The sequence below is a fragment of the Kitasatospora sp. NPDC001132 genome (assembly GCF_053598415.1).
Genome location: NZ_JBSFKF010000002.1, coordinates 228,348 through 343,690 on the forward strand (window position 1 = coordinate 228,348; position 115,343 = coordinate 343,690).

78 protein-coding genes and 1 riboswitch (2 of these 79 cut by a window edge) are annotated in these 115,343 nt (G+C 74.2%); of the genes, 30 read left to right on the forward strand and 48 right to left on the reverse strand.

Going from position 1 to position 115,343, the window contains the following annotated elements:
* Nucleotides 1-2,546, reverse strand: the 5' end (the start) of a protein-coding gene (locus ACWDBE_RS03215; RefSeq protein ID WP_449807070.1) for a polymorphic toxin-type HINT domain-containing protein. Its footprint begins 4,237 nt before the window's first position; only the first 2,546 of its 6,783 coding nucleotides appear in the window; its start codon is at nucleotides 2,544-2,546; its stop codon lies off the left edge, out of view.
* Between the two features lie 981 nt (nucleotides 2,547-3,527).
* Here ACWDBE_RS03215 and ACWDBE_RS03220 point away from each other — a divergent pair.
* From ACWDBE_RS03220 to ACWDBE_RS03245, 6 genes are all read left to right on the forward strand, one after another.
* Nucleotides 3,528-7,838, forward strand: coding sequence for a LamG-like jellyroll fold domain-containing protein (locus ACWDBE_RS03220; RefSeq protein ID WP_449807071.1), 4,311 nt, complete (start codon nucleotides 3,528-3,530; stop codon nucleotides 7,836-7,838).
* Between the two features lie 328 nt (nucleotides 7,839-8,166).
* Nucleotides 8,167-9,150, forward strand: coding sequence for an alpha/beta hydrolase (locus ACWDBE_RS03225; protein ID WP_449807072.1), 984 nt, complete (start codon nucleotides 8,167-8,169; stop codon nucleotides 9,148-9,150).
* A gap of 11 nt (nucleotides 9,151-9,161) precedes the next feature.
* Complete coding sequence (locus ACWDBE_RS03230; RefSeq protein ID WP_449807073.1) at nucleotides 9,162-10,727, forward strand: peptidoglycan DD-metalloendopeptidase family protein; 1,566 nt, start codon at nucleotides 9,162-9,164, stop codon at nucleotides 10,725-10,727.
* A 59-nt stretch (nucleotides 10,728-10,786) separates the two neighbouring features.
* The gene (locus tag ACWDBE_RS03235) at nucleotides 10,787-12,172 is read left to right on the forward strand and encodes a hypothetical protein (RefSeq protein ID WP_449807182.1); all 1,386 of its coding nucleotides are present in this window, start codon (nucleotides 10,787-10,789) and stop codon (nucleotides 12,170-12,172) included.
* A 417-nt stretch (nucleotides 12,173-12,589) separates the two neighbouring features.
* Nucleotides 12,590-13,357: a serine/threonine protein kinase gene (locus ACWDBE_RS03240; RefSeq protein WP_449807074.1), complete on the forward strand. Its 768-nt coding sequence runs from the start codon at nucleotides 12,590-12,592 to the stop codon at nucleotides 13,355-13,357.
* An 11-nt stretch (nucleotides 13,358-13,368) separates the two neighbouring features.
* Nucleotides 13,369-14,778 carry a serine/threonine-protein kinase gene (locus ACWDBE_RS03245; protein WP_449807075.1) on the forward strand — a complete coding sequence of 470 codons (1,410 nt, stop codon included), beginning with the start codon at nucleotides 13,369-13,371 and terminating at the stop codon, nucleotides 14,776-14,778.
* A gap of 137 nt (nucleotides 14,779-14,915) precedes the next feature.
* On the opposite strand, the gene ACWDBE_RS03250 is transcribed toward ACWDBE_RS03245, so the two are convergent.
* Nucleotides 14,916-15,764: a hypothetical protein gene (locus tag ACWDBE_RS03250; protein ID WP_449807076.1), complete on the reverse strand. Its 849-nt coding sequence runs from the start codon at nucleotides 15,762-15,764 to the stop codon at nucleotides 14,916-14,918.
* A 559-nt stretch (nucleotides 15,765-16,323) separates the two neighbouring features.
* Here ACWDBE_RS03250 and ACWDBE_RS03255 point away from each other — a divergent pair.
* From ACWDBE_RS03255 to ACWDBE_RS03270, 4 genes are all read left to right on the forward strand, one after another.
* Nucleotides 16,324-16,917 carry a DUF4291 domain-containing protein gene (locus tag ACWDBE_RS03255; protein WP_449807077.1) on the forward strand — a complete coding sequence of 198 codons (594 nt, stop codon included), beginning with the start codon at nucleotides 16,324-16,326 and terminating at the stop codon, nucleotides 16,915-16,917.
* Nucleotides 16,918-17,295: 378 nt separating this feature from the next.
* Nucleotides 17,296-18,321, forward strand: coding sequence for a HEAT repeat domain-containing protein (locus tag ACWDBE_RS03260; protein WP_449807078.1), 1,026 nt, complete (start codon nucleotides 17,296-17,298; stop codon nucleotides 18,319-18,321).
* A 100-nt stretch (nucleotides 18,322-18,421) separates the two neighbouring features.
* A complete protein-coding gene (locus ACWDBE_RS03265; protein ID WP_449807079.1) occupies nucleotides 18,422-19,174 on the forward strand; it encodes a phosphotransferase family protein in 753 nt (250 codons plus the stop codon).
* A gap of 416 nt (nucleotides 19,175-19,590) precedes the next feature.
* The gene (locus ACWDBE_RS03270; RefSeq protein WP_449787584.1) at nucleotides 19,591-20,844 is read left to right on the forward strand and encodes a threonine/serine exporter family protein; all 1,254 of its coding nucleotides are present in this window, start codon (nucleotides 19,591-19,593) and stop codon (nucleotides 20,842-20,844) included.
* Nucleotides 20,845-20,904: 60 nt separating this feature from the next.
* On the opposite strand, the gene ACWDBE_RS03275 is transcribed toward ACWDBE_RS03270, so the two are convergent.
* Both ACWDBE_RS03275 and ACWDBE_RS03280 read right to left on the reverse strand, forming a co-directional pair.
* A complete protein-coding gene (locus ACWDBE_RS03275; protein ID WP_449787585.1) occupies nucleotides 20,905-21,618 on the reverse strand; it encodes an IclR family transcriptional regulator in 714 nt (237 codons plus the stop codon).
* Between the two features lie 200 nt (nucleotides 21,619-21,818).
* Nucleotides 21,819-21,961: riboswitch (SAM riboswitch) on the reverse strand.
* 75 nt (nucleotides 21,962-22,036) lie between these two features.
* Nucleotides 22,037-23,188 (reverse strand): hypothetical protein, encoded by a 1,152-nt coding sequence (locus ACWDBE_RS03280; RefSeq protein ID WP_449807080.1) that lies wholly within the window; start codon nucleotides 23,186-23,188, stop codon nucleotides 22,037-22,039.
* 260 nt (nucleotides 23,189-23,448) lie between these two features.
* Here ACWDBE_RS03280 and ACWDBE_RS03285 point away from each other — a divergent pair, with 260 nt between their 5' ends.
* The gene (locus tag ACWDBE_RS03285; protein WP_449807081.1) at nucleotides 23,449-26,583 is read left to right on the forward strand and encodes an AfsR/SARP family transcriptional regulator; all 3,135 of its coding nucleotides are present in this window, start codon (nucleotides 23,449-23,451) and stop codon (nucleotides 26,581-26,583) included.
* Nucleotides 26,584-26,649: 66 nt separating this feature from the next.
* On the opposite strand, the gene ACWDBE_RS03290 is transcribed toward ACWDBE_RS03285, so the two are convergent.
* From ACWDBE_RS03290 to ACWDBE_RS03375, 18 genes are all read right to left on the reverse strand, one after another.
* The gene (locus tag ACWDBE_RS03290; RefSeq protein ID WP_449787588.1) at nucleotides 26,650-26,877 is read right to left on the reverse strand and encodes a hypothetical protein; all 228 of its coding nucleotides are present in this window, start codon (nucleotides 26,875-26,877) and stop codon (nucleotides 26,650-26,652) included.
* Nucleotides 26,878-27,039: 162 nt separating this feature from the next.
* Complete coding sequence (ddaH, locus tag ACWDBE_RS03295) at nucleotides 27,040-27,852, reverse strand: dimethylargininase (protein ID WP_449787589.1); 813 nt, start codon at nucleotides 27,850-27,852, stop codon at nucleotides 27,040-27,042.
* A 61-nt stretch (nucleotides 27,853-27,913) separates the two neighbouring features.
* Nucleotides 27,914-29,212 (reverse strand): MFS transporter, encoded by a 1,299-nt coding sequence (locus ACWDBE_RS03300; protein ID WP_392876490.1) that lies wholly within the window; start codon nucleotides 29,210-29,212, stop codon nucleotides 27,914-27,916.
* Nucleotides 29,213-29,218: 6 nt separating this feature from the next.
* Complete coding sequence (locus ACWDBE_RS03305) at nucleotides 29,219-42,694, reverse strand: amino acid adenylation domain-containing protein (RefSeq protein ID WP_449807082.1); 13,476 nt, start codon at nucleotides 42,692-42,694, stop codon at nucleotides 29,219-29,221.
* A 91-nt stretch (nucleotides 42,695-42,785) separates the two neighbouring features.
* Nucleotides 42,786-43,781 carry a TauD/TfdA family dioxygenase gene (locus tag ACWDBE_RS03310; protein ID WP_449787591.1) on the reverse strand — a complete coding sequence of 332 codons (996 nt, stop codon included), beginning with the start codon at nucleotides 43,779-43,781 and terminating at the stop codon, nucleotides 42,786-42,788.
* 8 nt (nucleotides 43,782-43,789) lie between these two features.
* Nucleotides 43,790-44,002, reverse strand: coding sequence for an MbtH family protein (locus ACWDBE_RS03315; protein WP_380451513.1), 213 nt, complete (start codon nucleotides 44,000-44,002; stop codon nucleotides 43,790-43,792).
* A 115-nt stretch (nucleotides 44,003-44,117) separates the two neighbouring features.
* Nucleotides 44,118-45,302 carry a cytochrome P450 gene (locus tag ACWDBE_RS03320; RefSeq protein WP_449787592.1) on the reverse strand — a complete coding sequence of 395 codons (1,185 nt, stop codon included), beginning with the start codon at nucleotides 45,300-45,302 and terminating at the stop codon, nucleotides 44,118-44,120.
* Nucleotides 45,302-46,081, reverse strand: coding sequence for a thioesterase II family protein (locus ACWDBE_RS03325; protein ID WP_449787593.1), 780 nt, complete (start codon nucleotides 46,079-46,081; stop codon nucleotides 45,302-45,304). Before ACWDBE_RS03325 ends, ACWDBE_RS03320 begins: the two co-directional genes overlap by 1 nt.
* Complete coding sequence (locus ACWDBE_RS03330; protein ID WP_449807083.1) at nucleotides 46,078-47,910, reverse strand: non-ribosomal peptide synthetase; 1,833 nt, start codon at nucleotides 47,908-47,910, stop codon at nucleotides 46,078-46,080. Before ACWDBE_RS03330 ends, ACWDBE_RS03325 begins: the two co-directional genes overlap by 4 nt.
* Before the next feature lie 9 nt (nucleotides 47,911-47,919).
* Nucleotides 47,920-52,383, reverse strand: a complete 4,464-nt coding sequence (locus tag ACWDBE_RS03335; protein ID WP_449807084.1) for an amino acid adenylation domain-containing protein — start codon at nucleotides 52,381-52,383, stop codon at nucleotides 47,920-47,922.
* A gap of 32 nt (nucleotides 52,384-52,415) precedes the next feature.
* On the reverse strand, nucleotides 52,416-57,122 hold the full coding sequence (locus ACWDBE_RS03340; RefSeq protein WP_449807085.1) for an amino acid adenylation domain-containing protein: 4,707 nt from the start codon (nucleotides 57,120-57,122) through the stop codon (nucleotides 52,416-52,418).
* Between the two features lie 191 nt (nucleotides 57,123-57,313).
* Nucleotides 57,314-58,612, reverse strand: a complete 1,299-nt coding sequence (locus ACWDBE_RS03345; RefSeq protein WP_449807086.1) for a glutamate synthase-related protein — start codon at nucleotides 58,610-58,612, stop codon at nucleotides 57,314-57,316.
* Nucleotides 58,609-59,601 carry an asparagine synthetase A gene (locus ACWDBE_RS03350; protein WP_449787598.1) on the reverse strand — a complete coding sequence of 331 codons (993 nt, stop codon included), beginning with the start codon at nucleotides 59,599-59,601 and terminating at the stop codon, nucleotides 58,609-58,611. The genes ACWDBE_RS03345 and ACWDBE_RS03350 overlap by 4 nt, the downstream gene beginning before the upstream one ends.
* 112 nt (nucleotides 59,602-59,713) lie before the next feature.
* On the reverse strand, nucleotides 59,714-61,030 hold the full coding sequence (locus tag ACWDBE_RS03355) for a methylaspartate mutase (RefSeq protein WP_449807087.1): 1,317 nt from the start codon (nucleotides 61,028-61,030) through the stop codon (nucleotides 59,714-59,716).
* An 86-nt stretch (nucleotides 61,031-61,116) separates the two neighbouring features.
* Entirely contained in the window at nucleotides 61,117-61,560 is a 444-nt protein-coding gene (locus tag ACWDBE_RS03360; protein WP_449787600.1) for a cobalamin B12-binding domain-containing protein, read from the reverse strand.
* A gap of 219 nt (nucleotides 61,561-61,779) precedes the next feature.
* On the reverse strand, nucleotides 61,780-63,045 hold the full coding sequence (locus ACWDBE_RS03365) for a helix-turn-helix domain-containing protein (protein ID WP_449807088.1): 1,266 nt from the start codon (nucleotides 63,043-63,045) through the stop codon (nucleotides 61,780-61,782).
* A gap of 417 nt (nucleotides 63,046-63,462) precedes the next feature.
* Nucleotides 63,463-63,897, reverse strand: a complete 435-nt coding sequence (locus ACWDBE_RS03370) for a DUF7144 family membrane protein (RefSeq protein ID WP_449787602.1) — start codon at nucleotides 63,895-63,897, stop codon at nucleotides 63,463-63,465.
* Between the two features lie 164 nt (nucleotides 63,898-64,061).
* Nucleotides 64,062-65,273: a hypothetical protein gene (locus tag ACWDBE_RS03375; RefSeq protein ID WP_449807089.1), complete on the reverse strand. Its 1,212-nt coding sequence runs from the start codon at nucleotides 65,271-65,273 to the stop codon at nucleotides 64,062-64,064.
* A 471-nt stretch (nucleotides 65,274-65,744) separates the two neighbouring features.
* Between ACWDBE_RS03375 and ACWDBE_RS03380 the strand changes: the two genes are divergently transcribed.
* Entirely contained in the window at nucleotides 65,745-66,257 is a 513-nt protein-coding gene (locus ACWDBE_RS03380) for a DUF6325 family protein (protein ID WP_449807090.1), read from the forward strand.
* A 21-nt stretch (nucleotides 66,258-66,278) separates the two neighbouring features.
* Nucleotides 66,279-66,566 carry an SHOCT domain-containing protein gene (locus tag ACWDBE_RS03385; protein WP_449787605.1) on the forward strand — a complete coding sequence of 96 codons (288 nt, stop codon included), beginning with the start codon at nucleotides 66,279-66,281 and terminating at the stop codon, nucleotides 66,564-66,566.
* 54 nt (nucleotides 66,567-66,620) lie between these two features.
* On the opposite strand, the gene ACWDBE_RS03390 is transcribed toward ACWDBE_RS03385, so the two are convergent.
* On the reverse strand, nucleotides 66,621-67,142 hold the full coding sequence (locus ACWDBE_RS03390; protein WP_449807091.1) for a hypothetical protein: 522 nt from the start codon (nucleotides 67,140-67,142) through the stop codon (nucleotides 66,621-66,623).
* Between the two features lie 267 nt (nucleotides 67,143-67,409).
* On the opposite strand from ACWDBE_RS03390, the gene ACWDBE_RS03395 reads away from it, so the two are divergent.
* The 3 genes from ACWDBE_RS03395 to ACWDBE_RS03405 are packed head-to-tail and all read left to right on the forward strand — an operon-like array spanning nucleotide 67,410 to nucleotide 70,996.
* Entirely contained in the window at nucleotides 67,410-69,239 is a 1,830-nt protein-coding gene (locus ACWDBE_RS03395) for a glycoside hydrolase family 15 protein (RefSeq protein WP_449787607.1), read from the forward strand.
* Between the two features lie 12 nt (nucleotides 69,240-69,251).
* The gene (locus ACWDBE_RS03400) at nucleotides 69,252-70,664 is read left to right on the forward strand and encodes an MFS transporter (protein ID WP_449807092.1); all 1,413 of its coding nucleotides are present in this window, start codon (nucleotides 69,252-69,254) and stop codon (nucleotides 70,662-70,664) included.
* The gene (locus ACWDBE_RS03405) at nucleotides 70,661-70,996 is read left to right on the forward strand and encodes a DUF2252 family protein (RefSeq protein ID WP_449807183.1); all 336 of its coding nucleotides are present in this window, start codon (nucleotides 70,661-70,663) and stop codon (nucleotides 70,994-70,996) included. The genes ACWDBE_RS03400 and ACWDBE_RS03405 overlap by 4 nt, the downstream gene beginning before the upstream one ends.
* Before the next feature lie 24 nt (nucleotides 70,997-71,020).
* Here ACWDBE_RS03405 and ACWDBE_RS03410 read toward each other — a convergent pair whose 3' ends face one another.
* Nucleotides 71,021-71,221 carry a hypothetical protein gene (locus ACWDBE_RS03410; RefSeq protein WP_449807093.1) on the reverse strand — a complete coding sequence of 67 codons (201 nt, stop codon included), beginning with the start codon at nucleotides 71,219-71,221 and terminating at the stop codon, nucleotides 71,021-71,023.
* A gap of 122 nt (nucleotides 71,222-71,343) precedes the next feature.
* On the opposite strand from ACWDBE_RS03410, the gene ACWDBE_RS03415 reads away from it, so the two are divergent.
* Nucleotides 71,344-72,234 carry a YhjD/YihY/BrkB family envelope integrity protein gene (locus ACWDBE_RS03415; protein WP_449787610.1) on the forward strand — a complete coding sequence of 297 codons (891 nt, stop codon included), beginning with the start codon at nucleotides 71,344-71,346 and terminating at the stop codon, nucleotides 72,232-72,234.
* Nucleotides 72,235-72,369: 135 nt separating this feature from the next.
* Complete coding sequence (locus tag ACWDBE_RS03420) at nucleotides 72,370-75,093, forward strand: LuxR C-terminal-related transcriptional regulator (RefSeq protein ID WP_449807094.1); 2,724 nt, start codon at nucleotides 72,370-72,372, stop codon at nucleotides 75,091-75,093.
* Nucleotides 75,094-75,122: 29 nt separating this feature from the next.
* Here the strand turns inward: ACWDBE_RS03420 and ACWDBE_RS03425 are convergent, their stop codons facing one another.
* Nucleotides 75,123-76,010: a hypothetical protein gene (locus ACWDBE_RS03425; protein WP_449807095.1), complete on the reverse strand. Its 888-nt coding sequence runs from the start codon at nucleotides 76,008-76,010 to the stop codon at nucleotides 75,123-75,125.
* 246 nt (nucleotides 76,011-76,256) lie between these two features.
* On the opposite strand from ACWDBE_RS03425, the gene ACWDBE_RS03430 reads away from it, so the two are divergent.
* The 3 genes from ACWDBE_RS03430 (at nucleotide 76,257) to ACWDBE_RS03440 (ending at nucleotide 79,232) form a co-directional block, all read left to right on the forward strand.
* Complete coding sequence (locus tag ACWDBE_RS03430) at nucleotides 76,257-76,928, forward strand: HEAT repeat domain-containing protein (RefSeq protein ID WP_449787613.1); 672 nt, start codon at nucleotides 76,257-76,259, stop codon at nucleotides 76,926-76,928.
* A 3-nt stretch (nucleotides 76,929-76,931) separates the two neighbouring features.
* Nucleotides 76,932-77,957, forward strand: coding sequence for a MerR family transcriptional regulator (locus ACWDBE_RS03435; RefSeq protein WP_449807096.1), 1,026 nt, complete (start codon nucleotides 76,932-76,934; stop codon nucleotides 77,955-77,957).
* A gap of 72 nt (nucleotides 77,958-78,029) precedes the next feature.
* A complete protein-coding gene (locus ACWDBE_RS03440) occupies nucleotides 78,030-79,232 on the forward strand; it encodes an MFS transporter (protein WP_449807097.1) in 1,203 nt (400 codons plus the stop codon).
* A gap of 51 nt (nucleotides 79,233-79,283) precedes the next feature.
* On the opposite strand, the gene ACWDBE_RS03445 is transcribed toward ACWDBE_RS03440, so the two are convergent.
* On the reverse strand, nucleotides 79,284-80,078 hold the full coding sequence (locus tag ACWDBE_RS03445) for a hypothetical protein (RefSeq protein ID WP_449807098.1): 795 nt from the start codon (nucleotides 80,076-80,078) through the stop codon (nucleotides 79,284-79,286).
* Between the two features lie 141 nt (nucleotides 80,079-80,219).
* The gene (locus ACWDBE_RS03450) at nucleotides 80,220-81,206 is read right to left on the reverse strand and encodes a helix-turn-helix transcriptional regulator (RefSeq protein WP_449787617.1); all 987 of its coding nucleotides are present in this window, start codon (nucleotides 81,204-81,206) and stop codon (nucleotides 80,220-80,222) included.
* 335 nt (nucleotides 81,207-81,541) lie between these two features.
* Here ACWDBE_RS03450 and ACWDBE_RS03455 point away from each other — a divergent pair, with 335 nt between their 5' ends.
* The 4 genes from ACWDBE_RS03455 (at nucleotide 81,542) to ACWDBE_RS03470 (ending at nucleotide 89,227) form a co-directional block, all read left to right on the forward strand.
* A complete protein-coding gene (locus tag ACWDBE_RS03455; protein ID WP_449787618.1) occupies nucleotides 81,542-81,778 on the forward strand; it encodes a hypothetical protein in 237 nt (78 codons plus the stop codon).
* A 27-nt stretch (nucleotides 81,779-81,805) separates the two neighbouring features.
* The gene (locus ACWDBE_RS03460) at nucleotides 81,806-82,048 is read left to right on the forward strand and encodes a hypothetical protein (protein WP_449807099.1); all 243 of its coding nucleotides are present in this window, start codon (nucleotides 81,806-81,808) and stop codon (nucleotides 82,046-82,048) included.
* A 247-nt stretch (nucleotides 82,049-82,295) separates the two neighbouring features.
* Nucleotides 82,296-88,499 carry a DNRLRE domain-containing protein gene (locus ACWDBE_RS03465; protein ID WP_449807100.1) on the forward strand — a complete coding sequence of 2,068 codons (6,204 nt, stop codon included), beginning with the start codon at nucleotides 82,296-82,298 and terminating at the stop codon, nucleotides 88,497-88,499.
* Between the two features lie 173 nt (nucleotides 88,500-88,672).
* Entirely contained in the window at nucleotides 88,673-89,227 is a 555-nt protein-coding gene (locus tag ACWDBE_RS03470; protein ID WP_449787621.1) for a hypothetical protein, read from the forward strand.
* A gap of 92 nt (nucleotides 89,228-89,319) precedes the next feature.
* Here the strand turns inward: ACWDBE_RS03470 and ACWDBE_RS03475 are convergent, their stop codons facing one another.
* From ACWDBE_RS03475 to ACWDBE_RS03495, 5 genes are all read right to left on the reverse strand, one after another.
* Nucleotides 89,320-89,796 carry a hypothetical protein gene (locus ACWDBE_RS03475; protein WP_449787768.1) on the reverse strand — a complete coding sequence of 159 codons (477 nt, stop codon included), beginning with the start codon at nucleotides 89,794-89,796 and terminating at the stop codon, nucleotides 89,320-89,322.
* Between the two features lie 345 nt (nucleotides 89,797-90,141).
* Nucleotides 90,142-90,894 (reverse strand): choice-of-anchor P family protein, encoded by a 753-nt coding sequence (locus ACWDBE_RS03480; RefSeq protein WP_449787622.1) that lies wholly within the window; start codon nucleotides 90,892-90,894, stop codon nucleotides 90,142-90,144.
* A gap of 143 nt (nucleotides 90,895-91,037) precedes the next feature.
* Nucleotides 91,038-92,510 carry a glycosyltransferase family 2 protein gene (locus ACWDBE_RS03485; RefSeq protein ID WP_449807101.1) on the reverse strand — a complete coding sequence of 491 codons (1,473 nt, stop codon included), beginning with the start codon at nucleotides 92,508-92,510 and terminating at the stop codon, nucleotides 91,038-91,040.
* Complete coding sequence (locus ACWDBE_RS03490; protein ID WP_449807102.1) at nucleotides 92,507-93,124, reverse strand: archaeosortase/exosortase family protein; 618 nt, start codon at nucleotides 93,122-93,124, stop codon at nucleotides 92,507-92,509. The genes ACWDBE_RS03485 and ACWDBE_RS03490 overlap by 4 nt, the downstream gene beginning before the upstream one ends.
* Before the next feature lie 92 nt (nucleotides 93,125-93,216).
* A complete protein-coding gene (locus tag ACWDBE_RS03495; protein ID WP_449807103.1) occupies nucleotides 93,217-93,423 on the reverse strand; it encodes a hypothetical protein in 207 nt (68 codons plus the stop codon).
* Between the two features lie 368 nt (nucleotides 93,424-93,791).
* Between ACWDBE_RS03495 and wecB the strand changes: the two genes are divergently transcribed.
* From wecB to ACWDBE_RS03515, 4 genes are all read left to right on the forward strand, one after another.
* Nucleotides 93,792-95,009 (forward strand): non-hydrolyzing UDP-N-acetylglucosamine 2-epimerase, encoded by a 1,218-nt coding sequence (wecB, locus tag ACWDBE_RS03500; RefSeq protein ID WP_449807104.1) that lies wholly within the window; start codon nucleotides 93,792-93,794, stop codon nucleotides 95,007-95,009.
* Nucleotides 95,010-95,245: 236 nt separating this feature from the next.
* Nucleotides 95,246-97,840, forward strand: a complete 2,595-nt coding sequence (lanKC, locus tag ACWDBE_RS03505) for a class III lanthionine synthetase LanKC (protein WP_449807105.1) — start codon at nucleotides 95,246-95,248, stop codon at nucleotides 97,838-97,840.
* A gap of 61 nt (nucleotides 97,841-97,901) precedes the next feature.
* Nucleotides 97,902-98,024: a hypothetical protein gene (locus ACWDBE_RS03510; protein WP_449787628.1), complete on the forward strand. Its 123-nt coding sequence runs from the start codon at nucleotides 97,902-97,904 to the stop codon at nucleotides 98,022-98,024.
* A 94-nt stretch (nucleotides 98,025-98,118) separates the two neighbouring features.
* The gene (locus ACWDBE_RS03515) at nucleotides 98,119-98,241 is read left to right on the forward strand and encodes a hypothetical protein (protein WP_449787629.1); all 123 of its coding nucleotides are present in this window, start codon (nucleotides 98,119-98,121) and stop codon (nucleotides 98,239-98,241) included.
* An 86-nt stretch (nucleotides 98,242-98,327) separates the two neighbouring features.
* On the opposite strand, the gene ACWDBE_RS03520 is transcribed toward ACWDBE_RS03515, so the two are convergent.
* Nucleotides 98,328-99,431 carry a helix-turn-helix transcriptional regulator gene (locus ACWDBE_RS03520; RefSeq protein WP_449787630.1) on the reverse strand — a complete coding sequence of 368 codons (1,104 nt, stop codon included), beginning with the start codon at nucleotides 99,429-99,431 and terminating at the stop codon, nucleotides 98,328-98,330.
* A 148-nt stretch (nucleotides 99,432-99,579) separates the two neighbouring features.
* Here ACWDBE_RS03520 and ACWDBE_RS03525 point away from each other — a divergent pair, with 148 nt between their 5' ends.
* On the forward strand, nucleotides 99,580-100,323 hold the full coding sequence (locus tag ACWDBE_RS03525; RefSeq protein WP_449807106.1) for a LuxR C-terminal-related transcriptional regulator: 744 nt from the start codon (nucleotides 99,580-99,582) through the stop codon (nucleotides 100,321-100,323).
* 25 nt (nucleotides 100,324-100,348) lie between these two features.
* Here ACWDBE_RS03525 and ACWDBE_RS03530 read toward each other — a convergent pair whose 3' ends face one another.
* From ACWDBE_RS03530 to ACWDBE_RS03600, 15 genes are all read right to left on the reverse strand, one after another.
* Nucleotides 100,349-101,149 (reverse strand): metal-dependent hydrolase, encoded by an 801-nt coding sequence (locus tag ACWDBE_RS03530; RefSeq protein WP_449787632.1) that lies wholly within the window; start codon nucleotides 101,147-101,149, stop codon nucleotides 100,349-100,351.
* 117 nt (nucleotides 101,150-101,266) lie between these two features.
* The gene (locus ACWDBE_RS03535) at nucleotides 101,267-101,539 is read right to left on the reverse strand and encodes a hypothetical protein (RefSeq protein ID WP_449807107.1); all 273 of its coding nucleotides are present in this window, start codon (nucleotides 101,537-101,539) and stop codon (nucleotides 101,267-101,269) included.
* Between the two features lie 509 nt (nucleotides 101,540-102,048).
* On the reverse strand, nucleotides 102,049-102,636 hold the full coding sequence (locus ACWDBE_RS03540; protein WP_449807108.1) for a restriction endonuclease: 588 nt from the start codon (nucleotides 102,634-102,636) through the stop codon (nucleotides 102,049-102,051).
* A 232-nt stretch (nucleotides 102,637-102,868) separates the two neighbouring features.
* Nucleotides 102,869-103,327 carry an SRPBCC family protein gene (locus ACWDBE_RS03545; protein WP_449787635.1) on the reverse strand — a complete coding sequence of 153 codons (459 nt, stop codon included), beginning with the start codon at nucleotides 103,325-103,327 and terminating at the stop codon, nucleotides 102,869-102,871.
* A gap of 43 nt (nucleotides 103,328-103,370) precedes the next feature.
* Nucleotides 103,371-104,357, reverse strand: coding sequence for an ANTAR domain-containing protein (locus tag ACWDBE_RS03550; RefSeq protein ID WP_449807109.1), 987 nt, complete (start codon nucleotides 104,355-104,357; stop codon nucleotides 103,371-103,373).
* Nucleotides 104,358-104,498: 141 nt separating this feature from the next.
* Nucleotides 104,499-104,951, reverse strand: coding sequence for an ANTAR domain-containing protein (locus ACWDBE_RS03555; protein ID WP_449807110.1), 453 nt, complete (start codon nucleotides 104,949-104,951; stop codon nucleotides 104,499-104,501).
* A gap of 331 nt (nucleotides 104,952-105,282) precedes the next feature.
* A complete protein-coding gene (locus tag ACWDBE_RS03560; protein WP_449807111.1) occupies nucleotides 105,283-106,026 on the reverse strand; it encodes a GAF and ANTAR domain-containing protein in 744 nt (247 codons plus the stop codon).
* Between the two features lie 116 nt (nucleotides 106,027-106,142).
* A complete protein-coding gene (locus tag ACWDBE_RS03565) occupies nucleotides 106,143-108,530 on the reverse strand; it encodes a SpoIIE family protein phosphatase (protein ID WP_449787639.1) in 2,388 nt (795 codons plus the stop codon).
* Nucleotides 108,523-108,846 carry an STAS domain-containing protein gene (locus ACWDBE_RS03570; protein ID WP_449787640.1) on the reverse strand — a complete coding sequence of 108 codons (324 nt, stop codon included), beginning with the start codon at nucleotides 108,844-108,846 and terminating at the stop codon, nucleotides 108,523-108,525. The genes ACWDBE_RS03565 and ACWDBE_RS03570 overlap by 8 nt, the downstream gene beginning before the upstream one ends.
* A gap of 89 nt (nucleotides 108,847-108,935) precedes the next feature.
* Complete coding sequence (locus ACWDBE_RS03575; RefSeq protein ID WP_449807112.1) at nucleotides 108,936-109,871, reverse strand: SigB/SigF/SigG family RNA polymerase sigma factor; 936 nt, start codon at nucleotides 109,869-109,871, stop codon at nucleotides 108,936-108,938.
* A 156-nt stretch (nucleotides 109,872-110,027) separates the two neighbouring features.
* On the reverse strand, nucleotides 110,028-111,725 hold the full coding sequence (locus tag ACWDBE_RS03580) for a multicopper oxidase family protein (RefSeq protein WP_449787642.1): 1,698 nt from the start codon (nucleotides 111,723-111,725) through the stop codon (nucleotides 110,028-110,030).
* A gap of 86 nt (nucleotides 111,726-111,811) precedes the next feature.
* Complete coding sequence (locus tag ACWDBE_RS03585; protein WP_449787643.1) at nucleotides 111,812-113,005, reverse strand: ABC transporter ATP-binding protein; 1,194 nt, start codon at nucleotides 113,003-113,005, stop codon at nucleotides 111,812-111,814.
* A 70-nt stretch (nucleotides 113,006-113,075) separates the two neighbouring features.
* The gene (locus ACWDBE_RS03590) at nucleotides 113,076-113,909 is read right to left on the reverse strand and encodes a carbohydrate ABC transporter permease (protein WP_449787644.1); all 834 of its coding nucleotides are present in this window, start codon (nucleotides 113,907-113,909) and stop codon (nucleotides 113,076-113,078) included.
* Nucleotides 113,906-114,832 (reverse strand): carbohydrate ABC transporter permease, encoded by a 927-nt coding sequence (locus tag ACWDBE_RS03595; RefSeq protein ID WP_449787645.1) that lies wholly within the window; start codon nucleotides 114,830-114,832, stop codon nucleotides 113,906-113,908. Before ACWDBE_RS03595 ends, ACWDBE_RS03590 begins: the two co-directional genes overlap by 4 nt.
* Nucleotides 114,829-115,343, reverse strand: the 3' portion of a protein-coding gene (locus tag ACWDBE_RS03600) for an ABC transporter substrate-binding protein (RefSeq protein ID WP_449787646.1). The gene runs 763 nt beyond the window's last position; 515 of the gene's 1,278 nt are visible here — the last part of the coding sequence; its start codon lies beyond the right edge, outside the window; it ends in the stop codon at nucleotides 114,829-114,831. The genes ACWDBE_RS03595 and ACWDBE_RS03600 overlap by 4 nt, the downstream gene beginning before the upstream one ends.

Genomic DNA, 115,343 nt, shown 5'->3' on the forward strand with positions numbered 1-115,343 from the left:
TCGGCCACCATGCCGGACATGACCGGGTCGTTGTTGGCGGCGTAGGAGGTGCGGGCGCAGACATCCGGGGTGCCGTCGGCTGCGCTGAGGACGGTCTTGGGACGGTTGGAGTGGTCGGGGTCGTTGGTGGTGGTCTCCGTCGTGGTGCGCCAGGTGCCGTCGCTCTTCAGGGCTCCCGCGGTGGTGACGGACGTGGTGGCCGAGTACCGGGCGATCAGTGGTGGCAGGGTTCCGCGCGCGTGCCTGGCGGTCTCCACCTCCCCGGCGCGGGTGTTGATGCTGTAGGCGACCGGCGCAGCGGCGTCGGCGTCGGCGTAGGTGTCGCTTTCGAGGACTTCCCCCGACAGCCAGTCGGAGTCCTGGACCGCTGCGCTGACCGGGCCCTTCACCTTCACCGAGCGGGTGCCCGTGGTGGTGATGTCTCCGTCCATGCCCTGGTAGTAGGTCCGGGAGGTCTTGCCCTTGATGCCGTCCTTGCCGTTGCCGGTGACGGCGGTGACGGAGGCGAACCCTCTGAACTCGTCCCAGGTGCGGTCCTTGTCCTCGATGAACGGGGAGTCGTTCCGGTGCCAGGCCGCGTCGCCGTACGTGTACGTGGTCGTCTGCGGGAGGGCTCCCTTGACGAGGTCGGATCGCGGGTCGACCGTGACGGACTTGACCGGGTAGCGCAGGAACCAGTCGTCGACCGGCGGGTCGGTGGGCTTGGAGTTGGTCTGGTACCACTTGACGTTGTAGCAGGCCAGCTTGTTGTTGTCCGCGGAGGTCGGCATGACGCCCGCCGTCCGGGAGCAGGAGACGGAGTAGTAGTCGACGCCGATGGTGCCACCGGTCTCGGTGGTGACGAAGGCCATGCGCGGCCGGTTGTACTCGGGACGCGCGGGGCCCGCACCGTCGACACGGTTGGGCAGCAGCATGTTGGCGAATGTGACCAGCGGGACCTTGACCTCGGCCTGGCCGTTGGCAGTGTCCTTGCCGGTGCGCCGGATCGACGCGAGCCACGGGACGGCGGTGTTCTCCGTGGGGTTCTCGACCTGCTTGAAGACGTGGGTCAGCTCGTAGTGGTCGACGTCACGGTAGCCACCGCCCGAGCGGATCTGGGTGGTGATGGTGTTGAGCCACTTGGTCGTCCAGTAGCTCGGTCCGCTGTTGGAGCAGGGGTCGTTCTGCTGGCACTGCTTGTCGAGCGGTACGTCGGGCCAGTTGACCGCGTTGGCGGCGGTGCGCTGTCCCGGGTCGCATGCGGTGGGGCTGGTGAGGCAGCGCTCGCCGCTGTCGAGGACGATCCTCGACGCGCCCTGGTAGTTGCCGTTCGCTGCGATCTGGTCGCTGAGCAGCTGACCGTAGGCGATGGTCCGGACGACACCGCCGCGGGTGTAGGCGCTGTTGACGCCGTTGCCGCGGTTCTGGCCGGCACCCCGTGCGTAGTGGTTGGTTTCCGTGGCGTAGGTGTAGGTGGTGAGGTTGCCGTGGACGTCGACCACGTAGTCGAGGTTCCAGCGCCAGGCCATCTGACACCACGATGCCTGCCCCTGGCCGGCGTTGTAGCAGGGATCGCCGGCGTTGGGAGAGTAGACGGGGACGGTCCAGGCGGAGTTGGAGTCCGGCCCGGTGGCCGTTGCGCCACCGCCGGCGGACGGCAGGTGGTTGAGGCCGAAGTAGTAGGCGGTGCCCGCCGCGTCGGTGAGCTTGATGTAGGAGCCGCTCCAGGTGCCGTTGGCGGCGCCGGTCAGGAACTCGATGCGGCTGCCGTCATCGCTCTTGAGGCGCCAGGTGCACTTGGACTGCTCGTCCGTGGAGGTCCCGGTGGCACACGAACCGTCCTTCGGGACCAGTTCCCCGGAATGACCTGCGAGCGAGAGCGTCAGGTTGGCCCCGCCCCAGCACTGGTCGCCGGATCCCGCGATGCCCGCCTTGGAGCACGGCTTGTAGACCCGCTCGACGAACCCGGTTCCGAGGTCCCAGCCGTCACCGAGCCATGAGGCCTGCGAGTTGGTGGACGACGTACGGCCGTCCACCGAGGCCGAGCTGTATCCGAGGGCGAGTTGGGGAGCGGTGCCGCCGAGGGTCGGCGGAGACTGGATCGGATAGGTGTAGTTGAACGAACCGGACGCGTCACCGGCGGTCCAGGCTTGGCTCGGGGCGAGGCTCGTTGCGCCGAAGGTTCCACCGCCACCGGTGTCGGTCGGTGCGTCCAGGGTGAGGACCATCGGTGCGAGCGCCGTGACCGACTTGGCGGAGACACCGCCCTGGGCCGGTGCCGCCGCCGTCGACGGCAGGTCCACCTCTGCGACCAGCCGCTTGGTGGCGGCGTCGTAGTGCGACGCGACGGGCGTACGTTCCTGGCAGCCTCCCGCCTGGGGAGTGGTCAGTGAGCAGGCCGGCAGGGTGTAGAGGCCGGCCCGTTGGGCCCACCCGGCACCGATGCCGCCGCTGATCACGTCGGGATCCAACGCCACCTGGACCTTGCCGCCGGCGCCGGACGTCGGCGTCAGGGTGACGAGGCCGCCGTGGGATCCCACGGCCTCGGCCGCCTTGGCGTCGGTCACCTCTACTCGGAGAACAGGGCCCGCAGTAGCAGGGCCGCTCTTGGCGGCGACCTCGGCGCCGGACGCTGCAGAGTTCTGTCCTGTTGCCGCTGTCACCGGGGCGAGCCAGACCGGCAACGTCCCGGCCCGCTGCGACGCGCCTGCGGGCGCCTGAACGGGCGCCGCCGCATCCGAGTCTCCGGACGCCGCCCGGGCCTCAGTGGCCTGGCGTGCGGACAGGTCCACAGTGGCGCTGCCGCGCTGCGCAGTGGTCGGCGACTTCGGCGGCACCCAGTCCGGAGTGCCCGTGGGCGGAGCCACCGGGTTCGGAGGAGTCGCATCCTTGCCGGAGACCGAGGGAGTCCTCGGCAACGGCGTGGTCGGCGGGGACCAGACCTTGTTCTTGTCGACCGTGGCGCCGAACGCGGGCCCGGCGACCGGAGTCAGTAACGCGGCCACCACTGTCAAGGTGCTCAGCAGTGCGACCCGTGAACGGCCGGTCGCGATGACAGCGTGTCTACGCGCAGAGCGGACACGAGGAAGTAACACCGAACCCCCCAGATGAGTCCCGATGTCAGTTCGCAGACACAGGGACGGCCATGAAAACGTCGGCGACTCTACGGACTTGTTGATATGTCAGTCGAGATGAAGATTCGATGAGAATGAAGTGATCTAGATCACCCCACTTGGCAAAGGCCGCCGACATCGGCAAATCGGGCATTCGCGCCGACAGTCAGTTGACGGATCACTTGATGATCAGTCAGGTTGTGCGTGTCCTGTGTGTATCCGCCCGATGCCCGGCGGTGACCGCACCCTCGTCACTTCCGGGAGCGCTTCGGCATGCCCAAAACTCCACCTGGTCCACCACGCAGACGCGGACGCCACCCGCAGAGTCGGCTCCGCCTGCTGTCAGCCCTCGCCGCCACGGTGCTCACCGTCGGTGTCACGTCGCCTGTGGCCTTCGCCGGCCAGAACACCGGTGGCATACCGAACACCGACGTGATGGACGCGGCTGATGCCGCTCATCGAAAGGAGCGCCCCCAGCTTCCGGACGACAGCGCGTTCGCCCAGGCCAAGGCCACCGGCAAGGACGTTCCGATCGAACGATTGACGACGGAGTTCACCGAGACGCTCGCCACTCCGGAAGGGCACCTCCGGCAGGTCCGACACCCCGACCAGCAACGACTCAAAGTCGACGGGGCCTGGCGGACACTGGACGCCACCCTGACCGCGCACGCGGACGGAACCTACTCCCCCAAGGCCGTCCCGTCGGGTGTCACACTCTCCGCCGGCGGGAACAGGCCCCTGGCCACCATGACCAGTTCGGATGGCAAGAAGCTCTCCCTGAGCGCGCCGTTCGACCTGCCCACACCACGCGTCGAGGGCAACTCCCTGCTCTACCCCGGCGTGATCGGACCCGACACGGATCTCAGGGTCGGCGTCGGCAAGAACGGCAGTGTGCGCACGGTATTCGTCGTCAAGACCGCCCAGGCGGCCGCCAACCCGGCGCTGAAGCACCTCCACTTCGACACGAGGACTGACGGCGTTTCCCTCACGTCGGACGCCGACCACAACGTCACCGCGACCGGTGCCGACGGCGTGCCGCGCTGGAGTGCCCCGGCGCCCCGCATGTGGGACAGCACCCCCGCGGCACCCGTCAACACCCAGCCCGCACCGACTCCGGCACCCACGGCAGCCGCCAAAGCCATGGCACAGGCGGCGCAGCCGACGCCCACTACCGCTACGCCCGCACCCGCGCCGACGGCCTCCGCCGACGCCTCCGGCAAACCCGCAGCTCCCGCCTCCAGCAGCCCCGACGGCCCCGGCGCCGGAGCCAAGGTCTCGACCATGCCGGTCAGCATCTCCAGCACCGGCATCGATCTGGCGACCGATCAAGAGGTCCTCTCCACCGGCACGGCGCCGTACTTCATCGACCCGGACTGGATTCCGTGGTCGCGCGGAAGCAACGGCTCGACCTACGTCCAGTCGAAGTACCCGAACACACCCCACTACAACGTCAACGGATCCAACGACAGCGACCACCTGGGCGTCGGCAGGTGCGGCGTGTATCCCAGTGCGCCCAGCTGCAACCCCTCCGACCTCATGCGCTCCTACTTCCAGTTCGACACCAGCGACCTGCGCGGAGCCATCATCAAGAACGTCCGCCTGGACTTCTGGGAGTACACCTCCGCCGACTGGGACTGCAACAAGACCTACGGTGTCGACGTCTACCTCGTCGACCGCCAGATCAACTCCGGCACCGTGTGGAACAACAAGCCGGAGCCGGTCGGCGGACGACTCGACTCGACCCAGGTCGCTGGGTCTGGGCGCAACCCCTGCCATGACAACGTCGATGTCCCCTACTGGAACCTCGACGGCCTCAAGCAGTACATCCCGGCCAACAACGTCCTGACCGTCGGATTGCAGGCCTCGGACGAGAACAACATCTACGCGTTCAAGCGCTTCGACTACGGCGCGAGCCTCAGCGTCACCTACGACCGCACCCCCGACACCCCCACCAACCAGTACGTCTACCCGGGTCCGAAGACGATGGAACCGAATCAGGTCACCCAGGGGTGCGCGGGCGCCCCATGGGGCTGGCTGAACTCAAGCGCCCTGGCACAGGGGGCTGTCACCCTCAACGCCACCGTCTCGAGCCCGGTGCAGGGCCAGCTGTACTCCTGGTCGCACATCTGGGACTACAACCTTCCTGGATCTCCCAACGTCGCGGAAGGCTTCTCCGACCTCGTCACCAACGGCAGCAACGCGGCGTTCGTCGTACCGAGCAACGTCATCCAGGACGGTCACGCGTACGGCTACAGCATCATGGCCGGCGACATGCTCGTAGGCCTCTCCGCCTCCACGCCCGACTGCCGGTTCGCAGTGGACGCCACTCCGCCGCAGCTGAGCCTCCCCACACTCAACGACCAGCTTCCCGACAACGCTCTCGCCGACCAGTTCCCGCCGGCCGGCAACGGGCAGACGAGCAGGAAGCGCCTCGGCGACTCGGGCGTCGTCCCGTTCAGCGCGGTCGACCCGGCGCCCAACGGTGGATCGCCGTCGGGGGTCGCCTGTGCACGATGGGGCTGGGATCCTCAACTGGCGGGCAGCACCTGGCAGTGCGGAGCGTCCCTGCCGCAGGGCGGCGTCTCCGTGCGACCCGGCAGCTGGGGTACCAACATCCTCTTCATACAGGTCATGGACAACGCCGGGAACCAGTCACCGATCCGGTCCTACGCCTTCCACGTTCCGTGGAACCCGGCCGGCCCGCCCCCGGTGTTCGGCGACATCACCGGCGACGGCGCCCCCGACATCCTCGCTGCCGACCAGGCCGGCAACCTCCAGGCCTACAGCGTGCCCGGCAACCCGCTGGCCAAGAGCCCGGCCGTCTCGGTCGCCGCGTTGAAGTCCTACTCCCCTGTGAAAGACGGAGACTGGAAGACCGACATCCAGTTCACCCACCGCGGCGCGCTCACCGGTGGCAAGAACGTCGACGACCTGATCGTCCACGCCAAGGGCGACACGCAGCTCTGGTACTACGGCAACCCGGGCAACACCCACTACACCGGCCGCTTCGACACCAAGCGGCTCCTCAACAAACCCGCCTGCGAAACCCCCGCGAGCGACCCCCACTACTGCGACGGCTACAGCGCCAACTGGTCGACCGTCGTTCGCGTCGCCTCAGTCGGTGACCCGATCCGTTCCGACCTCGACTACAAGCTCCAGTTCCGCAACGGAGCGGGACTGCTCACCATCGAGATGGCCGCGAACGGTGCCGACGCCGCACTCTGGTACTACCCGACCCTCGGTACGCACTTCGGGGCACCGGTGCGCCTCAGTGCGACCGGTTGGAAGAACATGGAACTGCTCAGTCCCGGGGACTGGGCCAACCAGGGGCACCCCGGCTTGTGGTCACGCAACATGACCACCGGCGAGCTCAGGGGCTACACGTTCACCACAGGGGTCTACGCACCGACCGTCGACGGCGAACCCGTGCTGGACCCTGTCACCGGCCAGCCCGTCAGCGCTCCCACGCTCGTCGGCATCGACACCAACTCCTACCTGGGCTTCGTCCCGCCGAACGACTATCCCGTCCTCGGCTCCGACGGGGACCTCACCGGCAACGGTGCGCCCGCCCTTTGGGGGCGCAGTGCCAACGGCCAGATCCAGATCTGGTGGGGCCACCGCACCGGCACCCCCTCCGCGCCCGGGATCGACTGGGAGGCCGGCCCGGTCACCGTTGCCGACACCAAGGTCAGCCCGGTCTGGTACGCCCTCGACAACAAACCCGCCAACATCACTGTCGACAGCTCCGCCTCCAACCCCCTCGTGACAGCCGGGAACCCGACAGCGGTCGCGGACCACAACGGCGTTCCGAACGGCGCCATCGCCCTGAACGGCGGCTACTACCGGACCTCGCAGAGCCCGAACATCGACACCCGGCAGAGTTACAGCATTGCCGCCTGGGTCAAGATCAACAACACGAACGGCTACCAGACCGTCGCGACCCTCGTGGGCAACCAGCACAGTCCCTTCTACCTCCAGTACTCCAAGACCTACGGCCGCTGGGCCTTCGTCGCGCCCGGGGAGGACAACGCCAACACCAACGCCTACTACGCCGCCTGGGACTCGACCAGCGCACCACAGGTCGGTGTCTGGACACATCTGATCGGTGTCTACAGCTCCGGCGACAAGACCATGACCCTCTACGTCAACGGCCAAGCCGTCGGCAGCACCGTCAACCCCAGCACCTGGACCACGTCCGGTCCCCTCTCCATCGGCGCCCAGATCACCAATTCCTCCCCCGCGAGTCCCGCCTTCGACGGGTCGGTCAGCGACGTACGGATGTACCCGTATCCGCTCACCGAGCAACAGGCCAACAATCTCGCCACCAGCAACTCCAGCGTCCAGATCCACAGCCTGCAGCGCACGGCGACCTGCCTGAACAACTGGGGAGGCGGCGGAGAGATCGCGGTTCAGGACTGCGGAAACGATGCCAACCAGCACTTCACCTTCAACGACGACCGCACCATCACCAGCGCCGGCAAGTGCCTCGGCACCAAGGACAACGCCGGCGCGAGTGGCACGCCCGTCGTCCTGCGCCCGTGCGACGCCACGAGCGGCAGTGCCCCCAAGGACGGCGAAGGTCAGCAGTGGATCCGCAGTTATGACGGGACCATCCGGAACGTCCAGTCCGGCCTCTGCATCGACATTCCCCACGGCATCACGACCAACGGCACCCGCGTGATCGTTTGGACCTGCTCGGCCGACAGCAACCAGAAGTGGTTCGCGCGTGCGCACCTGAACGGCTGATCCCCGTCCGGTGCAAGGGCCGGGGTCCGGGGGCTTGCCCTCGGACCCCGGCCCTTTCCCACCCGTCGGCATCGCCTTCCGAGTGATCGGCAGGCGTCCGGGGAAGGGCCGTCCGCAGCCGTCGAAGGGACCCCACCGGCTTCGCCGGGCTGCCACCCCGTCGCCGCCACCCGCAGCGCCGGGAACGCACCAGTCTCCGTGTCCGGACCCGTCGTTGTCAGTCCGTATGGTTCCGGGTTCCGTGCCCTGCGGCGGATGGCTACCGTCCGAACCGTCGGACATCCGGCGGTCCGGACGGGCCGCCGTCACGCGCCTTCTGGAGGTCACGGTGACCGCGAACCACCCCACCCGCAGGAGCATCCTCAAGTCCGCCGGCGGGCTCGGCGCCGCGCTGGCGCTCGGCGGCGCGAGCGTCCTCGCGACGGCTTCGGCGGCCCGCGCGGCCGACGACGGCTTCGGGCTGCACATCACCGACCGCAACGAGGGCGACGCCCGGATGTGGTACTACCGCTTCGCGACCGCCGAGATCGGCTGGCAGCCCGCCGTCAACGTGCTGCTCCCCGACGACTACCACACCAGCGGACGCACCTACCCCGTGCTCTACCTGCTGCACGGCGGCCTCCAGGACTTCATCGAGTTCGACCACCAGGGCGTCCGCGACTGGACCATCGGCAAGCCGCTCATCGTCGTGATGCCCGACGGCGGGCAGGCCGGCTGGTACTCCAACCCGGTCGGCACCAACGTGGGCCCCCGCAACTGGGAGAGCTTCCACCTCAACCAGCTGATCCCCTGGGTCGACGCCAACTTCCGCACCTACGCCGAGTACGACGGCCGCGCCGTGGCCGGATTCTCCATGGGCGGCTTCGGCGCACTGAAGTACGCCGCCAAGTACTGGGGCCACTTCGCCTCGGTCAGCGCCCACTCCGGCCCGGCCAGCCTGCGCCGCGACAACGGCGCGGTCGTGCACTGGGCCAACGTGTCCGCCGCCGTCAAGGACCTGGCCGGCGGCACCATCTACGGCGCGCCGCTGTGGGACCAGGCGAGGGTGACCGCCGACAACCCGGTCGAGCGCCTGGAGAGCTACCGCAACAAGCGGATCTTCCTGGTGGCCGGGACCAGCCCCGACCCGACCAACCCCTTCGACACCTTCAACGAGACCGCGGTGCTGGCCGGCCAGCGGGAGTTCCGCGCCCTGCTGGACGGCGCGGGCATCCCGTACGAGGCCCACGAGGAGCCGGGCGGCCACTTCATCCGCGACTACATGTTCCGGCGCGACATCGACGGCATCATCGACCGCCTCCGCAAGGCGTGAGGGGCGCTCCGATGATCTCCCGCTTCTCGCGGCCGGCCCTGGCCGCGGTCGCCGCCCTGTTGCTGCCGTTCACCGTGCCGGCAGCCTCCGCCGTGGCGGCTCCCGCCGTGTCCGCTCCCGCCACGGCCGCTCCCGCCCAGGCCACCCGGGCCGCCGGGTTCGCGGCGGCCTGTCCGGCCCGCGGCCAGGTCTCCCAGCACTACTCCGCAGGGCACAACGGCATCGACATCGCCAACGACTACGGCACACCGATCTACGCGGTCGGCGACGGCCAGGTGCTGATCTCCGGCACGGCCCAGGGCTACGGCCAGTGGATCCGGATCCTGCACCCGGACGGGACCATCACCGAGTACGGGCACATGTACGAACGGGACGTGGCCGCCGGCGACCACGTGACGGCCGGCCAGCAGATCGCGCTGATGGGCAGCGAGGGCGAAGCCACCGGCCCGCACCTGCACCTGCGGGTCTGGGCCGACCCGGACGCGTCCGTGCGCACCGACCCGGAGCCGTACCTCACGGAGCGCGGTGTCACCGTGCCCTGCGTTCCCGGAAGCGGCCCGAGCCCCGCCCCGTTGGTGTATCCGGCGGAGTCCGGGCGAGTGGTCTCGGCGCGGTCGGCGGACGGACGCCTGGAGGTCTTCGCGGCCGGGGCGAACGGCGTCTCCCACGCCTGGCAGACCGCGATCAACGGCGGGTGGTCCGAGTGGGAGAACCTCGGCGGCCCCGGTGGCGCGGAGCTGGCGGTCGGGCCCGACGCGGACGGCCGACTGGAGGTGTTCGCCATCAACGGCAACACCTTCCAACACCGCTACCAACTCCAGCCCTCCGGCGCCTGGTCCGGCTGGGAGGACTTCGGCACCGGCGGCCACGACATCGCCGTCGGCTCCAACCAGGACGGACGCCTCGAAGTCTTCGCCTCAGGACCGGTCGGCGTCTACCACAAGTACCAGACGGCACCCAACGGCGGCTGGTCCGGCTGGGACCCCACGGGTGGAGGCCCCGCCGACAGCGAGATCGAACTCGGCAAGGCCCCCGACGGCCGCCTCGAAGTCTTCGCCCTCAACGGCACCACCTTCCAGCACCAGTGGCAGACCGCCGTCAACGGCGCCTGGTCCCCCTGGGAGGACTTCGGCACCGGAGGCCACGACCTCACCGTCAGCCACAACCAGGACGGACGCCTCGAAGTCTTCGCCTCAGGACCCGCCGGCGTCTACCACAAGTACCAGACCAACCCCACCAGTTGGTCCGGCTGGGACCCCACCGGCGGCCCCGCCGACTCCCGGCTCACCAGCAGGCAGACCGCGGACGGCCGGGTCGAGGTCTTCGCGATCAACGGCAGCACCGCACAGCACATCTGGCAGACCGGCCTCAACGCCCCGTACGACCAGTGGGACACCTTCGGCACCGGCGGCACCGAGATCGCCGCCGCCACCAACGCGGACGGCCGGATCGAGGTCTTCGCCTCCAACACCGACGGCGTCCACCACAAGTGGCAGACCGGATTCTCCACCTGGTCCGACTGGGCCTGGCTGAACACCACCCCCGGACCCGCCGTCAGTCGAGGAGCCACCCGGTGACCAGAGCGCACCTCCCCCTGCTGTCCGCGCTCACCTCGCTGGGCGTGGCAGCGGGCCTGATGGTCGGCGCCACGCCCGCGCCCGCCGCCACCGGCATCGACCTGTGCGCCGAGGTCGGCTACACCGCGGGCTTCCGCGGCGACGCCCTGGTGACCGCGATCGCCGTCGGCATGGCCGAGTCCAGCTGCAACCCGCTGGCGTCCAACGTCCAGGGCAACAGCCCGCAGTCCACCGACCGCGGTCTGTGGGAGATCAACGACTACTGGCACAGCGAGGTCACGGACGCCTGCGCCTACGACGCCCAGTGCAACGCCAACGAGGCCTACCGCATCTCCAACCAGGGCATCGACTGGCACCAGTGGTCGACCTACGCCGCGGGCGCGCACCTTCGGTACATGGACGCGGCGCGGGCCGCCGTGGACCGGCTCGGCCACCACGAACCCGGTCCGGCGCCCGTGGTGTATCCGGCGGAGTCCGGGCGAGTGGTCTCGGCGCGGTCGGCGGACGGACGCCTGGAGGTCTTCGCGGCCGGGGCGAACGGCGTCTCCCACGCCTGGCAGACCGCGATCAACGGCGGGTGGTCCGAGTGGGAGAACCTCGGCGGCCCCGGCGGCGCGGAACTCGCCGTCGGCTCCAACGCGGACGGCAGGTTGGAGGTGTTCGCCATCAACGGCAACACCTTCCAGCACCGCTACCAGCTCCAACCCTCCGGCGCCTGGTCCGGCTGGGAGGACTTCGGCACCGGAGGCCACGACATCGCCGTCGGCTCCAACCAGGACGGACGCCTCGAAGTCTTCGCCTCAGGACCCGCCGGCGTCTACCACAAGTACCAGACGGCACCCAACGGCGGCTGGTCCGGCTGGGACCCCACGGGCGGGGGCCCCGCCGACAGCGAGATCGAACTCGGCAAGGCCCCCGACGGACGTCTCGAAGTCTTCGCCCTCAACGGCACCACCTTCCAGCACCAGTGGCAGACCAGCGTCAACGGCGCCTGGTCCCCCTGGGAGGACTTCGGCACCGGAGGCCACGACCTCACCGTCAGCCACAACCAGGACGGACGCCTCGAAGTCTTCGCCTCAGGACCCGCCGGCGTCTACCACAAGTACCAGACCAACCCCACCAGTTGGTCCGGCTGGGACCCCACCGGCGGCCCCGCCGACTCCCAGCTGACCAGTGAGCGTTCGCCGGACGGCCGGGTGGAGGTCTTCGCGATCAACGGCAGCACCGCACAGCACATCTGGCAGACCGGCGTCAACGCGCCGTACGGCCAGTGGGACACCTTCGGCACCGGCGGCACCGAGATCGCCGCGGCTGGCAACGCGGACGGCCGGATCGAGGTGTTCGGCTCCAACACCGACGGGGTCCACCACCGCTGGCAGACCGGGTTCTCCACCTGGTCCGACTGGGCCTGGCTGAACACCACCCCCGGACCCGCCGTGCCCTGACAACGCCCTGGAGCACAGCGATGCACCCGATCGGCAGGCGTGGCCTGCTGTGGGCGGCCGGAGCGGGAGCACTCGTGCTCCCGCTCGCGGGCCGTACCGCGCCAGTGGCATCCGCCGGCCGCCGCCGGACCCCACCCGTGGGTCGGCGGCGGCCGGCGGCCGTGGGCCGCCTTCGGCGACCGCCCGGCGGCACCGCCGCGTTCGGGGGCGCCGATGCCCTGAGCGCGGGGGCGCCGAAGCCCTGACCGAACACCCGTGCACTCCGCTGCCACCTTGTCAAGTGGCATGCGGCTCCGGTTTATTGTCGTACGCGAAGAGGTACCGTTCGTCCGTCCGACCTGAGCCGGCACGGCACGCGGGACGGTGCGCGGGGACGGTGTGCGGGGACGGAGGCGCGGTGCGCGGGACGGGGCAGCGGTGAGCGGGATCGTCGTCCACCTGCCGGCGGGGAACGGCGACACCCCGGTGACCTTGCGGCTCGGCCCAGGAGAGCGGGCACGCTTCGGTCGCGGATCCGCCCGCACCCCGGTGGAGCTGCGGCTCGGCGACGAGTCGGTCTCCCGGCTGGCCGGTGAGATCCACGCCACCGACGACCACTGGCAGTTGAGCAACCTCAGCAACACCCACGCCTACCTGGTGGAGAACCCGGAGGGCGCCGGCGAGTACCTGCGGGTGCCACCACGGCGGGTCGGCGCGCCGATCCCCTTCGAGTTCTCCCGCGTGGTGCTGCCGTCCCGGCGGGAGACCCCGCTGTCCTTCCAGGTGTTCGCACCCGACCACGTCTACCTGGACCCGGACACCCGCGGCGGCTCCCGGGAGAGCCGAACCATGACGGCGTACTCGCTGGACGAGACCGCCACCTACTTCCTGGTCCTGGTCGCGCTATGCGAGCCGTGGCTGCGCGACCACTCCCCCGCCGCCGTTCCCACCACCCCGCAGGTGGTCGCACGGCTGCACGGCCACCCCGCCTGCGCCCGGCTCACCGCCCGCGCGGTCAGCTCGCACCTCGACTACCTCGCCGACGAGAAGCTCCGCATCGACCTGCCCGACGGCGACCGAGCGGACCGCCGCGGCGGCAAGCGTGAGGCCGTCGTGGGGATCGCCCTGAAGTTCGGCATCGTTCGCGAGGAGCACCTCGCGCTCCTGCCGGGCCCTGGCCCCGGCCCCGGCCGGTCCGGACGATAGGGAGGGCGGCGATGCTGCAAGATCCGGCCTTCCCCGTGGACAGCGAGGAACTGCTGCCGGCCGGCCATAGGGTCGGCGAGTGGACCGTCACCGGGCCGATCGGCGAGGGCGCCTGGGCCACGGTGTACGCCGCCCGACGAACCGACCACCGGACCGAGGGCGGGAACGACCGCGGGGGCGACCACCGGACCGACCGCGAGACCGACGAGCCGGACGACACCGTCGCCCTCAAGGTGCTGCCGACCGCCGGACTCGCCCCCCGCCAGGCCCGCCAGGTCGCCGAAGCCGCCCGACGCGAAGCCGAGTTGGCCCGCACCGCCCCGCACCCCCGGCTGGTACGGCTGCTCGACACCCTCGTCCTGGCCGCCCCCGACCAGCCCTCGCTCGACGGCGCGATCGTCCTGGTCATGGAGCGCGCCCGGTGCACCCTGCGCGACCTGCTCGCCACCGGCGTCGACGAGGCCGAGGGCGCCCGGATCGTCACCGGCATCTGCGAGGGCCTGGCCCACCTGCACCGCTCCGGCTGGGTCCACACCGACCTGAAACCGGAGAACGTCCTCATCGGCGCCGACGGCGAGGTCCGGCTCTCCGACTTCGGCCTCGCCATCGAACTCACCGGCACCCACGGCCACGGCGCCCCGATGGGCACCCCCGACTACCTCCCGCCGGAGCGCTGGCGGGAGCCGCTCGGCGAACACGGCGTCAAGGTCCGTACCACCGACGACATCTGGGCGCTCGGCATCGTGATCCACGAGGTCTTCGCCGCCGGCGGCCGACCGTTCCCCGGCACCACCCCCACCGCCCGCTGCGCCGCCGCCCAGCAGTACGCGGAAGGCCGCGCCGCCCTGCGGCTGGCCGCGGCCGTCCCCCCGTTCTGGCGCGCCCTGGCCGCCGACTGCCTCGCCCCCAGCCACGCCGCCCGCGCCCCGCACACCGCGGAGAGCCTGCTCGGCCGCATCCGCGCCCACCGCCCCGACCGGCGCCCGCACCGCCCCCGCCGCCCGTACCGGCGTCCTCGCCCGCGCACCGCCCTGCTGGCCCTGGCCTCCTGTGCCACGGCCGCCGCCACCGTCACCGCCCTGTGGCCGCACCCGGGACCGCCCGGACGACTCGCCCACGTGCGGGTCTTCAACGCCGAACGCGGCTGCCAGGACCGCACCGACCGCGACCCCCAGTGCAGCCTCGGCCTCGCCGTCGACCCCCTGCGCCCCTACACCGCCGACAACGTCGTCCCCGAGCGGGTCTGGCACGACGACACCCTCGAAGCCGACTGCCAACTGCCCGCCGGCCTCCCCGTCATCAACGAGGAGGACCTCACCTCCACGCTCTGGTACCGCATCCGTCTGCCGGGCTCCTCCACCACCGCCTGGCTCCCCGCCGTCCGCACCAGGGACCGCCCCGCCCTGCTCCGCTGCCCGTGAGCGCCGCCGGCCGTGAGCGCCGCCGGCCGGGCCACCCGCCGCTCGGCCGGCCCGCGTTGGGGGTGCCCCGCTGCTCGGGCTCGACGGCGCCGCCGTCACCGAGCAGCGGATGAACCTCCCTCTCCGGAGGACGGGGGTCAGGGAGCGGGTGACCGCCTGCCGGCCGCTCCGGCGGCGCGTTGGCAGAGCTCGACGAGGGAACCGAGGAACGGGCCGCCGTAGGCGCGGGCGGCGGCGCAGGGGTCCGTGTCGGCGGTGGTGGCCTGGCCGGGCGGCCGAGCGGCGGAGGGGGCGGGCCGCGGTCGGTGGTGAGCGCCCGGGAAGTGCGGCCGCTGACCCGGCCGGGCACCGTCCTCACCCGGCTCGGCGGCCGGGGTTTCCTGCTCGTCGGTGGGCGCGGCGTCCGGCGTGGGGACGGGCTCCGCGGCCGTCGGCTCCGGCGGGGGCGGCGCGGGGACCGGCGCCGGGGAGGGCGACGGCGCGGAGTGCTTCAGGGCCCCCACGACGGCGGGGGCGACCGGCTGGTCGTCGAGCGCCGGTCGCGGGCCCATTCCGAGGTAGGCCCGCGGGCCGGCGTCCGCCGCCCCCGAGAGCAGTGCCGTCGCCAGCACGACCGCGACGACGGCGCCACGCCCGAACGCCCGGACCGGGGACGGGCAGAGGGGCGGACGCCCGGCGCCGGCGTCCGCCGAGGGCTCGGACTCCAGCAGTTCCACCCGGCGCCGGCAGACCTCCGCGTTGCGTGAAGCCGCCCACTGCTCGGACGCCCCCTGGTCGGCCCACGCGGTGGCGGTCCCGGTGAACAGGTCGGCCGCCAGGCCCGGGTCCCCGCCGACCGCCGCGACGTACGCCCGCACCTCCTGCGCGCGCAGCGCCTCCGGGTGCGTGGCACCGCGCTCCAGGGCGACGTGCTGATGGAGCTCCTCGGCCAGGCGAGCGGCGAGAACCGTTTCGCCGACCTCCATGGCGCCCCGGATCAGGGCCACCCTGGGGGCGTAGGCGGCGGGCGGCCTCTCGGCTGCCGTCCTTGACGACGTGTCGGTCGGATCGGTCATGGGCCCCTCGCAGGTGGTCTCCGAACGATGGATCACGTCACCTATACCGGTCGGGGCCACCCGGCGGCCGGTCCGCGGTCGTCCCTTCGGGTGAAACCGTCAACGAGCGATCGGACGCCGTCCGAGGTTCCGGCCGCCCCGATCGGCCTCCGGCCGGGGCGCGGTGGGCCGCCGTAAGGCCTTCGATCGGCCTCCCGTCGGCCTCCCGTCGGCCTCCGGTCCGCCCGGCGGCCGACCGGCGCGCCCGTAACGGCTCCGCGCCGGGTTCGCCGCTTCGAGTGACAGGCCGACAGCAGGGGCACACGTCCGACCAGCGGTGGACCCGTCCGCGTCATCGGGTCAGCGGACCACGCCGGAAAGGTCCAGTCGCTCCATGCGGTCGAGGCACAGTTCATGAAAGCGAACGAAGTCACAGCGGCTCTTCCGTCGGCCCCGCCGGGCCGGGGAAATCCGCTGGCGCGAGACTCGCCGGGCCTTGATCCTGATCACCGTGTCAGAACCCAAGCAGCAGATCCGCGCCCTCCCCACGGCGTCCACAGTGACGGTCTACCAGGCGTACCGGCCTGAGATCGGCCTGCCCGCCGCGCGGGACGGTCGGTTTCCGGCGGCGTGGAAGAGGGAGCGGATGACGTGGATCAAGCCGTCGTTCCTCTGGATGATGTACCGCTGCGGGTGGGCGCGGAAGGAGGGGCAGGAGACCGTCCTCGCGATCGAGATCACCCGCGAGGGCTTCGAATGGGCCCTGGAGAACAGTTGCCTGTCCCACTACGAACACGGACTGCACTCCGACCGGGCCTCCTGGAAGCGCGAGTTGAAGCGGTCCCCGGCCCGGGTGCAGTGGGATCCCGAACGGGATCTGCACCTCCGGCCGCTGGCCCATCGGTCGCTTCAGCTCGGCCTCGCCGGCGAGGCGGCTGGGCGGTACGCGGACGAGTGGATCGTCGCGATCGACGACGTCACGGCGCTCGCGCACACCACTCACGCCCACGTGCGGGACGGGGACCTGGACGCCGCGCGGAGGCTGCTTCCCGCCGAACGGCCGTATCCGGCGGGCGACACGCTGCTGACCCACCTGGGTTGCTGAGCCGGTACCGAGAACGCGACCGGGGGCACCAGGAACTGTCGGATCGGTGGCTCCGAGTCGGCTGTGTCGAGCAAGGACAGCCCTGCCGGGCGGGGCCTCGGGGCTGTCCGACGGCGCCGTGGGAGGACGGGTGCTCCCGAGGCGGTCGCAGATGCAAGGGGCGACCTGGGGGCGTCAGTTCCCGCTCGGGAACTCGCCCGCCTGGATCGCGGCGATGGAGCAGGCCCCTCATGCCGAGCACCTCGTCGGCTCTTTCGACCGCGCCAGAAGTCGACCCCGCCGACTTCCCGCGCACTCAGCCGACTTCCCGCGCACTCAGCTGACGGGCCGGGCGGAAACCGCCGTGCGCGAGTGAGCTCCGTGCGCGAGACTGCCCGGATGGACATGGGCAGAGACACGGTGGCGGAGCTGGTCGGACAGGCCCTCGAGGCGCCTGACCGGCACACGGGCGAGGACCTGCTGCGGCGCGCCGCCGAAACCGACGCTCACGGCGCGGTGGCGCGCGCGGTCGACCTGCTCCGGTCGCCTCAGCCCCCGGACCGGGCCCTGGGCTGCGATCTGCTGGGGTTCGCGAGCGACGCCCACGAGGACGTCCGGGCCGAAGTCGCCGTCACCCTGACCGCCCTGGCCGCTCGGGAGCCCGACCCCGACGTCCTCTGCTCGCTGGCACGCGCCCTGGAGCAGACCGAGGACCACCGTGCCGCACCCGTCCTGGTGGCTCTGGCCGAACACGAGGACTCCGGGGTGCGCCAGCGGACGGCCATCGCGCTCGGCGGCTTCGCCGACGGGCCGCCCGACGGGCCGGAAGTCCGCGCGCTGGTCGCCCTCACCCGGGACGCGGACCCGGACGTACGCGACTGGGCGACGTTCTCGCTCGGTTTCCAGTCCCGGGCCGACACCCCGGCGGTCCGGGCCGCCCTCTGGGAACGGACGCGGGACTCCGATCCGGACGCCCGCGCGGAGGGCATCCGTGGCCTGGCGCGGCGGCGCGACCCGCGCGCCGCCGCGCTCCTGCGCGAGCTGCTGGCGGACCCCGACGGCGCCGAGGTGCTCACCTTCCGGGCGGCCGAGATCCTGGGCGCCCCCGAACTGCTGCCGCTCCTGGAGGACTACGCCCCGGACGACCACGGGGTCGCCGAGGCCGTCGCCGCCTGCGATCCGGCGCGCAGGGCCCGGCACGACGAGGCCGCCTGGACACTGGTGCGCACGCTGGAGCGGCTGCGGCCCGAACTGGCGCCCGCGGTCTGGGCGACCCGCTGCGAACCCGGCCTGACCCTCGGCCTCGGCAGCGGCCCCGACGCACCGGTCTACGACGTCGCCGCACTGCTCGCGCGGGCGGACGGCGATCCCCAGCGGGCGGCCGAACTGGTGGGCGGTGACCACCCGTTGGCAATCGGCCGCTGAGCACTCCTGACGAAAGTGCCGGCAGCGGGGCGAGGTCGGCCACGTCATCGCGGGCGAAACCCGGCGACGTCGGCGACCTTCCCCGGGATACTGGTCGCCCATGGATGAGGTCGAAGTCGTCGTCGCCCATTCCGAGCGTGCGACTCTGCGGGTCGGCGACGTGTTCCTGAAGGTGGACGCCGACCAGGCGCGCATCGACGTCGAGGTCGAGGCGATGTCCCTGGCGCCGGTCCCGACCCCGGAGGTCCTGTGGCGCAAGCCGCCCGTGCTCGCGCTCGCCGCGGTTCCGGGGACGACGCTCGGGCGCCTCGGTGGGCCGTCGACCGGGTCGCCGGCGGCGTGGGCCGCGGCGGGCGCCGCCATCCGGAAGCTGCACGACGCGCCGCTGCCGTCCTGGCCGGGACGGGCCGGGCGGAGCATCACCGCGCTGGCGGCGGAACTCGACGACGAGTGCGAATCCCTCGTGACGGACGGCGTCCTGCCCGCCGACCTGGTCACCCGCAACCGCCGGGTCGCCGAGGCCGCACTCCGGCCCTGGTCCCCGGCGTTCACGCACGGCGACCTGCAGATCGCGCACGTCTTCGTCGACGGCGACGAGGTCACGGGCATCATCGACTGGTCCGAGGCGGGCCGGGGTGACGCCCTGTACGACCTCGCCACCTTCACGCTCGGACACGAGGAGCACCTCGACGACGTCATCGCCGGCTACGGCACCGGCACCGGCATCGACGTCGACGTGATCCACGCGTGGTGGTCGTTGCGCAGCCTGCTGGCGGTCCGCTGGCTGATCGGGCACGGCTTCGACCCCTACACACCGGGCTGTGAGGTCGACGTGCTGAGATCCCGGATGTGAAGCCCTCGGTATCCGCCGGCCACCCCCGGAACATCCCGAAGCCGGGAACGTGAGAAGTCGGCCCCGCCGACTTCCTTTGCGCGGGGTGGTGCGCGGCACGGCACAAGGGGCCGTGGGAACGACTGTTCACGGATTCGTGGAGTGCCGCACCCGGGTCCTGGCCCCGGCGTCGAGGAGACGGCAAGGTACCCGGCCATCGAACCGTCCCTGCTCGGCATGACCCGGGACTACGCCGCCTTCGCCTGCCTCTTCGGCGTCCGGGATCTCAGGGACCACTGGCGGCCCGTCGCCGCGGGGGCGGGGCGCGCTCGTGTTCCCGGGCCGGCCTCTGGGGCCGGGCCGTCGGAAGTCAGCGGGCAACCGAACAGACCGGGGCACAGTCGGACCGATTCGGGCGGGATGGGACGATACCTGCCATGTCAAGCACGTCTTCCCTGGTCCGGGTCACCGATGCCCCGCCCGAACCGCTCCGCCGCCTGCTCCTCGACCTCGGCGAGGCCCTGCTCGGCGGCGGCCTGCCCGTCCATGACGTCGAAGAGGAACTCCACTGGCTGGGGCGGGCGTTGGGGGCTCCGGAGGTGCGGGTCGCCGCGCTGACCAACGGGCTGTTCGTGTCGCTGGACGCGGACGGGGCCACCCGGTTCCAGCCGGTCGGCGGCGCGCTGCGGTTCGAGCAGACGGCCGACGTCCTCCACCTGGTGCACCGGCTGCGGACGGGCGAGCTCGACGGGCCCCGGGCGCTGGCCGAACTGGACCGGATCCGGCGGGCGCCGGCCCGCTGGCCCGCGTGGGTGGCGGATCTCGGGGCGCTGCCGGTCGGCGTGGGGGTCTGCCTCTTCCTCCAGCCGGCGGCGGCGAACGTGCTGGCGGCCGGGTTCGGTTCGCTGATCGTGGTGGGGCTGACCGTGCTCGCCCGACGGCTGCCGTACCTGCGGCCGCTGCTGCCCGTCACGGCCGGCTTCCTGGTCGCCCTGCTGGTCCTGGCACTCGCGCGGGCCTCGCTGCTGGAGGGCCCGCTGCGGACGATCGTGGCCACCCTGGCGATCCTGCTGCCGGGCGGGCTGCTGGTCACCGGGCTGTCCGAGATCGCGGCGGGCGCGGCCAGCGCGGGCACGGCCAGGCTGGTGTCCGGCGCGGTCCAGCTGGCGCTGTTCCTCGCCGGGGTGGCCGCGGCCGCGACGGCGATCGGCATGCCGGCCACCGCGCTGGCCAACGTCCAGGTCGCCAAGCCCAGCTGGTGGGTGATCGCGCTGGGGTTGGCGATCGCGGTGGCCGGCGTGGTGGTCAACGTCCACACACCGCCCTCGGCCATCCCGTGGATCGTCGCCGTGATCGCGGTCAGCGTGACCGCCCAGGTGGCGGTGGGGTCGGTGCACGGCGCGGCGATAGGCGGCCTGGCCGGGGCGGTCGCCGCCGCGGTCGCGGCCACCCTGGTGCACTGGCTGCCGGGCGGTCCGCTCTGGCAGGTGCTCTACCTGCCGGCGTTCTGGATCGTGGTGCCGGGCTCCTTCGGTCTGTTGAACACGGCGCAGATAGAGGTCGGGAACGGGGCCCAGTCGGTCCTGGCGGCCGTGTCGGCGGTCTTCGGGGTGTCGATCGGCACGCTGATCGGCGCGGTGATCAGCCGGATCCCCCGCCCCTCCCGCGCCGTGCTGCTGTCCCGGGCCTGACCCGGGGCGGCGGCACCCCGGCCGGGATGGGTGGCGGATTCGGGTCCGCCACCCATCCCGTCAGGCGTGGCGCAGGGCCTCGGTGAGGCGGCGGCCCGCCTCGACGACGGCCTGGGAGAGCTGGGCGCCGGGGTGGCGGGTGAGCCGTTCGATCGGGCCGGAGACCGAGACCGCGGCCACCACCCGGTTGGACTGGCCACGGACGGGCGCGGAGACGGAGGCGACCCCGAGTTCGCGCTCGCCGACGGACTGCGCCCAGCCCCGGCGCCGTACGCCGCTCAGGGCGGTGGCGGTGAAGCGGGCGCCCTGCAGCCCGCGGTGGAGGCGCTCGGGTTCCTCCCAGGCGAGCAGGATCTGGGCGGCGGAGCCGACCTTCATGGGGAGGGTGATGCCCACCGGGACGGTGTCCCGCAGGCCGGTGAGGCGTTCGGCGGCGGCCACGCAGATCCGTACCTCGCCCTGCCGGCGGTAGAGCTGGGCGCTCTCGCCGGTGAGGTCCCGCAGCTGGGTGAGGACCGAGCCGGCCGCGGCCAGCAACCGGTCCTCGCCGGCGGCCGCGGCGAGCTCGCCGACCCGGGGGCCGAGCATGAACCGGCCATGCACGTCCCGGCTGACCAGACGGTGGTGTTCGAGTGCGACGGCCAGCCGGTGGGCGGTGGGGCGGGCCATGCCGGTGGCCGCGACGAGGCCGCCGAGGGTGGCGGGGCCCGCCTCCAGGATCCCGAGGATCGAGGTGACCTTGTCGAGCACGCCGACGCCGCTCGTGTTCTCCATGGGTGGGGTACTCCAGTCTCAAGGCCCGGGAGCAGCGGGTCGGCGCTGCTCACGGCGGCTCCTGGCGGGGAGCCGGGGGGTGGTCAGCGAGGACGGGCCGCGGAAGTCGGCCGATTGCCTGCGCCGGGCACGAGACGGGTACGCGAAAGCGCCGGGGCGGGAAGCGCCCGGGCGAAGGACAGCACAGAGAGCACCGTGTCTCCTCATCTTTCCCGCGCCACATTGGCGACAGGCCGGAGTTGGCACTGATCCCGGACGGCACGGCGCGTACTTCGGACGCCGGGTCGAACGGGGAGTTGCCGGGGCTTCGTAGGGCCGGTCCCTCCACCCCTCTGGATGATTCGCCAGGAACGATACAAGACTCCCCGGGCCCGCTGCCAAGCCCCCCTGCTCTCGACGGCGGGCGGGGCGGGCCCGCTCAGCGGTGGCGCGGCTCCGACAGTCCGGTGCGCGGGGCCGGGTCCGGGCCGCCGGGGGCGGTGGTGTCCCAGGCCCGCAGCGCGGCGAGGGCGGCGGCGCGTTCCGGCGCCGTCGGCCGGGTGCCCTCGGCGCCGAGCAGGTAGTCGGCGACCGGGGTGAGCAGCAGGGTGGCGCCGCCGGCCGGGAGCAGCAGGGCCTCGTCCCACTGGTGCCGGATGACGGTGCGGCGCAGCAGGGTGCCGTGGCGCAGCAGGGTCCCCCCGCGCGGCCGGTGCGCGCGGGTGAGGGTCCGGCGGCGGCGGAGTTCGGGGCCGACCTCGGCCTCCAGGACGGTGCGCACGTCCCGCAGGGAGCCGAGCGGCACGTGCTCGGCGGCGAGGTCGAGCAGGGCGGCGGCCTCCGGGGCGAGCCGGTAGGCGGCGAGGACCGCGGCGGTCTCGGCGGGGTCGAAGGGCTGTCCGGCGAGCTGGGCCACGTCGATCACGTCGCCGGTCAGGAAGGTGCGCGCGAGCCCCTCCTCGGCGAGGGCGATCAGGCATTCCACGTGTTCGTCGGCGGCCAGGTAGGGGCGGACGGGGACGGTGGCGAGGTCACCGGTGAGGGCGGCGGTGGCGACCCGCACCTGGTACCAGGGGTCGAGCAGCGGGTCCTCGGCCGGCCAGCGCAGGGTGACGGCGGTGTGCCGGGGCCGCTCGCCGAGCAGGGTGACCTCGACGGACTCCACCGGGTGGTCGGTGACCAGACGGTTGACGGCCTGCCAGAGCGTCGCCTCGGTGGGGCTGACGAGGCTGAGCCCGCCCAGCGGCCGGGGCAGGTCCGGCGGGTAGTAGCCGGCCAGGGGGAGGTCCCGGATCGGGCGGACACCGGTGGCGTCGGCGAGGTCGCGGGCGACCCGGGCGTAACACTCGGCCCGGTCGCGGGCGCGCTGCAGCTCGGCCCGGGCGTGCCCGCCCATCCGCACGCCCTCGCGGGAGAGCGCGGCGAGCACCAGGTACGGGAGGTGGCGGTCGGCGCGGGCGCGGTGGAGCAGTTCGGCCGGCCCGGCGGCCGGGTCGACGTCGAGCAGCCGGTGGAGCAGGTCGCTGGTCAACGGGTCGGTGCCGAACGAGGCGGTGTCGGGCCGGTCGGTGTGCATCAGGTCGGTGTCCATGGGCGTCCGCCTCCGAGAGCCGTGGGGGCGCCCGGGCGGCGGCCGGGCGGCCGGGGACGTGGCGGGTCCGACGGCCGGGGCCTGGCCGGCGGCGGGTGCCACACCACCGATTGTGGTGACGGCCGATCAACACCGGATCACCACCGGGTCGACGATCTCTCGACACCACGCCCGGTGGCGTGGGTTGATAGGGGCTCATCAAATCGGGGGACGGCACGTGCGCGGGCGGGGGCGAGCACATGAGGCGGGCAGGTGCAGTCATGGATGAATTCCGGTTCTCGGTGCTGGGACTGATGAGAGCGCAGCGCGGCACGACCGCGCTGAAGGTGGGCAGCCCCCAGCAGCAGGCGATGCTGGCGGTGCTGCTGCTCCGGCCCGGGCACGGCGCGAGCGCCACCGACCTGATCGACGCCCTGTGGGGCGAGGAGCCGCCGGGCACCGCGATGACGACGGTGCGCACGTACGCCTGGCGGTGGCGCAAGGTCCTGCACGGAGAGGAGCCGGACGCGCCGACGGTGCTGACCTCGGTCGGGGACGGCTACCGGCTGGTGCTGCCCAAGCACGCGGTGGACGCGGCGCAGGCGGAGGAACTGGCGGGGCAGGCCGAGCGTACGGCGGCGGCCGGGGAGCCGCAGCAGGCGCGCGACCTGCTGAACGAGGCGCTGGAGCTGTGGCAGGGCGAGCCGCTGGCGGGCATCCCCGGCCCGTTCGCGCAGCGCCAGCGCCAGCGGCTGCAGGAGCTCCGGCTGACCCTGCTGGAGGAGCGGATCGCGCTGGACCTGGCGCTGGGCCGCTACTCCCGGTGCATTCCGGAGCTGACCTCGCTGACCACCGAGCACCCGCTGCACGAGCGGGCCTACGGGCTGCTGATGCGGGCGCTGTACCAGGCCGGACGGCAGGCGGACGCGCTGGCGGTGTTCCGGGGCGCGCGTCAGCTGTTCCTGGCCGAACTGGGCGTGGCGCCGGGGGCGGAGCTGGACCTGCTGCACCAGCGGATCCTGGAGGGCGACCCGTCGCTCGCCGCCCCGGCACCGGCCGTCGCGCCGCGGTCGGCCCCGCCCGTCTCCGTGCCGCCGGCCTCCGTCCCGCCCGGCTCCGGAGCGGCGGAGCCCGGCGCGCCCGGCGCCGAGTCGTCGGACCCGCGCGCCAAGGCCCGGGCGGCAGCGGACGCACCCGTCGCCCCGGCCGGGAGCGGCGCCCCCAGACCGGCCCAACTTCCGCCAGACGCCGCGGACTTCACCGGACGTACGGCGCTGGTCGAGCGGCTGGGCGGGGCCCTCGGCGCACCGGGCCAACAGGCGCTGGCGATCGCGACCGTGGTCGGCATGGGCGGGGTCGGCAAGACCGCGCTGGCCCTGCACGTCGCCCACCGGGTCCGCGACGCCTACCCGGACGGGCAGCTCTACGCGGACCTGCGGGGCGCCGACGCCACCCCGGCCGATCCGGAGGCGGTGCTCTGCGGCTTCCTGGTGGCGCTCGGCGTGTCGGCCGACGCGGTGCCGGACGGCCTGGACGCCCGCTCGGCGCTGTTCCGCTCGGTGGTGGACGGCCGGCGGCTGCTCCTGGTGCTCGACAACGTCCACGACACCGCGCAGATCAGACCCCTGCTGCCGGGCGCGGTCGGCTGCGCGGTGCTCACCACCAGCCGCACCCGGCTGTCCGGCCTGCCCGCGACCGTCCAGGCCGACCTCGGCGTCTTCGAGCCCGAGGAGGCGCTCGAACTGCTGGGCCGCACCATCGGCGCCGAGCGGCTGGCCGCCGAGGCGGAGGCCGCCCGGGAACTGCTGCTCATGTGCGGGCACCTCCCGCTCGCGGTGCGGATCGTGGCGGCCCGGCTGGCCGCCCGGCCGAGCTGGACGGTACAGACGCTGGGCCGCCGGCTGGCGGTCGAACGCCGCCGGATCGACGAGCTGCGCATCGGCGACCTGGAGGTCGCGGCCGCCTTCGAGCTGAGCTACCGCCAGTTGACACCCGCCCAGGCCAGGGCGTTCCGGCTGGCCGCCTCGGTGGACGGCCCCGACCTCGGGCTGCAGGCCGCGGCCGCCCTGCTGGACCTGGACGAGTACGACGCCGAGGACCTGCTGGAGGCCCTGGTGGACGTGGCGATGATGGAGTCGCCGTTCCCCGGCCGCTACCGCTTCCACGACCTGCTGCGCGCGTTCGCCCGGCGCCGTCCGGACGATCCCGGCGCGGCCGTGGCGGCCCGCGACCGGATGCTGGACCACCTGCTGGCCACCGCGTGCACGGCCTTCCAGCACGCCGTCCCCGGGGACCCGGCGGCCGGGGCGCTCGGGCCGGCCCGCGGTGCGGGCGTCCCGCTGGACGGCCCGGACGGGGCGCGGGCCTGGGCCGAGGCGGAGGGCTCGGGGGCGATCGCGCTGGCCGCGCAGGTGGCGGGCTGGACGATGACGAACGACGGCACCGAGGGTTCGGCCCCCGACCCGCTGGGCGCCGCGATCGACCTGCTGATCGCGCTCACGCCGTTCCTCCTCGCCCCGCCCAGCCGCCAACTGGCCACCACCGCCGAGGCCCTGGCCGCCGCCGCGGCCCATCGCGCCGACCACCGGGCAGCTGGCCGGGCGCACTTCCTCCGCGGCAACGTCGCCCTGGCCACCACCCGGCTGGAGGAGGCGGAGGCCGCCTCCCGGCTGGCGGTGGCCGCCTCCCGCGAGGCGGGCGACACGGTGATCCTGCGCCAGGCGCTCAACGACCTCGGCCTGGTCTGCCAGTTCCTCAGCCGCTACGACGAGGCCGTCGGGCACTACGACGAGGCACTGCTGCTGGCGCGCGAACTCGGCCACCGCTCCGGGGCGCTGGTGACGACGGTGAACGCCGCGCTGGCGCGGGTGCGCAGCGGGCGGGCCGCCGAGGCGGTGCAGATCTGCCACGAGGCGCTGGCCGAGCTGCGGACCCGCAACGACGATCCGGGCCGGGCGTACACGCTGTACGTGCTGGGGCTGGCGCTGCACGGGCTGGGGCGGCACGAGGAGGCGGTCACCTGGTTCGGCGAGTGCCTGGCGGTGGCCTCGGCGGCCGGTCTGCGGGCCCGGGCCGGGCACGCCCGCTACCGGATGGCGGACAGTCTGCGCTCGCTGGGCCGGACGGACGAGGCGCTGGAGCACGCCGGGCGGGCGCTGGAGCTGTGCGAGGAGCTGGGCGCCGAGCGGGACCAGGGCCACGCGCTGGTGGTGCTGGGCCGGACGCTGGCCGACCTCGGGCGGGAGGCCGAAGCGGATGTCCGGCTGCGGGAGGCGCACCGGATCTTCGTGCGGCTGGGGCTGCCCGAGGCGCGGGAGGTGGCGGGGCTGCTGCCCCTGGGGGAGGGTTCGGCCGCGTCGGGTCGGTCGTTGCCGGGTGGGCGGCGGGCCGCCGACCGGCTGTCCTCGGGCTGCTGAGGAATCGATCCTGCGGGCGGTTTCCTCGCTGAGCTCAGGAGCCGGTGCTGCTCCAGGAGCCGGTGCTCAGGAGCCGGTGCTGTTCCAGTCGCCGGTGCTGCCGTGCCCGGTGCTGGTGGGGGTCGGGGTCGGGGTGGGCGTCGCGTCGCCGCTCACCACCGCCGCCGTCCCGCTGTCCACCGTCTCCGCCACGGCCGCCGTGGCGGAGAGGCCGGCGCCCAGGGTGAGGGCCACGCCGAGGCCGACCGTGAACAGCCGGAGGCGGGTGCGGGTGGTGGCCGGACGCTGCGTCATCTCTGCTGCTCCCTTGGCTCGCTTCCCTGGTGGGAAGGGGTTCCGTCGTGGTGTGGCACCAGTCTGGCCGGGAGCGTTCAACGGCCGATCTACGGCCGAGCACCGGTGATCACCAGGCATCGCCAGGGATCACCGGTGCCCGGCACCGCCCGATCCGGCGGCTCAGGCCGCCGAACGGATCTCCAGGGTGCAGCACTTCACGCTGCCGCCGCCCTTGAGCAGTTCGCTGAGGTCCATCCCGATCGGCCGGAAGCCGCGCTCCCGCAGCCGCGCCGCCAGGCCGACGGCCGCCTCCGGGAGCACCACGTGCAGGCCGTCGCTCACCGCGTTGAGGCCGAACACCCCGGCGTCGGCCCCGTCCACCAGCAGGGCGTCCGGGAACAGCCGGCGCAGGACGGCGCGGCTGCCGGCCGAGAAGGCCTCCGGGTTGTACATGATCTCGTCGCCGTCGAGCACGGCGAGCGCGGTGTCCAGGTGGTAGTAGCGCGGGTCGACCAGCTCCAGACCGACCACCGGCCGGCCGAAGAACTCCTGGGCCTCCGCGTGCCCGTCGGCCACGCTGCGGAAGCCCCGTCCGGCCAGCACGTGGCCGGCGGTCAGCAGGAGGTCCCCCTCGCCCTCGTTGACGTGCTCCGGATCGCGGGTCTCGAAGCCCCGGGCGCGGAACCACTCCAGGTACGCCGGGCCCTCGGCCGCCCGCTCGGCGTTGCGGAAGCGAGCGCCGAGCACCCTGCCGTCCACCACGGTGGCGCCGTTGGCCGCGTACACCATGTCGGGCAGGCCTGGCAGCGGGTCGATCAGGTCGACCCGGTGGCCGAGTTCGCCGTAGAGGGCGTACAGCCGCTCCCACTGGGCGACGGCGAGGTCGGTGTCCACCGGCTTGGCCGGGTCCATCCACGGGTTGATCGCGTAGCTGACCTCGAAGTGGGTCGGACGGCACATCAGGTAGTGGCGCGGACGGGCGGTGCGGGTCATCGGGGCCTCCGGGTGAGGGCGGGTGGGGCGGGAGGTGCGGCGGGGAGGTGGGGTGGTGCGCTCAGGCGGCGGGGGCCGACGGCCGGGTCGGGAAGTCACGCAGTCCGCGCAGCGGGCTGGCCAGCAGCACCCCGCCGGCCGAGAGCAGCACGCCCGCCATCAGCCAGATGGTGCCGCGCGCGCCGATCGTCTCGCCGAGCCAGCCGCCGAGCAGGGCGCCCACCGGGATCGCGCTGTAGTTGAGGGTCGCGGAGCTGGCCCGGACCCGGCCGATCAGCTCGGGCGGGCAGTAGGCCTGGGAGAAGCTGCCGGCCAGGACGTTGCCCGCCACCACGCCGCAGACCGCGACGGCCCAGGCGAGCGCGCTGACCACGAGCGGCAGCCGCTCCCCCGCCAGCGGCAGCAGCAGGATGAAGGGCGCGACCACCAGCTCGCAGACCAGCAGCCCGCGCGCGGTGCCCAGCCGGCGGGCGATCCGCCCGGCCAGCATCGCGCCGGCCAGCCCGCCGACGCTCACCAGGGCGAACACCGCGCCGACCGCGCCCGGTTCGATCCCCACGCTGCGCACCAGGAAGACCGTCTGCACCGCCTGGATGCCGTTCAGCCCCAGGTTGCCGACCGCCGCGAAGCAGGCGAACGTGCGCAGGTACGGGTCACGCAGCAGGAACCGGACGCCCTCGCCGATCTCCCGCGGGATGCCGCGCCGCTCGGACACCGGCGGGGGGCGCTCTTCCGTCCTGATCCGCCGCAGGAAGACCGCCGACACCAGGTAGCTGAGCGAGTCGGCGAGCATCCCGCTGGCGGCGCCGAGGGCCTGGGCGAGCAGACCGGCCACGCCAGGGCCGGCGATCTCCGCCGCCGACGCCCCGGAGCGCAGCTTGACGTTGGCCTCCAGCAGGTCGGCCTTGGCCACCAGGGTGGGCAGCACCGCCCCGTAGGCGGTGGAGAAGAACACCTTCACCGCCCCGGTCAGCAGCGCCACCACCACCAGCTGGGCGAGCGAGAGCGCCCCCAGCCAGGCGGCCACCGGGACGCTGCCGAAGAGGACGAGCAGCAGCAGGTCGCAGACCAGCATCACCCGCAGCCGGGGCCAGCGGTCCACCCAGGCGCCGGCCGGCAGGCCGAGGAACAGCCAGGGCAGCCAGGCGGCGGCGTTGACCACGCCCACCGCGAGCGGTCCTGCGCCCAGGGTGACCACGGCCACCAGGGACAGCGCCACGCTCCCGACGGCCGTACCGAGGGTGCTGGTGGTCTCACCGATCCAGAGCCGGCGGAAGTCCCCGTGGGCCCACAGGCCCCAGCGGCCGCGCGGGCCGTCCGGCGGGGCGGCCGGGGACTCGATCGGGACGGTGGTGGTCATCGCGGGTCACGCTCCCGGCTTCTCGGTGGCGGGCTTCTCGGACGGCTTCTCGGTGGCGGGCTTCTCGGACGGCTTGCCGGACGGCACGTCGGACGGCACGTCGGACGGCTTCTCGACGGCGTCCAGCTTCTCGGCCAGCACGGCGGCGATCCGTGCGAGCGGTTGCGGACGGGTCAGTTCGCCGTGCGCGCAGTCGAGGCGGTGACCGTCGATCCGGCCGCCCAGGTACGGCCGCCAGGCCTGCTCGTACGGCCAGTCGGCGGGCTTGCCGGTGGTCGCCCCGAAGAAGACGGCATCCCCCGGGTAGCGGGCGGGCACGTGCTCGGCCATCAGCTTGCGGTGCCGGTCGAAGACCTCCGGCAGCACAGCCACCGCATCGCCGAGCACGGCCCGCAGGTCGGCGAGGCCCCGGCCGTCCGCCGGGTCGTAGCCGAGCGAGTGCAGCAACTCGGCCAGGCTGTCGGCGGTTTCGACGGGCGGCGGGGCGTCGTCGGTGCGGGTCGCCGGGGCGCCGTCGAGCAGGGCCAGCAGCCCGACCTCGGTGCCCTCGGCCCGCAGCCGCACGGCCATCTCCTGCGCGACCACCGCGCCGAAGGACCAGCCCAGCAGGTGGTACGGGCCGTCGGGGCGCACCGCGCGGATCTGCCGCACGTAGTCCTCGGCGATCTCGGCGACGCTCGCCGGTGCGTCGCCGCGCAGGCCCCGGGCCTGGAGGCCGTACACCGGCCGCTCGGGGCCGAGGTGGCGCAGCAGCCCGGAGTAGACCCAGCTGATGCCGGCCGCCGGGTGGACGCAGAACAGCGGGGGCCGGTCGCCTCCGGCGCGCAGCGGCAGCAGGACGTCCAGGGCGTCGGCCGCCGGGCCGTGGTCGGGGCTCCGGTCGAGGTGCCGGGCGAGGCCGGCCACGGTGGGTGCCTCGAACAGCGCCCGCATGCCGGGATCGGCGCCGAGGGCGGTGCGGACGCGGGCGAGCAGCTTCATGGCGAGCAGGGAGTGGCCGCCGAGGTCGAAGAAGTCGTCGTCGATGCCGACGCGCTCCAGGCCGAGGGTCTCGGCGAACAACGCGCAGAGCAGCTCCTCCCGGGGGGTGCGGGCGGCGCGGCCGCCGGTGAGCGGCCCGAAGTCCGGTGCGGGCAGCGCCGTCCGGTCGAGCTTGCCGGTGCCGGTGAGGGGCAGGGCGGCCAGCGGGACGACGGCGGCGGGCAGCATGTAGCCGGGAAGGTGGCCGGCGGCGAAGGCGCGCAGCTCGGCCGGGTCGAGCGGGCCGTCGGTGACGACGTACGCGACCAGGCGCAGCCCGTCCTCGTCGGGCAGGACGGCGGCCTGGAGCACCAGCGGGTGGCGCGTCAGCACGTGCTCGATCTCGCCGAGTTCGATCCGGAAGCCGCGGATCTTCACCTGGTGGTCGGTGCGGCCCAGGTATTCGACGCCGCCCTCGCGGGTGCGGCGGGCGAGGTCACCGGTGCGGTACATCCGCGCGCCCGGCTCGAAGGGGCAGGCGACGAAGCGCTCCGCCGTCAGGCCCGGCCGGTCGAGGTAGCCGCGGGCCAGCCCGGCACCGGCCAGGTACAGCTCCCCCGGCACCCCGGCCGGGACGGGATTGAGGTACTCGTCCAGGACGTACGCCCGCACCCCGGCGATCGGGCCGCCGAGACCGGGGCGCGGTGCGGCGGCGACGGGCTGGCCGAGGGTGTAGACGGTGGCCTCGGTCGGGCCGTACAGGTTGTGGGCGACGGTGTCCGGTGCCTCCCGCAGGGTGGTCCAGAGCTGCTGTCCGACGGCTTCGCCGCCGAGCACCAGCACGGACGGTGCGGCCTCCTCCAGCAGGCCCTCCGCCAGGAGTCGCTCGGCGTAGGAGGGGGTGAGGTCCATGGCGCCGATGCCGGTGGCGCGGACGTGCCGGACCAGGGCGGCCGGGTCGCGGCGCAGCTCGTCGCCGATCAGGTGCAGCTCGTGCCCGGCGAACATCCAGAGCAGGCTCTCCAGCGATCCGTCGAAGGACAGTGAGGCGGTGAGCGCGGCGCGCAGTCGGCCGTGTGCGGCCTCGGCGGGGGCGACCACTCCGGCCAGGTGGGCGGCCAGCCGCGCGGCGATGCTCCCGTGCGGGATGACGACGCCCTTGGGCCGGCCGGTGGATCCCGAGGTGTAGATCAGGTAGGCGGCGTTGTCGGCCGAGGCGCGCGGTGCCGGATCGGTGTCCGGTCCGGTGGCCTCGGCGACGGCCAGGGCGGGGGTGCCGGCCAGGACGGGGGCGACGGCCAGGGTGGGGGTACCGGCCAGGGCCTCGGGCTTCGGCCAGCCGTCGTCGGTGAGGACGAGGGCGGGGGCGGCGTCGGCGAGGGTGCGGGCGGTGCGGTCGGCGGGGTGGTCGGCGTCCAGCGGCAGGTAGGCGCCGCCGGCCTTGAGCACGGCCAGGATCGCGATCACGCTCTCGGCCGAGCGGGGCAGGGCGAGGGCGACGACGGACTCGGGGCCGACGCCCTGCCCGATCAGGTGGTGGGCGAGGCGGTTGGCGCGGGCGTTCAGCTCGGCGAAGGTCAGCGCGGTGTCGCCGCAGACCAGCGCGACGGCCTCCGGGGTGCGGGCGCTCTGGGCCGCGAAGGCGGCCGGGAGCAGCGGGACTTCGGCCGGCAGGGCGGCTCCGGCGGTCGGGAGCGCGGCGCGCTCCTCGGCCGGGAGCAGTTCGATCCGGCCGATCGGCAGCTCCGGATCGGCGGCCACCGCCGTCAGCAGTCGGCCGAAGCGGACGGCGATCGCCTCGACCGTTTCGCGGTCGAAGAGGTCGGTGGCGAAGTCGATCGCGCACTCCAGGCCGGCGGGCGCGCCGTCGGGGTCGAAGGACTCGCCGAGGCCGACGCTCAGGTCGAACTTGGCGACCGTCCCGGCGGAGGACTCCACGGAGGCGTCCAGTCCGGCCGGGGCGAGCGGCGCGGAGTCACCCGACCGGCCCTCCAGCAGCAGCGCCACCTGGAAGAGCGGGTGGCGGGCCAGTGAGCGGGCCGGGTTCAGCTCCTCGACCAAGCGCTCGAAGGGCACGTCCTGGTGGGCGTGGGCGTCGAGTTGGGTCTCCCGGACGCGGGCGAGCAGCTCGGTGAAGCTGGGGGAGCCGGTAGGGGTATCCCCAGCGGAGCGAGGGGAAGTGTCGGTGCGCAGCACCAAAGTGTTGACGAAGAAGCCGACCAGGTCGTCCAGCGCCTCGTCGCTGCGCCCGGCCACCACCGAGCCGATCGGAATGTCGGTGCCGGCGCCGAGGCGGGTGAGCAGGGCGGCGAGCGCGGCCTGGACGGTCATGAACATCGTCACCCGGTGCTCGCGGGACAACTCGCGGAGCGTGCGGTGGAGTTCGGCGCCGTAGGGCACGACGACCCGATCGCCGCGGTGGGTGGCGGCGGCGCGGCGCGGCCGGTCGACGGGCAGCGACAGTTCCTCGGGCAGGCCGGCCAGTTTCTCGCGCCAGTGGGCGAGTTGGCGGGAGATCAGGCTCTGCGGGTCGCCCTCCTCGCCGAGCAGCTCGCGCTGCCAGAGCGCGTAGTCGGCGTACTGGACGGGCAGTGGCGTCCACTGCGGGGCCGTACCGCCGGCGCGGGCCGCGTAGGCGGTGGCGAGGTCGCGCAGCAGCGGGCCCATCGACCAGCCGTCCCCGGCGATGTGGTGCAGGACGAGGGCGAGCAGGTGCTCGCCGGGCCCGGCCGGGATGAGGTGGGCGCGGACGGGCAGATCGGCGGCCAGGTCGAAGGGCAAGGCGGTGCGGCTCTCGGGGTCGGTGCCGGGCGGCAGTTGTTCGACCGGGACGCGGGCCTGCCCGGCGGGCAGGATCCGCTGGTACGGGGTGCCGTCCTCGCTCTCCGCGATCAGGGTGCGCAGGCTCTCGTGCCGGGCGACGACGTCACCGAGTGCCAGTTCCAGTGCGTCCGGGTCCAACTCCCCTGCCACGCGCAGCAGGAGCGGCAGGTTGTAGAGGGCGCTGGGGCCCTCCATCCGGTCGATCAGCCACAGCCGCTGCTGGGCGGAGGACAGCGGCACCCGCTCGGGCCGCTCGCGGTCGGCGGTCAGTGCCGCCCGCTGCGGACCGGCGCCCAGCCGAACGGCCAGTCCGGCCACGGTCGGTGCCTCGAAGACGTCCCGGATCGCCAACTCCGCGCCCAGCGTGGACCGCACCCGGCTGAGCAGCTTCATGGCGAGCAGCGAGTGGCCGCCGAGGTCGAAGAAGTCGTCGTCGACCCCGGCCGTCTCCAGGCCGAGCGCCTCCGCGAACAGCCCGCAGAGGATCTCCTCCTGGGGCGTGCGGGCGGCGCGGCCGGCCGCCAGCGCGGCGAAGTCCGGTGCGGGGAGCGCCCGGTGGTCGACCTTGCCGCTGCCGGTCAGGGGCAGCGCGTCGAGCAGGACGACGGCGGCCGGCACCATGTAGCCGGGCAGCGTCTCGGCGGCGAACCGCCGTATTTCGGCGGCGAGTTCGGGCGCGTCCTGGGCCGCCGCGCAGTGGGCGACAAGGCGCTGGTCGCCGGTGTCGCTCTCCCGGACGGTGACCACGGCCTGGCGGACGGCGGGGTGGCGGGCCAACACCTGCTCGATCTCGCCGAGTTCGACCCGGAAGCCGCGGATCTTCACCTGGTGGTCGGTGCGGCCCAGGTATTCGACGCCGCCCTCGCGGGTGCGGCGGGCGAGGTCACCGGTGCGGTACATCCGCGCGCCCGGCTCGAAGGGGCAGGCGACGAAGCGCTCCGCCGTCAGGCCCGGCTGGTCGAGGTAGCCGCGGGCCAGCCCGGCACCGGCCAGGTACAGCTCCCCCGGCACCCCGGCCGGGACGGGATTGAGGTACTCGTCCAGGACGTACGCCCGCACCCCGGCGATCGGGCCGCCGAGACCGGGGCGCTCCACCGCGGCGAACGGCTGGGTCAGCGCGTAGACGGTGGCCTCGGTCGGGCCGTAGAAGTTGTGGCCCGCCGTGTCGGGGTGCTCCCGCAGCCGCTGCCACAGCGCCCGGCCGACGGCCTCCCCGCCGAGCAGCAGCAGGCGTGGCGCGGGTGCGTCCAGCAGCCCCTCCTCGATCAGCTGCTCGGTGTAGGACGGGGTGAGGTGCAGGGCGTCGATGCCGGCCTCGGCCGTGTGCCGGACCAGGGCGGCCGGGTCGCGGCGCAGCTCGTCGCCGATCAGGTGCAGCTCGTGCCCGGCGAACATCCAGAGTACGGGCTCCAGGGAGGCGTCGAAGCAGAGCGAGGCGGTGAGCGCGATCCGCTGCCGGCCGTGGGCCTCCTCGACGCCCCGGATGAGGGCGGCGCGGTGGGCGGCCAGCAGGGCGGCGACGGCGCCGTGCGGGACGACGACGCCCTTGGGGCGGCCGGTGGATCCCGAGGTGTAGATGACGTAGGCGGCGTCGCCCGGGTCGGCGGCGCTCCACCGCGGCTCGTCGGTGTCGCCTTCCGGCGGGGCGGTGACGTCCAGGGTGCGCAGGCCGGTCAGCACCTCGGGCAGCGGCCAGCGGTCGTCGGTGAGGGCGAGCGCCGGGCGGGCGTCGGCGAGCATGTGGGCAGTGCGCTCGGCCGGGTACTCGGCGTCCAGCGGCAGGTAGGCCGCCCCGGCCTTGAGCACGGCGAGCATGGCGACCACCGTCTCCGCCGAGCGGGGCAGGGCGAGGGCGACGACCGACTCCCGTCCGGCGCCCGCGGCCCGCAGGCGGCGGGCGAGGCGGTCGGCGCGGGCGTTCAGCTCGGCGAAGGTCAGCCGGGTGTCGCCGCAGACCAGTGCGACGGCCTCCGGGGTGCGGGCGGCCTGGGCCGCGAAGGCGGCGGGCAGCAGCGGGACTTCGGTCGGCAGGGCGCCGCCGGAGGCCGGGAGTGCGGCCCGCTCCTCGGCCGGGAGCAGCTCGATCCGGCCGATCGGCAGCTCCGGATCGGCGGTCACCGCCGCCAGCAGCCGGCCGAGGCGGACGGCGATCGCCTCGACCGACTCGCGATCGAAGAGGTCGGTGGCGAAGTCGAGGGCGCAGTCGATCCCGGCGGGCTCGCCGTCGGGGCCGAAGGACTCCTCGGCGATCAGGCTGAGGTCGAACTTGGCGGAGCCGGTGCCCGCTCCGAGCGGCTCGACCCGCAGGCCCGGCGTCGACGGCTCGGCCCGCTCGTTGCTCTGGAGCACCAGCATGACCTGGAACAGCGGGTGGCGGGCCAGTGAGCGGGCCGGCTTGAGCTCCTCGACCAGGCGCTCGAACGGCGTGTCCTGGTGGGCGTAGGCGCCGAGGGCGGTCTCCCGGGCGCGGCCGAGCAGTTCGGCGAAGCTCGGGGAGCCGGTAGGGGTATCCCCAGCGGAGCGAGGGGAAGTGTCGGTGCGCAGCACCAGGGTGTTGACGAAGAAGCCGACCAGGTCGTCCAGCGCCTCGTCGGAGCGCCCGGCCACCACCGAGCCGATCGGAATGTCGGTGCCGGCGCCGAGGCGGGTGAGCAGGGCGGCGAGCGCGGCCTGCATCGTCATGAACAGGGTGACCCGGTGTTCGCGGGACAGCGCGAGCAGTTCGCGGTGGCGCCGCGCGTCGAGGGTGAGCGCCACCCGGTCGCCGCGGTGGGAGGCGACGGGCGGGCGGGGGCGGTCCAGCGGCAGCGTGGCCTCCTCCGGGAGGTCGGCCAGGGTGTCGCGCCAGTAGGCGAGTTGGCAGGCGGCCAGGCTCCCCGGGTCCTCCTCGTCGCCGAGCAGCTCGCGCTGCCAGAGCGCGTAGTCGGCGTACTGGACGGGCAGCGGCGCCCACTGCGGGGCCGCACCGCCGGCGCGGGCCGCGTAGGCGGTGGTGAGGTCGCGGACCAGTGGGCCGAGGGACCAGCCGTCGCTGGCGATGTGGTGCAGCGCCAGCACCAGCACGTGCTCCTCGGGCGAGACCCGCAACAGGGTGGCCCGCAGGGGCAGTTCGGTGCGCAGGTCGAAGGCGTGGCGGCACAGCCCGGCCACGGCGGCGGCCACCTCGACGGCCGGGCAGGCGCGCGTCTCGAGGGGGGCGGCGGCCTCGCCGGCCGGGAGGATCCGCTGGTACGGGGTGCCGTCCTCGCTCTCGCCGATCAGGGTGCGCAGGCTCTCGTGCCGGGCGAGGAGGTCGCCGAGCGCCGACTCCATTGCGGCGGTGTCCAGTTCGCCCGCCAGGCGCAGTGCCAGCGGCGCGTTGTAGAGGGCGCTGGGGCCCTCCATCCGGTCGATCAGCCACAGCCGCTGCTGGGCGGAGGACAGCGGCACCCGCTCGGGGCGCGCGCCGTTTCCGCTCAGCGCCGCCCGCCGCGGGCCGGCGCCCAGCCGGCCGGCCAGTCCGGCCACGTTCGGCGTCTCGAAGACGTCCCGGATGCCCAGTTCGGCTCCGAGTGCGGACCGCACCCGGCTGAGCAGTTTGGTGGCGAGCAGGGAGTGGCCGCCGAGGTCGAAGAAGTCGTCGTCGATGCCGACCGTCTCCAGGCCGAGCACCTCCGCGAACAGCCCGCAGAGGATCTCCTCCTGCGGCGTGCGGGCGGCGCGGCCGGCCGCCAGCGCGGCGAAGTCCGGTGCGGGGAGGGCGCTGCGGTCCAGCTTGCCGTTGGCGTTCAGCGGCAGCGCGTCCAGCGGCACGATCGCGGCGGGCAGCATGTAGCCGGGCAGGGTCCGGGCGGCGGCGGCGCGCAGGTCGGCCGGGTCGAGCGGGCCGTCGGTGACGACGTACGCGACCAGGCGCAGCCCGTCCTCGTCGGGCAGGACGGCGGCCTGGAGCACCCGGGGGTGGGCGGTCAGGGCGCGTTCGATCTCGCCGAGTTCGATCCGGAAGCCGCGGATCTTCACCTGGTGGTCGGTGCGGCCGAGGTACTCCAGCTCCCCGTCGCGGGTGCGGCGCAGCAGGTCCCCGGTGCGGTACATCCGCGCGCCCGGCTCGAAGGGGCAGGCGACGAAGCGCTCCGCCGTCAGGCCCGGCCGGTCGAGGTAGCCGCGGGCCAGCCCGGCGCCGGCCAGGTACAGCTCCCCCGGCACCCCGGTCGGGACGGGGTTGAGGTACTCGTCCAGGAGGTAGCCGCGGGTGCCGGCGACGGTGCGGCCGAGGACGGGCCGTCCGGTGGCCGCCAGCGGGTGGGTGAGGGCGTCGACGGTGCACTCCGTCGGGCCGTACAGGTTGTGGGCGGCGGTGCCCGGCGCCTCGCGCAGCCGGGTCCAGAGCGCCTGGCCGACGGCCTCGCCGCCGAGCAGCACCAGGGCCGGCGCGGGCTCGTCCAGCAGGCCCTCCTCGAGCAGCTGCTCGGCGTAGGAGGGGGTCACCTCCAGGACGCCGATCCGCTGTTCGCGCACGTGGCGGACCAGGGCCCGGGCGTCGCGCCGCACGTCGCCGCCGATCAGGTGCAGCTCGTGCCCGGCGACCAGCCAGAGCAGGCCGTCCCAGGAGGCGTCGAAGCAGAGCGAGGCGGTGAGGGCGACCCGCTGCCTGGCGGTGCCGGCCATCACCCCGGTGCGGTGGGCGGCCAGCAGGGCGGCGATACCGCCGTGCGGGACGACGACACCCTTGGGGCGGCCGGTGGATCCCGAGGTGAAGATGACGTAGGCCGCGTCGGCCGCACCGGCCCGCGGTGCCGGGTCCGTCTCCGGGCCGGGGCCCGGTACGGCGAGGTCGAGCGCGGGGTGTCCGTCGAGCGCCTCGGGCAGCGGCCAGCGGCCGTCGGTGAGCACCAGTGCGGGGCGGGCCTCGGCCAGCATCCGGGCGGTGCGCTCGGCCGGGTGGTCGGCGTCCAGCGGCAGGTAGGCGCCGCCGGCCTTGAGCACGGCCAGGATGGCCACCACCGTCTCCGCCGAGCGCGGCAGCGCCAGCGCCACCACGCGCTCGGGGCCGACGCCCTGGGCGATCAGCCGGTGGGCGAGGCGGTTGGCGCGGGCGTTCAGCTCGGCGAAGGTCAGCCTGGTGTCGCCGCAGACCAGCGCGACGGCCTCGGGGGTGCGGGCGGCCTGCGCCTCGAAGGCGGCGGGCACCAGGGGCACCTGTTCGGGCAGCGGCGTGTGGTCGCCGGCGGCGGCGGACCGCTCCCCGGCGGGCAGGACGTCCAGTTCGGCGACGGACCGCCGGGGGTCCTCGACGACCTGGCGAAGGACCAGGTCCAGTGCGGTGGAGAGCCGTTCGGCGCTCTCGCGGTCGAACAGGTCGGTCGCGTACTCCAGGACGCCGACCAGCCCCCCGGCGGCGCCGTCGGCGCCCTGCCGCTCGACCAGGCGCAGGGTGAGGTCGAAGGTGGCCGTCCCGAAGTCGACCGGCTCCTCCGTCACCGTCACGCCGGGCAGGTCCGGGCCGTCCTCGACGGCGCCCGCGAAGGCGAGCATCACCTGGAACAACGGGTGGCAGGCGGTCGACCGGGTCGGGTTCAGTTCCTCCACCAGCCGCTCGAAGGGCACGTCCTGGTGGGCGTGGGCGGCCAGGTCGGTCTCCCGGACGCGGGCCAGCAGGTCGGCGAAGCCCGGGCGGCCGGCGAGGTCGGTGCGCAGCACCAGGGTGCCGGCGAAGAAGCCGACCAGCTCCTGCACGGCCTCGTCGAGGCGCCCGGCCAGCGGGGTGCCGATCGGCAGGTCGGTGCCGGCGCCGAAGCGGTGCAGCAGGGTGGCGTACGCGGCCTGGAGGACCATGAAGAGGGTCACGCCGTGTTCGGCGGCGAGCGCGGTGAGCCGGGCGTGCAGGTCGGCGTCGAACTCCAGCGGGACGACCGCGCCGCGGTGGGAGGCGACCGGCGGGCGGGGGCGGTCCAGCGGCAGCGGCAGCTCCTCCGGGGCACCGGCCAGGGTCTCGCGCCAGTGGGCGAGCTGGCGGGAGAGCAGGCTCCGCGGGTCCTCCTCGGAGCCGAGCAGCTCGTGCTGCCAGAGCGCGTGGTCGGCGTACTGGACGGGCAGCGGCGCCCAGCGCGGGGCGTCGCCGGCCAGGCGGGCCCGGTAGGCCTCGGCGAGGTCGCGGTAGAGCGGGCCGAGCGAGGCGCCGTCCCCGGCGATGTGGTGGACGACCAGGACCAGCACGTGCTCCTCGGTGCCCTCGGGCCGCAGGTAGGCGTGGACCGGGAGGTCGGTGGCGAGGTCGAAGGTGTGGCCGGCGAGTTCGTCGGTCGGGCGGTCGGTGACGGTGAGCAGGGCGGCGGTGGGGGCGTCGAGGACGCGCTGGTACGGGGTGCCGTCCTGCTCGCCGATGACGGTGCGCAGGGCCTCGTGCCGGTGGACGACGTCGCCGAGGGCGGCCGCCAGGGCGGTGGGGTCGAGCGGCCCGCTCAGCCGCAGGGCGAGGGTCACGTTGTAGGTGGCCGAGGGGCCGTCGGCCCGGTCGAGGAACCAGAGGCGGCGCTGGGCGAAGGAGAGCGGCACCCGCTCGGGCCGGACGGCGGGGCGCAGCGCCGGGCGGGCCGGGGCGGGGGTGTCGGCCGCGCGCTCGGCGATCCGGTCGGTGAGCCCGGCGACGGTGGGCGCCTGGAAGAGGTCACCGATGGCGAGTTCGACGCCGAGTTCGGCGCGGGCCCGGCCGACCAGGCGGGTGGCGAGCAGGGAGTGGCCGCCGAGGGCGAAGAAGTCGTCGTCGATGGTGATGCCGTCGATGCCGAGGAGGTCGCGGAAGAGTTCGCAGAGCACCCGTTCGCGCTCGTCACGGGGGGCGCGCCCGGTGTCGTCGGCGGCGAGGTCGGGGGCGGGCAGGGCCCGGCGGTCGACCTTGCCGTTGGCGTTGAGCGGCAGCGCGTCCAGCAGGACGACCACGGCGGGGACCATGTAGCCGGGCAGCACGGTGCCGGCGAAGGCGCGCAGTTCGGCCGGGGTGAGCGTGGCCTCGGCGGTGCAGTAGGCGACCAGCCGGGTGTCGCCGGGGCGGTCCTCGCGGGCGATCACGATGACCTGGCGGACGGCCGGGTGGCGGGAGAGCGCGGCCTCGATCTCGCCGAGTTCGATCCGGAAGCCGCGCAGTTTGACCTGGCCGTCGATCCGGCCGAGGAACTCCACGGCGCCGTCGGCGCGCAGCCGTACCAGGTCCCCGGTGCGGTACATCCGCTCGCCGGGCCGGTACGGGCAGGCGACGAAGCGCTCGGCGGTCAGGCCGGGCCGGCCGAGGTAGCCGCGGGCCAGGCCGGCGCCGGCGAGGTACAGCTCACCGGGGACGCCGGGCGGGACGGGGCGCAGCCGGGCGTCCAGGACGTAGGTGCGCATGTTGTCCATCGGGCCGCCGATCGGCACCCGGGGGCCGTCGAGGTCGGCGGGGACGAGCGGGTGGTGGGTGGCGAAGGTGGTGGTCTCGGTGGGCCCGTAGACGTGGGCGAGCAGTAGGTCGGGGCAGGCCTCCAGGACGCGCCGCATCAGCACGCCGGAGGCGGCCTCGCCGCCGGTGCAGACGACGCGCAGGGCGGCGAAGGTCTCCGGGGCCTGCTCGGCGACGAGGTCGAACAGGGCCTTGGTGAGGAAGACGGCCGTGACGCCGTGGCGGACGGTGACGGCGTGCAGGGCGGCGGCGTCGAGGGCGCCGGGCGGGGCGACCACGACGGTGCCGCCGGCCAGCAGGGGCGTCCAGATCTCGTACGTGGCGGCGTCGAAGGCGTGCGGGGAGTGCAGCAGGACGCGCCGGTGCCGGCCGTCCCGCCAGCGGCGGTCGGCGGCGAGGTCGAGGACGTCGCGGTGGCGTACGGCGACGCCCTTGGGGCGGCCCGTGGAGCCGGAGGTGTACATCGCGTAGGCGAGCTGGTCCGGGTGGACGGTCAGGCCGGGGCGGTGGTCGGGGGCGCCGGCCTCGTCGCCGGGGCGCACGACGGCGGCGCCGTGCGGGAAGCCGGGGTCGGCGCGGTCGGTGAGCAGGACGGGGGCGCCGGTGTCGGCGAGCACGCCGGTCATCCGCTCGGGCGGCAGGCCGGGGTGCATGGGGACGTAGCAGCCGCCGGCCTTGAGGACGGCCAGGGTGGCGACGACGACGTCGGCGGAGCGCTCCATCAGCATCGCGACGGGGGTCTCGGGGCCGACGCCGAGGGCGCTCAGGTGGTGGGCGAGGCGGTTGGCGCGGGTGTCGAGTTCGGCGTAGCTGAGGGCGCCGTCGTCGTGGACGAGGGCGGTGGCGTGCGGGGTGCGGTCGGCCTGGCGCTCGAAGGACTCGGCGAGGGTGCCGGACCGGCGGGGGGCGTCGGTGGCGTTCCACTCGGTGAGGATGCGGGTGCGCTCCTCGGGGGCGAGCACGTCGAGGGTGCCGATGGGGGCGTGCGGGTCGGCGGCGGCGCCGGCCAGCAGCCGGCCGAGCCGTTCGGCCAGCGCGGCGACGGTGTCGCGGTCGTAGAGGTCGGCGGAGTACTCGATCGAGCCGGTGAGCCCGGCGGGGGCGCCGTCGGGGCCGTGCCGTTCGGTGATGCCGATGTTGAGGTCGAACTTGGCGACCCGCAGGCCGATCGGTTCGGGGGCGGACTCCAGCCCGGGCAGGGCGAGTTCGGCGTCCTGGCCGTGGTTCTGCAGTACCAGCAGGGTCTGGAACAGCGGGTGGCGGCCGAGCGCCCGGGGCGGGTTGAGCTCCTCGACGATGCGCTCGAAGGGGAGGTCCTGGTGGGCGAAGGCGTCGAGTTGGGCCTCCCGGACCCGTCCGAGCAGTTCGGCGAAGCCCGGGTCGCCGGACGAGTCGGCGCGCAGGACCAGGGAGTTGACGAAGAAGCCGACCAGGTCGTCCAGGGCCTCGTCGGAGCGTCCGGCGACACCGGTGCCCAGCGGGATGTCGGTGCCGGCGCCGAGCCGGGTGAACAGGGCGGCCAGGCCGGCGTGGAGGACGGTGAACAGGGTGGTGCGGTGGGTGCGGGCGAGGTCGAGCAGGGCGGTGTGCAGGCCGGCGTCCCAGGCGAGGTCGACGGAGTCGGCGGCGCCGGTGGGGGCGGGCGGTCGGGGGCGGTCGGTCGGCAGCTCCAGTTCCTCCGGGAGTCCCGCCAACGCGGTTCGCCAGTGGTCGAGTTGGCGGGCGAGCAGGCTCTCGGGGTCGCGCTCGTCGCCGAGCAGGTCGCGCTGCCAGAGTGCGTAGTCGGCGTACTGGATCGGCAGTGGTTCCCAGTCGGGGCCGTGGCCGGCGAGCCGGGCCCGGTAGGCCTCGGCGAGGTCGCGCAGCAGCGGGCCGAGCGACCAGCCGTCACCGGCGATGTGGTGGAGCACGACGAGCAGCACGTGCTCGGTCGGGCCGAGGGTGAACACCGTGACCCGGATGGGCAGTTCGCTACTCAGGTCGAAGGTCTCGGCGGCCGCGGCGTCCCGGCGGGCCGGGTAGTCGTCCGGTGCGCAGTCCACGGCCAGGAAGCGCGGCTGCGCCTCCTCGGCCGGCAGGATCCGCTGCACCGGGACTCCTCCGGCCACCGGGAACACCGTGCGCAGGGCCTCGTGCCGGGCGACCACGTCCGCCGTCGCGGCGCGCAGCGCGGCGGTGTCGAGGCGGCCGCGCAGGCGCAGGGCGAACGGCAGGTTGTACAGCGCGGTCGGCCCCTCGATCTGGTCGATCAGCCAGAGCCGTTGTTGGGCGTACGAAACCGGGATCACGGTGCTTCCTCTACTCGGGTCTGCTCACGACAACGGCACGGGCTGGTCGGCGGGGCGGGGACGACCGCGCGGGCAGGGCGGGACGGGGCCCTCAGACGGCGGCCAGGGTGGGCCGGACGCTGGGCCGGCAGTCCAGGACGTCCAGCGGACGCCCCATCGAGACGGCGATCCTGCGGGCGCCGCGGTACGGGTCCCTGCCGTGGGCGCAGAGCACGTTGTCGACCAGCATCACGTCGCCGACCTGCCAGCGCTCGCGCACGGTCGCCGCGTGGTACGCCTCGTTGAGGGCGTCGACGTCGGCGCGCTCCAGCGGTTCGCCGTCGCCGAACCCGGTGTTGAACGGCAGGCCGTCCGGGCCGAACTCGTCGGTCATCGCCTCGCGGATGTCCGGGTCGAGCGACCACTCGTTCCAGAACGCGAGGTGGTTGAACCAGACCTCCTCGCCGGTCACCGGGTGGTGGATGGTGCCGGGGCGCAGCTGGGTGGTGCGCAGGTTGCCGTCCGCCGGCCACTCCCAGGTGATGCCGTTCTCCCGGCAGTAGGCCTCGACCTCGGCGCGGTCCTCGGTGGCGAAGGCGGTGCGCCAGCCGAGGGAGACGTAGTCCGAGTAGTTGCGGGTGAGGGTCCAGCCGGAGGTCCGCATCCGCTCGACCAGGTGCGCGGGCAGGTGGTCGAGCACCCGGCGGCAGTCGGCGGTGGGGGTGGCCCCGCCCTCCTCGGGGGCGGTCAGGCAGGCGAAGAGCAGCCGGCCGGGGAAGGTCAGGGTGTAGCTGTTCTCGTTGTGCATCCGGATCGGCTGGGCCGGCGGCAGATCGGTGGAGGAGAAGACGCCGTTGCCGTAGTCGCTGCGCGGGGTGGCCTTCTCCCGGTACGGGGTGCGCTCGGGGATGAGGACGTCGCGCACGGCGGCGACGTCCTCGGTGCCGGCGACCGGCAGGCCCCGCAGGAAGATCGTGCCGTGCCGGTGCAGGGCTTCGGTGAGGGCGCTCTCGTTCTCGCGCAGCCACTCGCAGGCCTCGCCGATGTCGGCGGTCCGCGGCGCGTGGGCGAGGGCCGGGCGGCCGGGGTTCAGTTCCCAGGTCGGCATGGCGGCGGTCACCGGTCGGCGAGGGCGGCGACCAGGCTGGCGGGCCTGATGTCGGTCCAGTTGGCCTCGATGTGGTCGAGGCAGCCCTGACGGGTGTCCTCGCCGTGGACGGTGGTCCAGCCGGCCGGCACGTCGATCCAGACCGGCCACAGGGAGTGCTGGTTCTCGTCGTTGACCAGCACCAGGTAGCCGGCGTTGTCGTCCTCGAACGGGTTGCTCATGGTGTCCTCCTTGGGTTGCTTCGAAGGTAGGGGCGGGCCGCGCGGCGGAAGGGCAGGAGCCGCGGCAGGAACGCGGCAGTTGGGGCCCTGCCGCAGGGGCCGGGTGGGCGCCGGCTCAGCGCGGGGTGAGGCGGACCGGGAAGCGGTCCAGGCCGAAGTTGATGATCGAGCGGTTGTGGGTGACCGGCCCGGTCGGCTCGATGGCGGCGACGCGCTCCAGCATCGCCGTGAACAGGCCGCCGAGTTCGGCCTTGGCCAGCGGCGCGCCGACGCAGTAGTGGGCGCCGAGGCCGAGTGCGAGGTGCTTGTTGGGGGCGCGGTCGAGCAGGATCTCCTCGGGCCGGTCGAAGGCCTCCGGGTCCCGGTTGGCGGACCAGACCCAGACCGCGACCCGGTCGCCGCGCCGGATGGTGCGGCCGTCGAGCTCGGTGTCCCGGCTCGCGGTGCGCAGGGTGTGCAGGCCGACGGAGGTCCAGCGCAGCAGTTCGTCCAGGGCCGAGTCCATGCCGACCTCGCCGCGCTGCAACCGTCGCCACAGCTCCGGGTGTCGGACCAGCGTGTGCAGGCCCATGGCGGCGGTGTGGCGGACGGTCTGGACGCCGCCGACCACGATGTTGTCCAGGTTGAGGACGACGTCCTCGATCGGCAGCAGCTTCCCGCCGACCCGGTAGGTGGCCATCATGCTGATCAGGTCGTCGCGCGGGTCGCTGCGGCGCAGCATCACCTGGTGCAGCAGGTACGGGATGAGCTGCTGGTGGCCGGCCCTGCGCTCCTCGGGGGTGCGGCCGAGGAAGGCGACGTCGCAGACCCGCACGACCATGTCGCGATCCGCCTCCGGGACGTCCAGCAGGTCGCACATGACGGACAGCGGCAGCGCGGAGACGGCGTCGACGAGGTCCACCTCGCCCTGCTCGACGGCCCGGTCGACGATCGAGGCGGCGAGGTCGGCGATGCCCCGGGAGGCTCCGCGCACGGCGCCCGGGGAGAAGAACGGGTTCGCGGGGGCCCGGAGTTCGCGGTGCCGGGGCGGGTCGGTGAGGGCCATCATCCGGCCGGAGCCGACCGGCACGTTGCCCTCGCCGGCGCCGAGCAGCGAGCCCTGTTCGGAGCTGTAGACGGCGGCGTTGCGCAGCACCTCGGCGGAGTGCCGGTAGGAGAGCACCGACCAGACCGGCCCGTCGTCGACGGTGTCGGTGAGGTGGACGGCGGACTCCCGGCGCAGCTCCGCGACCAGCGCGGGGGTGTCGGGGCGGGCCCACAGGTCGGGGTCGGTGAGGTCGACCGCGGTGGTGGTTGGCATCAGTGCTCCGTGGTGGGCTGGTGGGCGGCGCCGGGCCGCACGATGAGGGAGGTCAGCAGGTCGACCGGGCCGGGCCCGTCGACGGTGGCGAGCAGGTGGCCGCCGGGGACGACGTGGTGGCCGTGGCCGCCGCGGGTGTGGACGGCCCATCCTTCGAGCCCTCCGACGGCGAGGAGCGGGTCCTCGACGCCGACGACGGTGTGCAGGGCGGAGCCGATCGGCGGGTGCGGGCGGGGCCGGTAGGTGTCGACCACGGCCAGGTCGGTGCGGATGCCGCGCAGCGCGTGCTCCTTGAGGTCGCCGTCGCCCGCGACGAGTTCACCCATCCCGGCGAGCCGCAGCAGGTCGTCGGCGGTGTACTGCGGGCGGTCGGCGCCGGCCCAGGCGGCGGGCGGCGAGGCGGAGGCGGCGACGACGAGTTCGGGCCGGCGCTCGGCGGGCAGCGCCCGGGCGACCTCGTAGCCGAGCAGGGCGCCGAAGCTCTGCCCGTAGAAGCCGAACCGGCCGGTCAGGTGCGGGGTGAGGGCCTCCAGGACGGCGTCGACGAGCAGGTCGAAGCTCGCGGGCATCGGGTGGCCGAGCCGGCCGCCGCGGGCGGGCGGGCGCAGGGCCCAGACCTCGGCGGCCGGGGCGAGGGCGCGGGCGAGCGGGGTGTAGGCGGTGGCGTCGCCCCCGGCGTGCGGGAAGCAGAACAGCCGGTACGGGCGGTGCGGTTGGGGGGCGGGGACGAACAGCCAGTCCCCCTCGACGCGGGGCCGCACCCGCAGTGCGGTGGTCATGCGCCGGCCGCCCGGGCGCGGGCGGTCAGGGCGGGCCGGGGGGCGGCGGTGCCGGCGGCGACGGCGCGCTCGACGGTGGCGGTGAAGGCGGCGAGGTCGGCCGAGTCGAGGAGGTGGCGCAGCTGGAGTTCGATGCCGAGCCGGCGGCGCAGCAGGTGGACGACCCGCAGCGCGGCGATCGAGTGGCCGCCGAGCGAGAAGAAGTCGTCGGTGGGCCGGACGCCGCCGACGCCGAGCACGGTGCTCCAGACCTCGGCGACCTGCCCGGCCAGTCCGGCGTCCTCCTGCGGCGCGCCGTCCTCGACGGCGGCGGGGGCGGCGGCGGGTACGGGCAGCGCCGCCAGGTCGACCTTGCCGTTCGGGGTGAGCGGCAGGGCGTCCAGCACGGTGATCGCCGAGGGCACCAGGTGGGCGGGGACGGTGGCCCGCAGCCGCTCGGTCAGTTCGGCGGCGGTGACGGCGCCGGTGACGTACCCGGCGAGCCGGCGGTCCCCGGGGGCGGGCTCGTACACGGTGACGGCGGCGGACCGGACGCCCGTCAGCCGGGCCAGGGCGTGCTCGACCTCGCCGAGCTCGATCCGGTAGCCGCGCAGCTTGACCTGGCGGTCCATCCGGCCGACGTACTCCAGCCGGCCGCCCTCGCCGCGCCGGGCCTGGTCGCCGGTGCGGTACATCCGCTCGCCGGCGGCGGTCGGGTCGGCGACGAAGCGCTCGGCCGTCAGGCCGGGCCGACCGACGTAGCCGTGGGCGAGGCCGGGCCCGGCCAGGTACAGCTCGCCGACGACGCCGTCGGGGACGGGGGTGAGCTTCTCGTCCAGCAGGTGCAGGCGCACCCCGGGCAGCGGCTCGCCCAGGTGCGGCCCGGGGCCGGTGATCGGCGCGGTGACGGCGTCGACGGTGCACTCGGTGGGCCCGTACAGGTTGAGCGCGTCGATGCCGCCGTCGGCCAGCTCCCGCCAGGTGCGCTCGGGGACGGGCTCGCCGCCCATGAACAGCCGCGGCACCCGGGCGCCGGCGAGCGGCTCGCGCAGCAGCTCCCAGTGCGAGGGGGTCAGGTCGAGGTCGGTGACGGCGTGCTCGGCGAGCAGGGCGGCGAGCAGGGCCGGGTCGGCGCGCTGATCCTCGCCGATGACCAGGACGGTGTCGCCCCGGCAGATCCGGGCCCACTGCTGCACGGAGGCGTCGAAGGAGACGCTGGCGTTCCAGCCGACCACGCCGGGCTCGGCCCGGTAGGCGCCGGAGGCCTCCAGGGCCTCGACCAGGGCGGCGACGGCGCCGCGCGGCACCTCGACGCCCTTGGGGCGGCCGGTGGAGCCGGAGGTGAAGATGACGTAGGCCGGGTCCAGCGGGTGGGCGTGTTCCGGCAGTTCTCCCCCAGCCCGGCGGCCGGGAGGTACCCCCACCCCGGCCCGGCGGCCGGGAGGTACCCCCGGCCCGTCGTCGGCGGCGTCCGGGCGCAGCACAGGCACGCCCTCGGCGGCGGGAACTCCCTCGGCGGCGGGCAGGCCGTCGGCGCTGATCAGGGCGGCGAGCCGGGCGTCGGCGGCCATGAGGGCGAGCCGCTCGGCGGGGTAGGCCGGGTCGAGCGGGACGTAGGCGGCGCCGGCCCGCCAGACGGCGAGCAGGGCGACCGGCAGGTCGGCGGTGCGGGCGAGGTGGACGCCGACCCGGTCGCCGCGGCCGATGCCGCGCTCGCGCAGGGCGCGGGCCAGGGCGGCGGTGCGGCGGTCGAGTTCGGCGAAGTCCAGGCGGGCCGGGCCCGCGAGGACGGCGGTGCGACCGGGGTGGGCGGCGACGGTGTCGCGCAGGCGGTCCAGCAGATCGGTCATGACGGCTCCTCAGGACTCTCGGGCGGCGGCGGCCATGGTGTGCAGGGCGGCGGCGTAGGTGTCGATGAACTGCTCGGCGGTGCTGTCGGCGACCAGCGAGCGCTGGTGGTCCACGGCGAGCAGCACCCGCTGCGTGACCGGGTCCTGGATCACCGAGGCGCCGAAGGCGAAGCTGTTGGGTTCGTGGCGCAGGGTCGGCTCGGTGCCGATCCGGCCGTCCACGATGCGGGCCGAGCTGAGCCGGCCGAGGGCGTGGAAGCGCAGGTAGCCGAACTGGCTGTCCAGCGCGGTGTCGGTCATCAGCCGGGCGAGCCGGGCGAAGGGCACCCGGCGGTGCGGCATCATGTCCAGCTCCTCCCGGTGGACCTCGCGGACCAGGGCGAGCAGGTCGTCGGTGGGCTCGCAGCCGAGTGGCACGGTGTTGAGGAACAGCCCGTACACCTCGGTGCCGCCGAGCCGTTCCAGCCGGCCGTTGACGGCCAGGCCGGTGGTGACGCGCCGACGTCCGGTGACGGCGGCGAGGGCGTGCAGGTGGGCGGCGAGCGCCACCGACTTGACCGGCACTCCGAGCGCGTCGGCGACGTCGCGCAACTGCCCGGGCGCCTCGGGCAGCACCCGTTCGACGGTGCGGGGCGCCTCGTGGACGTCCTCGCTGCCGGGGAACAGCTGGCCGCTGACGCCGGTCAGCCGCTCGCGCCAGTAGCCGAGCGAGCGCTCGTCCCCGGCGGCCTGCCGTTCGACGGCCACGAAGTCGCGGAAGGCGGTGCGCGGCGGCGGGGCGGGCACGCCGAGCGGGTCGGCGGCGAGGGCGCTGTGGCGCTCCAGGATCTCGGTGAGCAGTGAGGTGAAGCTCCAGCCGTCGAGGATCGCGTGGTGCTCGGAGACGGTGAGCTGGAAGGCGTCCTCGGCGAGGCGCTGCACGGTGATCCGGAACAGCGGCGGCGCGGTGAGGTCGAAGGGCGTCCACCGGTGGGTGTCGAAGACCTCGCGGATCGCGGAGTCCTGGTCCGCCTCCGCCGTGCCGCGCAGGTCGGCGAACTCGACGGGGGCGGGCAGCCGGCCGTGCACGAGCTGCAGCGGTTCGCCGTAGCCGGACAGGTCCAGGCCGGTGCGCAGCACCGCGTGGCGGTCCATGGCCTCGGCGACGGAGCGGCGGAAGGCCTGCTCGTCGAGGTCGCCGGCGATCCGGTAGGAGTTGACGTTGTGGTAGCTGTCGGTGCCCCCGGCGATCTCCATGTGGAAGACCATGGAGAGCTGCATGGACACCATCGGGTAGGCGTCGACGAGGCCGGGCGGCAGGTCGGCGCGGTCCTCCGGGGAGATCAGGGCGAAGGGCTCGCGGGCGTCCCGGTCCTCGGTGACGGGCTTCGCCAGCGGCAGCAGGGCGGCCACGGTGGGGGCGTTGAAGACGTCCCGCAGGCTGAGCCCCCAGCCGCGCTCGTGCAGCGCGCCGGCCAGCTGGACGGCCCGGATGGAGTCCCCGCCGAGGTGGAAGAAGTCGTCGTGGACGCCGATGCCGTCCACCCCGAGGACCTCCGTCCAGACGGCGGCGAAGGCCTCCTCCTCCGGGGTGCGCGGCTCGACGTGGCGCCCGCCGGTGGCGGCGCTGCGCTGGCCGGGGGCGGGCAGGGCGGCGCGGTCCACCTTGCCGTTGACGGTGAGCGGCAGCGACTCCAGCACGGTGTAGCTCGCCGGGACCATGTACGGGGGCAGCGAGCGGCCGAGGAAGGCACGGACGTCGGCGGGCTCGCGGCCGGTGACGTACGCGGCGAGGCGGTCCTCGTGCACGGTGACGACGCAGGCGTCGACGTCCGGGTGGGCGGCGAGCGCGTTCTCGATCTCGCCGAGCTCGATCCGGAAGCCGCGCAGCTTGACCTGGAAGTCGGCGCGGCCGATGTACTCCAGTCCGCCGCCGGGCAGCCGACGGGCGACGTCGCCGGTGCGGTAGAGCCGGGCCCCGGGCGGGCCGTACGGGTCGGCGACGAAGCGGCCCGCGGTGAGACCGGGGCGGCCCCAGTAGCCGTGGGCGAGGCTGCCGCCGCCGATGTACAGCTCGCCGGCCGCGCCGGGCGGCACCGGCCGCAGCCAGTCGTCCAGGACCTGGGCGCTCAGGTGCGGCATCGGGGCGCCGATCAGGCTGCGCTCGAAGCCGGCGCTGCCGGCCAGGTCGTGGGTGGTGACGTGGACGGTGGTCTCGGTGATGCCGTACAGGTTGCACAGCCGGGCCGGGGGCGGCGGGTCGAGTTCGAACCAGCGCCGGACGACGGCCGGGTCGAGCGCCTCCCCGCCGAGCATGATCCACTTCAGTGCGGGCAGGGCGCGCGGGCTGCGGCGCAGCACCGGCTCCAGCTGGCGCAGCGCCGAGGGGGTGAGGCAGAGGCAGGAGACGGCCTCCTCCTCCAGCAGCTGGGCGAACTCCTGCGGCGAGCGGCTGGTCACGTACGGGACGACGACCAGGCGGGCGCCGTGCAGCAGGGCGCCCCACATCTCCCAGACCGTCCAGTCGAAGGCGTAGCTGTGGAACAGCGTCCAGGTCTCCTGCGGGCCGAAGCCGAAGTGCCGCTCGCCGTCCGCCATCAGCCGGCTGACGTGCTCGTGGGCGACGGCGACGCCCTTGGGGCGGCCGGTGGAGCCCGAGGTGAAGATGACGTAGGCGACGTCGCCGGGTCGTCCGGCGGCCGGCGGGCGGGCCTCGGGGCGGGCGGCCAGGTCGGCGGCCTCGGCCGTCAGGTCGTAGGCCCGCCAGGGGCCCTCGGGCACCCGGTCCGGGCGGTCGGTGACGACCAGGGTGACGCCGGTGTCGCCGAAGACCAGCGCGGCGCGGTCGGCGGGGGCGGCGAGGTCGACGGGCACGTAGGCGGCGCCGGTCTTGAGCACGCCGAGGACGGTGACCAGGACGTCGGCGGTGCGCTCCAGCAGCATGCCGATCCGGTCGCCGGGGCCGGCGCCGCGGGCGCGCAGGGCGTGGGCGAGGCGGTTGGCCCGGCGGTCCAGTTCGGCGTAGCTCAGGGTGCGGTCGGGGTCGCTGACGGCGGGCCGGTCCGGGTGGGCGTCGGCGGCCCGCTCGAACAGGTGGTGCAGGCAGTGGCCGGGGGTGTCGGTGGCCGCCGTCGCGTCGGCGCCGGCGCCGGCCGCCCGGGTGGTCAGCCGCAGCACGGTGGCGTCGGGGTCGTCCAGGGCGGCGGTGAGCAGGGTGTCGTACTCGGCGGCGAGGCGGCGGACCGTCCCGGCGTCGAACAGGTCGCTGCGGTACTCGGCCTCGCCGCGCAGCTCGCCGCCGGCTTCCCCGGCGTCGAAGACCGACCAGGTGAGGTCGAACTTGCTGGTGCCGTTGGAACGCACCCGGCTCTGCGCGGTGGCCGCCGGGCCGAGCGCGAGCGGGGTGCGGTCCTCGCCGTGGGCGCCGAACACCACCTGGACCAGCGGCGGGTGCTGGGCGCTGCGGGCGCCGCCGAGCAGGTCGACGATCCGGTCGAAGGGCAGGTCGAGGTAGCCGTACGCCTCGAAGGCGACGTCCTGGACGTGCTCCAGCAGGTCCCGGAAGCCCATCGCGGGCGCGAGCCGCAGGCGCAGCGGCAGCAGGTTGACGAAGTAGCCGAGCAGGTGCTCCAGTTCGGGGCGGTCGCGGGTGGTGACCGGGGTGCCGACGACGAGGTCCTCGGCGCCGGTCCAGCGGTTCAGCAGCAGGGCGAAGGCGGCCAGCTGGACGGTGAACGGGGTGACGCCCTGCGCCTCGGCCAGGGCGCGGACCCGGCCCGCGGTGCCGGGGGCGAGGCCGAACCCCTCGGTGCGGCCGGCCGCACCGCGCTCGGCGGGCCGGGGCCGGTCGGCGGGCAGCTCCAGCAGGGCGGGGGCGCCGTCCAGCCGCTCCTTCCAGTAGGTCAGGTGCTCCTCGTACGAGGTGCCGAGCTGCTCCCGCGCGTAGTCGGCGTACTGCACCGTCAGCTCCGGCAGTTCGGCCTCCCGGCCGCGCACCGCCGCGCCGTACAGCTCGGCGAGCTCGCGCTCGAAGACCTCGGCGGACCAGCCGTCCCAGACGATGTGGTGGACGGTGAACAGCACCGTGGTGCGCTCGTCCGCGAGGCGGAACGCCTCGGCGCGCAGCAGCGGTCCGGCGGCCAGGTCGAAGGGCTCGGCGCAGCGGGCGGCGAGCAGCTCCTCCAGGCGCCGCGCCTGGCCGGAGCCGCTCAGCGGGCGCAGGTCGGTCACCGCGAGCGGCACGGTGAGGCCGTGGTGCACCTGCTGGCGGGGGCCGTCGGGGTGCAGCGCGAAGCTGGTGCGCAGCGTCTCGTGGCGGGCCGTCACGGCGTCCAGCGCGCCCTGGAGGAGCGCGAGGTCGAGCGGGCCGGTGACGTCGAGGGTCCAGGGGGTGCAGTAGGTGACGGCGCTCGGGTCGAGGCGGTCGAGGAACCAGAGGCCGCGCTGCAGCCCCGAGGCGGGCGCGGTGCGCGCCGGGTGGTCGGACGGGCTCACGGCCTCGTTCCCTTCCTGTGCGGTGCGGGCCGTCACCGGGCGGCCAGCCGTTCGGCGATGGCGCTCACGGTCCGGGCCCGGAACACCAGTTGCGGGGGGACGCGGCTGCCGGTCTCCCGGGACAACCGCATCGCGACCCGGACGGCGGCCAGCGAGTTGCCGCCGATCCGGAAGAAGTTGTCCTCGCGGCCGACCTCGGCGAGGTCGAGCACCTCGCGCATCGCGTCGGCGACCAGCCGTTCGGCCTCGGTCATCGGGTCGGCGGCGGCGGTGGCGCGGCGTCCGGCGGGGGCGGGCAGCGCCTTGCGGTCCACCTTGCCGTTGTGGTTGAGCGGCAGGGCGGCCAGGACGTCCAGCGTCGCGGGCACCATGTGCTCGGGCAGCAGGGCGGCCAGGTGGTCGAGCAGGGCGTCCGGCTCGGGGGCGTCCGGGCCGACGGTGACGTAGGCGGCGAGCCGGCGGTCGCCCGGGGCGGGCTCGTGGACGGCGACGGCGGCCTCCCGGACGGCCGGGTGGCGGGTGAGCGCGTCCTCGACCTCGCCGGGCTCGACCCGGAAGCCCCGGATCTTGATCTGGTCGTCGATCCGGCCGGTGACCTCCAGCAGGCCCTCGGCGTTGACGTAGCCGAGGTCCCCGGTGCGGTAGAGGCGCTCGCCGGGGGCGCCGTACGGGGAGGCCACGAAGCGCTCGGCGGTCAGCCCGGGCCGGCCGAGGTACCCGTAGGCGAGGCCGGCGCCGGTGGCGTACAGCTCGCCGGTCACGCCGGGCTCGACGGGGCTCAGCCGCTCGTCCAGGACGAGGACGCCCTTGCCGTTGAGGGCGACGCCGATCGGGACGGAGCCGCCGGTGACGTCCTCGGGGCCGACCCGGTGGCAGGTGGTCAGGCCGAGGCTCTCGACCGGGCCGTAGCCGTTGGCGACCGCCAGCTCCGGGTAGGCCTCCAGGGCCTTGGCGACGTGGGTGACGGAGGCCCGCTCACCGGCGGTGATGGCGAGCTTCAGGCCGTCGTAGGTCTCCGGGAAGTCCTCCAGTAGGAAGTTGAACAGGCTTGCGGAGAGCTGGAGTTGGGTGACACCGTGGCGGCGGGTCAGCTCGGCGATGGTCTGCGGGTCCGGCCGCTGGCCGGGCTGCAGGACGCAGGCGCCGCCGAAGCAGAGCGCGCCGTACAGCTCCAGGGCGAAGGCGTCCCAGGAGACCGGGGAGCACTGCAGCCAGACCTCGTCCGGGCCGAAGCGGGCGTAGTCCTGGCCGAGGTAGGTGGTGGTGAGGGCGCGGTGCGGGACGGCGGCGCCCTTGGGGCGGCCGGTGGAGCCGGAGGTGAACATCACGCAGGCGAGGTCGCCGCCGTCGACCGGCAGGCCGAGGTCGTGCGCCGCGTGGCGGGCCAGCTCGGCGGCCGAGGCGTCCAGGTCGACGAGGCGATCGACGGGGATGGGCACGCTGGTCCGCCGGTGGGTGACCACCGTCGCGGCGCCGGTGTCGGCGACGGCGCCGGCCAGCCGCTCGGCCGGGAAGTCCGGGTCGAGCAGGGTGTAGGCGGCGCCGGTCTTGAGGGCCGCCAGCAGGGCGACGACCATCTCGGGACCGCGCTCGGCCAGCACCGCGACGGTGTCGCCGCGGCCGGTGCCGAGGCCCGCCAGGTGGCGGGCGAGCCGGTTCGCGGCGGCGTTCAACTCGCCGTAGCTCACGGTCCGTTCGTTGGAGATCAGGGCGACGGCCTCCGGGCTCCGGGCGGCCCTCGCCTCGAACAGGGCGTGCACCGGCACCTCGACGGCGGCGGCCAGGGTGCCCAGCCACTCCTCGCACAGTCCGGCCATGGTGGCGGGCTCGAAGAGGTCGCTGTCGTACTCGAAGCGGCCGGTGAAGCCGGTGCCGAGGTCGTCCACCGAGACGGACAGGTCGAAGCGGGAGACCGGGTTGGAGTGCAGGGCCCGGGTGACCTCGTGCCCGCCGACCGTGAACGGCCTCGGGTCCAGCGGGTGCAGCTCCAGCAGCACCTGGCAGAGCGGGTTGCGGTCCTCGGGGCGCTCGTCGAGCACGGCGTTCGCGATGTCGTCGAAGGGCACCTCCTGGTGCCGGTAGCCGCCGATCGACACCTCGCGCACGTGCCGGACCAGCTCGCGGAAGGAGACGCCCTCCTCCAGCTTCAGCCGCAGCGGCAGCAGGTTGACGAAGTAGCCGATCAGTCCGTCGAGTTCGGCCCGGCCGCGGACGTTCACCGGGGAGCCGAGCACCAGGTCGCGCTGCCCGGAGCGGCGGTGCAGGGTGAGCGCCAGTCCGGCCAGCAGCACCATGAACGGGGTGGCGTCCTCGCTGCGGGCGAGCGCCCGGACGGCCTCGGCGACCGGGCCCGGCATCGCGAAGCGGTGGAAGGCGCCGCGGAAGGCCTGCTCCTCGGGGCGGGGGTGGTCCGGCGCCAGCGCGTCGGCGGTCGGCGCGTCGAGCAACTGCTCGCGCCAGTAGTCGAGTTGCCCCTCGACGGTGTCGTCCCGGTACTGCCAGGCGGCGTAGTCGCCGTACTGGACGGCGAGCTCCGGCAGCCGGGCCGGGCGGCCCTCGGCCAACGCGGCGTACAGTTCCTGGAGTTCGGTCTCCAGCACCGCCAGCGAGCCCTCGTCCCAGACGATGTGGTGGAGGGCCAGCAGCAGCGTGGTCGCCCCGTCGGCCCGGAACACCCGGGCCCGCAGCAGCGGCCCCCGCTCCAGGTCGAAGGGCTCCAGGGCGGCCTCGGCGACGAGCGCGTCCACCTGCTCGGCGGTGGTCTCGGTGAGCGTGAACGGCAGCTCCACGGACGGGTGGACGACCTGGCGCGGACCGTCCTCGGCGAGCTCGAAGGTCGTCCGCAGGCTCTCGTGCCGCTCGACCACGCCGGCCAGCGCCCGCCGCAGCAGCTCGGGGTCGACCGGGCCGGAGAAGCGGAACACCCAGGGCACCACGTAGGTCGGCGCATCCGGGTTCCACTGGTCGAGGAACCACAGGCCGCGCTGGAACTTGGACAGCGGGGCCTCGGTGGCGCCGCTCCTGGTCAGCGCCGGGCGCTCGCCGCCGGACGCGGAGGTCACCGCGGCGGCGAACTCGGCCAGCGTCGGCGCGTCGAAGATGGTGTACGGCGACACCATGCCGAAGACGTCGAAGACCCGGCCCACCACCCGGACGGCGGTCAGCGAATCGCCGCCCAGGTGGAAGAAGTTGTCGTCGGCGCCGACCTCCGGCACCCCGAGCACGTCCGCCCAGACCGCGGCGATCAGCTGCTCGGCGGGCGTGCGCGGCGGGCGGCCGGCCGGCTTGCCCTGCGGCGCGGCCTGCGGCTCGGGCAGCGCCGCGCGGTCCACCTTGCCGCCGGCCGTCAGCGGGAAGGCCTCCAGCGCGGTGACCGTCGCCGGGACCATGTGCTCGGGCAGCCGCTCGGCCAGCCGGGCCCGGGCCTCGGCGTACCCCGGCGCGGCGCCGGTGACGTACGCGGCCAGCCGGCCCTCGTGGGCGACCACCACGCAGCCGGTCACGCCGGGGTGGCCGGCCAGCACCTGCTCGACCTCGCCGGGCTCGACCCGGAAGCCGCGGATCTTCACCTGATGGTCGCTGCGGCCGAGGAACTCCAGCGGGCCGTCCTCGACGGTGCGGCGCACCAGGTCTCCGGTGCGGTACATCCGGGCGCCGGGGGCGCCGTCCGCCGGCGCGAACGGGTCGGCGACGAAGCGGCCGGCGGTGAGGCCGGGGCGGCCGAGGTAGCCGGAAGCCAACAGCGGCCCGCCGACGTACAGTTCACCGGTCCCGCCGGGCTCCACCGGGCGCAGCCGCTCGTCCAGGACGTGGAGCCGGCGCGCGCCGACCGCGGTGCCGATCGGCACCCGGGCGGCCGGCTGCTCCTGCCCCGCCCGATCGCCGTCCAGCCGGTGGGTGGTGGCGGTGACCACGGTCTCGGTCGGGCCGTACGCGTTCAGCAGCGGCACTCCGGTGGCCGACCACCAGGCGGCGGCGGTGGCGGGCTCCAGCTTGTCGCTGCCGGAGACCATCAGCCGCAGGGTGCGCGGCACCCGGCCGCCGAGGGCCGCCACCACGTCCTGGAAGTAGCCCGCGGCCAGGTTGGCGACGGTGACGCCCTCGTCGTCCAGCAGGTCCAGCAGCGCGGCCGGGGCGAGGAGTCGCCGCTCCGGCAGGACCAGGCAGGCCCCGGCGGACAGCGCGCCGAGCACCTGCTCCACGGCCACGTCCACGGTCGGGCGGGCGAACTGCAGCACCACGTCCCGCTCGGTCAGGCCGAAGGCCCCGACGATGCCGGCCAGGTGGCCGGTGAGCGCGGCGAGCGGGACGTGCACGCCCTTGGGGCGGCCGGTGGTGCCCGAGGTGTAGATGACGTAGCCGGCGCCCGTGTTCCCGCCCGGGCCCGTGCCGAGCTCGGTGAGCTCCTCGCCGTCGAGGGCGAGGCAGGCCCCGGCGTCCTCGGTGATCCACCGGTTGCGCTCCTCGGGGGCCTCCCGGTCCAGCGGCAGGTAGGTGGCCCCCGCCCGCAGCACCGCCAGCAGCGCGACCACGTGGTCCAGCCGGTCGCGTCCGGTGACGGCGACCGTCCGCCCGGGGGCGATCCGGGCGGCGAGGGCGGCGGTCAGGCCGTCCAGCTCCCGGTAGCTGATGCTCCGGCCGGCGGCCCGGACGGCCGGCCGCTCCGGGAAGCGGGCGACGGCGGCGGCGAACGGCGCGAAACCGGACGGCGCGGAACCGGACGGCGCGAGTCCGGGCACCGGGAATTCGGTTGCCGGGAATTCAGTTGCCGGGAATTCGACGGGAAAACCGCGCGAGGACATCATCCAACCCCAGATCGTGAGAGAAATCGGCGACGAAAGCGACGATAGGGGGAATTCGACGGCCCTATCGGCAGAACGAGCGGAAGGAAATCGGCAGTTTCACCGGCCGCTTCCCGAGCAGGCCAGGGCTACCGGCCGGAGACGGCGAAGGGATTCCCCGGGGACCAGACATCTTCCCGGCCCAGGGCCTCGGGAGTGTACTTCCCGAGCGAACTGATCAGCAGCCGGAGCTCCAGCGCCAGGCATTCCACGAAACGGCGGAGCCCGGATTCCCGGTCCTCGGCGACGGCGAGCAGCGCCGCCCGGCCGAGGCCCACCGCGCGGGCCCCCAGCGCCAGGCTCTTGACCGCCCGGGCGCCTTCCCAGATCCGCCCGGAGACCAGCAGGGAGGGCGGCGGCGCGCCCGCCAGCCGGCGCAGGCACTCCGCGAGCGGCAGACCGACATGCGGCAGGAACACCCCCGGCGCCCAGCCGGTGCCGCCCTCCGCGCCGTCCACCACGACGGCGTCCGCTCCGGCCTCGTGCGCCACCCGGGCGGCCTCGGCCACGTCCCGGCCGGGGTAGAGCTTCACCCAGATCCGCACCCGCGGGTAGTTGTTGCGCATCAGCCGGATCTGCTGGCGCAGGATCTCCGCGGTGAAGGTGCCCGGGGTGGCGGCGCGCAGCACCCGGCCGTCGCCGAACAGCGGGTCAAGACCGAAGCGGTCGCCGAGCGCGGCGGCGGCGTCCGCGTCCAGCACGGTCATCCCGCCGAGCCCCGGCTTGGCGCCCTGGCCGACCTTCAACTCGAAGGCCAGTCGCCCGGACTCGAGCAGCGGCAGGGCCGCCGGATCGCTGTGGACGAGGTTCCACACCTCGGCGTCGGCGTCCTCGGTGCTCTGCTGGACGGCCACGCCGCCGAGCCCGTCCGGCAGTTCCTCGGCGTAGGCGCGCAGCCGGCCGAGCAGCGTACGGTCTGCGGCCTCGCCGAGCCGGCCGTAGCCGTTGACCGGCACCACGTTCTCGCCGATCACCATCGGGATCCCGAGCGCCCCGGCCTGCCGGCTCAGGGCCAGCCCGAGGTCGCCGCCGGCCGCCCGGGTGGATCCGGTCGCGGAGACGTACACCGGCATTGCCGAGGCGAACGCGCCGATGGTGGTGGCGAGTTCGACGTCCCGGTAGTCGGGCTCGCGGCCGAGGTCGATCAGCTTGGCGAGCCGCTGCGGCAGGAACAGCGGCGGGACGATCCGCAGAGCGTCCAGGGCGTCGGCGGACGCCGCTTCCCCGGGCCCGCCGGCACCGAACAGCACGTGCCCGTACTCCTCGGCAGGCGGGAACGCGGCGGCCGCCCCGACGCGGGCCCGACGCCGGACCTCCTCCTCCGGGAACCCGGGTGCGGTGAGCTCTCCCCCAGCCTCCGGCCGGGGGTGCCCCCAGCGCTCCCTCACGGTGACACCACCCCGGCGAGCTTCGGGAACGCACTGGCCTGCCAGACGGCGTCCAGCCCGGCGACGTACCGGGTGAGCCGCTCGACCCCGATGCCGAAGCCCGCGCTGGCCGGCACGCCCTCGCGCACCAGGTCCAGGTACCAGCGGTACTTCTGCGGGTTCTCGCCGGTCTCCCGCATCCGGGTGATGATCTCCGCGTAGTCGTTGGTCCGCTGGCTGCCGCTGCACAGCTCGCCGTAGCCCTCGGGCACGAGCAGGTCGAAGTTCCGCAGCAGGCCCGGGTCCTGGGGGTGTTCGCGGTCGTAGAAGCCGCGCGAGCCCTTCGGATAGTCGGTGACGAAGAACGGCCGGTCGCGCCGGGCGGACAGCAACGCCTCGCCCTCCCAGTCGAGTTCGGCCTCCGGGCTCTGCGGGTGTCCGATGCCGCGCAGTTCGGCGACCGCCTCGGCGTGCCGGATCCGGCCGAAGGAGCCCTTCAGGAGTTCGGCGAACGCCTGCGGGTCCCGGCCGAGTTCGGCGAACTCCTTGGGCAGCTCGCGCAGCACGCCGTCGACCATGTGCACCACCAGGTCCTCGGCCAGCTGGACGACGTCGTCCCGGCTCGCGCCGGCGACCTCCACGTCCAGCTGGTGGAACTCGGCCAGGTGCCGGCTCGTCCCGGCGGTCTCCAGCGGCTCCAGCCGGACGTTCGGGGCGATGCAGAAGATCTTGTCGAAGGCGAGCAGCGAGGCCTGCTTGTACAGGATCGCGCTGGTCATCAGCTTGTAGCGGTGGCCGTAGTAGTCGATGTCCACCTGCTTGGAGCCGCGCGCGCCGGGGTCGGTGACCGGGCCGATGATCGGCGGCAGCAGCTCGGTGAAGCCCCGGCCGCGCAGGAACTCACGGGCGGAGGTGAGCAGTTGCTGCTGGATCCGGAGCGCGCTACGGGTGGCCGGTGCGGTCAGGTGGCGGCCCGGATCGGTCGGGGGCAGGGGCGTGGCGTCGGGCATGGCCGGGGGTCCTCTTCTCTCGGGGAGTGTCCGTGCTCGTTCGGCGTGAAGTGGTATCGGGCGTATGGCAGTTCGACCTGGAGCGGCGGCGGCGCGGGCCCGGTCGGGAGGGTCAGCGCGCCACGGGCAGGCCACGGGCAGCGGACGCGGACGCCGCCGCGGCCGCGTACTCGGCCCGGCCGTCGTAGCCGCGCTGGACGTGGGAGAGGGCGGCCAGCAGCCCGGCCGAGCCGAGGATCGGCGTCCGGCCGCGCTCGCCGAGTCCCGCGATCGGCATCGAGCCGACCGCGGACCAGTGCAGCCGCCCGTCCGGGCCCAGCGAGCTGCGCGTCCGCCCGGCGTTGTCGGGGTGGAGGCAGTACGGCACGTCCAGGTAGCCGGCCGCGAAGGCCCGCACCAGGGCGCGCCCGACGTCGGCGTCCAGGTCGAGCACCGCCCCGATCAGCGCCCTGGCCTCGGCCTCGATCCCGGTGTCCGGTGGCGCGGCGGGCCGCGGGCGGGCCCGTTCCGCCGTGGCAGCCGCGGCGGCCGCCTCCAGCGCCCGGACGTTCTCGGCGACGGTCGGGATCCGGTGCGCCTCGGCCGTGGTCTTGACGATCAGCCGGGCCGCGCCGCCGCGCACCGAGAGCCGCGCCGCGTCCTCCAGCAGCAGCCGCGCGCCGCCGGGCGAGCGCGGGTACACGCCCATGTACGCGTACACCACGAGGTGCCAGTCGACGTCCGCGAGCAGTTCCCCCGCGATCCGGCCGAGCGCGGCGAGCGCCTCCTCGTCCTGGCGGGCGTTGGCCTGCTGGGCGTAGCTGAGCGAGATGCTGCGCAGTCCGTGCGCCCGGAAGAACAGCGCCTCCAGCACGCTGACGGCGATCAGCAGCGAGGGCGGGCAGAGCTGGCCCATCAGGCAGCCGCCGAAGGTCTCCAGGTGCGGCTCGGCGCCGAACTCCCTGGTGGACGCCAGGAGTTCGCAGCTGGTTCGCCAGCGGGCGACCGACTCGTGGAGCGGGGTGCGGCCGTACGGCAGACAGTAGGAGACCGGCCCGCCCTCGGTGGCGTCCAGGCCGGCCGCCAGCAGTGCGCGGAAGATCCGCTCCGGGGCGGCCGAGCCGTGCCGGACCTGCACCGGGAAGCCCGCGTCCGCCACCCCGCGCAGCACCTCCCGGGTGACGTCGACCGGGTGGGTGGCGATCGGGTAGCCGTTGAGACCCGCCCCGGCGGCCAGGGCGCGTCGCGCGGCCGCGAGGTCGCCGGTGCGGGTGTAGCTGTCCAGGGTGATGGTGCCGACGGTGACGGCGGCCGCGTCCCGGGTGGCCAGCAGGCCCGCCCGCATCCGGGCCGCCTCCGCCATGCCCATCCGGGGCTGGACCACCAGGGCGCCGGCCTCGGCGGCCTGTGCCACGAAGGCGCCGAAGCCCGCCCGGGCCGGGACCGCCACGACAGGGCCGATCGCACGCGGCCCCGTCACAGCAGGGCCGGTCGCCAGCGGCCCCGCCACAGCAGGGCCGGTCGCCAGCGGCCGCGTCACAGCAGGGCCCCGGAGTGCAGCCCGGCGACGAACTCGCGGAACCCGGCCACCGCCGCGCCCTCCTCGAAGACCGCGTCGAAGCCGGCCGCCAGCAACTCCCCCTCGCGGTCCGGGTCATCGGCTCCGGCGATGCCGAGCTTGCCGCCGATGACGGTCGGGGTGCGCCGCAGCTCCGGGCAGGCACGGAGGGCCTCGATCACCCGCAGGCCCTCCTGGTGGCCGTGCCCGTTGACGCTGCTGATCACGATCAGGTCCGGTTCGATCCGGCGGCATTCGGAGAGCAGCAGCGCGTCCGGGACACAGGCGCCCAGATTCGTCACCCGGTGGCCCATCTCCTCCAGCAGGACCTGGAGGAACACCAGGTTCCAGGTGTGCGAATCCGAGGCGGTCGTCGTCACGACGACGGCCAGACCGTTCTGTTCGGCGTTCCCGTGCTCCACAACTCAGCCCTCATCGGTAGAGATCGTCGATGGCGTTCCGGCGCGCCCCTCGCGGTGGTCCGGCCCCACGGAGAACGCTAGGAACGATCGGGCCGGGCAAGCGGCAGCTCCTGCGGCATTAAGCGGCAGAATCGGCGCAGTGGGCAGAGTCGGCGGAGTCGGCGGAGTCGGCAGCCTGCCGACGCGTCGCGGTCGGCCGGCGACAGCCGGCCCCGACGGTCAGCCCGCGACGGCCAGCAGCGGGACGTCCCCTCCCGACCCGAGCCGGACCCCGGGCTCCTCCCGGACGAGGCGCCGGCACAGGTTGAGCACCGTGAAGCGCACGCCGTCCCGGGCGGGCACGCTGCGGATCAGCCCGCGCGACAGCAGTTCGTGCACCGTGGCGAGGCAGGTCTGCAGCGCCCAGCCGCTGCGGACCACCGCGTCCTCCCCCGACCACTCCCCCGGTTCGTCCACCAATACCTCCAGCAGAGCGCGCTGACGGTCAGTCAGGCACCGGATCGCGGGCTCCACCTCGTCCCGCAGGTCACCGCGCGCGCCGAACACCACCGGCGGCGCGGCCAGGGTGAACGGGACCGCCCCCAGCCGGGCCACCAGCTGGGCGGTGGACTGCACCAGCGCCCACCCCGCCGCCCGCTCCAACGCGCCGGGCAGGCCGTCGAGGCGGCGGCAGAGCTCCGCGACGGCGGGTGCCTCGGAGCGCTCCAGGGTGTAGCCGGGGCGCAGCCGGCACAGGTGCGAGAGCAGCAGCCGGACGGCTCCGACCTGCGCCAACGCCTCCGGCTCGGCGTCGAGTTCGGGAGCCGGGACGGGCAGCGGCGCGAGCGGGATGACCTGGCCGCCGGGCAGCGGCCTGGCCTGCCGGGCGGTGATCAGCACCCGCAGCCCGGGGCAGTGGTGGAACAGCCCGTCCAGCTGCCCGGCGTCCACCCCGCCGTCGGCGCCGTCCAGGACCAGCAGGGCGGGCCGGTCGCCGAGGTCGCGGACGAGGTCGTCCAGCGGCGCGCGCCAGGGGTGCGGGCCGCCGCCGCAGTCCACCCAGCGCACCGACCAGCGGACGGCCAGATGCAGCCGGCGGGCGACCTCCAGGGCGAGCCGGGTCTTGCCCACTCCGCCGAGGCCCACCAGCGAGACCAGCCGGTCGCCGTGCACGGCGAAGGCGTCGGCCAGCACCTCGGCCTCCATCTCCCGGCCGACGATCGCCCCGCGCGCCACCGGCGGGGCGGCCGGCGCGGCCACCGGCTCGTCGGCGAGCGGGTGCCGGCGGGCGGCCTCCTCGAAGTCGGCCCGGCTGCGGCCCTCCAGCCGCAGGGCGTCCGCGAGCAGCCGGACGGTCTCGTTGCGGGGCCTGCGCACCCGGCCGCTCTCCATGTCCCGGATCGCCCGCACGCTCAGGGTCGCGTGGTCGGCCAGGCACTGCTGGGTCAGCCCGATCCGCTCGCGCCGTAGCCGCAGCAGCTCGCCGAAGACCGCCGCCGTTCTCACCGCTTGCACCGACTGCCCGCCGTCCATGCCTCGTCTGCCCTTCGTGGTCCGGACTCCTCCTGGTGTCGGGGCCGGTGGCGGCGTCAGCGCCGGGTCCCGTTCGGCCGTGGTCCGGCCGTACGGGACCCGTGTCCAGGCTGTGGCCTCCGACCGGCTCCCTCCGGTTCCCGATGCTCCAGGCTCGCCGTCTACGCCCGATCAACGGCCGATCACCGGCCCTACCCACGACCTTCACCCGGGCCTCACAGTCCGTTTCGGTACGTCCGACGCGGCGCCGGCGGCCCGGTCACCCGACGGGCGCGACCGGCACCCGGCAGGCACGCGACCGGTGCGACCGGCGGACACGCGGCGGCCCGGACCCCGACGGGTGCCGGGATCCGGGCCGGTAGCGCGATCAGCGCCAGGCGTCCCGGGAGGTCACTCGGCCGCCTGCCTGAGGCCGCCGACGCACAGCGCCCAGATGACCAGGGCGTCGATCCCGATCAGAATGGCGGCCCACGCCGGGTAGTACGGCAGCCACAGGAAGTTGGCGATGATTCCCAGCGAGGCGACGGCCACACCGAAGATGCGGGCCCACAGGGCGCCGCTGAAGACCGCGACACCCGCCACCACGATGAGGACACCGATGATCAGGTGGATCCACCCCCACCCCGCGGTGTTCATCGAGTACACGTAGTTGCGGGTGACGACGACCAGGTCGTCCTTGGCGATCGAGGAGATCCCCTCGAAAACCGCCATGAGACCGCCGGTGATCAGCATGACCCCGGCGAAGATGGTCCATCCGGACGCATAGGGATGCCGCTGGGGCTGGGGGATCTGGCTACTGCCGACTCCACTGACGCTGCTGGTCATGGTGACTCCTTCGATGGCAACCGCCTCGCGGGCCGCGGTGGGCGGGAGGGTGGAACAGAAGTCCTACGTTCACGGTAGAGCCGGATCCCGGTCCTGTCGTTCGCACGGATCCGGCGGCGGCTGCGGAGCGTGCCCGCCGCCCCGTACGACCACGTGGGGTTCCCTCAGTCCTCGTCCCGCGGACTCCCGGCCCCGACCCGTCCGGAGGCGGCGAGCAGCGCCAGCACGGCGAGGACGGCGAGGAGCACGAGGGCGAGCAGCAGCACGGTCAGCACCGTCGGGTGGTTCCAGAGAGCGAACACCAGGGCGACGATCAGCAGCGCCGCGAGGACGAGCCAGCGGCGGTGGGCGTCGGTCCAGGTACCGGCCCGACCGGTGTGCACGCCGTGCGCACCGCTCCACCGGGCGACCGAGTCCGCGGCGTGGTCCGCCCGGCCGCGCACGGCGCGCGGCAGGCGGCCCGCCCCTGAGAGGTAGGCGCCGAGCGCCACCACCACGCCCAGGACGATCGCGGTACGCAGACTGACCCGCAGGAACCTCACCAGCGTGTCGAAGATCGCGGCCGCGGCGTCCGGGGACTGGACGGCGGGCGGCAGGTGGTCCAGGTAGTAGTGCCTGGCGACCACCAGGGCGATCGCCACCAGCAGACTGGCCCCGGCCGCTCCGAGCGCCGTGGCCACCAGGGCGCGGCGCCGGCGCCGCGCCAGCAGGACGCCGACCAGGCCGAGCAGCACGGTGATCACCGGCAGCCAGTTGCCCAGCACGTCCAGCGCGTGCGCGGCACCGCGGGCCTCGGCCAGCTCGTCGGACTGGAACAGCACCATCTGCTTGTTCACTTCCGGGATCTTCTCGGCCGGGGTCAGGCCCGCGGCCACCAGATCCTGCTTCAGCTGGTCCACGGCCTTGCCGACGTCGAGGGTGACCGTGCCATCGCCGACCTCGACGGCGCCGCGGCCGTGTCCGGTCAGGGCGTGGACCACGGCCGCGTGGGCGGCACGGTTCGCCTGGGTCCAGACGGTGTCGAAGGCGTCGCTGCGCACCACCTTGGTCGCCGCCGCGGTGACCACCTGGTCCACCGCGTCGTCGATCTTGGGCCCCAGCGACTTGACGGCGGACGCGGCCCGGGGCGGCAGCCCCTGCGACTGCAGCCAGCCGGCCAGATCGGAGGCGACCTCCGGGCCGTTCACCCTCACGTCCACCGCCTCGGTGATCCGGTGGACCGCGGCGTCCTGGACCGCGGGGTTCCTCGCCAGAGGCGCGACCGTGCTGACGTACCGGTCGGTGTCCAGCGCGATGTCGTGCAACCAGACGGTGAGCAGCGAGACCGGCACCAGGATGCAGGTCAGCGTGATCAGCACGGCCGACACGGTGCTCATGACGATCCGGCCCGCCCGGGGGCGGTGCCCGGGCCCCGCGGGGGCGCTGCCGCCGCCTGTCGGAGGCCCGTCCCCTGGCGGGGGCCCGGACGCCGGGGGCTCGCCTGGCAGGGGCCCGGACGGCTGGGGCCCGCCCGTCGGACGCTCGGACGGCTGGGGCTCGGACGGCTGGGGTTCACTCGGTCCGTTCAACGGCTCTCCCGGCACTCGCCACGCGGCCATGGCACCGCTGGACACCATTCACGCCGCAACGCCCCCCGCCCGGCACGCCGGGCTGGGCCGCCCGGACGAGGTGCGTTCCGGACCGGCCGGCCCGGAACGCACCCGACACCGGGCCGTTCCTCACCCCGGGCAGGTGATCCGCGGACCCGGCGGCGGCCCCTAGCGTCGGAAGCAGCGCCCTGCCCGGCAGACCGAACGGACCGACCCGACGGGCCGGGCGAGGGACTCCACGTGGAAGGGAACACCACCATGACCGAGGACGCCCTCGCCGAGACCGGGCCCATCGACTACCTGGTGGTCGAGTTCCCCGGCAACCGGATGACCGGCGAAGCACTCCCACTGCTGATCGACCTGGTGGACCGGGGTCTGATCCGCATCCTGGACTTCGCGTTCGTACGCAAGGACACCGACGGCACCGTCGTGGGCATGGAGATCGCCGACTTCGACGGGGACGGCCGACTGGACCTGGCCCTCTTCGAGGGCGCCGGATCGGGCCTGCTCGACGAGGACGACCTGAGCGAGGCCGCCGGGGTCATCGAGCCCGGCAACTCGGCCGGCGTGCTCATCTACGAGAACGCCTGGGCCGCGCCGTTCGCCGCGGCCCTGCGCCGCGGCGGCGCCCAGGTGGTCGCCAGCGGCCGGGTGCCGATGCAGGATCTGCTGCGCTCCCTGGACGCGCTGGACAGTACCGAAGGAAACGACGGGAACGACGGGACGGACGCGTCGGACGGCTCCGGCTCCGGAACGTCCGCCACCGGGTGACCGCCGAGAGGAGAACGAACCATGCCAGGTCTGCTGCGCGGTGTCGCGCGCACCGCCGTCGTCGCCGGCACGGCGACCGCCGTGTCCAACCGGGTGTCCCGTCGCCAGGCGGGCCGCTGGGCCCAACAGGACGTGGTGGCCGAACCCGCGCCGCCCCCGCCACCGGCTCCCGCCGCTCCTGCCGCGCCCGCCCCGGCGGGCATGGACCAGAAGATCGCCCAGCTGCAGCAGTTGGCGCAGCTGCGGGACCAGGGTGTCCTCACCGAGGAGGAGTTCACCGCACAGAAGCAGCGGCTCCTCGCCGCATAGCACCGTCCGCGCACAGCGCCCTCGGCACACCGGCGGTCACCCGCAGAGGGTGGTTCAGTGCCCCACCGCGACCTTGGCCGCCACGATCACCAGACCCAGCAGCAGGTTGACCGCCCCCTCGGCAGCGATCTGGCCGGGTGAGGCGCCCGCCCGGCGGGCGCCCAGCGCCGCCCAGGCCACCTGCTGCGCCACGGCGACGCCGAGGGCGAGCCAGGCGTTCTCCCCCGCCCCCAGCCACGGGCTGACCAGCACCGCCAGGGCGGGCAGCGCCGACGCCTCGACGAGCGGCCACTCGTGCCGGCCCACCTCGCGCACCTGGCGCCGGGTGACCTGCCGGCCGGCCTCACGCTCTCCGGCCACGCGCGCGTAGACGTGGGCGGCCCAGAACACCAACCCGGTGATCACCAGCAGCAGGATGAGCGACAGCCTGGGGTGCGGTTCGTTGAGGCTGGCGGCCGCGATCACGGAGGCGGCGAGCATCGAACCGTACACCGCGCCGGCGTAGTCGGTCCGGGGCCGGATTCCGGCCGGGGCCGGTTCGCCCGGGGCGGGGGTACGACTGCGCGAGGTGGTCATGACGCCTGCTCCCGTCATCCCCTCGAACACGTCCGATGGGTCCCACGACCGGGTCCCGCGTCCGATGGGCCCGTTGCGGCCATCATCGCCCGCGTTCCGGGTTCCGGCGCGTCGGCGCGGTCACCCACGCCGGGTGATCCGGAGTCCGGCCGACGCTCGTAGCGTGGGGAAAGGTCGTTTCCCCCGCCGTCCGCGGAGGTCGTTTCCCCCGCCGTCCGCGAAAGTCGTTCCCCTCGCCGTCCACCGAGGAGTCCACGAGGAGTCCGCGTGAGCCCCTACCCTCCGATCGCCGAGCACGGGATCATCGGCGACCTGCAGACCGCCGCGCTCGTGTCCACCAGCGGTGACATCGACTGGTGGTGCACCCCCCGCTTCGACTCCCCGAGCCTGTTCGCCTCCCTGCTGGACCACGCCCAGGGCGGCCGCTGCAGGCTGGCCGTCGACCGGGACGCGGTGCCCGACGTGCAGGTGAAACAGCTCTACCTCGCGGACACGGCCATTCTGGTCACCCGGTTCCTCGCCCCGCAGGGGGTGGCGGAGGTCGTCGACTTCATGCTCCCCGACACCTCCTCGGCCCCGAGCGACCGGCACCGGATCGTCCGCACGGCCCGGGTGGTGCGCGGACGGGTGCCGTTCCTGCTGGAGTGCCGACCGCGCTTCGACTACGGCCGGGCCCCTCACGGGCTCACCCTCCTGGACGAACACTGCGCGCTGCTCCGGGGCCCGGAGCAGGAGCTGTGCGTGCAGACCACCGGTCCCGTCGCGCTCGGCCCCGACGGCTCCGACGTGACCGCGGCGTTCACCCTGGCCGCGGGCGAGTCGGCCACCGTACTGCTCACGACCCAGCCGCCGGACGCCACCCCTGCCGCCGCGCCCACCGCGGCGGAGCACGCCGCCGCCTTCGAGGCCTGCCGGAAGTTCTGGTACGGATGGCTCAAGTCATCGACCTACCAAGGACGTTGGCGCCAGATCGTGGACCGCTCGGCGATCACGCTCAAGCTGCTCAGCTACCACCCGACCGGTGCGCTGATCGCCGCCGCGACGATGGGGCTGCCGGAGCAGATCGGCGGGGAGCGAAACTGGGACTACCGCTACACCTGGATCAGGGACGCCTCGCTCTCCGTGCACACCCTCATCAGCCTCGGCTTCAACGACGAGGCGCGCGCCTTCCGCCGCTGGGTGCGGGAGCGGATCGAGGCCGCCGGTTCCGGGGGCGAACGGCTCCAGATCATGTACCGCGTCGACGGCGACCCCCACCTGACCGAGGAGTCCCTCACCCAGTGGGAGGGCTACCGCCGCTCCTCCCCGGTGCGCGCCGGGAACGCCGCCGCCGACCAGCTCCAGCTCGACATCTACGGCGAGGCCGCCTACGCGTTCGCCGCCGATGAGAGCGACATGGGGGCGCTGCGCGGCTGGACCGCGTTCCGCGGGCTCCTGGACTGGCTGACCGAACAGTGGGACCGCCCGGACGAGGGCATCTGGGAGACGCGCGGCGGACGCCAGGACTTCACCTACAGCCGCCTGATGTGCTGGGTCGCCTTCGACCGCGCCATCCGGCTCGCCCTCCGGTTCGCCCGCCCCGCGGACGTCGACCGCTGGAGCTCGGAGCGCGACGACATCCTGCGCCAGATCGTGCAACGCGGCTGGAGCCCCGAACGCGAGGCCTTCACCCAGCACTACGGCACCGATGTCCTGGACGCCTCGCTGCTGCTGATGCCCAAGGTCGGTTTCCTCTCCCCCACCGACCCGGCCTGGCTGTCCACCCTCGACGCGATGGACCGGGAACTGGTCCAGGACAGCCTGGTCTACCGCTACGACCCCGCTGCCTCCCCCGACGGCCTGAAGGGCTCCGAGGGCACCTTCAACCTCTGCACGTTCCTCTACGTCGAGGCCCTGGCCCGGGCCGGCCGGATCGCCCAGGCCCGCTACGCGTTCGACAAGATGCTCACCTACGCCAACCACGTCGGCCTGTTCGCCGAGGAGATCGGCCCCTCCGGCGAGCAACTGGGCAACTTCCCCCAGGCGTTCACCCACCTCGCACTGATCGACGCGGCGCTCGCCCTCGACGAGGAACTCGACCGCCGCGGGACCTCCTGAAGGGGACACGCGATGACCTCCACCGTCGCCACCGCCCCCACCGCGGCCGGACGCAAGGTGCTGGTGCCGCTGGCGCTGGCCCAGTTCATCTGCAGCTTCGCCGGCTCCAGCATGAACGTGATGATCAACGACATCAGCCGGGACCTGGACACCAGCGTCCAGGGCGTCCAGGTCGCCATCACCGTCTTCCTGCTGGTGATGGCCGCCCTGATGATCCCCGGCGGCAAACTCACCGACCGCTGGGGCCGCAAGCGCTGCCTGATGGCCGGTCTCACCGTCTACGGCGTCGGCGCCGTGCTCAGCGCGGCCGCCCCGGGGCTCGGCGTCCTCATCCTGGGCAACTCCGTGCTGGAGGGCGTGGGCACCGCCCTGCTGATCCCCCCGGTCTACATCCTGACCACCCTGCTGTTCACCGGTACGGCCGCCCGGGCCCGCGCCTTCGGCGCCATCATGGCCCTCGGCGGCATCGGCGCCGCGGCCGGACCGCTCCTCGGCGGCCTGCTCACCACGGCCATCGACTGGCGGGCCAACTTCGCCTTCCAGGCCGTGATCGTGGCCCTGGTCCTCTTCCTCACCCGCAAGCTGGAGGACCCGCTCCCCGCCGACCCGGACCGGCCGTTCGACACCGTCGGCGCCGTCCTGTCCGCCGCCGGGCTGGTCCTGCTGGTCACCGGCATCCTCGCCGCCGACAACAACACCTGGCTGATGATCGCGCTGCTGCTCGCCGGCGCCGCCGTGCTGGCCGGCTTCTTCCGCTGGATCCGCCGGCTGGAACGCGCCGGACGCGAACCGCTGCTGGCCACCAGCCTGTTCCACAACCGCACCTCCAACCTGGGCCTCATCACCCAGAACGCCCAGTGGCTCGTCCTGATGGGCGTCTCGTTCACCGTCGGCGCCTACCTCCAGGTCGTGCGCGGCTACAGCGCCATCGCCACCGGAGGCGTCTTCACCGCCGCCACCCTCGGCCTGCTCGCCACCTCGCTCGCCGCCGAGCGCCTGGCCGAGCGCCGCTCCCAGCGCACCCTGGTCCTCGCGGGCTTCGCGCTCACCACCGTCGGCATCGCCGTGCTGCTGCTCCTGGTCCGCGCCGTCGACGACGTCTGGGCGTTCACCCCCGGCCTGCTGCTGATCGGGCTGGGCATCGGCCTGATGCTCACGCCCTCGGTCAACATCGTGCAGTCCGCCTTCCCCGACAGCCGTCAGGGCGAGATCTCCGGCCTCTCCCGCAGCATCTCCAACCTCGGCTCCTCGCTGGGCACCGCGATCGCCGGAACCATCCTGGTCTCGGAGCTCACTCGCAACGGCTACGCGGCGGCCATGGCCGTCCTCGCCCTCTGCGGCCTGGCCGGACTCTGCGCGGCGCTGTTCCTGCCGCACGACCGGCCCGGCGCGGCGGGCACCCCCGCAACCGGCCCAGGCCGCTGAACCAGAAGGAGGCCCCCGAAGGTTCCACCGGCCCCGGCGGCCACGAGTTCTACTGGCGCCAACTGCGCGACATGAAGGGCTCCGCCGTCGTCGACGGCATGCCGGTGGACCTGCTGGACCGGTACGCCGAGCTGTGCGGCAGCGCCCTCGCGCACGGGCACGCGCGTACCGGGGACCGCGTCGCCATCACCGCGTACCTCGGCTCCGGCGACGTCTTCGACCGCGCCATCGCCGACTTCGCCATCGCCTACGCCGACCGGACCGACGCCGACCACGCCGCGCTCACCGCCGCGATCGACAACGGCCGGATCAGCGCGCGGCCCGGCGTGTGAGCCGGCCCCGGCGGCGGGACGGCCCTACGCCCGGCCCGTCCCGCCGCCCTCGCGCGCCGGCTCGCCCGCACCGGACGCGCGCCGGGCCGGCAGGTGGCCGGTGAAGGCGAACCAGGCGAGCGTGATCGCGGCGGCGGCCGGCAGCGACACCTTGAGGCCACCGAGCTGGGCCGCGCAGTACCCCCGTACGCGCCCGCGGCCGGGACGCCCGTCGAGGGCGGTCACCGCGTTGCGCCGAACGGCGGACCGCCCGAGGTGCCGCACGGCGTCCCGTCGCCCAGTCTTGGACGGAATCCGCAGCAGCGGACCGGGAACGGAGCGGGGGCATCGACCGGAGGGAGCGCGGCGTGGCGCAGCAGCGTGGTCAGCCCAGCCGCGCCGACTGGATCCGCGGCAGGACCGCCTGGCTGAAGGGGCGGACGGCCACCCTGCGCGACGCCCCGTTCCCGCGCCGGCTCGCGGCCCAGCTGCTCCACGTCCACGTCCTGGACACCGCCACCCGCCTCGCCGCGCAGACGTTCCTGACCGCCATCCCGGTGCTGTTCGTGCTGGCCGCCTTCATGCCCCAGGAGGTGCGCACCAGCGTCTCCGAGTCGCTGCGCACCGTCCTGGGCCTCCAGGGCGCCTCACTCAACGAGATCACGGCGGCGCTCAACCCCGCCGGTGAGGAGTCCACCACCGAGACGTTCGGCGGCATCGGCATCGTGGTGACCCTGCTCTCGGCCACGACGTGCAGCCGCGTCCTGCAGCGCCTGTGCGAGCGGAGCTGGCACCTGCCCCACCTGGCGGGCCGCCTGGCGGCGTGGCGGTGGCTCGCCTGGCTCCTGGTGTGGCTGACCGCCCTGATCCTCCAGGGCCAGATCCGGGCCGGGCTCGGGGCGGGCGCGGTCCTCGGGGCCGTGCTCTACCTGATCACGGCCACCCTGCTCTGGTGGTGGACCCAGCACCTGCTGCTCGGCGGCCGGATCCCGTGGCCCCCGCTGCTGCCGGGGGCGGTGCTGACCGCCGCCGCGCTGACGGTGCTCGCCTGGGCGTCACGGCTCTACGTCCCCCACTCGCTGAACCGCAGCATCACCCAGTTCGGCCCGCTCGGCCTGGTCTTCACCCTGCTCAGCTGGCTCATCGTGGTGTTCACGGCCATCACGCTCTGCATCGGCATCGGGTACGTGGTGGCGAGCCAGGGACGACTGGCCCGGCTGCTGGGAACTCCGCTGCCGGACCCGGAGGACGAGGACTGAGGCCGCCGCGGCAGCGGCCCGTGGGGCACCCGCCCGGGCGCCTCGGCCGCCTTTGCCAGCCCGAACGGTGTCGGACAGGATGGGGTTGTCAGCGATCCGCGCTCACCATGCGCCATCCCCTCTGAGGTGAGCACCATGCCCCTCAGCCCAGCCGCCGGCTCCCCCGTCCGCCCGGCGGACGCACCTCGACGCGGCTCCGCGCGGCCGGCCCGCATACCCGGGGGCGACCCGGTGCTCGCGGCCCGCTTCGCCGTCCCTCCGATCCCGGTGACCTTCGTGCACAGACCGCGACTGGTCGGGCGCCTCGGCGACGGCCCGGGGACGTCCCTGCTGCTGGTGAACGCCCCGGCGGGAGCAGGAAAGACCCTGCTCGTCGCCGACTGGCTGGCCACCACGCGGCTGCGCGGCTCGGCGGTCTGGCTCACCGTGGAGCGGGAGGACAACGCGCCGGGCGTCTTCTGGGCCTACCTGCTGGAAGCCGTCCGGCACCACGGCGTCGCACTGCCGGACGACATCGGCTGCCCCGCCCGGGCTTCCGAGGTCGACCACTCGCTGCTGGCCCGGCTGGCCGCCCACCTGAGCCGCCGCGAGGATCCCGTGGTCCTCGTCCTCGACGAGTTCGAACACGTGTCGTCCGCCGAGGTGGCCTCCGGACTCCACTTCCTGCTCGGCCACGCGGGCCCGGGTTTGCGGCTCGTCCTGATCAGCCGCACGGAGCCGAGCCTGCCGCTGCACCGCTACCGTGCCTCCGGCAGCACCACCGAGATCCGGGCCGCCGACCTGGCCTTCCGCCCCCGGGAGACCGCCGCGCTGCTGCGCCGGCACGGCCTGGACCTCTCCGCCGGGACGATCCGGTCGCTGACCGAGCGGACGGGCGGCTGGGCCGCCGGTCTCCGGCTGTCCGCCCTGGCCGCCCAGGGCGCCGCCGATCCCGAGGCGTACCTGAAGGAGTTCGAGGCCTGCCGCAGCACGGTCGCGGACTTCCTGCTCGCCGAGGTCCTCGACACCCAGCCCGCCGAGGCCCAGGACCTCCTGCTGCGCACGAGCGTCCTGGAACGGGTCCACCCCGATCTGGCCGACGCGCTGACCGGCCGTACTGACGGGGCGCGGATCCTCGCCGACCTCGCGCGCGCCGACACCTTCGTCGAGGCCCTCGGCCACGGCTGGTACCGCTGCCACCCGCTGTTCGCCGAGATCCTGCGCGTCCACCTGGCGGCACGCAGCCCGGGGCTGGAACGGGCGCTGCACCGCAGGGCCGCCCGCTGGCTGATCGCCGCCGGGCACCTGACGGACGGGCTGGTGCACGCCGCCGCGGCCGGCGACTGGGAGTTCGCCGCGACACAGGTCGTCGACCGGCTGACCATCGGACGGCTGTTCACCGGCCGCGGCGCGGACCGGCTCGACCGGCTGTTCGCCGACATGGCGCCCGACGCCCGGGGGCCCGCCCCGGAGCTGGTCCGGGCCGCGCGCGACCTCGCCCACCACGACGTGGACCGCGGGCTCGAACACCTCCGGCGCGCCGAGGCGCTGCTCGCCGAACGCGACGGCGAGGACGTCCCGGCGGCGGCCCTGCTCAGCCTCGCCCACCTGCGGGTGCTGGCGGGCCGGCTGCTCGGCTCGGCCGACATGGCCCAGGCCGCCGCCGCCCAGGCCGCCCGGTGGGAGGAGCACCTCCCGGCGGGGCTGCTGCGGCAGCACCCCGAGCTTCCCGCGCTCCGGCTCACCGACCTCGGCTCCGCGCTGCTCTGGGAGGGGAGCCTCGACGCCGCCGAAACGGCGCTGTCCGCCGCCGCGGCCGGCGACGACGCCACCACGGCCTGTCCGCGCCAGGAGTCGCTCGCCCGGCTGGCCCTGATCGACCTGCTCCGGGGCAGGCCGGGGCGAGCGGAGGTCCGCCTGCGGAAGGCGGGGGCGGAGGCCGAACGCGCCGGTCTGCCACCGGACTCCCGCACGGGGGCCGGCCGGCTCGTGCTGGCCGCGCTCGCCGTCGACCGCGACGACCTGCCCGCGGCGCGGGCGGCGATCGACCGGGCCGCCGGATCGGACGCGGCCGACCACGACCCGGCCGTCGCCGCTGGGATCGCGATCGTCCGGGCGAGGACGCTGCTGGCCGAGGGCCGTACCCGTGCGGCCCTCGACCTCCTCGCCGGGCTGGAGCACGACGGCCCCACCGCCGGACCGCCGCCGCCCTGGGTGCGGGAGGGCGTGGCCGTGACCGTCTCCGCCGGGCACCTCGCCGAGGGGGACCCGGCCGCCGCCCTCCGGGCACTGGAGCGCAGTGGTACGGACGGACCGGATTGCGCCGTCGCCGCCGCCCTGGCGCGGCTCGCCGCCGGGGAGAGCCGACACGCCCTGCGGATCCTGGACGCGATCCCCGAGCACGACGGCCATGGGCCCGCGGTCACCGTACGGGTCCTGCTCGCCCGGTCCCAGGCGGCCCTCGCCCTCGGCGACGAGGCCGCGGCCCAGCGCCTGCTCGCCCGCGCCCTCGCGGTCGCCCGGCCGGAGCGGCTGCGCCGGCCGTTCCGGGACGCCGGGCCGTGGCTGGCGCGGCTGCTGCGCTCCCGGCCCGAGCTGGTGGACTCCCACGGCTGGCTGCCCCCCGACCTCCTGCCCGGCCCCACGGGCGAGGCGGCCGGGGACACCGCCGCGGCGGACGATCCGGTCGAGCCGCTGAGCGACCGCGAACTGGACGTGCTGAGACTGGCCGCGCAGATGCTGTCCACGGACGAGATCGCCGCCGAGCTGTTCCTCTCCGTGAACACCGTCAAGACCCACCTCAAGAGCATCAACCGGAAGCTCTCCGTCACCGGGCGCAACCGGGCCGTGCGGCGGGCGCGGGCGCTGCACCTGCTCTGACCCCGGACCGCTCCACCGCTACCCGCGGGCTAGGCGCGCCGGGACCGGCGGGCGCGCAGCCAGCGCCATCCGACGGCCAGGGCACCCATCCCGAGCAGCACCAGGAACATCGCGAGCCAGGTGTTCCCGACGACCCGGGCCCCGGTGAACAGCACGATCAGCACCGCGCCCGCGGTGGCCAGGACCGCCAGCGCCGTCCGCAGCGCCACGAGGAGCATGCTCGGGCGCAGGATCGACGAGGCCCTCCCCGCCCGTGCGGCCGCGCGCCCCTCCAGCCCGTACCGGAGCAGGGCCCGGTCGGCGAGCTCGCCGGTGGCGCGGCGGTACATCACGCCGCACGCGGGCACCCACACGAAGGGGATCACGGTTCCGACGAGCAGCAGCCCGCCCAGCCCGGCCCAGCCGAGCCACTTGCGCACTGCCGAGCGCTCCGGGTCGTCGGGGGTCAGCAGGCCGATCAGGTACGCCTGGCGGCGGACGACGGCCGGCCAGGAGGCCTTCTCCCGGCCGTCGACCGAGGTCCGCGACGCCTTCCGGAGGGCCTCGTGCGCCTGCGCCGGTGTCGGATGGACCCCCTGCACCACCAGCACCTCCGCCGCCGCGTCGGGACCGCAGGGGTCGCGGCCGGACAGGGCGGCGAGTTCCAGCACCATGCGCAGCTGGGCGAGCAGCGCGGCGACGAAGGCGACCGGGAGCAGGAGGATGAACGGGCCGCCGAGGAAGGAGCCCTCGACCACGGTGCGGCGCACCCCGCGGTCGATGATCCGACCGACGGGATCCGGCCCGGCGTTCTCCGCTCGCTCGGGCGCCCGCTCGGGGTCGCCCCACGCCCGCTCGGGGTCGCGCAGCGCCGCGGCCGTCTCGGCCGCCTGGGGGCCCAGGTAGTCGACCACGAAGGCCGCCAGTCGCTCGGGCATGTACGCGGGATCCGCCCGGAGCGTCCTCAGCAGTCGTCCCACCACGCCGGGTTGTCGCCGCGCACTCTCCGATCCGCCCATCAGCCGCAGAATAACCCCGCCGCCGCACGACCGCCCGGGGCCGTCCCACCTCCCCCTCCCCCTCGGCTTGCCCCTCGGCCCGGACCCGACCGACCGCCCGACCGACCGACCGCTTGACCTTGACACGGTGACAAGGACTTCACTGCGGTCCTGGAGGTGGTCCTGATGATCAGGCCGGAAGAGGACACGGAGACGACGCCGCTGCTGCGGGGGCTGGAGCACGACGACGCGTCGGTGCGGCTGCGGGCGGCGCTGGCCGTCGGCAGCCGCCCGCACCCCGGGTTCGTCGGCGGGCTCGTCGAGCGGTGCGCGGTCGAGCCCGAGTTCACCGTGCGCGAGATGCTCACCTGGGCGCTCACCCGGCACGAGGCGGCGGCGACGCTCCCGCTGCTGCTCGACGAGGTCCGGGCGGAGCGCGCCCAGGCCCGCAGCCAGGCCCTGCACACGCTGTCCAAGATCGGGGACCGGCGGGCCTGGCCGGCGATCACGCCCGCGCTGCTGGCCGACGCCGACGACGAGGTGGCCCGCAGCGCCTGGCGGGCCGCGGTCGTGCTGGTACCCGACGGTGGGCAGCGCGACCTGGCCGTAGTCTTGGCGGCTCAACTCGGACGCGGCGGACGCGAGACGCAGCTGAGTCTCAGCCGGGCGCTGGTCGCGCTCGGGGAGGCGATGCTGCCCACACTGAAGGCCGCGACGACGGACCCCGACCCCCGGGTGCGCGCCCACGCGCTCGCCACCGAACGGCTGTGGCACGACCCGGACGCCGGATTCGAGTCCGCGATCGAGGAGGCGAAGCGCACGGCGGTCTACGGTCAGGGCCGCCAGGAGGGACGGTAGGCAGTGTTGATCGGCGACGTCGCGCGGCGGTCCGGGGTCAGCGCCCGCATGCTCAGGCACTACGAGTCGCTCGGGCTGGTACGGCCCACGGGGCGCACCGGCTCCGGCTACCGCCGGTACTCCGACGAGGACATCCGGCGGATCTTCCACATCGAGAGCCTGCGGTCGCTGGGTCTGTCGCTGCGCGACGTCGGCCGGGCGCTCGACGACCCCGGCTTCGCGCCGGCGGAACTCGTCGACGACCTCATCCGCCGTACCCGCGAGCGCATCGCGGCGGAGACGGAGCTGCTCACCCGGCTGCGGCGGATCGACGCCGCGGAGCCCGCCGGCTGGGAGGAGGTGCTGGGGGTCGTCGCGCTGCTCCAGGCGCTGGAGTCGAAGAGCCCGGGCGCCCGGCAGCGCGCCGCCCTGTCGGCGGGCGACGCGGCCCGGTCCGCGGGCGAGGACGTCGCGGTGCCGGTGGAGGCACTGGTCGAGGCCGTACTGGGCGAGTCCGACCCGAACGTCGCCGGGGCCCTGCGCTGGGCGCTGGCGCGGGCCGGCGGGGACGGGGCGGCCCTGCTCGCGGCGGGCCTGCGCTCGCCCGCGGCCGAGGTGCGCGAGCGGGCCGTCCGGTCCCTCGCCGAGCTGCCGGACGGCGCGGCGACGGCGCTGCTGCGGGACGCCCTCGGGCACCCCGACGCCGTGGTCCGCAGGTACGCGGCCCTGGCGCTCGGGGCCCGCGGGGTCGCCGACGCCGTCCCGACGCTCGTCGACATGATCGTCGAGGCGGTGAACGACGCCGACGCGGCCGACGCGCTCGGCACACTGGCGGGCGACCCCGCGCTGGCGGAGCGGATCGCCGCCGGGCTGGTCGACCGCCTCGCCCACGACGCCGTCGGCCCGGACGCCCGCCGCCGCCTGGCCCAGGCGCTCGCGGAGGTCCCGGGCGGCACCACGGACCGAGCCCTCGACGAGCTCGCCCGGGACGAGGACCGTGCGGTCGCGCTCACCGCGACGTACATTCTCAAGCTGCGCAGCACGCGGTAGTCGCGGGGCGGGGACGGGGGCGGGGTGACAGGGGCCGGGCGGTTCCGTCGACAGCGGCGGCTGTTCCTCTCGGTGGCGATCGACACCTTCGGCTCCGGCGTCTTCCTGCCGCTGTCGCTGCTGTTCTTCGTCACCGTCCAGCACTTCCCGGCGGCCGCCGCGGGCACCGCCGTCACGGTCGGGTCGCTCGCGTCCTTCGCCGTCGTACCGCTCTGCGGACGGCTGGTCCAGGCCGCGGGGCCCAAGGCCTGTCTGCTCGTCGGCAACGTCCTGACCGCACTCGGGTACGGCCTGTTCTTCGCCACCGGGAACCTGGCCACGGTGGCGGCCGCCACCTTCCTGGTGACGGCCGCCGACCGGCTCTACGGCGCCGCCTGGCCGACCCTGGTAGCGCGGTTCGCCGAACCGGAGGAACTCACCGAGTGGTTCTCCGCGGTCACCGTCCTCAAGACGACCTCCCTGGGCGTCGGCACCCTGGGGGCGACCGCCCTGATGGCACTCGACGGCGGCCACGGCCTGTTGGTCGCACTCGCGTTGAACAGCGCGAGTTCCCTCGTCGCCGCCGTCCTGCTGCTGGGGGTCACCGTGCCGGCCGCCGAGCGGCCCGGGCCCCGGGCGGCGGCGCGCTCGAACACCCGGGCGGCGCTCGGCGACCGGCGCTTCCTGTCCCTGGTCGCGTCCCAGACGCTGTTGTCGGCGGCCTGGCTGATCCCGACGGTCGCCTTCCCGGTGTACCTGGTGGAGAGCCTCCACCAGGCGCCCTACTGGCCGACCGTCGTGGTCGCCGTCCGCTACGCCACCGCCACCACCCTGCAGATGCGGATCAGCCGCCGGCTCTCCGGCTGGAGCCGGTCCCGGGTGCTGCGCCTGTCGATCGGCGCGGTGGCCGCCGCCATCGCCCTGACCGCCGCCATCCCGACCGCCCCGCACCGCCTCCAGGGCCCGCTCGCCGTCCTCGTCGCGACGATCCTGGCGCTCGCCGAGCTGGCCTCGAAGCCCACCGCGGCCGCTGCGGCGGTCACCATGGCCCCCAAGGGCGACGAGGGCCCGTACATGTCCCTGTTCCAGCTGACCTGGACGGTCTCCTACGCCGTCGGCCCGGCCGTCATCGGCCTGGGCCTGCAGAACCCCCCGCTGCTCTGGACCGCCCTGTTCCTCTGCGTCGCTGCCAGCGCCCTCGCCCACCGCCTCCGGGCCCCGCTGCGGCAGCCGGCCGCCTCGCCAAGTCCAGCGCTCCGCCCGCCGGTTGAGGGGCGATCGACCCGACTCCGCTGACCTGGACCGGGAGTCCCAAAACCCTCGACCGGCACCGGAGACCGCCGGACGTCAGCGCCGGACCGGCGGCCGCTCCACGAGCCCGAAGGCGCGCAACTGGTACGGGAGGGCGGCCGGGCGGCGCCACCGCAGGTCGAGGCCGCAGGCGCCGAGGACGGCGCCGAAGGCGTGCCGCATGGCGTCCTGGACGGCGGTACGGGCCCGGGCGGCCTGCTCGGCGGGGGCGGCGGCCAGGCGGCGGGAGGGGTTCCAGCGGAGGTCGGCGACGCCGGTGGTGTCGTCGCCGTCGTCGACGGGCCGGCACGGCGCGAGGGTGATGCCGGGTGCGTGCAGGTGGTCGGCGACCGGGAGACCGGCGAGTGCGGCGGTGCGGCGCACCGCGTCGACGACGTCCGCGTCGATGCCGAGGTCCTGCGGGCGGGAGCCGGCCAGGGCGGAGCCGGCCGGGGCGGGGCCGGCCGGGGCGGGGCCGCCGGCGCCGCCGACCCTGGTCTCGCCGTCGAGCCGGCCGGCCACGACCTCGATGCCGAAGGCCGGCAGGAACTCCGCCAGCGCGTTCTGCATGCCGGCGGTGACGATCCGTCGGGCGGCGGCCGCGGGCTGCCGGGGCTCCTCCATGGCGGCGGCGGCCGCCAGCCGGGGGCCGGGTTCCCAGTGCAGGGCCAGCAGTCCGGCGCAGTCGTCGTAGTCGTCGTACGGCCGGGCCGGGCGCAGTCGGACGCCGGGCCCGTGCCCGCCGTACCCGACGGGCAGGCCGGCCAGCAGGAGCGCCTCGGTGACGCGGTCGGCGAGCAGCGGGTCGATCCGGGGCCCGCCCAGGGACGTGTCCTCCGCAGCCGTGTCCACGCCGTCCTCCTCCTCAGGGCCACGGGCGGCGGCCGACCGGCTGCGCCCCGAGGGTACGGCGTACCCGGGCGGCCGGCCGGTGAATCCCGGAACCGGCCGCCGCGACGCCCGCCCGTCCGGCGGTCAGGCCCGCATGGGCCCCTACAACCAACCGCGCCGCGCCGTCTTCAGCCCGGCCTCGAAGCGGCTCGCCGCGTCGAGGCGTTCCATCACGGAGGCCATCTGCCGCCGTACGGTCCGCACCGAGACGCCCAGCCGCTTGGCCGCCGCGTCGTCCGTGAGCCCGGTGGACAGCAGCCGCAGCAGCTCGCGCTCCCCGGCGCTCAGCGTCAACGACGCCACCTCGTCCCGGTCTCCGCAGATCGGGACCGCGGTCTCCCAGGTCTGCTCGAACAGGGCGACCAGGGAGGCGACGATGCCGGGCTCCCTGGTGCACAGCGCGCCGGCCCGGGTGTTCTCCGGGTCGATCGGCACCACGGCCGTGCTCCGGTCGAAGACCAGCATCCGCGGCGGCAGCGCCGACGCGGTGCGCACCTCGGCGCCGAGATCGGCCATCCAGCGGGCGTAGTCGAGGGTCTCCGGGGCGTCGTGGATGCTGTCCTGGTAGACGGTGCGCAGCCTGACTCCGCGTCGCAGGGCGTCCTCGTCGAGCGGGCGGGACGCGGCCAGGCTGGCCGCGGACTGGCCGCCGCCGGGCATCACCGCCAGGACCTCGGTGGTCAGCCGGGCGCTCAGCACCTCCAGCTTGTCCTGGATGGCGTCCAGGCCGAGCAGCCGCTCGCGGTCGGCCACCGGGGTGTCGGTCCGTACCTTCGCGTACTCCCCCAGGGCGTGTGCGACGGCGGCCTTGGAGGCCGCCAACTCCTGCTGGCGGCGTGCGAGTTCCTCTTCCTGGCGGCGCAGCAGGATCTCCAGTCCGCGCTCCGGGCTGACCGGCCGCAGGGTGCCGGGCCGTTCGCGGGAGTTCCGCAGCAGGGTGAGGTCGGCGAGCCGGTCGAGGGCTGTGCGCACGTCGGCCTCGGGGAGTTCGAGCCGCTCGCAGAGTTCCGCGACCCCTCCCTCTGGGTCGGCGAGCATTTCCCGGTAGACGGCTTCCGCAGTGGCGTCCAGCCCCAGCAGTTCCAGCACTTCACGACCCCTGATCCCCGTGGACGATTCCGTATGCCCGGTCGGCCCGCAGCCGATCTTTCCTCCGGCCGGAACGCGATCGCAAGGGCATGATCCGGTCAAAGCCCCACTCCAGGGGCGTCCGGGCCCCGGCAGGTCCCGCGGCGGGGTGGAATCCGTCCCGCCGCCCCGCGCGGTTTTGCAGCATGCTGCCTGTCCTGATCCTGCCCCCGGATTCCCTTCCCGTGGGGGGCCGCGAAACGGAAGGATTCGCCGTGCGCGCAATGCACGAATTTCCGGACACCCAGAACTGCGGTCTCCCTCAACGCAGTTCCCGCACAGAACAGGACTCCGTCGTGGCCGTCCGTCCATTCGCCGCCGTTCTCCTGACCCTCACCATCGCCGGCGCCACCGCCCCGGCCCTCGCCGCCGCTTCGACCGCCTCCGCCGCCGCGCCGTCCGCCGTCCAGGGCACGGGCGGGTCGATCGGCTGGGACGTCCCCGGCGCCGACTCGATCGGGTGGGACACCCCGTCCCCCCGGTCGATCGGCTGGGACGCCCCGGCGGTCGACGACTTCGCCGGGCGGGTCTGACCTGCGGTGTTCGCGGTCCATCTGACCGTGCCGGCCGATGCCGCCTCCCCGTCGGGAGAGGCGGCGGCCGTGGAGGTCCAGGCCGCGCTGTGGGCGTGTGCCGGTCCGGGTGACGGCCTGGAGCACGTGCGCGCCCGCACCGTGCCCGGCGGCGTGGGCCTGGTGCTCTACGTCCGGGCCCCGGACGGGACGGCGGCCCGGTCGAGGGCGCAGGGCCTGCTGGACCGGGTGCTGACGGCCACCGGCCGGCTCCCGTCCGGCCTCCGCTAGTCGCGCCGACCGCCGGTTCCCGGCGGCGGTGACCCGTCGTCACGCCCGAACGGTTTCCGCACTTCCGGGCGGTTTTCGACCGATCTCACCGGTCCGGAAAATTGGCCGATTCATTGCGCCGGCTTTACCTCGGCATATCTGACATGCACTCGGCAAGTCGGCTGTGCCCCCCTTCCCCGACGACCCTTCCTCTCCTTTCAACAGACCGAACAGACCGAACAACCGACCAGAACAGTCGAGGAGTTCCATGTCACGCCCCACGGGCGAATCACCACGGCACCGGACCGAAGCCGGCTCGCCTCCCCCCACCGCGCCACGCCGCCGCAACAGCGTGCTGCGCAACACCGCCGTCGCCCTCGCCGTGGTGCTCTCCGCCGAGGCCGCCGCCGTCATCATGACGACCGGTCAGGCCGTCGCGGTCACCCCGGAGCAGGCCCCGAAGCCCGCCAAGGCGCAGGGCCCCGCCGAGGCCAAGGACATCCCCACCGCCCACCTCAAGGCTCGGTTGGAGAACCGCCGGATCGAGGTGGTCGACGAGCGCACCGAGTCGACGACCACCTGGATCAACCCGGACGGCACCACGACCCTGGACCTCGCCACCGGCCCCGTCCGCTACAAGGACAAGGCCGGCAAGCTCCAGCCGATCGACGTCGACCTCGCCAAGCAGTCGGACGGCAGCGTCAAGGCCAAGGGCCACCCGCTCAACCTCTCCCTGGCCGGCGCCACCGCACCCGCCACCGCGTCGAAGTTCAAGGCCGCCGGCGCCCCGGCGGGCGACCCGAAGGCCCCGACCACGCCGCTGGTCTCGCTGGACAACGGCCAGGGCACCGCCATGTCGCTGTCCTGGCGCGGCACCCTGCCCGAGCCCACCGTGGACGGCGCCAAGGCCCGCTACGCGAACGCGCTCACCGCCACCGACCTGGTCATCGAGTCCACCCGGACCGGCTTCGAGCAGTTCCTGGAGCTCAAGGACCGCTCGGCGGTGGCCGCCAACGGCAGCGTGACGCTCACCCTGGACGCGGCCGGCCTCCAGGCCCGGCAGAACCCGGACAACTCGGTCTCCTTCCTCGACCCGAAGACCGGCGAGGAGAAGGGCCAGCTGCCCGCCCCGGTGATGTGGGACGCGCAGGTCGACGAGCGCAGCGGCGACCACACCCGCACCGCGCCGGTCGCGCTGAAGGTCACCCAGGACGGGAACGCGATCGACCTGACGCTCACCCCGGACGCCGCCTTCCTGAACGACCCGAAGACCAAGTACCCGGTGACGATCGACCCCGCGGTCAACATCGGCGTCGGCTTCGACACCTTCGTCCAGGAGGGCTACGCCACCGACGTCTCCTCGCAGACCGAACTGAAGCTGGGCAACAACGGCTCCGGCCAGGTGGCGCGTTCATTCCTGCAGTTCCCGATGGCGAAGATCAGCGGGAAGCAGATCACCAGCGGCAAGCTCAACCTGTGGAACTTCCACAGCTGGTCCTGCACGGCGAAGAGCTGGGAGGTGTGGGACACCGGCACGGCCACCACGGCGACCCGCTGGACGGCCCAGCCCGGCTGGAACAAGAAGTGGGCGACCTCCACCGCGACCAAGGGCTACTCCAGTTCCTGCAACGACGGTTGGGTGAACCAGGACATCACCAGCCTGGTCAAGGCCTGGGCCGCCAACGGCAACGCCAACAACACCCTGGGCATCCGGGCCACCGACGAGAGCGACCCGTACGGCTGGAAGAAGTTCAACTCCGGCAACGCGACGTCCAACACCCCGTACCTGTCGGTGACCTACAACACCCCGCCGGCCGTCTCCACTCTGGTCTCCCCGGCGAACGCCGCGCTGACCAACGACGCGACGCCGACCCTGTCCGCCAAGGCGACCGACCCCGACGGCGGCAACATCGCCCTGGACTTCGAGGTCTGGACGTCCAACGGCACCGCCGCCCTGCAGTCCGGCCGCACCGCCATGGCCGCCTCCGGCTCCACGTTCACCTGGACCCCGGGCACCGCGCTGCCGGCCGGCGCCTACAAGTGGCGCTCGCGCTCCTGGGACGGCACCGCCAACAGCGCCTGGTCCGCCTTCCGCACCTTCACCGTGGACACCACCGCGCCGGGCGCGACCACCGTCTCCTCCGGGGACTTCCCGGCCGGCCAGTGGTCGGGCACCCCGGACGCCAACGGCGACTACAGCGGCACCTTCACCTTCACCCCGCCGACCGGCGACGTGAAGGACCTCCAGTACAGGCTGGACGGCGGGGCCTGGGTCACCGCGGCCACCACCGGCACGCCGGTCAGCGCCAAGCTCACCTTCAAGGCGGGCTCCCACACCATCACGGCGCACACCCGCGACGCCGCGGGCAACGTCTCCGCCGACAAGACCTACGCCTTCTACGCCGGCAAGGGCGCCGCCCTGGTCGCGCCCGGCTCGGGCGAGCGCCCGGCCCGCCGCACCTCGCTGCTGGCCGAGGGCAACAGCAACTACACCGGCGTGCGCTACCAGTACCGCCGCGGCGAGACGGACGCCTGGAAGGACGTCCCGGTCGCCAACGTCGCCACCACCGACGGCAAGGCGGTGGCCGCCTGGCCGTTCGCCGCCCCCGGCGGCAAGCCGGCCGCGCTGACCTGGAACATCACCGACACCCTGGCCGAGAACGGCCCGGTCGACGTCCGCGCGGTGTTCACCGACGGCACCGCCACCGACGCCACCGAGTCGAACACCGTCACCGTGGACCGCAACGCGGGCACCGCGCCGGAGACCAAGGTCGGCCCGGGCGAGGTGAACACCCTCACCGGTGACCTCACCCTCTCCGCCACCGACGCCGAGGGCTTCGGCCTGCACGCCGAGCGCTCCTTCTCCTCCCGCCGGCCCGCCAACGGCTCGGCCCAGGAGGGCCAGGCCGCGATCTTCGGTCCGCAGTGGAGCTCCGGCACCACCGCCGAGCTCACCGACTCCGCCTACACCTACGTCCGCCAGACCTCGGCGACCTCCCTCTCGGTGGTCTCCTCGGACGGCTCCGAGGTCGGCTTCACCGCCACCGGCGCCGGCGGCTGGAAGCCCGAGCCCGGTGCCGAGAACCTCACCCTGACCGGCGCGTTCACCGGTGCCTTCACCCTGAAGGACACCGAGGGCACCACGGTCACCTTCGCCAAGGTCGACTCGGCCGCCACCACCTGGCAGATCTCCGGCTCCTCGCTGCCCAGCGACAACTCCACCACCTCGGTGGTCTCCGAGAAGGTCGTCGCCGGCGGCAAGACCCTGGCCCGCCCGAAGTACGTCGTCGCGCCGTCCTCGGCGACCGCCTCCGCCAACTGCGCGGCCGTGCCGTCCACGGCCGGCTGCCGGGTGCTGGAGTACGTCTACGCCGACACCACCACCGCCACCGCGTCCGCCCTGGGCGACAAGGCCGGCCAGGTGAAGCAGATCCGCCTGTGGTCCACCGACCCGGGCGCCGCCACCGCCACCGCCGTCGTCGTCTCGCAGTACGCGTACGACGAGCAGGGCCGGCTGCGCGAGGTCTGGGACCCGCGGATCAGCCCGGCGCTGAAGACCGCGTACGGCTACGACGCTACCGGCCGGGTCACCACCGTCACCGAGCCCGGCGAGCTGCCGTGGACCCTGGAGTACGGCAAGGCCGGCAACGCCGCCACCGCCGGCGACGGCATGCTGCTCGCCGCCTCCCGCCCGACCCTCAAGCAGGGCAGCAAGGACGTCACCGACGGCACCGCCACCACCTCGATGGTCTACGACGTCCCGCTGAGCGGCGCCAACGCGCCGTACCCGCTGGCGCCGTCCGACGTCGCGGCCTGGGGCCAGAGCGACGCCCCGACCGACGCCACCGCCGTGCTGCCGCCCGACGCCGTCCCGGCCACCCACGACGGCAAGGCGCTCGGCACCGCCGGCTACAACCGCGCCTCGGTGACGTACACCAACGCCTCCGGCCGCGAGGTCAACACCGCCACCCCCGGCGGCGGCATCACCACCACCGAGTACAACGCCTACGGCAGCCCGGTGCGGACCCTCTCCGCGGAGAACCGCATCCTCGCCCTGGCCACCACCGGCAACGACCTGAACAAGCTGCGCGCCCTCGGCATCGCCGGCCGCGCGACGGCCGACCGCGCCCAGGTGCTCTCCTCCACCTCGGTCTACTCGGCCGACGGCAAGCGCCTGGTGGAGCAGTTCTCGCCGCTGCAGCTGGTCACCCTGGAGCACCCGCTGGCCGCCTCCGGCACCAGCCCGGCCCTCGCGGCCGGCGACGAGGCCCCGGCCCGTTCCCACACCGTCAGCAGCTACGACGAGGGCCGCCCCGCGGGCGCCGTGGTCAGCGACCTGGCCACCTCGGTGACGGTCGGCGCCCGGATCGACGGCTACGCCGCCGACGCCGACCAGCGCACCACCGCCACCGGCTACGACTGGGCCCAGGGCCTGGCCACCAAGTCCGTCCAGGACCCGGCCGGCCTGAAGATCACCACCACCACCGGCTACGACGCGAGCGGCCGGGTGACCTCGCAGAGCCGCCCGAACTCCACCGGCTCCGACGCCGCCACCACGGTGACCACCTACTACACCGGCACCGGGACCGGCGCCTGCGCCGGCCACCCCGAGTGGGCCGACCTGGTCTGCTCGATCGCCCCGGCCGCGCAGATCGCCGGCGGCGGCAGCAACCCGCTGCAGCTGCCGACGAAGACCTTCCAGTACGACCGCTGGGGCAACGTCGCGGTGCAGACCGAGACCGCCAACGGCGTCACCCGTACCACCACCCGCAGCTACGACGCGGCCGGCCGCCCGGTGAAGATCTCGACCAGCGGCGGCACCGGCACCGCGGTCGCCGACACGGTGTTCGGCTACGACCCGGTCAACGGTGAGCTGACCACCACCACCAACGGCAAGGCCACCATCACCCAGGGCTACGACAAGCTCGGCCGCCCGGTCTCCTACGACGACGGCGCCGGCAACGTCACCACCACCGAGTACGACAAGCTCGACCGCCCGGTGAAGAAGTCCGACTCGGTGCCGTCCACCGTGACCTACGGCTACGACACCGCCAAGGACCCGCGCGGCCTGCCCACCTCGCTGACCGACTCGGTGGCCGGCACCTTCACCGCCACCTACGACGTCGAGGGCCGGCTGGTCACCCAGACCATGCCCGGCGGCAACACCCTGACCAGCACCTACGACAGCCAGGGCGTCCAGACCGGCAAGACCTACACCAACCAGGCGGGCACCGTCCTGCTGGCCGACACCGCCGACTTCACCGTCCACGGACAGCAGGCCGGCCGCACCCAGTCCGACGGCAACAGCACCACCAGCGGCTACACCTACGACGCCACCGGCCGCCTCACCAAGGCCGCCGACAGCACCGGCCTGGCCTGCGCCACCCGGACGTACGCGTTCGACAAGAGCAGCAACCGGACCAACCGCACCAGCGTCACCGACGACTGCGACCCGGCCACCGCCGACGCCGTCACCCAGGCCGAGAACCACGGCTACGACACCGCCGACCGCCTCACCGACACCGGCTACGTGTACGACGCCTTCGGCCGCACCACCGCCCTGCCGAAGGGCACCCAGGTCGGCTACTACAGCAACGACCTGGTCCGCACCGAGACCCTCGGCGACACCCGCAGGACCTGGGACCTGGACGCCTCCGGCCGCCTCGCCGTCTCCACCACGGAGACCAAGGGCACCGACGGCACCTGGGCCGTCACCGCGCAGGACACCAAGCACTTCGACGGCGGCAACGACAGCCCGACCTGGTCCAAGGACGCGGCCGGCCGACTGACCCGCAACGTCCTGGACCTGACCGGCCAGCTCACGGCCGCCACCGGCACCGACGGCGGCGCCGTCCTGCTGCTGACCAACCTGCACGGCGACGTGTCCGTCCAGATGTCCCCCGACGGCACCGAGGACCTCGCCGTCTACCACTACGACGAGTACGGCAACGTCGTCGACGCCACCGGCTCGACCGACTACGGCTGGCTCGGCGGGGCGCAGCGCGAGACCGACAGCGTCTCCGGCCTCTCCCTGATGGGCGTGCGCCTGTACGACGCGACCACCGGCCGGTTCCTCCAGACCGACCCGGTCCTGGAGGGCTCGCCGAACGCCTACGGCTACCCGGTCGACCCGATCACCATGGACGACCTGACCGGCATGTCCTGGAAGAAGAAGTGGGTCGCCAACTTCAGCCGCGCCGAGGGCAACACCATCGGCGGCCTGCTGATCGTCTCCAGCAAGGTCTCCAAGGGCATCTCCAGCATCCTGAAGAAGCTCCCGCACATCGCCGCCCGGGCCGCCGGCTGGGTCCTGTGGGCGCTGTCGTACCTCATGAAGAGCATCGGCAAGAAGTTCATCAAGTGCGCCAACAAGCGGGGCAGCCACGGGGTCCGGTTCACCTTCGGGATCTGGGACTCCAGCCACTGGTACGTGCCGGACTACCCGACCTACCGGGTGGACCCGCGCTACTGAGCCGGGTGCGAAACCCGCTGACGCCCTACTGACGTTCCACTGACGCAAGACAGGATGCAGGACAGGTGAGGCCGGGCCCGGGGGATGTTCCCCCGGGCCCGGCCGTCTGGGTGCGTCGGTGATCGTTTTCGGGCGTAGGCTCTCGGCTGATCACAGGGGCAGGAGAGGAAGTCATGGGCCAGAAGATCATCCGGTTCTCGGACCTGACCGGCGAGCACGTGGAGAGCGACGGGGACCTGGTGCGGGTGGTGGTGCTGCAGCATCCCGACCTGACGGACGGTCCGGTCGAGATCGACGCGCTCGCCGGGGAGTTGGGCGGGGTGCGGGAGCTGGCGCTCGACCTGGTCACGATCGAGCTGCACCACCCGGACCGGGCGGAGCCGCAGACCGTGGTGATGGAGGCGGCCACGTTCGACCGGCTGGCCTCGGCCGCGCCGATGGCCGAGGTGCTGCGCGCCGCCAGGCCTGCCTCCCGGGCCTCCCTGTCCCGGGCGGCGACCGCCGCCGGCCGGGACCGGGTCGACTACGCGAGCCTGGAGCACGCCGGACGGCCGCACAAGGGCCGCACCACCGAGGCGGAGAAGCAGCTCGTCCAGCAGAACCTGGACAAGATCAACGAGCGGCTCGCCGCCGAGGGCGTCCGCACCATCGACCCGGCCAACGTCGAACACGTGACCCGGTACGGCCTGGACATCCTGGCCCGCGAGACCGGCGTGATGTTCGGCTGACCGGCCCGGTCGGCCCTGCCCGCGGGCGGGGCCGACCCGCGGTGTCCGGAGCCGGCGCCCGTCCGGCCGGAGGGCCGGTCCAGTCGGGACGGCTAGTCCAGCTGGGACAGCGCGTCGGTGACCAGCTTGGTGGCGAAGTCCTCGCCTTTGTTGGAGATCCGGTTGATGTACTCCGCTAGCAGGACCGTCATGGCCTCCAGCGGGTTCATCTCCTCCTTCGTCCACGGTCCGTACTGGGCGCGCCACAGGTTGGGGCTCAGGCCGGTGCCGGCCGCGATGAGCAGGCCGGCCATGGTGGGGATCACCTCCGGGCTGAAGGTCCGCGGCATCATCCGCATCGTGGCCACCAGGCTGGGGACCGCGTGTTCGAGCACGTCGTCCTCGTGGTTCTCGAAGGCCGAGCGCAGCCAGTTCATGTACATGTAGACGAGCGTGCACACGCCTTCCACCAGCGCCTCGGCCTCCTCGGGGCCGAAGGACGCGGTGAGCTGGTCGACCATCCGCTGGTGCTCGGGGTCCGTCCCGGACTTGCCGTCGTAGACGGACTTCAGCCGGGAGTCGATCACCATGAGCGCTGCGCTCACATCGCCGACGGGAGCGTGTTGGGGGTCGCAGGACGGCACGGGACTCCTCCTAGAACGGCGACGGCCCGGTACGGCCGGTCCGTTCGTAGGGTAGGCGACCGATCGGACGGGGAGGGACGGATCCGGGCGCGGGCACCCCGCGGGGCGGGTGCGGGGCGGTGGGACGGGCGCGCGGCGACTGCGGGACGGGCCCTGTCTCCCACTCCCCGTCACCCCGGGGCGGCTCACCACACGTCAGAAGGAGCCGTCTGCAGCCGAGTTGACGACAGTGCGCGGAGGGCGACCGACCCGGGACCGTCGCGGGCCCCGGGCCGGCCGCCCTCCCTGCCGTCAGACGCCCGAGACGGCGTTCCGGGCGTTGCGGCGGCGGACGTAGACGGTGGCCAGGACGCCGGCGAGCACCGCCCCGCCGCTCATCCCCGCGACCGACGGGTTGATCATCGGAACGGCGGCCGCGGGCTCGGCCCCGCCGCACTGGGCGTGGCCGATGACCAGGTTGGCGCCGTTCAGCGACGGCAGCAGGGTGATGTGGACGGCGTTGACGGTCAGCACGCCGTTGGCGTCGGTGGTCTGCTCGTTGAGGACGATCGAGCCGACCAGCGGGATGCTGACCCTGGTGTTGGCGGGGGCATTGGCCTGCAGGTTGGTCGGGATGCCGGCGACGCTGACCGACCCGCCCGCGATCAGGCCGCTGCCGGTGGCCCCGGTGGGGGTGGCGGTGCAGGTCGAGTTGACGCCGGTCAGGGAGACGGACGCGACGCCCAGGTTGAGCCCGAGCTTGTCGACCGTCGCGGAGGCGGACGCGGTGCCGTCGGCGGGGTTGCCGGCGGTGGTCGCGGTGAGCGTGGAGTTGGTGGCGACCGGCCCGATGTCGAGGCCGATCAGGGTCTGGGTGCCGCCGGACGGGTAGGTCGACTCGGGCGACGGCGCGACGGCGACCATGCCGCCCAGTGCCTCCGTGGAGACGACGTAGGCCTCGGCCACGGGAGCGGGCAGCGCGGCGAACGCCGGGGACGCCACGGACAGGGCCGCGACGGCGAGCGCGGTTCCGGCGAGGACACGGTTGCGGGTACGAGTTCTCACGGGTGGGCCTTTCGGACGGGGGCACGGCGGACGGAGGTGTCCGCCGCACGGGGCAGGAAAGGGGGTGGTGCGTCGACTCCGCCGACCGGCCGCGGGGCCCGGATCGGCCACGGCCTCACCGGTCGGGGAGAAGTCTCGGTGCTTCAGGCGGTGGTGATCTCCTGGCCGGTGATCTCCTTGGCGAGGATCTGCCCGGCGGTGGGTTCCCGAGCGGGGACCTCCCTCGCCGTGAGTTCCCGGCCGGTGAGTTCCCGGGCGGTGAGTTCCCGGGCGGTGGACGCCGGCAGCGGCACGGCCGTACGGGCCGTCTTGTGCCAGGCGCCCTTGCGTCGCACGATCCGCCAGAAGGCGCGGACCGCGACGAGGTAGGTGGTCGCGGCATAGACCGCGAGGGCCAGGCCGTAGCCGAGCGCGGCCCGGCGGCTGATCCCCGGCTCGCTGCGGCGCCGGTACAGCGGCCCCCAGATGGCGAACTCGGCGACCCCCAGGACGAGGTAGAGCGCGATCAGCACGGCGCCGCCCTCGCGGAGGAAGGCCAGCACGAACTCCGGGTAGAAGACGATGTTGTAGCCGAAGGCGGCGATCGGCACGGTGTAGACCACCAGGCCGACGACCTGCAGCCAGGGCTGGACCATGAAGTAGAGGACTTCCAGGAAGCCCAGCGTGGTGAACTCCCGGGAGCGCCAGACCCTGCGCAGGTACGACGCGCACTGCATCGAGCCCTGCGCCCAGCGGACCCTCTGGGTGATCAACTGCCGTACGTTCCACAGGGCTTCCTGGTCCACCCAGGCGGTCGTGGTGTAGCCGTTGCGCCAGCCGGCCAGCATCATCCGCAGCCCGAGCTCGAAGTCCTCCAGCAGCGCCCGGCCCCACGGCTCGCCGCCGGCCCGGTCGATCGAGCGCAGTGCGCTGAGCCGGTTGGCCTGGCCGTTGCCGCCGACGTTGACGGTGCGGGTGAGCCGGCGGGTGATCTGGATGGCGGAGATCGGCCCGCGGAACTCGATGTCCTGGAGCCGGGCCAGCAGCCGGGCGAACCGGTTGGCGAGGCGCCCCCGGTGGGGCAGCGGGACGGCCACGTCGCGGTTGGACATCCGGACCTCGACCTGGACGGCGCCGACGGCCGGATCGCCGAAGGAGGACGGTCCGGCGAAGGTGTCCAGCATCCCCGGGGAGGGCCGCCCGTCGGCGTCCAGGACGATCAGGACCACCCGGTCGGCGTCGGTGTCCTGCGGCAGCCAGGCCTCGATCGCCCGGTAGGCGGCGTTCAGGGCGTCCCCCTTGCCGGTGCGCGCCCGCGGCAGCCGCCGGCCGACCAGGTGGACCGGCCGCCCCTCGGCCGCCCTGGCCCGTACCACCTCGGCGGTGCGGTCCTCGGAGTGGTCGTCGACCACCCAGACCCGTGCGCGGGGGAAGTGCCGGGCGAGGTAGTCCAGGGTGGTGCCGATCACGGCCTCCTCGTCCCGGCAGGGTATGAGGAAGTGCCAGTCGAACCGGCTCGGGTCGCCCGGGGCGTCCGGGCCGGCCCGCAGGAAGTTGCGCACGATCACCGTGACGTAGACGAGGAAGCCGATCCCCAGCACGAAGGAGAGGGAGACGGACAGGTCGAGCAGGGTCACGGCGCACCGGCCTCCGCGTCGCGGGTGGACGTTCGGGTGATCAGGAAGAGGAAGAGCAGCAGCGCGGTCAGGCCGGCGGCCATCATCAGCACCGAGCCGAACAGGACGTGCGTCCAGCCGAACCCCTCGTCGCCGTACCGGTGTTGCATGGCGACGATCAGCGTCAACCGGCCCAGGTTGGCGGCGAGGACCAGGGCGGCCGCCAGGGCGAAGCCCAGCAGGACCCGGGCCGGGCCGCGGGTGCCGAACAGCAGCAGGACTCCGGCCAGCAGGGCCAGCGGGGCGATCAGCAGGGCGCTGCTGCAGCCTGTGGTCAGGGCGATCCCGCGCCCGAACCCGCCGTCGTCGCCGGCGTACAGCACCGGCGCGTCGGGGGCCGGGAGCAGCAGGGTGCGCAGGCCGAGCGCGTGGGAGACCAACCACCGCGCCCCGGCCATCTCGTGGAACCGGTAGGCGCGTTCACCGGCGACCAGGGCCCCGCCCAGGCCGAGCAGCAGCGGTCCGGCCACCCCGGCGAGCACGCGGCCGGCCAGCGGGGCCCGGCCGGGCCCCGACGCCGTCGGGCGAGCCGGGCCCGGTGGCCGGGCGGGTTGCGGGAACACGTCTGCGGTCACGAGGAAACCCCCTGGGAGAAAGTCGAGTCGGCGGAGATCGGCCTGGCCGGGCGGCCTTCGTCGGCCGGGCGGCTGCCGGATGGGCGGTGCGGCTACCGCCCGTCGCGCGTCCGACCGGTCCGACCGGTCCGCTCGTCCCGGTCCGCGGCGAGCCGGCTGCGCCGCAGCAGGGCGACGCCCACCAGCACCAGGGCGGTACCGACCGCCGCCACGAGGCCGAGGCCGGGCGAGCCGGTCGAGGCCAGCACGCCGCCGCCGGCCGCCGTCGGGGGAAGGCCGCCGCCTATGGGTCCGTACATGGTGGTTCCTCTCGTTGTGACCGGGTTGTCCCGATCTTTGCGATCTGGAGCCGTATGTTGCTGGGCTGATCGGATGATCGGATAGATGCGCCGCGCCCATTCGGGTGGAAATCACCCGTTTGCCGCAGTCGGCCGCGCGGAGGTGGCGGCGATCCGGTATCCGGGGGCGAGGGCGCCGCCGCCAAGTCGGCGCACTGCGACCGGCCTTGATGCACCGGCATGGGAACCATCGACGACGCCGACGGCTCGGACGGACCCGAGTGGGCCAAGTGGGTGACATTAACCCCGCGTATGGATATTTCCTGTGAATCCACTCTTATCGTCTGCTGATACTTCCCCACCCCATCCCCTCGCCCCTTCGGAGCGCCATGTCCTCGACCGATGTCGCCCTGGTCCTCGGAACCCGGCCGGAGATCGTCAAACTCGCCGGAGTGGCCCGCCTCCTCGGCCCGCGGGCCCGCATCGTCTGGAGCGGCCAGCACTGGGACCCGGCCCTCACCAGCACCTTCTTCGCCCAGTACGGCCTCCCCCGCCCGCACCACCTGCTGCAGGGCGTCGGCGGCGAGCCGCGCGGACGGCAGATCGGCCGGATGGTCAGCGCGCTGAGCGACCACCTAGCGGCCCGGCCGCCGGCCGCCGTCGTCGTCCAGGGCGACACCAACACCGCCGCCGCCGGCGCCCTGGCCGCGCACTGCGCGGGCATACCCGTCGTCCACGTCGAGGCCGGTCTGCGCTCCTTCGACCCCGACATGCCCGAGGAGGCCAACCGCCGCCTGATCGCCCCGCTCGCCGACCTGCACTGCGCGCCCACCGCGACCGCCGCGGGGCACCTGCTGCGCGAGGGCGTCGAACCGGACCGGGTGGTGATCACCGGCAACACCGTCGTCGAGGCGACCCTGGAGACCCTGCCCGACGAGGCCGAGGCCCACCGCATCGTGGCCGAACACGGCGTCACCCCCGGCGGCTACGTACTCGCCACCATCCACCGCCCCGAGAACACCGACGACGCCGCCCGGCTCGCCCAGATCCTCGACCAACTCGCCGCCCTGGAGCTGCCGGTGCTGCTGCCCCTGCACCCCCGGACCGGGGCCGCCGTCGAGGCCTTCGGCCTGCGCGGCCCGGCCGCGCGGCTGCGCCGGACCGAGCCGCTGGACCACGCCGGCTTCCTCGCCCTGGCCCGGCACTGCCGCCTGCTGGTGTCGGACTCCGGCGGGGTGCAGGAGGAATGCACGGTGCTCAAGCGCCCACTCGTGGTGGTGCGCAACTCCACCGAGCGCCCCGAGGCCGTCCGGGCCGGCTTCGCCCGCCTCGCCCGCCCCGGCCACCAACTCGCGCGAGCACTACGGGAGATGCTCGCCGACGAGGCCGCCGCCGACCGGCTGGCACGGCTCCCCTCGCCGTACGGCGACGGACAGGCGAGCGCCGAGATCGTCGCCGCGCTCCACCATCGCTACCTGTCCTCCGAACTCCCCGCCGACACCGTGAAGTTGCCCGACCTCGACGTCGAACCTCCCACCATCGGGGGCCGGTTGGCCGCTCCCCTCCCAGCGCCCGTAGCCGCCGCGGCCGCCCACCCCCGGCACTGACCGGACCGGCGACCTCCCCCCGGCAGCCGGCCCGGATCCCCTGGCAGGAAGGTGGCGGATCCGAACCGTCGACCCCGCGCACACCGGCTGGCAAGGTCGGAAGCAGCCCGCAACCGGCGGGATCCACTGCACCCGGGGGACTCCCTTGACGACGACATCCGACGGCCGGGCGACCACCGGGACCGGCGCGGACACAGACGCGTACCGGCCGCGGGCCACGGGCTGAGGCGGGCCCCGTGGACGACCGCTACGAGCGCCACTGCCTCGCCGACCCGCTGTTCTACGACGACCCCGCCCGCGCCGAGCGCCCCGACGACCGGTTCGCCGCCGCCTCCGTCCCGCTGCCGCCGGGCTGGCAGCGGGTCGAGCACGGCCCCTGGGTGCACATCAGGGCGCCCCGCGCGCAACTGCCCGAACAGGGCTGGAAGGTGCACGTCTCGGCCACCCCGGACGAGGCCGAGCGGGTGATCGACCAGGTCCTGGCGTACTGCCTGGAACACGAGCTGACCTGGAAGTTCCTGCGCGGCCGGGCCACCGTGCTGACGGCGAACGGCAAGTACGCCGACCGCCGCTCCAGCGGCAAGCTGATCACGCTCTACCCGGAGGACGACACCCGGCTGGCGCAGGTGCTCGACGAGCTGTCGACCCTGCTCAAGGGCGTGCCCGGCCCGTACGTGCTGAGCGACCTGCGCTACCGGGAGGGGCCGCTCTACCTGCGCTACGGCTCGTTCGTCCAGCGATACTGCACCGACGAGCAGGGCCGGCGGGTGCCGGCCATGATCGGGCCGGACGGCGAGCCGGTGCCGGACGTCCGGGGCACGGTCTTCACCGTGCCGGACTGGGCGCCGGTGCCGGAGGTCGTCACGGCCCAACTGGCCGCCGACACCGCACGGGAGGCCGAGACCGCGACCGACTTCCCGTTCGAGGTCACCAAGGCACTGCACTTCTCCAACGGCGGCGGCGTCTACCGGGCCACCGACCAGCGCGACGGCCGCGAGGTGGTGCTGCGCGAGGCCCGCCCGCACGCCGGCCTCGACCACGCCGGCCGGGACGCGGTGCAGCGGCTGCTGAGCGAGCGCCGGGTGCTGGAGGCGCTGGCCGGGCTGGACTTCGTGCCCGCGCTGTACGAGCACCTGCAGGTCTGGGAGCACCACTACCTGGTCGAGGAGTACATCGAGGGCGAGCGGCTGGAGGACGTCTTCACCCGCACCTGCCCGCTCACCCACCCCGAACCGGACGAGGCCGGGCTGGCCGAGTACACCGACTGGGCGCTCGACGTGATCGACCAGGTCACCGGCATGCTGGCGGCGCTCCACGAGCGCGGACTGGTCTTCGGCGATCTCCACCCCAACAACGTGCTGATCCGGCCGGACGGGCGCTGCGCACTGGTCGACTTCGAGATCACCTTCCCGGCCGACGACGCCACCACGCCCCCGCTGGGCGCGCCCGGCTTCGTCTCCCCCAGGGCCCGGCGCGGCACGGCCGTGGACACGTACGCCCTGGCCGCGCTGCGGCTCTACCTCTTCCTCCCGGTGAACAACCTGCTCGCGCTGGACTCCGGCAAGGCCGAACTGGCCGGCCGGGAGATCTCCGCGCGCTACCCCGTGGCCCCCGGTTTCGGGGCCGAGGTCGCCGAGGAACTGCACCGGGCGGCCGGCGGGCGGCTGCCGCTCGGCGCCACCGAGCGCCGGCCTGACCCCGCCGACGGCGGCCCGCGGCCCTCGCGGCCGGCCTGGCCGCAGGCCCCGTCGGCGGACACCGAGGCCTGGCGCCCGGTGCTGGACTCGCTGGCCGCGGGCATCCTGGCGACGGCCACCCCGGAGCGGACCGACCGGCTCTTCCCCGGCGACGTCGAGCAGTTCGGCCCGGTCCACAACGGCCTGGATCTCGCCCACGGTACGGCCGGCGTGCTGTACGCGCTGCGGGCCTGCGACCGGCCCGCCCCGGCCGAGCACACCGACTGGCTGGTGGCCCGGGCGAACGCGGAACCGGACCTGCCGCCCGGGCTGTACGACGGACTGACCGGCATCGCCTGGGCACTGGCCCGCCTCGGCGCGCCGGAGGCGGCCGGCGCACTGGTCGACCGGGTGCTCGCCGCCGAGCCGCCGCTCGATCCGGGGCTCGGTTCCGGACGGGCCGGCATCGCGCTGGGCCTGCTCGACCTGGCCGGCGCGCTGGGCCGGGAGCACCTCGCCGACCGGGCCCTGGCCCTCGGCCACGAGCTGGCCCGGGAGGAGCGCGCCCCGCTGCTGCGCGGCCTGCTGGACGGCTGGAGCGGGCAGGCCGCGCTGTTCCTGCGGCTGCACGGACACACCGGCGAACCGGGCTGGCTGACGGCGGCCGAGGCGGCACTCGGCCGCGAGCTGGACGAGGCGGACATCACCGACGGAATGCTCTTCCTGGTCGAGGACCGCTACCGCCGCAAGCTCCCGTACCTGGCCGCGGGCGGCGTCGGCACCGCGCGCGTGATCGCCGAACTGGCCAGGCGCACCGGCGCCGACCGGCTGCCCGCCCGGTTCACCGAGGCGCTCACGGCCGCCGAGCGCGCCTGCCGCCCGGACCTGATCGCCGCGTCCGGCCTGTTCGAGGGCCGCGCCGGGCTGCTGCTGCACCAGCTGGGGACCGGGCACCGGGCGGAGGCCGACCGCCACCTGCGGCTGCTGGAGTGGCACGTGATGGACCATCGCGGCCACCTGGCCTTCCCGGGCCGCCGCTCGATGCGGCTCTCGGCGGACCTCGCCACCGGCGCGGCCGGCGTCCTGGCCGCACTGCACGAGGCAGTGCTCGGCCCGGTGCCGCTGCCCGGCATCACGGACTTCCCCCGGCCCTGAGCCGGGGGAACACGACGGCCACCACCGGTGGCCTGGAGCACCTAGCGGAAAGGAACGGACCATGTCGAAGATCCTGGCCCTCCAGGGGCTCGAGAGCGAGACCGCGCAGGCGGAGCTGAGGATGAGCTCCATCAGCAGCCTGTCGCACACCCTGCCGTTCGGCCCGGTCGAGACCGAGAAGTAACCGCCCGGCGTCGAACCGCCGCCCGGCCACCGGAGCGGCACAACCACCACCTGCGCTTCGAGGCGCCGGTGACCAACGAGGAGAGGACACACTGATGTCGAAGATCCTGGCCCTTCAGGCTCTTGAGAGCGACACCACGACGTCGGCCGTGGTGAGCAGCTTCCTGAGCACCGATTCCCACCTGTGGGTGGACAGCCCGGTCGAGTCCGAGAAGTAACCGCCGATCGGCGACGCGGCTGCCCGTCGGGCCCACCCGACGGGCAGCCGCCCTTGCGCCCCCTGCGGCCGGCGCGGCGACCCGCCTCAGCGTGGCACCGCGCCGGCCGCAGGGGCGCCCACCGGAACGCCTGCCGGGAGGTCCGCCGGGATGGTCAGCCCTTCGCGCTCGGCCAGCACCCCGGCCTGGAACCGGCTCTGCGCCCCGAGCCGCGCCAGCAGCTCGGCGACGTGGCGCCGGCAGGTACGGGTCGACATGCCCAGCCGTCGGGCGATCGTGTCGTCCTTCTCCCCCGCGGCGAGCAGCCGGGCGATCGCGTCCGAGACGTCGCGGGACACCGTACGGGCCGCGGCCGGCGCGGCGTCGTACGGCACGGCCTGGCCCCACTCGTGTTCGAAGAGCCGGACGAAGTGCGCCACCAGGGCCGGTTCCCGGACCATCAGCGCCCCGCCGCTGGCCCGCCGGGCCGGCACGAAGGCCGTGGTCCGGTCCACCACGACCAGTTTGGCCGGCACCTCCGCGCGGGTGCGGATCTCCGCCCCTTCGGCGATGACCCGCTCCGCGTAGGAGCGGGTCGGCGGGTCGAACCGGGTCGGGTGCTGGTACACGCTCCGCAGCCGCACGCCCCGCTCCAGCATCTCCAGGTCCCGGGGCAGCAGCTCGGCCAGGGCCGCCTGCGGGTGCCCGCCGCCCGGCCGGATCGCCAGCACCTCCTCCTTCGCGGCGCCCACCACCGAGTCGAGGGCCGAGCGCAGGACGTACGCGTCCTCCAGCAGCCGGACCGAGCCGTCCGAGCCGCCGCCCTGCGACCGGTACACCGGCGCCAGCGAGGTCACCTCCGCGCGCAGCCTGGCCAGCTCCGCCTGTCGGCGCCCCAACTCGGCCTCCTCCAGGCGCAGCCGTGCCTCCTCCTGCCCGGTGAGCCGCGCCACGGCCGCCTCCGGACCGACCGTCACGTAGCAGACGCGCTCGGCGCCCGGACGCCGGACCAGCAGGCAGAGCGCCGCCAGCAGGTCGACGGCCCGGCGGCACCGCGCCTCGGTGAGCCCGAGCGCGCCGGCCATCCGCGCCGGGTCGGCCGGCCCGACCCGCCCGTGCCGCACCGCCCACTCGTAGACCAGCCGCGTCTCGTGGTCGAGCAGGGCCCCCCGCCCCGACGACCGGATCGTGTCCGTGTTCACCGGATTCATCCACCCCTCCTCAGTCGGCCATTCATCTTCCTGCCCCCTCGGCCCTTGGCCGCCGCCGTGACCTGTGACGACTATCGGACAACCGCTCCGGAGACCTGCCGTTCACCGGACGCGTCGTCCACCGCCACCTGCTGTCAAGAGGGCCGCCATGAAAGAACGTGGAACCGCCCGGGTCGCGTTCACCGCACCCGCCCCGGCGGACCGGGGAGCCGTCCGCGACACGGCGGAGCGGGCCGCCGTCCGCGACACGGTCGGCGACCGGCTGCGGCGGGCCCGCCGGGAGGTCTTCCTCTGCTGCCCCGGCGGCGACCCGACCGCGGCGGTGCTGGCCGACCTGGTGCTCGCCGAGCTGGCGCCGACCGAGCAGCCGCGCGGCGGCCCCGCGCCGCGCACCCGGATAGTCCAGCAGCACCCCGCCCGCTTCCACCTGCCCGCCCAGCGCCAGGCCCGGGCCGCCACGCGGGCCGGCGCCGAGGTGCGGACCACCGACGAGAGCTACGGTCCGCTGCTGGTCATCGACCGGGAGAGCGCCTTCCTTGCGGAACGGGGGCGGCCCGAGGGGCTGGTGCTGGTGACCCAGCCGTCCGTGGTGGGCCACCTGGCCGACTCCTTCGAGACGCTCTGGCACCGGGGCGCGGCCTTCCACAGCGGGCCGGCCGCCGCCCGCGCCGTCTCCGACGACCTCCGCACCGCGATCCTGCGGCTGCTCGCCGACGGGCTGAAGGACGAGACCATCGCCCGCCGGCTCGGGCTGTCGCTGCGCAACTGCCGGCGGCACATCGCCGGCCTCTACAGCGCGCTGGGCGCCGACAGCCGCTTCCAGGCGGGCGTGCTGGCGGAGCGCCACGGCCTCACCGGGAAGGCGCCGGAGGCCACCGGCGAGCCCCGGTGAACGCCCCCGCCGGCGGTGGTCGACCTCAGCCGTTGCCGAAGAAGCCGAGCGCCCCCACCGCGCAGACCCCGCCGGCCCCCATGAACACCGGGGTCAGCACCTTGATCTCCACCCAGCTGCCGGCCCGGAACCGCATGCCCTTCGGCGGCCCGACCGGGTACCACCGCCGGCGCCCGATCGGGATCGGCCACAGCACCGGACAGCCCGAGACGGTCAACGCGTCGCCCAGGCAGTGCACCAGCGCGCCGAGCGCGATCGGCAGCCCGATCCACAGGTACTGCTGCCCGGGCTCCTCGAACAGCCACTGCGAGCCGTTGCCGGGCTTGTCGAGGACCTCCGCGAGCATCCACGCACTGGCCGCGCCCAGCAGCCACACCAGGACGTCGCTGGAGACCCGGGCCTGCCGCCACAGCAGGCCCTCGATCGCCAGCACCATGTGCACGAACAGCACCACCAGCACGCCCCAGCGGCCGCCGAACACGGCCACCGCCGCGGCGCCCGCCCCGCACAGCACCGCCCAGAGCCAGGTGTGCGTCAGCGTCCGGTGGCCGCCCGAGCGCCGCGGGTCACCCTTGCCGCGGGTGGCCTTGTACACCGCGTACGAGAGGTTGTCGATCACCTCGCAGAGCGCCCGGGACACCGGCCCGAACGCCCTGGATATCGTCGCCGCCTTGTGGTCCAGGTCCGGCGCCAGCGCCGCCCCGGCACAGATCAGCGCCCCCGCGAGCAGGACCGGCCAGGGCATCGGCTCCCCCATGCCGGCCGCCACCGCGCCCACCCCCAGCCATGCGGTCGCACCCGACAGCGAATGCGCCGGTCCCATCATGTCCGTACACCACCGATCCTCATCAGCTCCGTCCTCACCGCGAGGACCTGACATCACGGCAGCCTATCCGTCCAAGATCACCGACCGGCCGCGGTCGGCCGCCCCCCCGCCCGCAGCTCAGGCCAGGGCCTTCTCCAGGGCCGCGGGGTAACTCCGCATCAGGTGGTCGCGGATGCCCTCGCCGTCCGGGGCGAACGCCGCGGCGCCCAGCCCCTTGGCCCGGCCGGCCAGCCCGGCGACCAGCCCGGCCTTCTCCTGGACCCGGCCCGCGGAGTCGACACCTTCCGGGAGACGGCCGCGGTGGTCCTCGGTGAGATCCCGACCGATCACGGCGACATCGCCGTTCGAGAGCAGCCAGATGTCCGGGCACTCGTCCCTGCCGTCGGACACTCCGAGCTCCTTCGCGGACTCCCCCAGGCGCTTCTCGAACGAAGCGGACCGATCGGCTTCCCATCCACGATCCACAACTGCCCCCGTCGATCGGTCTCGTGGCGTCGCACACAGGCTCCGATTCCTGCGCCTGACGCCGAGTCAGTAGTCTGTCCGGCACATTCGCCGTCAAGTGAGAGGAGCCGCCGCCGTGGACGACGGAACACCCCTGGGCGAGCAGCGCCGCGCTGCCGCCGACGGCAGCGCGGCGCGAACGCAAGAGCTGGTGACGGGAGTTGCGCCGGCCTCGCCCGGCGCTGCGAGGAGGACGCCGTGAGCGGCAGGATTCCGCGTGAGCGGCAGGGCCGGTGGCACGACCGGCGGGGTCGTGGGTCGCGTGGGCCGGCCAAGGGGCCGGCGCAGCCGCTGATGCCGTTGCCGGACGGGGTCCCGCTGCCCGAGGAGTTCACGCGGGAGCCCTCGCAGGACGGGAGCGGCGGACCCGGCGACGTCGCGCGATAGCCTCCGGGTCAGGCCCACGGGGGCCTGCCCCGGCCGTCCGCCCACAGGGCGAGCGCCCGCTGGTCGACGGCGCGGATGCCGACCTGGGTGCAGAAGGCGGCGGCGGCCTTGGTGAAGGAGCTGGTCGTCACCACGGCGGCCAGATCGCAGTGGTGCACGTCGCGGTAGGTGCCGTTGACCACCTGGACGTCGTTCGAGCCGACGAAGGTCCGCGGTCCGTAGCGCTTGGCCTGGATGAGGATGCGCTGCCCGGTGGGGGTGGTGGCCAGGACGTCCGCCGCGAGGTCGCCGGCCCCGCCGACGACCCTGACCTTCGTGCAGCCGTCCCGGCGGCACAGGTCCGCCAGGGCGTGTTCGAAGGCCTTCGGTGTCATCGCCAGGAACGGCCCGATGTGCCGCAGTCGGGCGGTCCGCGCCTCCAGCTCCCGTTGTCGGGCGCGCACCCGCGAGCGCAGTACGGCGACGCCCACCGCGGCTGCGGCGATCAGCAGGGCGGTGACCAGGAGGAGGTGCTGGGCCGACCAGCGGACCACCGCCGTGGCCGGAACGAGCACGACCACCGCGGTCGCACCCAGCAGCGGAGCGTTGCGCTTCATCCGCCGCGCCCGGCGGGCAGCGGTCGACCGGCGTCGCCGGACAGGCCTGCGGGCCATGGCACCCCCTCACCCCACGGTGTTCGGGCGAGCCTAGGAGCAACCGCGCCCCACGCGCCCGCGATCCCGGTGAACTCCACCCTCCGCGCCGCCGAGTTGACCGGATCCCGCCCCCGACGGCCGGTAGCCAGGTCGCGGCGTCGCGGGAGGAGGGTCGAACCGGCCGGCGGCGGGCTCAGTCCGGGTCGGGCCGCCCCCGCCGGTCGCCCTCCTCCCGGGCGCGTTCCTCGATGAACTCCTTGAACCGTCTCAGGTCCGCCTTCACCCGGTGGCCGACCGTGCCCGTGGCGCCGGCGGCCGCCCGCGCCGCGCCCTGGGGCCGGAGGTCGACGGCCATGGCGACCCGGGTGTGGCCCGGGTCGAGCCGCTGGAAGGTCACCACGTCCTCCTGGTCCACCTCGCCGTCGGTGGTCCGCCAGGCGATCCGTTCGTCGGGCTCCTGGTCGACGGTCTCGGTGTCGAACTCGCGGGTGACGCCGCCGAGGCTGGTGCGCCAGTGGTTGTGGCGGCCGTCCAGCCGGGTCACCGAGTCGACGCCCTCCATGAAACGCGGGAACTCCTCGAACAGCGTCCACTGGTGGTAGGCGGCGTGCAGGGGCACGGCCACGTCCACGGACTCCTTCACTCTGTTCATCAGGTCCTCCTCGGACGGTGGGGTCGGCGCCCTCCCGGCCCCGCTACGAGCCGCTCCACCCGCCGGGCGGCACCGACGACGGCGCCGGCGAAAGCACCGGCGGCGGCCCGGCCGACGCGGAGGACACGGACGACGGCCGCTCGCCCTCGGCGAGGTGCCGGGCCACCGACTCGAGGTCCGTGCCGAGCCGTTGGGCGGCCCGGACCAGCAGGTTCAGCGCGGTGTGCGGGGTCACGTCGAACCGCTCGGCGGTGATGCCGATGGCCAGGCCGGTGGCGTGCCGGCGGTCCAGCAGGTCGGCCACCGCCCTGGACAGCGCGAAGCGGTCGAGCGCGGCCGACGCCTGGAGGGCGAGCACCTCCACCAGCCCGAGGGCGGGCGTGCCGGGCTCGACGGGTGTGCGCAGGTAGGCGCTGAACACGGTGCAGCCGTGCGGGTGGGTGCGCAGGTGGGCGCCGGCCACGGCCCGTACGCCGCAGCGCCGGGCCCGGTCGGCGAACCGGTCCGGCCGGCCCGGGTCCAGCCGGACCACGACCTGTCCCTCGCCCTGGCGGCGGAGCCGGGGCAGCGGGCCCGCCTCCGCCCCGCCCTGGGCGCGTTCGAGGGCCAGCAGGTACGACGGTGTCGCCGCGAAGGTCTCGACCGAGCCGTCGTCGTGCCAGGTGCTCACGGCGGCGCCCACGCAGTCCGGGACGGTGACGCCGGTCAGCTGCACCACGTCGTGCAGGCTCGGGACGGGCCCGGACCGCGCCCGTTCGCGGGCCGCGAGTTCGCCGAGTTCGGTCAGCAGCGCCGCGCGGGCCCGCTCGGTCGCCGGGGCCCCGGCGGCCGCTCCGCCGGGGCCCGCCGGGCCTTGACGGTCCAGCAGGATGCGGGCCCTGGTGACGGCCCGGTCAGCGTCGGCCTCCCCCGTGTAGATGCCGATCGTGTAGCAGACGTCGCGCAGTCGTTGACCGGCCTCCGGCGAGCCCGACGAGGACAGGGCCTCGTACTCCGCGACCAGTCGGCCGAGGGCAGCGACATCCACCATGGGCATGAGCACCTCCGTTTGTTTACGGAAAGTATGCGCCGATCACGCTGCGAAACCACGTCGCCGGGCGAGGCGCCAGCGCGGGCCGGCCCCGAGCGGCCTGCCCACCCGCCGGAGTCAAGGCCGCCGGGGTCACGGCCGTCAGCCCGTCAGCAGCCCGGCCGGGTCCAACCGGCCCTCGACCAGCGCGCGGGCCGTGTCGGCCACCCCGCCGCCACTGCGGCGGGCGTGGGAGCGGAGCGCCTCGAAGGCGGCGTCCATGTCGAATCCGCCGGCTTCCGCGAGCACGCCCTTCGCCTGCTCGATGGCGGTGCAGTCCGCGAGCGCCCCGCTGATCTCCTCCGCGGCCGTCCGTTCCCGTCCGTACCGGCGCTGGAGCAGGGCGATGACCGCCAGGTCCGCGAGCGGCTGGACGACGTCCGGCCCCTCGTGGTCGGGCCCGGCACCGGTCCGGACGTCGAACACGTTGAGGGTGCCCATGACCCGGCCGTCCAGGCGCAGCGGCACCGCGCGCACGGAGCGGAAGCCGAGTGCGACGGCCTTCGGGGCGAACCTGGGCCACCGTGCCCGGGCAAGGTCGAGGTCGCGCTCCACGACCTGCTCGCCGGTCCGCTGGAGTCCAGGCAGGGGCCTTCGCCGGTGGCGATCTGGAGGCTCTCCAGGCGCCGGACCAGGTCGCTGGAGTACGCGACGTCCCGCAGTTCCCCGTGCCGGTCGGCGACGACCAGCCCGGCCCCGGCCGTCCCGCTGAGCGCCGTGCAGACCTCGGTGAGCCGGTGCAGGAACTCGACGGTGTCGTAACCCGGGCCGACGAGCGTGCCGGTGAGCCCGGCGAACGCCTCGGTCACCCGGGCCTCGCGCGTCATGGCAGCCTCCATCTCCCCTCCTGGCAAGGCTACGCCGGAGGTCCGGCGTCGGTCATCCGTCATCGGTCCTCCTCCGTGAACCGCAGTCGCCGCTCCACCACGTCGTGCGCGACCTCGTCGATCTCCCGGCCGCGCGCGAAGGCGTGGGCCCGCAGCCGGTCGAGTGCCTCCGCGGCGGGCACGCCCAGCTGCACCATGATCATGCCGACCGCCTGGTCCACCTCGACGCCGTTGAGCGGCGACTCGTCCAGCCACGGCTGTTCCGGCAGCGCTCCGGACGGGGCCAGGAAGGAGCCGACGATCGCGAGGGTCACGCTGGTCGCGGCGACCTGGATGTCGGCTGCCCGCGTCCGTTCCGGGACGCCCGGCCGCGCGCCGTAGAGGCTGAGGACGCCGATCCCGGACGTGCCGAGGTGGAGCGGTGAGGCGTAGGCGCTGCGCAGCGCCGGGCCGGCGGGGCCGGCCGGTGTCCCCAGGCCGGCGGCCAGGTCGACGGTGAGGACCGGCCAGCGCACCTCCTCGGGCGACAGCAGGTCGGCGACGGCGACCGGGCTCCGGGTGCGGAAGGCGTCCACGCTCGGGCCCTCCCCGAGGCCGAACTGCCGCTCCTCGATCCGCCGCGCCCGGTCGTCGCTGGCCCAGACCCCGGCCCGGTGCCCGGGGTCGGCCATCAGGGTGATCGCCGCGGCGTCGGCGGCCAGCGCCTCGACGCAGGCGACGCAGAGCCGCTCGGGCAGGGAGGGGAGGCCCGGGCCGTTGACGGCCTCGGCCACGATCTGCGCGATGCGCGTCAGATCGGCCATCTCCGCGCCTCGTTCTTCCGTTCGTTCTTCCGTCGTCCTGCCGCCGTCGTACGGCGGTCGGCTGTCCGGGGAGCCACGCCGTCCGTACCGCGACGTGATCATCGCAGTATAGGTGTTCACGGCCGGACGGCAGCCGGACGGCACCCCGACGACAGCTCGACGGCGCACCGTCCCGGCAGCACGCTCCCCCCCCGGACGCGCGGTCGCTGACGCCCCGGGCGCCGCCGCAGCCGGACGGCCAGCAGGCAGCTCTCGTCGTCCGGGTTGGGGCCGCCGAGGCGGGCGGCGATGTGGTCCAGGCAGTCCGCCAGGTCGCGGGCGCCGCACTCCTCGGCCGCGCGCAGCAGCCGGTCCGGGCGGATGGTGCCGTCGTCCCGGCGGTTCAGCAGGCCGTCGGTCCAGAACAGCACGGTGTCCTCGGCCGCCCGCAGCGGCAGTACGGTGTCGCGGCAGCGGGTCTCCGGCAGGGCCCCGAGGACGGTCCCGGTGGGGCCCTCGGCGAGGACGGCGGTCGTCCCCCGCAGCACGGCCGGCGGCGAGTGCCCGGCTGCGGTCCAGGTGAGCGTCCCCGCCTCCGGGTCGAGCAGGCCGCACAGCACGCTGGCGATCCGGCTGCCGCCCTGGTGGCAGAGCATCGTGTTGAGCCGCCCGAGCATCTCCGCGGGCCCCTGGCCGGTGTAGCAGAGGCCGTGCAGCGCGTGCCGGAGTTCCGCCATGCCGACGGCGGCGGCCAGGCCGTGGCCGCTGACGTCGCCGACGGCGAGCAGGACCCGGCCGTCGGCGAGGGCGGCCAGGTCGTACCAGTCGCCGCCGACCCTGGGGCGGTCCCCGGCGGGCAGGTAGCGGGCGGCGTGGTCGAGGACGGCGGCGTCGGGCTCGGGCTCGTTGGGCCCGGCCACCAGGGCGTTCTGCAGGGCCCGGACGGTCCGGTGCTCGGCCCCGGCCCGGCGGCGCTGCTCGGCGAGCCGGGCCCGGGCGCCCGCCAGGGCCCGCTCGGTGCGGTGCCATCGGCTGACGTCCTGCAGCACGCCCCGGATCACCCGCGGGCGGCCGGTGTCCGGGTCCCCGGCCGCCTCAGCGGTGACCCGCAGGGTGCGCGGCGCCTCGCCGGGCCGCCCGGTGTCGAACTCCAGGGCCGCCGTCCGCCGCCCGGCCAGCAGCCGGCGCAGGAACAGCCACTCGAAGCTGCCCAGTCCGGCCAGGCGCTGCGCCCGGTGCAGCCGGGCCGCGCGCTCGGCGCCGTTCCCGGGGCGCCAGGTGAGCAGCACGCCGTCGAGGAACGGCTCCGCCCGCAGGACCAGCGTCCGGTCCGGTCCGGCACCGGTGAAGTCCTCCGCCCGCCCCTCGTACCCGGCGCCGGTCGTCGCGGCCTCCAGGATCCGCGCGAAGTGCCCGGTCGTGACCAGTCCGGGGTGGAGTTCGCTCAGGCGCCGACCGGCCGCCGCGCCGAGGCCGGCGGCGGCGTTGGCGTACCGGACCCGCAGGTCGGTGATCGCACCGCCGGGGGTGGTCCCGCGGACGGCCGAGAGCACCAGGACGGGGTCGAACACGGCGTCCAGCACGGCGCGGAACCAGTGCTCGCCGCCGGGCACCGCCGCCGGCGGCTCGTCCTCGCCGGTGGCCTCGAACCGCAGCAGGTGCCCCGCGACGAGCGCGGACAGCGCGTCGACGTACCTGGTCGCCGCGCGGGCCCGCACGGCCGGCACGTCCCAGCCGAGGCTCATCGCCCCGACGATCCGCTCGCCGCGGCGCAGCGGTACGGCGCACGCGCTGCGGCCGGGGACGATTCGTCCGCTGCCCGGCGACCGGCTGCCGTGGCTGCGCTCGAACTCCCAGACCAGGCTGCCGCCGTGGGCGGCGGCCACCAGCGGCACCCCGGTCTCCGGCGGGATGCGCTGCCACTGGCTGACCCGGCGGGGCGCCACGCCGTGGCTGCCGACCAGGAGCAGCGCGCCGTCCGGCTCCAGTCGGCCCAGCACCACGGCGACGACGCCGACCGGGGCCAGGGCCACCTGGTGCAGCAGTCGGGCCAGTTCCTCGGGCGTCTCCGCGCTGGCCAGGGCCGAGGCCGCCAGGTGGTAGCGCGCGGCCAGGCCGGGCGCCGCGGCGGCCGGGGCGGCCTTCGGCGGCCCGGGCACAGGGGCGAGTACGGGGACGGACGCGGGAACCAGGAGCCCGGACGCGGAGCCGGGCTCCGCCGCCGTGTCCGCGCCGGTGAGCGCCGCCGTCCCCGTGAGCGGGGCGGCGAGGCCGACCAGGCCGGCAGCGATGTCCGCGAGCCGGCGGTTGGTGTCCTGCGAGAGCTGGACGAGGTGCCCGAAGGCCTCCTCCGGCGTGCACTCCAGCCGCTCCGCGAGCATGCCCTTGGCCTGCTCGATGACGCCCCTGGTGCGCATCGCGCGCCGCAGGCCCTCGGCCTCGGCGCGCAGCCGGTCGACGGCCTCCCGCAGCACCGCCGCCTCGTCGGTCAGGGCGGGTTCCGCGGGGGTCCGGTCCTCACGCACAGGCCGCCGCCACGTCCGGGTAGAGCGGCAGCACCGTGGCGACGCCGCTCAGCTCCACGAGGTCCCGCACCCTCGGTACCGCCCCGGCCAGCCGCAGCGTGCCCTGCTCGCCGCGCACCCGTCGGGCGGCGCCGATCAGGACGTTGAGGCCGGTGGAGTCGAGGAAGCCGACGGCCGTGAGGTCAACGACCACCCGGGTGGCGCCCGTGTCCGCGAGCGCGTCGAACAGGTGCCGCACCTCGCGGGCGGAGAAGTCGTCGAGGTCCCCGCTGAGCGGCACCACCGTCCAGCCGTTGGCGACCGGAAAGTCCTTCATCACGGACCGTCCTCGTTCTCGGCCCGGCCTCCGCCCCCGCCCGGGCTCCCCTCCCAGGCTAACCACCCTGTCCCGGCCCTCCCACTCCCTCACCCGCACGCGGGCTCGTCCGCCCACCCGGGGGCGCCGCGGTCCTCCAGCTCCTCCCGCAGCCAGGCCAGCGTGGCGCTGAGCAGCCGCGAGACGTGCATCTGGGAGACCCCGATCCGCTCGGCGATCCGGGACTGTGTCCAACCGTCCCAGAACCGCAGCTTGAGGACGGTCTGCTCGCGTTCGGGCAGCCGGGCCAGCAGCGGCCGCACCGCGATACGGAAGTCGACGAGTTCGATGCCGGGGTCGCAGCCGCCGAGGCGGTCCAGGAGGGCGCTGCCGGTCTCGTCGGTGTCCCCGTCACGCAGCGCGTCCAACGAGTTCGGGCGGTAGACCCGGCCCGCCATGAGGCCCTCGGTGGCCTGTTCGACGGTGAGGTGGAGGTCCTCGGCGATCTCCCCGGGCTGCGGGAGGCGGCCGAGTTCCTGCTCGAGCCGGTCGGAGCCGCGGGTGACGGAGAGATAGAGCTCCTGCATGCCGCGTGGGACCCGCACCGGCCAGGAGGTGTCGCGGAAGAACCGCTTGATCTCGCCGGCGATGGTGGGGATGGCGTAGGTGACGAACTCGACGCCGCGCCGCCGGTCGTAGCCGTCGACGGCCTTGATCAGGCCGATCGTGCCGACCTGGAGGATGTCCTCCATGTCCTCGGCGCGGTGCCGGAACCGGGCCGCGATGAAACGCACCAGCGGCATGTTCAGCTCGATGATCGTGCCGCGGACGTAGCTGTAGGCGTGGCTCTCCCGGGCCAGCCCGGCCAGCCGCCCGAACAGCGCGTCGCTCAGCTCCCTGGCCTCGGACTTCCCCATGCGGCGCAGTGCGGCCGCCGTCGGCCGTCCCGGCAGGTCCGGCGGCAGCCCCGCGGGCACGGCTTCCCTGTCGGTGGTTTCCCTGTCGGTGGTTTCCAGGTGGATGGACACGTGATCGCTCCTGGGCATCGGGGTGAACGCCCGGCGACGTGTGCTGGAGCCGCACCTCGTGCGCCCGGGCCTCTTCCCCCAGGACCTGTGCCCGGCTTCTTCAAGCGCGGTCCCGGTGGCACCGCCAACGGTGCCGGAGCAGCCGGAACGGTCACGGCCGCTGCATGACGGGTTCTACCCCGGGATGCGGGTCCGAACTCCTGTTCCGGCCGTTTTCCTTTTCCGCCCGCCCTGCCACCGCGGCCCGCGGGGCCGCTGCGGCTGGACGTAGTCGATCAGCTGCATCATGCCGAGGTCCTCGTGCTGGAGCTGGTGGCAGTGCAGGACGGTGCGGCCGGTGAAGTCCTCGTACCTGACCAGGAGGGTGACGGTGTCGCCCGGCTTGCCGCCGGCCAGGTCGACGGTGTCCTGCCAGACCGGCGGGTCGAGCCGGACGCCGTTGCGGTGGGTGACGAGGACGTGGTTGGTGTGCAGGTGGAAGGGGTGGTGAATGACCGGCAAGCTGTCGTCGGTGCGCAGGGTCCACCGCTCGACGGTGCCGAGTTCCAGGGTGTGGTTGACGTACTCGGGGTCGAACAGGCCGTAGTCGGGGTCGCGGGTGAGGTCGCCCGCGGGGTCGGCGGCCGGGGTGGGGTGGCTGCCGAGGATGCGGTAGGCGTTGGGGAAGGGCTTGGCGAAGACCCCGGGGTCGACGTGGAAGACCACGGTGCGGTCGCCGGCGGGGTTGGCGATGTCCTTCTCGTCGAGGAACGGTCTGCCCTGCGGCAGCGAGGAGGGCAGCGCCATCGGCGGCCGGACGGCCGCTCCCGCCACCTCGATCGTCATCAGCGGGACGGGTACGCCCTTGGCGCGCAGTTCGTACGTCCCCGGTTCCCCGCCCCGGACCAGCACGTCGGCGCGGTTGCCCACGGCCAGGGTCACCGCCTCGGTGGCGACCGGCGCGGGGAAGGTGATCCCGTCCATGGCGATCTGATGCATCGTCAGTTTCCGCTCGTTGCCGATGACCTGGAGCGAGAGGGTGGTGAACGCGGTGGCCGCGACCAGGCGCCAGCGCTGCACCTCGCCGGGGCGCAGCGCGAGGGTGGGGTTGACCGCGCCGTTGACGGTGAAGGTGGGTGGGACGGCGGCCAGGGCGTCGCCGGAGGTGAACGCGGGCACCTTTCCGTCCTTGACCCGGAGTTCGTTGACGCAGACGACGAGGTCGGCGGCGGCCTTGATCTGCGGCACCTCGTCGACGTCGCCCTCGACGATGATGACCCCGGCCATCCCTCCGGCGATCTGCTCGGCGGTGGCCCCGTGCACGTGCGGGTGGTACCAGTAGGTCCCGGCCGGGTGGTCGCGCGGGATCTCGACGGTGGTCAGGTAGCGCGGCTCCGCGGCGCCGGCCGCGGCCTCCTCGGCGGTGCGCGGCGGGAACTCGCGCAGGATGTTGTCGGCGTTGCCAGACGGCGAGACGTGCAGGCCGTGGGTGTGCAGGTTGAAGCTGTTCGGCCGGTGCGGCCGGTTGTGACCGCCGTGGCGTGACGGGCTCGACGGCTCGGGCGGGTTCGGCGGCAGGCCGTTGATCTGGGCCAGCCAGAGCGTGTCCCCGCCGCGCACCCGCAGGGTCGGCCCCGGAATGGTCCCGTTGTAGGTGCGCGTGGTGACCGTCCCGTAGCCCGGGACGGGGGTGGCGGTGAACCGTACGTCGAGGGTCTGGTCGAGGATCACCCTCTGCGGGCCGGAGGCCGGGCACCGTACGACCGGCTGCGGGAAGGAACTCGCCGCCGCGGCGGGCCGGGCGAGGATCCCGTCGGAGGCCACCGCGAGGACGGCGGCCGCGGGAACGGCCTTGAGCGCCGATCGGCGGCTGATTCGGACATTTTCTCTCATAGCCGGGCAATCTAGGTCGGCTTCCGCGGGACCCCGGTCAGGCACACCGCTCACCCCCGAGGGGTTGGGCCTTCCGCAGTACCCGGCTACGCATGCTCCGGATGGGTCAGGTTGGCCCCGCTGCGGGGGTCGAAGACGTGGATGCGCGCGGTGTCCACCCACAGCTCCAGCGGACTGCCCTCGGCGGCCCGGGTGGCGGTGTTCAGCCGGGCGACCACCCGGTGCTCCAGCATGCCGGTGTCCGCCCGGCCCGAGTCGGCGGCGAGCTCGGCGAGTTCCTCGGTCACCGCCGGTCCGCCCTCCTCCGCGAAGTGGACGTAGACGTCCGAGCCGACCGACTCCCGGACCTCCACCGTCACCGTGACGGTGACCCCGCCGGGGTGCCCCTCGGCCAGGGCGGCGTCCTCGAAGTCCTCGGGGCGGATGCCGACGATCAGGTCGCGCGGCGCGTCCGCGCGCTCCAGGGCGCGCCGGGTGCGGTCGTCCAGCGGAAGGTCGCCCAACGACGTCCGCAGCGAGGCGCGCCCGGCGTCCTGCCGCAACGCGGCGCCGAGGAAGTTCATGCCGGGCGAGCCGATGAACCCGGCGACGAAGAGGTTCACCGGCTCGTCGTACAACTGCTGCGGGGAGCCGACCTGCTGGACGACGCCGGCGCGCATCACCACCACCCGGTCGCCGAGCGTCATCGCCTCGACCTGGTCGTGGGTGACGTAGACGGTGGTGGTGCCCAGACGGCGCTGGAGCGCGGCGATCTGGGTGCGCATCTGCACCCGGAGCTTGGCGTCCAGGTTGGACAGCGGCTCGTCCATCAGGAAGACCTTGGGGTCGCGGACGATCGCCCGGCCCATCGCGACGCGCTGGCGCTGCCCGCCGGAGAGGTTGGCGGGTTTGCGGTCCAGGTGCCGGGTGAGGTCCAGGATGCGGGCGGCCTCCTCGACCTTGGCGGCGACGGTCGCCCTGTCGACCTTGGCCAGCCGCAGCGCGAAGCCCATGTTGTCGCGCACGCTCATGTGCGGGTAGAGGGCGTAGCTCTGGAAGACCATCGCGATGTCGCGGTCCTTGGGCGCGCGGTCGTTGACCACCTCCCCGGCGATCCGCAGGGTGCCCTCGGTGATGTCCTCCAGCCCGGCGATCATGTTGAGGGTGGTGGACTTGCCGCAGCCGGACGGCCCGACCAGGATCACGAACTCGCCGTCGGCGATGGTGAGGTCGATGTCGCGGACGGCGAGGGCGCCGTCGGGGTATCGCTTGGTGATGCCGTCGAGGACGATCTCGGCCACGATCCGCCTTCCTGGTCCGCCGGGTGGGGCGGCCCGTCCACTCGGGTCCGACTCGGGGTTCGACTCGGGTTCAGCCTTTGACTGCGCCGGCGGTGAGCCCGGCGACGATGCGGCGCTGGAACAGCAGCACGAAGACCACGATCGGGATCGTGATGATCACGGCGGCGGCCGCGATCGAGCCGGTCGGCTGCTCGAACTGGGAGCTCCCGGTGAAGAAGGCGATGGCCGCCGGGACCGTCCGGGCCGAGGTGGTGGAGGTCAGCGAGATCGCGAACAGGAAGTCGTTCCAGCAGAAGATGAAGACCAGGATCCCGGTGGTGAACACCCCCGGCGCCGCCAGCGGCGCGATGACCAGCCGGAACGCCTGCCAGGGCGTGGCGCCGTCCACCTTGGCCGCCTTCTCCAGGTCCCAGGGGATCTCCCGGAAGAACGCCGAGAGCGTGTAGATCGCCAGCGGCAGCGAGAAGGTCATGTAGGGGATGATCAGCCCGGCCCAGGTGTCGAACAGGCCGAGTGCCCGCTCGATGTCGAACAGCGGCGAGACCAGTGAGATCGGCGGGAACATCGCGATCAGCAGGGACACCCCGATCAGCAGCCGCTTGCCGGGGAAGCGCAGCCGGGCCACCGCGTACGCGGCCATGGTGCCCAGCACGACGGCGATGGTGGTGGCGGTCACCGCGATGCCGATCGAGTTGACCAGGGCCCGGGTGAACTCCGAAGTCTCGAAGATGCCGCGGTAATTGGCGAGGGTCCACTTCCGGGGCACGAACGCGCCGTCGGAGAGGGTGCTCGGGTCCTTGAAGGAGAGCGCCACGATCCACCACACCGGGAAGAGCGCGTAGAGCACGACCACCAGGTTGGCGACGCCCCAGCCGGTCAGCGTCCGGTTGTGCCGGCCGCTCATCGGTGCTCCGGTTCCGCGCCCGGCGTCGCCGTGCCGAACAGCTTGACGAAGACCACGGCGATCAGCGCCACGCAGACGAAGATCAGCACCGAGATCGCCGAGCCGATGCCCAGGTTGAGCGCGGTGAACAGGTTGTCGTAGCCGAGGATGGACACCGAGCCGGTGCCGTTGGAGCCGCCGGTCAGCACGTAGATGTTGTCGAAGATCCGGAAGGCGTCCAGGGTGCGGAAGAGCAGCGCGACCAGGATCGCCGGCTTCATCAGCGGCAGGATCACCAGCCGCAGCCGCTGCCCGAAGCCCGCGCCGTCCACCATCGCCGCCCGGACCGTCTCGTCCGGCACGAGGGCCAGGCCGGCGAGCAGCAGCAGCGCCATGAACGGGGTGGTCTTCCACACCTCCGCGAGGATGATCAGACCGACGGCCGGCCACTGCTCCGTCAGCGGCGCACTGCCCTCCGGCAGCAGGGCAGCCAGGTAGCCGGTGCCCGGGGTCCAGGCGTACTGCCAGGAGTAGGCCGCCACCACGGTGACGATCCCGTACGGCACCAGCACCGCGGTGCGCACCGTACCGCGCCCGAAGAGCGTCCGGTGCATCACCAGCGCGAGCGCCAGGCCGAGCACCAGCTCCAGGGCCACCGACACCACGGTGATCAGCACCGTGACGCCGAGCGCGTGCCACCAGTACGGCGAGGCCAGCACCGCGCCGTAGTTGGCGAGCCCGACCCAGTGCGCCTGCTCGGGGAAGCGCAGGTCGTAGCGCTGCAAGGACAGGTAGACGGCGTAGCCGATCGGGTAGGCGGTGACGGCGAGCATCACGATCACCGCGGGTGCGCACAGCAGCCAGCCCAGCCGGCGCTCCTGGCGGGCGCCGAGCGAGGGCCCGGCCGGTCGCGGTACGGCGGCGGCCTCGGTGGACGGTGTCACGGGATCAGCCCCTTCGAGCCGAGGGCGTCCTGGATCTGCCCGCGGAGGTCGGCCACGTCCTTCTCCGGGTGGATGCCGGCGGGCGGGGAGAGGATGTGCGAGACGGCGATGGAGACGTTCTGGTAGGCCGGGGTCTGCGGCCGCACGCTGGCGGAGTCGAGGGCGGCCAGCACGTCGGCGGCGAACGGGTAGCTGGCGGTGAGTTCGGCCGTCTCGTACAGGTTGCGCAGCGAGGGCGGCAGGCCGCCCTTCAGCGCGTTGGTGAGCTGGTTGTCCCGGTCGCGCAGGCAGAGGGTGGCCTCGGCGGCGAGGTCCGGGTGCCGGCTGTAGGCGCCCACCGCGAGGTCGATCCCGCCGATGGTCACGGTGGCGGGGCGGTCGGCGCTCACCGCGGGGTACGGGGCCCAGCGGAAGTGCGGGAACAGCTCCGGCCGGTTGGCCTTCATCGAGGGGTAGACGAAGGGGTAGTTGAGTTCGAAGGCGGCCGTGCCGGACTCCATCGCGAGCCGGT

Coding starts and splice junctions, on each gene's coding strand:
- ACWDBE_RS03285 (WP_449807081.1), top strand. CDS start 23,449: ATGGATGAATTCCGGTTCTCGGTGCTGGGACTGATGAGAGCGCAGCGC.
- ACWDBE_RS03265 (WP_449807079.1), top strand. CDS start 18,422: ATGGATGAGGTCGAAGTCGTCGTCGCCCATTCCGAGCGTGCGACTCTG.
- ACWDBE_RS03315 (WP_380451513.1), bottom strand. CDS start 44,002: ATGAGCAACCCGTTCGAGGACGACAACGCCGGCTACCTGGTGCTGGTC.
- ACWDBE_RS03270 (WP_449787584.1), top strand. CDS start 19,591: ATGTCAAGCACGTCTTCCCTGGTCCGGGTCACCGATGCCCCGCCCGAA.
- ACWDBE_RS03230 (WP_449807073.1), top strand. CDS start 9,162: ATGATCTCCCGCTTCTCGCGGCCGGCCCTGGCCGCGGTCGCCGCCCTG.
- ACWDBE_RS03400 (WP_449807092.1), top strand. CDS start 69,252: ATGACCTCCACCGTCGCCACCGCCCCCACCGCGGCCGGACGCAAGGTG.
- ACWDBE_RS03540 (WP_449807108.1), bottom strand. CDS start 102,636: ATGAAGCGCAACGCTCCGCTGCTGGGTGCGACCGCGGTGGTCGTGCTC.
- ACWDBE_RS03570 (WP_449787640.1), bottom strand. CDS start 108,846: ATGAAGGACTTTCCGGTCGCCAACGGCTGGACGGTGGTGCCGCTCAGC.
- ACWDBE_RS03350 (WP_449787598.1), bottom strand. CDS start 59,601: ATGCCCGACGCCACGCCCCTGCCCCCGACCGATCCGGGCCGCCACCTG.
- ACWDBE_RS03425 (WP_449807095.1), bottom strand. CDS start 76,010: ATGCCCGAGCGACTGGCGGCCTTCGTGGTCGACTACCTGGGCCCCCAG.
- ACWDBE_RS03280 (WP_449807080.1), bottom strand. CDS start 23,188: ATGGACACCGACCTGATGCACACCGACCGGCCCGACACCGCCTCGTTC.
- ACWDBE_RS03515 (WP_449787629.1), top strand. CDS start 98,119: ATGTCGAAGATCCTGGCCCTTCAGGCTCTTGAGAGCGACACCACGACG.
- ACWDBE_RS03290 (WP_449787588.1), bottom strand. CDS start 26,877: ATGACGCAGCGTCCGGCCACCACCCGCACCCGCCTCCGGCTGTTCACG.
- ACWDBE_RS03530 (WP_449787632.1), bottom strand. CDS start 101,149: ATGATGGGACCGGCGCATTCGCTGTCGGGTGCGACCGCATGGCTGGGG.
- ACWDBE_RS03275 (WP_449787585.1), bottom strand. CDS start 21,618: ATGGAGAACACGAGCGGCGTCGGCGTGCTCGACAAGGTCACCTCGATC.
- ACWDBE_RS03380 (WP_449807090.1), top strand. CDS start 65,745: ATGACCGAGGACGCCCTCGCCGAGACCGGGCCCATCGACTACCTGGTG.
- ACWDBE_RS03220 (WP_449807071.1), top strand. CDS start 3,528: ATGGACGCGGCTGATGCCGCTCATCGAAAGGAGCGCCCCCAGCTTCCG.
- ACWDBE_RS03510 (WP_449787628.1), top strand. CDS start 97,902: ATGTCGAAGATCCTGGCCCTCCAGGGGCTCGAGAGCGAGACCGCGCAG.
- ACWDBE_RS03580 (WP_449787642.1), bottom strand. CDS start 111,725: ATGAGAGAAAATGTCCGAATCAGCCGCCGATCGGCGCTCAAGGCCGTT.
- ACWDBE_RS03520 (WP_449787630.1), bottom strand. CDS start 99,431: ATGAATCCGGTGAACACGGACACGATCCGGTCGTCGGGGCGGGGGGCC.
- ACWDBE_RS03390 (WP_449807091.1), bottom strand. CDS start 67,142: ATGACCACCTCGCGCAGTCGTACCCCCGCCCCGGGCGAACCGGCCCCG.
- ACWDBE_RS03590 (WP_449787644.1), bottom strand. CDS start 113,909: ATGAGCGGCCGGCACAACCGGACGCTGACCGGCTGGGGCGTCGCCAAC.
- ACWDBE_RS03495 (WP_449807103.1), bottom strand. CDS start 93,423: ATGTACGGACCCATAGGCGGCGGCCTTCCCCCGACGGCGGCCGGCGGC.
- ACWDBE_RS03475 (WP_449787768.1), bottom strand. CDS start 89,796: ATGGTGATCGACTCCCGGCTGAAGTCCGTCTACGACGGCAAGTCCGGG.
- ACWDBE_RS03245 (WP_449807075.1), top strand. CDS start 13,369: ATGCTGCAAGATCCGGCCTTCCCCGTGGACAGCGAGGAACTGCTGCCG.
- ACWDBE_RS03300 (WP_392876490.1), bottom strand. CDS start 29,212: ATGACCACCACCGTCCCGATCGAGTCCCCGGCCGCCCCGCCGGACGGC.
- ACWDBE_RS03550 (WP_449807109.1), bottom strand. CDS start 104,357: ATGGTGGATGTCGCTGCCCTCGGCCGACTGGTCGCGGAGTACGAGGCC.
- ACWDBE_RS03385 (WP_449787605.1), top strand. CDS start 66,279: ATGCCAGGTCTGCTGCGCGGTGTCGCGCGCACCGCCGTCGTCGCCGGC.
- ACWDBE_RS03330 (WP_449807083.1), bottom strand. CDS start 47,910: ATGACCGATCTGCTGGACCGCCTGCGCGACACCGTCGCCGCCCACCCC.
- ACWDBE_RS03575 (WP_449807112.1), bottom strand. CDS start 109,871: ATGCCCAGGAGCGATCACGTGTCCATCCACCTGGAAACCACCGACAGG.
- ACWDBE_RS03370 (WP_449787602.1), bottom strand. CDS start 63,897: ATGACCAGCAGCGTCAGTGGAGTCGGCAGTAGCCAGATCCCCCAGCCC.
- ACWDBE_RS03235 (WP_449807182.1), top strand. CDS start 10,787: ATGGTCGGCGCCACGCCCGCGCCCGCCGCCACCGGCATCGACCTGTGC.
- ACWDBE_RS03560 (WP_449807111.1), bottom strand. CDS start 106,026: ATGGCCGATCTGACGCGCATCGCGCAGATCGTGGCCGAGGCCGTCAAC.
- ACWDBE_RS03375 (WP_449807089.1), bottom strand. CDS start 65,273: ATGAGCACCGTGTCGGCCGTGCTGATCACGCTGACCTGCATCCTGGTG.
- ACWDBE_RS03260 (WP_449807078.1), top strand. CDS start 17,296: ATGGACATGGGCAGAGACACGGTGGCGGAGCTGGTCGGACAGGCCCTC.
- ACWDBE_RS03545 (WP_449787635.1), bottom strand. CDS start 103,327: ATGAACAGAGTGAAGGAGTCCGTGGACGTGGCCGTGCCCCTGCACGCC.
- ddaH (WP_449787589.1), bottom strand. CDS start 27,852: ATGACCCGCACCGCCCGTCCGCGCCACTACCTGATGTGCCGTCCGACC.
- ACWDBE_RS03420 (WP_449807094.1), top strand. CDS start 72,370: ATGCCCCTCAGCCCAGCCGCCGGCTCCCCCGTCCGCCCGGCGGACGCA.
- ACWDBE_RS03310 (WP_449787591.1), bottom strand. CDS start 43,781: ATGCCGACCTGGGAACTGAACCCCGGCCGCCCGGCCCTCGCCCACGCG.
- ACWDBE_RS03465 (WP_449807100.1), top strand. CDS start 82,296: ATGTCACGCCCCACGGGCGAATCACCACGGCACCGGACCGAAGCCGGC.
- ACWDBE_RS03320 (WP_449787592.1), bottom strand. CDS start 45,302: ATGCCAACCACCACCGCGGTCGACCTCACCGACCCCGACCTGTGGGCC.
- ACWDBE_RS03325 (WP_449787593.1), bottom strand. CDS start 46,081: ATGACCACCGCACTGCGGGTGCGGCCCCGCGTCGAGGGGGACTGGCTG.
- ACWDBE_RS03525 (WP_449807106.1), top strand. CDS start 99,580: ATGAAAGAACGTGGAACCGCCCGGGTCGCGTTCACCGCACCCGCCCCG.
- ACWDBE_RS03470 (WP_449787621.1), top strand. CDS start 88,673: ATGGGCCAGAAGATCATCCGGTTCTCGGACCTGACCGGCGAGCACGTG.
- wecB (WP_449807104.1), top strand. CDS start 93,792: ATGTCCTCGACCGATGTCGCCCTGGTCCTCGGAACCCGGCCGGAGATC.
- ACWDBE_RS03430 (WP_449787613.1), top strand. CDS start 76,257: ATGATCAGGCCGGAAGAGGACACGGAGACGACGCCGCTGCTGCGGGGG.